Below are 115,343 nucleotides of genomic sequence, written 5' to 3'. Positions count from 1 at the left end.
TTGCAATGGCAATTGTAAAGAAAGCTGCTGCGCTTGCAAATTCAAGTATTGGGCGTTTATATAAAGGAAAAGCGGAGGCAATCTGCAAAGCGGCAGATGAAATTATTTCAGGGAAATGGCATGATCACTTCATTGTAGATCCGATCCAAGGCGGAGCGGGAACATCCGTTAATATGAATGCGAATGAAGTTATCGCGAATAGAGGATTAGAGTTCTTGGGGAAGGAAAAGGGTGAATATTTTCATCTGAATCCAAATATTGATGTTAATATGGCCCAATCTACAAACGATGCTTTTCCAACAGCTATTCATCTTTCCGTATATAGAGCAGTAGAAACATTATTAACTACTATGAATGAAATGAAGGAAGCTTTTAACCAAAAGGCTATCGAATTTGATTCGGTAATAAAGATGGGAAGAACTCATTTACAGGATGCAGTTCCCATTCGTCTAGGGCAGGAATTCAGGGCTTATACGAATGTGATTGAACGGGATATTAAGAGAATTGAAAGATCGATGGAGAATTTATTAGAGGTAAATATGGGCGCAACTGCTGTAGGAACAGGGCTGAATGCGGATCCTCTTTATATTGAAAAGGTTGTCCAGTATTTAGCTGAGATATCTGGCATCCCTGTGAAACCAGCTGGAAATCTTGTAGATGCTACACAAAACACAGATACATATACTGAAGTATCATCAGCCCTTAAAATTTGCATGGTTAATATGTCAAAAATCGCAAACGACCTTCGTTTAATGGCTTCTGGGCCGAGAGCAGGCTTGTATGAAATTAACTTGCCTTCACGTCAGCCTGGTTCATCTATTATGCCAGGAAAAGTTAATCCGGTTATGCCTGAAGTTATTAACCAAATTGCTTTCCAAGTAATTGGCAATGATCATACGATCTCTCTTGCGTCTGAAGCTGGTCAATTTGAGTTGAATGTTATGGAGCCAGTATTATTATTTAACTTACTGCAATCCATCTCAATCATGAATAATGGCTTCCGTGTATTTACTGACTTCTGTGTGTCTGGAATAACGGCCAATGCAGACCGCCTTAAAGAATATGTGGAAAAAAGTGTAGGTTTATTAACTGCTGTCAATCCGCATATCGGGTACAATGTCGCTTCTGAAATTGCGAGAGAATCGATCGTAAATGGGAAATCCATTCGTGAATTATGCTTGCAATATGATGTGCTAAGTGAAGAAGAATTAGATCTGATTCTAGATCCATATGAAATGACAAAGCCTGGCATCTCTGGTGCTTCTTTACTTGATAAGTAATGTTATCCCCAATATAATGTAATTAATTTATGATGAAAATACCGATAGGATTATCGGTATTTTTGTCCATTTAAAAAGTATTTAATTAATTAATACTGGAGGGTATGAAAATGGATGCCCTGGAAATATTAACGGATTTGGATCATGTCTTTCCGTATTTTCAGCCGATATTTAGTGCTGATGAACTAAGAGTTGCAGGCTATGAAATACTAGGGAGATATAAAGGGGAAAATGGGATAGTAAGTTTAGGGCCTATTTTTCTAGATGAAAGCATACCTGAAGAATACAGACTGGAAATCGATCATACCGTCTTAAGAAAGGCGTTAGATAAAGCACTTTTAATTGAGGATGATATTCTTCTTTTTATTAATAAAGACGCAGATTTATTAATGTTTGATAATGCTGAATCATTTCTTTCTATTTTGTTTGAATATCAAGAAAAGGGATTAAAGCTAAATCGAATCGTATTAGAATCCACTGAGCGTGTCTACAAGGGCGAAGTAGAACATTTAGATCATCTATTAAATTATATTCGTACTTACGGTATTAAGATTGCCATTGACAATATGGGAAATGAGAGAAGCCATTTAGATCGAATTGGACAAATCTCTCCGAACATTTTAAAGGTTGATCTAAATGAGCTGCGTTCTACTGCTTCTGCACATATACTACATGATATTTTACTTTCTATTTCTTTATTAGCGCGAAAAATTGGGGCTACTTTGCTTTTTAAAAATATTGAAATGGTTTATCAGCTTCAATTTGCGTGGAGAAATGGTGGAAGATATTATCAGGGCTTTTATTTGCAAAAACCTGCAGAGGAGTTTGTAGAACGCGATATTCAGAAGGAGAAATTGAAGGAAAAATGGCATGAATTTATTGCTTACGAAAAGAAAAAACTCGAAGAATTGTATAGTGTAACGGAAAAGTTCAATGAAAAGTTGACTCAGTTTCTGCAAACAAAAAATCGCAGAATGCTCGGATATGAAGATTTAATAAAGGAACTTTCTCTCTCTTTAACGGATGTTGCTTTTCGCTTATATGTATGTGATGAGAATGGAATTCAGAAATCTGCCAACATTTTTAAGGAAGAAAATAATTGGCTGCTTCAGCCGCAATACCTCCAAAAAAACTGGAGCTGGCGTCCCTATTTTTTCGAAAACATTTTGAAAATGAAAAAGGAAAAACGAGGTTTTTTATCTGATTTATACCGAGATATCGAAACAGGGCAAACAATCCGAACTTTTTCGTATCCGCTCAATGCGCTTGATTATATATTTATTGATCTTTCATATGATTTCCTTTATGAACATGAAGGATTACTTTAAAGGCCTCCGAAATGGGGGCCTTTTTCTGTGTAAAAAACTAAATTGTCGTTGGATTCAGCAGAACTTGTCCTTGATGTACGAAGTAATCACCAGCGCAGAGAAATGAAGCCAACGACAAAAACATTCTAGTCTCAAGAATGTTTTTGTCTAAATTTTGTCTGAAAACGACTATATTTTTTAAAATTTAGTACGGAGTTGATATGTGTGATTCACTTCACTTCAATGAGAACCTTTCGCAATTATTATGTAACTATAAAGAACAAAAGGAGGTTGGGTTCAGATGGGAGCTTCAAAACACGATAATAAATTAAAAGTTGAAGAGGAGTCAGAAAAGGGAACAGCCTTATCCGTAACCTTAGTCGGGGCAGTCATTCTAATTACTTATTTAGTACTATTCGGTTTATATATGGGTAGAGTATAGGGGGGGAAAATGATGCATCGTGGAGAAAAAATATGGCTGACATTAAGCTTTGGAATGATAATGGTTTTCATGCTCATTACTGGTTATCAAGCATTTGCCTTGGGGATGGCGCCGCCAAGTCATAATGAAACGATTGATCCGCAAAAGGTGGACCAAACAGCGCCATTTGATCAGCCAGGAATTAAAAAAATTGGTGAAAATGAATATGAAGTAGTTATGACTTTACAAATATTTAGCTTTAATCCAGGCAATATCGAAGTACCTGCTGGATCAACCGTTCATTTCATTATGACTTCTAAAGATGTTGTGCACGGATTCCAAGTTGCCAATACGAATATTAATGCGATGGTAATGCCTGGACATATTCAAAAGATTACACAAAAGTTTGACAAACCAGGTGACTATTTAGTGCTATGTAATGAATACTGTGGTGCCGGCCACCAAGTAATGAGTACTACCATTACAGTTAAATAAAGGGGGGAATTTCAGTGGAAACGGTTATGCAGCAAAAGGGAAAATCAACAGCATTTAAAGATCAGGCAAATAAAGTGCTTGGTGTAAATTTAGCGGACGCAAAAATATCTAAATCATATTTATCTGTTGCATTTATAGCATTACTTCTAGGCGGATTGTTAGGCTTATTGCAAGGATTAAACCGTGCAGGTGTTCTGGAACTGCCTACATGGGCTAATTATTATCAAGTATTAACTGCTCACGGATTACTGCTAGTTGTTGTAATGTCAGCATTCTTTACAATTGGGTATTTTTATGCAGGACTTTCACATACTCTAGGCGGTCTTCTTCCGAAAGTTAGAAAAATGGCATGGATCGGTTTTTGGATGAAGATATTCGGTTTTGTGTTAGTGGTTATACCAATCTTAATGAATGAAGCATCTGTTATGTATACATTCTATCCGCCAATGGCAGCTCATCCAGTCTTTTATTTCGGATTAGTGTTTATTGTCTTAGGTGTGTGGACGCTTGCAGCTGGAGCATTTATCAATGTTGCGAATTGGAGAAAGAACCACAAAGGACAGCATCTTCCAATTCTTGCTTTCTTCGCTACTGGAGTGTTTGTATTATTAGTCGGCGCAACTGCTTTCGTTGCGGTTGAAGTACTGTTTATGATTATTCCATGGTCTCTTGGATGGGTTGATACAATCAATGTTATGGTTGCCCGTACACTATTTTGGGCATTTGGGCACACAGCGGTAAATATTTGGTATTTAACAGCAGTTTCTGCATGGTACGTAATTGTACCTAAGGTTATTGGGGGAACACGCTTTAATGATTATTTAACTCGAGTTGTAGTAATTGCCTTAGTTGTTATGAATATTACAGGTGGTTTCCACCATCAAATTATTGACCCAGGTATTTCAGAATCTGTGAAATATATGCACGTGTTTATGAGCTTAGCAATCGGATTCCCGTCTTTAATGACTGCGTACGCAATGTTTGCGGTTATGGAACGTACTGGAAGAAGAAAAGGCGGAAAAGGACTCTTTGGATGGTTTAAAAAATTACCATGGGGCGACGTCCGTTTCCTGGCACCATTTATCGCAATGGCTGCCTTTGCACCAGCTGGAGCAGGCGGAATTGCACAAACTACTTTCCAATTAGACCAAGTTGTTCATAATACAATGTGGATTGTTGGTCACTTCCACTTAACATTAGGTATGTCTGTAGTGTTGACATTCTTTGGAATTAGTTATTGGTTAATACCGCATTTATCAAAACGAGTATTAACACCGCAAATGAATAAATTAGGTGTTATTCAAACGATTATTTGGACAATTGCCATGATCATCATGTCTGGCTCTATGCACACAGTAGGATTGTTTGGATCACCGCGCAGAACCTCCTTTACAACATATGGTGACTTTTCTACAACATTAGGCTGGGATCCATATATGATACTGATTGGTATTGGTGCGTCACTTCTAATGGTCGCAGTAATTATTCAAGTATATGCAGTCTTTAACCTAATGTTCTTTGCTCCAAAAGGTGAAACAGAATTCCCGATTGCTGAAGCAGAAGAAGGAGAAGCTAGAACCCCATATCTGACAGAGCGTTGGGGCGTTTGGGTAGTCGTTATGATTATCGTTGTAGCCATGGCATATGTTTTACCATTAACAGATATGATTGTTAATGCACCTCCAGGTTCACCACCGTTTAAAACCTGGTGATCTGAAATAGGGATAGCTCATATGTTGGGGCTATCTCTTTTTATTAAAATATATGGGAAGTGATTTCCGTGACCAAAAACCGGCATAATACAATCGCTGCTATTGTTGTATTATTGTTTGGATGTGTGTTGTTTTTTATAGCGACAGATGGATTCCGAGCGTTTACGGCAGAAACCGCGAGAGTGAATCAGCTAGTGAAGGAAAAGCCCGTATTCCCTGATGTCACTTTGGAGGATAACAAAGGACGGAAATATCCAATTTCTGAGTTTGAAGACAAGTATGTATTCATTACGTTTCTTTACACATCTTGTGCAACTGTCTGTCCGCAATTAGAAATGAATATGGCTCAAGTTTATGATTTGCTGCCAAAAAAATATATTGGCGAAGACATTGTGTTTTTGAGTGTTAGCTTTGATCCGACTAGAGATGACCCAGAAACATTAGAAACATACAGAAAGGCTTTTAATAGCGATGGGGAAACTTGGAGGATGGCGAGAATACCTAATCAGGCTGAATTAGACTCATTACTGAAGAAATTTGGCGTTATTGTCATTCCGGATGGACTTGGAAACTTCACTCATAATTCTGCATTTTATTTAGTTGATAAAAAAGGCCGTTTAGTCGATGTTATGGATTATACAAAGATTGAAGAAGCTGCTGCTAAAGTAACAGGCATTCTTGAAAATGAAGCGGGGGTGTAATGTATGACACAAGTTTTCTATGCCTTTCTGTTATATATTTTCCTGATGCTTCCCCCTGTTGCTAATTTAGTGGAGTCAATTATGATTACGCATATGCATATGCAAATGCCGCTGCTCGTTATTTCAGGATTTTTTATGGCGTGCTTTTTCTTAAATCGATTTCCGCGTTTTTTCGAAAAGTGGAATAGCAATGGAATACCAGGCATTATTTTATTCATGATTATCGTTATCTACTGGACAATACCACGAACGATGGACGAAGCTTTAACCCATCAAAGTGTAGAAATTTTCAAATTTATCAGCTTGCCTTTTTTAGCGGGAGTACCACTTAGAGACAGTTGGAAAAAACTAAGTGACACTGGAAAAAACGTCATTATTATCATTTTTACGATAAAGTATTTTGGAATGGGGTTTTTATATATTTGGACTCCTGATCAATTATGCAACAACTATTTATTAATTGACCAATTAACTCTAGGATGGGGATTTTTGACGACAGCAATTGGACTATTAATATATTTAATCTACAAACATTTTGTTGACCCTTCAGAATATGAATAAGAGAAAGAAGGTGGATTTCATTTTCATTAATCAATATAAAGGATACCCATAGTCCAAATGCTTTTTTACAGCTTTGGGTTTTGGGTATTTTTTTGTCTAATGAGGGAGCATTTCGTGTTTTTAAGCTTCTTCCTGTCAGAATCTGCAGTTATTTTACGAATAAAAATATCGTTCTGCCTGTTTGTTTGTTGATAAAATGAGAATTATTAAGAAATGAAGGAGACGATAGAATGATTAGGCTAATCAGTAAGATACTTCCAATTATTATAGCGATAGCTCTCATTTTTCCAACAATAACGAAAGCTGAGAAGAAGTTGTCCAACCGTGAAGATGTTTTTGCTTTTGTACAAGCTGCCTATGAAGCTCAGCTTTCACTTGGAGTTAAACCTAGAACAATGGAGGAAATTGAGAAGATATTGTCTCCATATTTTACTGAAGAAGCAAAAAGGATTTTCTTAGAAGAAAACCTTCTCACTGAAAATAATTTGTTTATTACATATGGAACTGATTTTCCATTTTTTTATATTCCACATTTTACCTATAAGGATGAAACGAAACTAAGCCAGTTCGAAAATGAACAGTATATATTTGAGTTTTTCCCTGAGATGGATGAAGGTCCTGTTTCTTATGAAAGCCACTATGAAGGCTTATTATTAACAAAGAGTGATGGTGGATGGAGAATAGCTGAGTTTTTATATAATAATATTCCGGAAGAGCTAATACAGCCCGAGAAGGAGCAAACACACTCAACAAGCAAAGATCATGTGAACTATTATCAGAAAAAAATAGTCCAATCATCTTTGCAAGTTGGCTTATGCTTGAATCCATTAGAGTTTTTAATTAAATATGGCAGGTTTTGCTCGACTTTATAAAATGAAAAGTGAGCCATCCAATCGAAAAAACGAATGGTTACTCTTTAATGTCTAAAACATCCTTTAACCTTTCTAGATCAAAACCAGTGATTACTTCTTCCCCAATTACGATTGTTGGGGTAGAGAAGGATTGATATTTATTAATTAAATCATTTCTAGCGTTTTGGTCTTTTTTAATATCTTTTGCTGTATAAGAAAAGCCGTATTCACTTAAGAATCTTTTCGTTATTTCGCAAGGCGGGCAATCGGGCTGTGTATAAATGGTAATTTCTTTCATCAATGTTCCCTCACTTTCATTTCTATATTAGTGCAATTGGGAAGTGGATTTCAAACAATTTTGCTTGACGAAATGTGAAGCGTATTTCTTTCAGCTTAAAATTCAGCGGATCAAAAAAGTAAAAAAAACGAGAAAAAAATATTTTTTTCTTGTACATTTGGCTTACATTAATTTATGCTGTTAATATTGGTATGCAAGGGAATGGAATTGAAATTTCTGAATTTAATCATTTAGGATAGAAACATGCCAAAAGAGAAACCTAAATATAGATTTTAGGTTTTTGTGAAAGGAGAGGGAGCATGTCACAGCTTCAAGGGATATTAACACGTTTAAAAAACTTACAGGAACAATCAACAGGCGGAGAGCCGATGCAACGTTTTTTCGAGGTGAACGGCGAGAGAAAATGCCAGGTAACGTATCAGCCAAAAAGTGAAATGTTTGAGCTAGAGGTCTACAATGATAAGGAAAAACCTAAAAGGTATCAATTTGATAATATTGATATGATTACGATAGAAATATTTGATCTAATTCAATAATTCAAATAGAAGGGAGCCAATTGCGGTTCCCTTTTTTATGCTAACGTAACTTTTTAGGAGCAACTAAATGAAAACTGTGTTAAACTAAAATAGAATGATAATAATAATTTGAGGAGTTTCGGCGATGATCAGTCTTCACAGCGGGGAGTTTTTAGAAAATAATATCCGTAATTTTATGATACCTTCGGAACGGGTAGCACATGTTCAAATTGGCAATAATTTAGAGCATGCTCTATTAGTGTTAACAAAAAGCGGCTATACGGCCATTCCTGTACTTGATCCGTATTATAAACTTCATGGCTTAATAAGTACCCCGTTAATTATGGATTCAATTCTAGGCCTTGAGAGAATTGAATTTGAACAGCTGGAAAAAAAGCGCGTAGAAGAAGTAATGAATCGGAAAATTCCAAGATTAAACATTAATTCATCACTCCAGGATTCAGTTGCTTTATTAATCGACAATCCATTCCTTTGTATTGAGAATGAAGATGGTTTTTTTGAAGGAATATTTACACGAAGAACGATAATGATTGAGTTAAATAAACAAATTCGCAAAATTAGTAAAAACTAATGCTCCCTTTTAAGGGAGCTTGATTTTTTTATCAGATCCGTACGTATACTAAAATAATTATGGGGAGCGAAAAGGTTCAAGGAGGAATATTATTGGAACAGGTGATTGAAAAATCTTTCATACATAAGGATAAGAGACAAACGAGACGGCCTCTAGTATTAGCATCAGTCATGCTAGCCATGTTTATGGGAGCGATAGAGGCGACAATTGTTTCTACTGCCATGCCAGTAATTGTGGGGGATCTAGGCGGATTTTCTTTATATAGCTGGGTGTTTTCTGCTTATTTGCTGATGAATGCAGTGACTGTACTTATATATGGGAAGCTATCTGATTTATTTGGAAGAAAACCGATTTTAATTATTGGGATTATCATTTTTTTAATTGGCTCGATTTTATGTGGATTTGCTCAGTCCATGGAAATGCTTATCATTTTTAGATTAATTCAAGGCATCGGCGCAGGTGCTGTTATGCCGATTGCTACAACCATTGTCGGTGATATTTATACGAAGGAAGAAAGAGCCAAGATTCAAGGATATTTGTCAAGTGTATGGGGGATATCTGCCATTATGGGTCCAGCTGTCGGCGGAGTTTTAGTCGAATATGCAAGCTGGCATTATGTATTTTGGATTAACATCCCTCTTGGTATTTTGGCCATTATAGGAATATCAAAATTTCTTCATGAAAACATCGAAAAGAAAAAACCCCAGATTGATTATATCGGTGCCTTGCTGCTGACGGTATCAATTTCATCGTTATTGATTGTCTTAGTAGAGGGAGGAGTGAATTGGCCTTGGACCTCTCCAAAGGCTCTTAGCTTGATAGGCATTAGCTTGCTTGCTTTCCTTTTATTTGTTATTCAAGAAAAAAGAGCACCGGAACCGATGATGCCTTTCAGCATTTGGAAAGAGCGTTCAATCCTAATCGCAAACTTAGCTTCCTTAACGACAGGAGTTATCCTGATAGGAATATCAAGCTTTCTGCCGGCATTCGTACAAGGTGTCATGGAGCGATCGCCCATTGTGGCTGGATTTACGCTTACAACTATGTCAATCGGCTGGCCAATTGCCTCATGGTCGGCAGGTCGACTATTATTAAAGATCGGGTTTAGAAGCACGTCTATTATTGGTGGTTTATCTCTCATATTGGGATGTATTGTATTTGCTACTCTTACCCCTGAGGCAGGACCTCTTTGGGCCGCATGCGGGTCCTTTCTTGTCGGGGTTGGAATGGGGTTAACATTAACAACCTTTATTGTATCTATTCAAAGTACAGTCAGCTGGCATCAAAGAGGTATTGCAACAGCTGCCAATATGTTTATGAGGAATTTAGGAAATACTATTGGAGCTGCCTTGCTTGGCGGAATTTTAAATAATCGAATCATGCATTATTTTAAAGAACAAGGGCAAGGTGCTGGAGAAGAGTTAACGATTGATTCAACGAATATTCTTCTAAATGAAGAGGAAAGAAATAAGCTTGCAGAAGGATTAAAAGCATTGCTTCAAGATGGCCTTACTTTTTCTTTACAAACGGTTTATTATACAGTGCTTATTTTTGCTGTAATCAGCTTTATTCTCGTTATGTTACTGCCAAAGAAAGAACCAGACTCTGCAAAGTAATTGCGGGGTCTTTTTCTAATAAAAAATGATTCTTAACCAACAATGAAACTTTAATCTTTTTAGGTTATAGTAGAAGAAAAAAGAACGGAGTGAACATATGTCATCGCTTTCTGAGTTTCACTTTCTTTCAGTCCTTGCTCAGGAAATGAATATGAGGAAGGCTGCTGAGAGATTATTTGTTTCACAGCCAGCTTTATCTCAACGCTTGCAAACGATTGAAAAGGAGTGGGGGGAAAAATTATTTGTCCGTTCACAAAAAGGTTTGTCTTTAACACCTGCTGGGGAGCTTGTCATTAAATTTATTAATGATGTTATTGTGAAAGAGGAAAAGGTCAGAGAATCGATTCATGCTCTTAATACAGAAGTTCATGGAACTTTGAAGATAGCTGTTGCATCCATAGTAGGGCAAAACTGGCTTCCACAAGTATTAAAGAAATTCGTAACCCGCTATCCTCAAGCAAAGGTTTCTTTACTTACGGGCTGGAGCAGTGAAATATTAAAATCCATTTATGAAGATCAAGTACATATTGGAATCATACGGGGCACACCAGATTGGAAAGGAATAAAAATTCATCTTTTTAAAGACCCTCTATATTTGGTCGACACTGAAATTACATCACCGGAACAAATTTTAAATACAGATCGCCCGTTTATTCAGTTTAAAAGTGATTCTAATTATTTTCAGGAAATTCAAGATTGGTGGCTTCGGACATTCAAGACTGCCCCAAAAAGAACGATAGTAGTTGATCAAATTGAAACATGTAAGCAAATGACATTTAATGGGATTGGTTATGCGATTTTGCCTGCCATTACTTTAAATGGTGCTGAGAAAAACATATTTAAAGTACCGCTGTTGGATGAGCATGACCTTCCTTTAAAAAGAGATACATGGCTGCTTGGCTATGAATCAGCTTTCCAGCTTAAACAAGTGCAGGCCTTTGTTGACTTAATAAAGGAATTTATTGAAGAGGAAGGAAATGAAGACAGAAGCAGTAAGTAGAAGAATTAGGATGAGCATTTTATTTTATTCCTAAGGAATACTTTGGTAAAATTGATAATGAAGCAATCTTCTGTAAGACAGTCTATAAATAATTGATTAAATAATGCCAAAAGAGGGTAAAACATGTAATGGGTTTTATTTCAATAAATTAAATATATAATAATAGGTATTTAATTAAATTAATTACAATTTGATGTTGACCTCAAATCATTAGTCATCTATACTTATAATTGTGAATAAAAGCTTAAATGAGAAACTGATTATTCTATTCTCATTTAATACTTTAATGGAGGGATTACATATGCCTGAACGTATGGTAGGTAAACAAGCACCTAGATTTGAAATGGATGCAGTTCTAGCAAACAAAGAGTTTGGAAAAGTAAGCCTTGAAGAAAATATGAAGAATGATAAGTGGACAGTTCTTTTCTTCTATCCAATGGATTTCACTTTCGTATGTCCAACTGAGATTACTGCATTATCAGATCGTTACGATGAGTTCGAAGATTTGGATGCAGAAGTAATTGGAGTTTCAACAGATACAATACATACACACCTAGCTTGGATCAATACTGACCGCAAGAACAACGGACTTGGCGAGTTGAAATATCCATTAGCTGCTGATACAAATCATGTGGTTTCACGTGATTATGGAGTATTAATTGAAGAAGAAGGAATCGCGCTTCGCGGATTATACATTATTAGCCCAGAGGGTGAATTAATGTATTCTGTTGTTAACCACAACAATATCGGCCGTGACGTGGATGAAACTCTTCGTGTTCTTCAAGCACTTCAAACTGGCGGACTTTGCCCAGCTAACTGGAAGCCAGGACAAAGTACACTAAATGTATAATTAAGAGAATTTTAATGAAAAGGCCTAACTTGATTGTTAGGTCTTTTCTTGAAGTATGATTCGATAAAAGGGGGAAAAACAATGAAGTTACGTGATCAAATGCCTGAGTTAACAGGTGCAACTGAATGGTTAAATGGAGAGGTAACGAAGTCTCAGCTTGTAGGTGAAAAGCCAACATTAATCCATTTTTGGTCTGTTAGCTGTCATCTTTGTAAAGAAGCAATGCCGCATGTAAATAAATTTAGAGATGATTATAAAGATCAGTTAAATGTTGTTGCTGTTCATATGCCTCGTTCTGAAGATGATTTGGATTTAGAATTAATCAAGAAAACAGCAGCTGAGCATGAAATTGTACAGCCAATTTATGTAGATAGTGAGCATAAATTAAATGAGGCATTCGAAAATCAATACGTGCCAGCTTATTATGTGTTTGATAAAGATGGAAACTTGCGTCATTTCCAAGCAGGCGGAAGCGGTATGAAAATGCTTGAGAAGCGTGTCAATCGTGTATTAGATGAAATGAATAAAACAGAATAGTAGAATGGACCGGGCTTATGCTTGGTCTTTTTTTGAGTTTTAAAGCGCTTAACAGCAAACTTGACTAATTTCCAAAGAAAATAATACAATAGATAAATTATAACAATCATGTGTGAAGCAAAAATGAAAATTGTAAAAACCCCTGGAGGAATGAGCTGTGAAAAAGGAATTTGCTGTGATTGGACTTGGACGTTTCGGTGGAAGCATTTGCCGGGCATTGGCAGAAGAAGGAATGGAAGTCATGGCAATAGATGTGAATGAAGATCGCGTAAATGAATTTTCAATGATCGCCTCACATGCAGTAGTTGGAGATACTACCGACGAATCAGTAATTAAAAGTCTTGGCATTCGAAACTTTGATCATGTCATCGTAGCTATTGGTGATAATATACAGGCGAGTATTTTAACAACGTTAATATTAAAAGAACTAGGAGTAACAAAAATAACAGTAAAAGCACAAAATGATTATCATGAGAAAGTATTAAGAAAAATAGGTGCAGATCATGTTGTCCATCCTGAGCGTGATATGGGCAGGCGTATAGCCCATAACATCGTGTCCAATAATGTCCTAGACTATTTGGAGCTCTCAGATGAACATAGTATTGTGGAAATTGTAGCGAACGATAAGCTTAGCGGCCATACTTTAATTGATTTAGATATTCGTGCAAAATATGGAATTAACATAGTCGCCATAAAGAGAAAGAATGATATCATTGTTTCCCCGCTATCACATGAGGTCATTCAGCTTAATGACATATTAATTGTTATTGGAGCAGATGTTGATATTAATCGCTTTGAGAAAAAAGTAATGAGCTAGGAGCTTGTTTTTATCGTGAAAGGGGCTGTCATTCATTTAATGAATGACAGCCCCTTTTATACTTTATACTTCCATAATAATCGGCAAAATCATTGGACGGCGTTTTGTTTTTTCATATAGGAAAGGTGCCAGAGTGTCCGTTATTTCGTTTTTGATTTCTGACCATTGAGTCGTTTTTCGTTCCATTACTTTGTTCAAGTGTTTAGTAATTAATGATTGAGCATCATTAATAAGATCACCTGATTCTCTCATATAGACGAAACCGCGTGAAATGAGATCAGGGCCTGCAGAGATTTTGAAATCCTTCATGTTAATGCTGACAACCACAACTACTAATCCTTCCTCAGAAAGGATTCGGCGATCGCGCAATACGATATTTCCGATATCACCAATTCCGTTTCCATCAATGTAAACGGAGCCTGAAGGAATTTTCCCTGCAATTTGTGCTGAATCTTCACTTAAGGCAAGTACTTCTCCATTATCCATAATAAAGCAGTTTTCATCCATCACACCACAATCTACAGCAAGTTTCGCATGCATTTTTTGCATTCTATATTCACCGTGGATTGGCATAAAGAATTTTGGGTTCATTAGTCGCAGCATTAGCTTTTGCTCTTCTTGACCTCCGTGACCAGAAGTATGAATATTGGAAAGCTTACCGTAAATAACATCTGCCCCAGCACGAGAGAGCATATCAATTGTTCTGCTTACACTAATCGTATTTCCCGGGATTGGTGATGATGAGAAAACAACCGTGTCGCCAGGATTGATTTGAATTTGTCTATGTGTTCCGTTCGCAATTCTGGATAAAGCGGCCATCGGTTCCCCTTGGCTGCCTGTGCATAAAATCGTCACTTGATTGGATGGCAATCGATTTATTTGTTGGGCATCGATAAATGTATCTTTAGGTGCCTGGATATATCCTAGCTCTTGACCAATATTAATTGCAGCTTCCATACTGCGGCCAAAAACAGCAATTTTTCTGCCGTTTAATACTGCAGCTTCCGTTACTTGCTGTAGTCGGTGAATATTAGAGGCAAAGGTAGCAAAGATTACTCGGCCCTCGACTTTGCGAAATATATCATTAATGCTTTCGCCAACACGGCGTTCTGACATGGTAAAATCTTGTATTTCACTATTCGTACTGTCAGATAGCAGACATAGTACCCCTTCTTTACCGATCTCTGCCATTTTAATTAAATTTGCTGGTTCTCCTACTGGCGTAAAATCAAACTTAAAATCACCTGTATGAACGATTTGCCCTGGTGGTGTTTTTACGACAATTCCATAAGAATCGGGAATACTATGGGTTGTTCGAAAAAATGTAACGGACGTTTTTCTAAACTTTATGACATCATCTTCTTTGATTTCATGCATTTTTGTTTGTCGAAGTAATCCGTGCTCTTCTAATTTATTGCGGAGTAAACCAAGCGCCAGCTTGCCGCCATAAATAGGAATGTTTACTTCTCTCAATAAATAGGGGATTCCGCCAATATGGTCTTCATGTCCGTGCGTGATAAAAAGACCTTTAATTTTGTCTTCATTTTTAACTAAATACGAATAATCAGGTATGACATAATCAATCCCAAGAAGTTCGTCTTCAGGAAATTTTATTCCTGCATCAATTAAGATGATTTCATCCTGGAATTGAACAGCATACGTGTTCTTTCCGATTTCTCCTAGTCCTCCTAGGGCGAAAACAGCTGTTTGATCATTTTTTACAAATTTCATAATTTATTCTATCTCCAATACTTTAAAGTCTTCACTTTGTTTTTCAAATTCTAAAAAATGTCCCTCTAATACAGTGATGAACTCAATGTTGTAAGGTTTATCTGCTAATTTAAGGCGAATATCTCTTTCAGCTTCTCCTTCAACATAAATAATTTGCGTTTTTTCACGAACAGGTACCTCATTTTTTGATTCTTGATAATAAACCTTAAATATCATTTGAATTCTCTCCTTCATCCGAATAACTTTTTCTATTATATATAAAAATTAACATGAATTACATGTTTTTTCTTATTTAAGAATTAATTTATATGTAAATGTTTTTTTATAATATAGATACCCATATTACGATAAGGAACGAGCCCTTCGCAAGATTGAAGGGCTCAAAAGGGATTTTAAGCAATATTAGTTTTCTTCCGCAGCATATCTCTCCACTGTTTTAAAAGCTTTTTTCTTAGCTTCCTTAACATTGTGGATCAACTCCTTACTTTCTATTTTAAACTATCCTTGTCCAAAGTAAAGTAATCAAAGATGTATTAAAAAGATTTAGTATTAATTTATTATATGTCAAAAACAGCTTATCTCTCATGGGTAATTTTGGATAGCTCATGAATATTTGAACATTTCTTTAGTGAAACTCCTTGATTGACAATTTTGAAAAACGGGTTTAGTGTTTTATTACGCAAATCGAAATTTATTGTAAATTAGTTTTGAGGTAAGGATGAGGAAAATGGGGAAACTATACAGTGCATTAGCAATTTTAAGCATTATTTGGGGAACATCATTTTTATTTGTTACACTATTGCTGGAGGATTTGGGACCTGCTGGGGTTGTTTTTGGCAGATGCCTTTTTGGTTTTTTAATGCTGGCTATTTTCACGTTAGTAAAACGTGAAAAAATCCATTACAAAGATCTTCCGTTAAAAAAGCTTTTTTTAGTTGGAATATTAAATAATGCATTGCCATGGCTGCTTATATCTATGGGTCAGACGAAAATCTCGTCAAGTTTAGCTTCCATTATTAATGCCACAACACCTATTTGGACACTTCTTATCGGCACACTATTTTTCTCAACCGTTTTGAGAAAAAATCAATGGATCGGTATTGGTCTGGGTTTTATTGGAATATTTGTCATTTCTGATCTAAAGTCTGGGGATTTTCTTTCTGGTCATTTCTCGGGAATCCTGTTTTTATTAGGTGCGACTATTTGTTATGGTGCAGGCACACAGCTGACAAAGAAATATTTAGGGCAAGTCTCGACTTTGCATATATCGTTATTTACCCTCTTTTTTGCTTCATTGATAAGCTTTTTCGTTATGTTAGTTTCATCGCCGGAATCCATCGTTGCCTTTGCGGAATGGCATGTTATTTTCTCACTGCTCGGGTTAGGTTCATTAGGCTCGGGGGTTGCCTACCTCATATATTATTATTTAATTAAAAAGGGAGGTCCGGAATTTGCCTCCTTAGTAACCTATCTAGTGCCAGGATCGGCCATATTGTGGGGAGCTTTCATATTGGGAGAAAGTATTCATTTTTCAATGATTGTAGGCTTGCTTATCATTTTTCTTGGTGTGTATATCACTTCTAATAAAGAAAAACGAAAACGAGGTAAAGCTGCAGCTTAGTATGTTTAGAAGGGAAAGAATTTTAATTGAAAAAAATAGTATTCTTTGATATAGATGGAACGCTGTTGGACAGTGATAAACAAATGCAACAGTCAACAAAACAAGCTCTTAAACATTTAAAGGAGAACGGCGTTTTTGTTGCGATTGCAACAGGGCGTGCGCCATTTATGTTTGACAGGCTTTGCAAAGAGCTGGATATCGATTCCTTTGTCAGTTTTAATGGACAATATGTTGTTTTTGAAAATGACATCATATTTAAAAATGAGCTGCCAACAGCTGAAATTGAAAGGTTAGTCAACTACTCAAAGGAGAGAGGGCATCCTCTTGTTTTTCTAGATGAAAAAGAAATGAAATCCACAGAACTTGATAACCATTTCATTGAAGAAAGTATAGGGAGTTTAAGATTTCCGTATCCGGAAAAAGATATTGAGTTTTATAAAAAGAAAGAAGTCTATCAGGCATTAGTATTTATGGAAGAAAATGAGGATGCAGCCTATGAAAGTGAATTTCCTAATTTCCGTTTTGTCCGCTGGCATCAATTTTCAACGGATGTGCTGCCGGCAGGAGGCTCTAAAGCAGAGGGTATAAAGCTAATGATTAAGCGCCTAGGCATAGAAATGAAGAATGTATATGCTTTTGGGGATGGATTAAATGATATCGAAATGCTGAAAACAGTTGGAACCGGAATTGCAATGGGCAATGCATTAGACGAAGTTAAGCTTGCTGCCGATGTAACAACAACTTCAGCAAACAACAACGGCATCTGGGACGGCTTGAAAAGCGTAGGATTAATTTAGAGGACTAGAGAAAAAGACTGAACGCCAAATGTTCGGTCTTTTCCTTTGTCGCAATATGTTCCATTAGCTGAAGCTGCTATCTTTCGACTAGGACAGCACCTTCAATAGGTTTTAAAGGATCTTCATTATTTATATGATCATAAAACATAATTCCGTTCAGATGATCAATTTCGTGCTGAAACACGATAGCTAACATCCCTTTTAGCCTTAACTTGACGTCGTTTCCATCGATTGTAGTTCCTTGAACAGTTATTCTTGCATATCTTGGAACATACCCAGGAATTGATTCATCAACTGATAAACAGCCTTCCCCTGTTGTTAAGTAAGCTTTTTCAACAGAATGGCTTTTGATTTTTGGATTAAACAACGCATAGCTATGTATGGTTCCTTTTTCATCCTTCAGATGGACAGCAATCATTCTTTTTGAAATATTAATTTGAGGGGCAGCCAGCCCGATGCCAGCACGGAGCCCGTATTTTTCAGCAATCTCAGGGTTTTGACTATTGATTACATATTCTAAAAGGCTTTGTAATATTTGCTTATCCTCGTCTGTTGGTGGAAGCGGAACTTCTTCTGCAACTTTTCTTAATGTTGGGTGTCCATCACGAATAATATCCCTCATCGTTAACATGTCATTCACTCCTCTAGCATAAGATCAATCAGCGATTTTTAATTACTTTATTTAGTCTATCAAAATGAAAGGAAAATGTTAATAAAAAGAGAAGGTACATTTATGCACCTTCTCCTACAATATTAACAAAAGCAAACGCAGCCAACGATGATAAGAAGAATGAAAAGCACAACAATCAGCGCGAAGCCTCCGCCGAATCCTATACCGCCAACAGCTCCTGGATAGCCGCAGCCAAAACCATATCCGCCATAACCGTATCCGCCATAACCAAACATGAAGGATAACCTCCCTAAAGTAGTTTATCGCCTACGTATCATTTTTGTATAGGACGATTAATATAGCCTATGTTAGGAGTATTTTGTTGGTGAAGGCCAATGCCTATGTCATAAATGAAAAGTATTTGGAATAGGATTATTAATGGACAAGCTATTCGAATATTGAAAAATAATGAGGCTGCAGGTATAGTTAAATTGTTGGTTAAGGGGGGATAGCCGTGTCGGTATCTTTAAAGAGATGCCTGATAATCATTTGTTTAAGTACGGTTATGATTATTTCTGGTTGTGTGAATTCTAGTTCACCTGTTGAACAAATATATGTAGTATTAGAAAAAGTTGTTGCATCTGAAAAATTATTTGAACAGCAGCAAGATCCATTAGTTGAATTAGAGAGGAAAGAAAAGGAAATTTACGATAAGATAATTTCAATAGGAATGAAGGAATTTGAAGAGGTTTCTAAATTGTCTGATGAAGCTGCCCAAATTGTTGATCAGCGAAAAGAGCATATGGCCAAGGAAGAGGAGAGCATACAAGCCTCAGCAAAAGAGTTTAAGTCGATAGAACCACTGATTGAAGAAATGGAAGATCCTGAGCTAAAGAGATTATCAAAAGATTTATTTGATTGTATGATGGAAAGATATTCTATTCATGAAGAAATATTTCAACATTACTCTTTAGCAATTCAATTGGATAAAGAACTTTATACTATGTTTAAAAAAGAAAATCTTCAATTAACCGAGCTTGAGGAACAAATTAATAAAATTAATGAAGCATATGGAAAAATAATTGACGCTAATAAAACTTTTAATGAAAAAACAAAGCAATATAATGACTTAAAATTATCCTTCTATAAAGAATCCGGACTAGACGTTAAAATGACGGAAAAATGACCAAGGGCAGCATTTACCTATGCTGCCCTTGGTTTTTTTTAACCCAATATTAAATTTTCCTCTTGTCGATGTGCTATAACACATTGATAGTGTCTCAGTTTTTTATAGTACAGTACATAAAGAGTTATAATACAGAATTTATTGGAGAGAATTACTTAAAAAACGTGAAAACGTTGTAAAAACTTAATATCAAGTAGTTGACGGGAGAAATAATGTGATTTAAACTTAAAAACATTAAGATAAATGTGTATCAATTTTGTTGCAAATTTAATTGATACAGAATAAGATAGAATATGAGTTAACAACAATTGAAGTTATAAACTTAAGAAAATGGAAACCGAATGAAGCGGATAATCTGCAATTATTTATTTCTGAATATTTTATTTTTTACCAAATACAATTCATTCTCCTTTGGTTTTCTATTTTAACTTAGTTTTGGGCAATCTAGAAATTGTATTGTACTCATATTATTAAGTCTCTTTTAAAAATATGGAAAGGGTGACTCGTATGGCTTCTAATACAAAATTGGCACAATTGGATGTTAAGAAGCAGCTTGAAAATGTTGAAGAACAATTTCAAACGTTTCAAATTCTTAATGAGGAAGGAAAAGTAGTAAATGAATCTGCAATGCCTGATTTAAGTGATGAGCAGCTTCAGGAGTTAATGCGCCGGATGGTCTATACACGCATTCTTGATCAACGCTCTATTTCTTTAAATAGACAAGGAAGACTTGGGTTCTATGCACCAACTGCAGGACAGGAGGCTTCTCAATTAGCATCTCAATATGCATTGGAAAAAGAGGATTTCATTCTTCCGGGATACCGTGATGTACCGCAAATGATTTGGCATGGTCTGCCATTATCTCAAGCTTTCTTATGGTCAAGAGGCCACTATGAGGGCGGGAATATTCCAGAAGGTGTTAATGTTATTGCTCCGCAAATTATTATCGGTGCTCAATACATTCAAGCCGCTGGGGTAGCTCTAGGAATGAAAAAACGCGGAACAAAAGCAGTTGCTGTAACTTATACAGGAGATGGTGGTACTTCGCAAGGTGACTTCTATGAAGGAATTAACTTTGCAGGTTCTTACAGTGCTCCAGCGATTTTTATTGTTCAAAATAATAGATTCGCTATTTCTACTCCAGTCTCTGTACAAACTGCTGCGAAAACACTTGCTCAAAAAGCTGTTGCAGCTGGAATTCCGGGGATTCAAGTTGATGGTATGGATCCATTGGCTGTTTATGTGGCTGTACGAGAAGCTCGTGAGCGTGCAATCAATGGGGAAGGTCCAACATTAATTGAGACTCTAACTTACCGCTACGGTCCTCATACAATGGCTGGAGATGATCCTACACGTTACCGTACCGCTGATCTTGATAATGAGTGGGAAAAGAAAGACCCGCTTGTCCGTTTCCGCAAGTTCTTAGAGGATAAAGGAATTTGGAATGAAGAAATGGAAAATGAAACAATTGAAAAAGCTAAAGAAGATATTAAGGTAGCTATAAAGAAAGCAGACGATACACCTAAACAAAAAGTAACTGACCTGATTTCAATCATGCATGATGAAGCAGGCATGCCTTATAACCTAAAAGAACAATATGAAATTTATAAAGAAAAGGAGTCGAAGTAAGCCATGGCGCAAATGACAATGATTCAGGCAATTACTGATGCCTTACGCACAGAATTGCGAAATGATCCGAATGTTTTAGTATTCGGGGAAGATGTGGGCGTAAACGGCGGCGTGTTCCGTGCTACTGAAGGCCTTCAAAATGAATTCGGCGAAGAGCGTGTATTTGATACACCTCTAGCTGAATCTGGAATCGGCGGCCTTGCGGTTGGTCTTAGCTTACAAGGCTTCCGTCCAGTACCTGAGATTCAATTTTTCGGATTCGTATATGAAGTGATGGATTCTATTTCTGGACAGCTGGCACGTATGCGCTATCGTTCTGGCGGCAGATATAATGCGCCTGTGACCATTCGTTCACCTTTTGGAGGGGGCGTACATACTCCAGAAATGCATGCTGACAGCTTGGAAGGTTTAATGGCTCAACAGCCTGGGGTAAAGGTTGTCATTCCATCAACACCTTATGATGCAAAAGGACTTTTAATTTCTGCCATCCGTGATAATGACCCGGTCATTTTCCTTGAGCATATGAAATTATATCGTTCTTTCCGTCAAGAAGTACCTGAGGAAGAGTACACAATTCCATTAGGTAAAGCTGAAGTGAAGCGTGAAGGAAAAGACTTGTCGATCATTACTTACGGAGCAATGGTGCATGAAGCATTAAAGGCTGCAGAGGAATTGGAGAAAGAAGGCTATTCTGCAGAGGTAATCGATTTACGTACAGTATCACCAATTGATATTGAAACGATCATTGCTTCTGTTGAAAAAACAGGACGTGCGATTGTCGTTCAAGAGGCTCAAAAACAGGCTGGAATTGCAGCTAATGTTGTAGCAGAAATTAATGACCGTGCAATCTTAAGCCTTGAAGCTCCTGTCCTTCGCGTAGCAGCACCGGATACGGTTTTTGCATTCCCGCAGGCTGAAACAGTTTGGCTTCCAAACTATAAGGATATTATTGAAACTGGTAAGAAGGTTTTAACTTTCTAAAAAAGCAGGTAATTGCGTTCTTTCGAAGGGGAGAATGGAGGAACAGAAAATCGGTACATATGCCGATTTTCTTCTTTCCAGCATCTGTCCTTCCTTATATTGTTAGTGTAGGAGGATGATTCTAAATGTCATTTCAATTTAAATTGCCTGACATTGGTGAAGGGATCCACGAAGGGGAAATTGTGAAGTGGTTCGTTAAAGCAGGCGATAGAGTACAAGAAGATGATGTATTATGCGAAGTTCAGAATGATAAAGCAGTTGTAGAAATTCCTTCACCTGTTAAAGGAACGGTTGAAGAAATTCTTGTCGGGGAAGGAACTGTTGCAACTGTTGGCCAAGTCCTTATTACATTTGATGCTCCTGGATATGAGAATTTAAAATTCAAAGGCGATGAGCACCAAGAAGAAGACAAGCCAGCAGAACAAGCTCCTGAGAAAAAGGATGAAGCTGAAGCAACTCAAGCCGAAACTCAAACTGATGCCAAACCTGACCGCCGAATAATCGCCATGCCTTCCGTTCGAAAATATGCTCGTGATAAAGGTGTTGATATCCAGCAAGTAGCGGGAAGCGGGAATAATGGCCGGATCTTAAAAACCGACATTGATTCGTTCTTAAGCGGCGGAGTTCAAGTCCAACAACCTGAGGCTCACACGCAAGAAACGACTGCAGCACCTGAAGAAGCGGCAGCTGCTCCAGTTCAAAAGGTTATTCCACAAGGGCAATACCCTGAAACACGCGAGAAAATGAGCGGCATCCGTAAAGCCATTGCAAAAGCGATGGTTAACTCAAAGCAAACGGCTCCACATGTTACTTTAATGGATGAAATTGAAGTGACTAAGCTTGTAGCTCATCGTAAAAAGTTCAAAGAAGTTGCTGCAAATAAAGGAATTAAATTAACTTTCCTTCCATATGTAGTGAAGGCATTAACAAGTGCGTTGCGTGAATACCCAGTATTGAATACATCAATTGATGACGCCGCACAAGAAATTATTCAAAAGCATTATTACAATATTGGAATTGCAGCAGACACAGAAAAGGGTCTTTTAGTACCTGTTGTCAAAGATGCTGACCGTAAATCTATGTTTACTATTTCAAATGAAATTAGCGAGCTTGCTGCGAAAGCGCGTGATGGCAAATTATCTTCAGAGGAAATGAAGGGAGCTTCCTGCACAATCACAAATATTGGTTCAGCAGGCGGACAATGGTTTACTCCTGTCATCAATCACCCTGAAGTCGCTATTTTGGGCATTGGCCGTATTTCAGAAAAGGCAATCGTGAAAGATGGCGAGATTGTTGCAGCACCTGTCCTAACATTATCATTAAGCTTTGACCACCGCATCATTGATGGAGCAACAGCGCAAAACGCATTAAATCATATTAAACGTTTATTAAATGATCCAGAACTATTGTTAATGGAGGCTTAAAGAATATGGTAGTAGGAGATTTCCCAATCGAAACAGATACAATTGTCATTGGCTCAGGACCTGGCGGGTATGTCGCTGCTATTCGTGCAGCACAGCTTGGCCAAAAAGTGACTATCGTTGAAAAAGCAAATTTAGGCGGTGTTTGCTTAAATGTTGGATGTATTCCATCTAAAGCTTTAATAGCTGCTGGACACCGTTATGAAACAGCTAAGCATTCTGATTCAATTGGGATTACAGCTGAGAATGTAACTGTTGATTTTACAAAGGTACAGGAATTTAAAGCCGGCGTAGTGAAAAAACTTACTGGCGGTGTAGAAGGTCTTTTAAAAGGTAATAAAATTGATATAGTACGCGGCGAGGCATATTTTGTTGATGCCAACACACTTCGTGTTATGGATGAAAACTCAGCGCAAACGTATACGTTTAAACATGCAATCATTGCAACAGGTTCGCGTCCAATTGAGCTTCCAACCTTTAAATATTCAAAACGGGTTCTTGACTCTACAGGGGCACTTTCGCTTCAAGAAATTCCTGAGAAAATCGTTGTCATTGGCGGCGGGGTAATTGGACTTGAACTAGGAGGAGCTTATGCGAATTTCGGAACACAGGTAACAATTCTTGAAGGCGCAGATGATATCCTTCTTGGTTTTGAAAAGCAAATGACGGCACTTGTAAAGCGTAATCTTAAGAAAAAAGGCGCCGAAATCGTCACGAAAGCACTTGCAAAAGGTGTTGAAGAGAGCGAAAATGGCGTCACTGTGAAGTATGAGGTTAAAGGTGAAGAGAAAACTCTTGAAGCTGATTATCTCTTCGTCATGGTAGGAAGACGTCCAAATACTGACGAATTAGGCTTAGAGCAAGCGGGCATCAAAATGAGTGACCGTGGCGTTATAGAAATCGATAAGCAATGCCGAACGAATATCGGTAACATATATGCTATCGGTGATGTTGTTCCAGGTCCTCAATTAGCACATAAAGCCTCATATGAAGGAAAGATTGCTGCAGAAGCCATTGCTGGACATAGCTCTGAAATTGACTATTTAGGCATTCCTGCTGTCGTTTTCTCTGATCCGGAACTTGCTTCAGTAGGCTATACTGAACAGCAGGCTAAGGAAGAGGGGATCGAGGTAATTGCTGCTAAATTCCCATTTGCGGCAAATGGCCGTGCACTTGCATTAGATGCAACAGATGGTTTTGTAAAGCTGATCACACGTAAAGAAGATGGTTTAGTGATTGGTGCTCAAATCGCTGGAGCAAGTGCTTCAGATATGATTGCTGAATTAGGCTTAGCTATTGAAGCAGGCATGACAGCTGAAGATCTTGCAATGACGATTCATGCTCACCCGACATTAGGCGAAATTACAATGGAAGCTGCTGAAGTTGCACTAGGAAGTCCGATTCATATTATTAAATAACATACAAAGAAAAGTCCTATTCCAATTGGAATAGGACTTTTCCTTGTATAGTGAATATATTAATTGCTTGTCGACCATTCACTTTTCAGGGCATCTGACAGAGGTTTGATTATTTCTTCGGCTGAAGTATCACCTTTAATTTTGACGAGTACTTTTTCTTGATGAATGATTAATATAGTAGGACTGCTCTGGACATCAAAAGCTTCATAATATCGTTTGGCTTTGTTGCTAGAGATAATTTTCATATTTTTTATTTCATCGGGAAACAGCTTCTTTAGCTCGATAATCGCATCATAGTAGGGGGCTTCCTCTTCATAATCCTTTTCATTCGAGAAGAATATAATTTGCTTGCTATTTTTATCGAGAATCAGCTCATCTTGAGGTTTAAAATGGTTGCATGAGGTAATAAACAAGAAAGAGGCTATGAAAAAAAACGAAAACACTTTCATATCTTTTCCTCACCTTTTCATTATTTCATATATTCTACCTAAGTTTAATTATCTAATTATTAGAGATTCATAAGTATTTTATCATAAAAAATGGATATTAATAACTTGTCACCTAAATGTTACAGAAATGAAAAATAAGATGAGCAGGTTCAACATATATTACTTAGACATATATCTTTGGAAGTTGACTCTCAATCAATATTTGCTAATAAGAGATATGAATAACAAATCTGGTGGTGGAAAAATGAAGGTATATACTGCATTGCTGCTGCAGCTAATTATATGGAGCGGCTACACCTTTATTGAGTGGCTATCGAAGTACGATCAGTTTATTTTTAAAGTGCTGATGTTCTTCGTATTTTTTTATTTAGCTATCATCATTGGAAATTACATTGTGAAATCAGTCAAAAAAACATTCTTTGTTACAGCGCTTAGCTTGTCTTTATATGGATCCTTTCATTTTACAATGACGTTAATGGGAGCCTAAATGAGGGGAAAGGAAAAAGAGCCCCTATTTAGGCTCTTTTAATTGGCGTCCGCTGAAAAATCTTGAAATGATGTAGTATAAAGAGAAGGTAAATAGATAAAAACAGACAAACGAAAAAAGGAAGGGTGTTACCTTAAAATTTGTTTCTTTCTCAAGAGGAGAGGTAAACTTTAATTCTAAAGGGTAATCACTCTCAGCTTCTGGCAGAGAAGTCTGTTGTTCAGCGAAAGGAAAAGGACCGCCGAATAATATATTCTGACTTAATTGAACTGGTTTTGTTTCGAAATAGGAGACGAAGATAAAAGGAGTACTTAAAGTGATAGCGAGAGCTAATACTCCAAAGAAAATTATTTTTTTTGTTAACATTTTTTCACCTCATTAGATGGCAAAATAAAGAACAGCGTGATGCTGTTCTTCTATAAATTTACTATTTTCTATTATTTTCTAGGATAGAAATACATAACTCTTCCATTGAATAAATGTAATTCACCTTTCAGCTTCTTTGCTAAGTAGCGGCAAAACTCGTTAGCTTTCCCTTTATCGCCAAATGTAGCTGATTCCGGCAATGTTACTTGAATATATGATTGTTCCCGTTCGGATCCATCTTCGTCCCGAATTGTTTCTTGGTCAATTCCTAGTAAAATTGTGTGATAGCGGTCATTGTTAGAATGCAGATAAAACCATTTCCCTTTTCCCTCGGGTTTTTCTTTTATTTCATATGGAAAAGCAGCTTCATTGTACTTCCAATCAACCTGGTTCCCTGTTTTCGAAGTGTTGGCTTTATAGTATTGAAATAATTCTTTTACTTCATCTGTCGTTATCTGTTCTTTTTCTGATGAAGGCACGAGTTTTATGTATGCGTTACTTGCCAACATCCATCCCCCCATTTTTCATAGATACTTTCCCTTACATTCTAGCACTGAATAAAACCGAATAACAGCTTAAACAAAGTTTTTTCACAAAAACCTTGTAATACTGCTCAGTTTAATTTATAATAATATTCTAAATATTCAAATTCAAAGGAGGAGTAATATGAATCTATTTGAAAAGCTCTATGATGAGCATGAAAATGTGAAGGTTCGGTTTGTTGGTTTTACTACTGAACTAACACGCTATGATTTTGGGATTGTATTTACAAATTTATTTTTTGGAAAACCACTTGTTGTCTGTATGCAAACTGGCCGCTCCACACTCCTCGACCCTAAGGACCTCGAAGATGCTGAACATTTGCAGCATGCCTTTAAATTAGATAATCGCCACCAGGCAGAAGACTTATGTGAATTTTTTAAAATCAACTTACCAGCGACTGCATTCCATACCCAATATGAATGAGATGAACAGGCTGAAAATAGCCTGTTTTATTTTCTAATGTGACATACAATTTCCCCTTGAAAAAACAATTGTGTTATATTATTATGTAATTAAAGATGATTAAGCGTTTTCAATTTAATCTTAAATTGCAAAGGGGAATGAAAGAATGGGTACAATTGTATGCCAAGCCTGTAATTCTACAATTGATTATTTCGAAGATGAGAAAGTAACAGTCTTATATTCTAAGGCAGAATGCAGCTGCTGCGAAGGAAACCAAGAAGAAGTTTAATAATAAATAGATATATAAAAAACCTTCCCTGACATAGATTTGGGAAGGTTTTTCTTGTCATATATTATCTACCTGATTGCCTTATACTCTTTAATCACTCGCAAGTATTTAAAATCATAATCTTCTGGTCCTTGGACAGGAAGGCCAGCTTCCATATTTGTTTTTATATACCTCAGATTTTCTTTCGTAATGATTTCTCCCGGAATAAAGATTGGGATACCAGGAGGATAGACCATAATAAATTCTGCAATAATTCTTCCTTCTGATTCATCAAAATGGACGAGTTCAGTTTCAGCATAGAAGGCATCGCGAGGAGAAACGGCCAATACAGGAATATCAGGCAATAAAACTTGAGTTTCAAGCTTTTCAGTTATGCCGTGTCTTTCCGCTGACAATTCTTGAAGCGCCTTAACTAACATATCCCCCTCATATTCAGTATCTCCAGGCGTAATAATACAAAGGATATTATATAAGTCAGACATTTCCACTTCAATATTGTGCTTTTCACGCAGCCATTTTTCTACATCAAACCCATTTAACCCAAGATCTTTAACAGAAATAATCAGTTTAGTTGGATCATATTCATGTGCAGCATCACTCTCAAGGATTTCTTCTCCAACACAATAGATATGCTCAATTTCATTAATGCGGCGGCGAATAGACTGTGAAAGTTGGATTGTTTTTTCGATCAATTCTTTTCCTTCAGTAACTAGACGTTTCCTTGCAACATCCAAGGAGGCAAGCAATAAATAGGATGTTGATGTTGTCGTAAGCATGCTTAGAATAGTCTGTACCCTTTTGGCTGAAACAAGGTTTCCTTGCATATTTAATATCGAGCTTTGTGTCATCGAGCCGCCAAGTTTATGAACACTAGTTGCTGCTAAATCAGCTCCTGCCTCCATGGCAGATATCGGCAACTCATCATGAAAATGAATGTGAACACCGTGCGCTTCATCTACAAGAACAGGTACTTGATAAGAATGAGCAATTTCAACAATTTTCTTCAAGTCAGCAGAAATTCCGAAGTATGTTGGATTAATGACAAGGACTCCTTTAGCATCTGGATGCTGTTCAAGAGCCTTCGAGACAGATTCTGTTGTAATTCCGTGCGAAATCCCAAGTTCTTTATCGATTTCAGGATGAATAAATATCGGGGTTGCACCGGAAAAAACAATCGCTGACATGACTGATTTATGAACATTTCTCGGAACAATGATTTTTTCGCCGGGTCCGCAAACTGCCATGACCATTGTCATAATTGCTCCGCTTGTTCCTTGTACAGAGAAGAAGGTTCTTTCAGCGCCAAACGCTTCTGCAGCTAAATCTTGAGCTTCTTTAATCATACCTTTAGGCTGATGAAGATCATCAAGGGGACCGATATTAATAAGATCTATTGAAAGTGCGTTGTGGCCAATGAATTCTCTGAATTCGGGATCAATTCCCGCTCCTTTTTTATGGCCTGGTATATGAAATTGAATTGGATTTTTTTTAGCATGTTGAAGTAAGCCGCTGAATAACGGTGTTTCTAATTGTGACAATGTATTACCACACCTCTTTAATTATAATTTTGCATCACAAAAAGTCATAAAACATTTGAATTATAGCACTATTCCCTTTCTTTGCATAGAAAATTTGATGAGAAAGGAAAGTATTATTTTTTTACGTAATCTTCCTTAGTTTTAGATGTAAACAGGAAAATATAACAGTAAAATAGAAGTTAACGTACATAAGGGTTTGAAGGAGGATTTATAGATGAGCTGGAGAACGAGAGTAACTGAATTACTAAACATTAAATACCCAATTATACAGGGTGGGCTTGCCCATCTTGCATACTCAGATTTAGCAGCTGCTGTTTCGAATGCTGGAGGGCTTGGACAAGTAACGGCGATGTCATTAGAAAGCCCGGATGCTTTAAGAGAAGAAATTCGTAAGGTAAAGAAAATGACAGATCAGCCCTTTGGCGTTAATTTTGCCATTGGACAGCATGGACGGCCATTTTCACACTATTTAGATGTGGCGATTGAGGAAGAGGTTCCTGTTATTTCAATGACTGGAGGAAACCCGGCTCCCATTTTTGAGCAATTAAAAGGGGTAAATGTGAAAAAGCTAGTTCTTGTTGCGGCAAAAAGGCAGGCTGTGAAAGCTGAAGAGCTAGGTGCTGATGCGGTTATGGTTGTCGGACAAGAAGGGGGAGGTCATTTAGGACGAGACGACATTGGAACATTCGTATTAACCCCACAAGTTGTAGATGCGGTTTCCATCCCTGTAATCGCTTCAGGAGGAATTGGGGATGGCAGGGGGCTTATGGCGGCCCTTAGCCTTGGCGCAGAAGGCATTGAAATGGGTACAAGATTCATTGCGACTAAGGAGTGTATTCATGCATCAGACGTCTATAAAAACAGGCTTGTTGAAGGAAGCGAAAACGATACTGTTGTGATAAAAAAAACAATCGGTGCTCCTGCGAGAGTCATATCTAATTCATGGACAGGGAAAATTCTAGCAATTGAAGAGAAAAATGGCGGATATGAGCAATTGAAAGACTTGATTAGCGGGAAGGCTAATAAAAAGTATATTTACGAAGGGAAGGAGGAAGAAGGATTTGCATGGGCAGGGCAGGTGATGGGACTAATCAAAGATGTTCCAACAGTACAAGAACTTTTTTATAGAATGATCGCAGATGGTGAGAGCATTCGCAAAAAATGGACAATGTAATACATAAATAATGCATGAGCAAAGAGGAGGTGACTGAAATGGAATACCAATACCCAATTGACCCAGATTGGTCAACAGATGAAATTATTGATGTTATTCATTATTTTCAGCTTGTTGAAGAGATCTATGGAAAAGGTGTAAACCGTGAAAATTATTTAGATGCGTATAGAAGATTTAAAGAAATCGTTCCAGGCAAATCCCAGGAACGAAATATTTGCAATGAATTTGAAGAGGTAAGCGGCTTTTCAGCATATCATGCATTAAAGGCTGTAAAAGAGGCTGAAGCAGGAAAAGAAGTTAGAATGAAGAAGCAAAAAGTGTGAATGATGGCATGTGGCCGCCTAAAAAGCCATAGGGGCCACTGCCCATTTTCTCTCTAATTTGTTTAAACCATTTTATACAAGGGTAGTAATGTTTTAAATACAGATTCCGCATTTTCAAGAAATGCACGAGGATCCATTTCTATTGCTTCTTTTTTTGGAATATGTACACCGCATAAAATCTCCGCTTTTTTCACTTTTTGCAATCGAAGAAACATGTCATTTAACTCTTCTTTAGTCAGTTCTCCGTGCATCAGCCCCATCGGTTTAGTGTGATCAGCGGACCAAACAAAGTGCTTAGGAATTTGTTTATATATTTTATTTATACTCTTTTCTAATTTCTTTCCGAAGTCTTCTTTATTAGGAGCTTCATATATAAGGGCAAACCAGATGAAAACATGTGTTTCCCAAAGGCCTATTTGAAAATGCGGGAGCATTTTATAGCCTCGAGGATTACTCGCATAGGCAACCCAAGTGTCCTTTGGAGGGTTTACTGTCCGGCGTGCATGTTTCGCAACATGAGGATACATTTCATCCCCAGTTTGAATGGAGAGAATTGGAGCAAAATAATGACCTAATTCATCAAGTTTTGGTCGAATATGAGTAATTAAGGCCTCCATCCGATCCTCAAGTCCTTCAATCTTAAAAACATCAAAATCTGTATTCGTAAATCCTGAAAATGACATATGAAACCTCCTCAAAACAAAACAATGGTTAACATCCAAAATTATAAAAAAATATATTCTGAAATATTGTAGCATACCTGTTCATAAACCAAAAACGCTTTGTTTCCGGCATTTTTGTAAATATAGGTATTCACACATATTTGTTGCAACTGACTCAAATTCCTCATATTATATATAAATAATAGTCAGAAAATTTGAAATAAATTTTAGAAAGGGGTGATTTTTATGAAACAGCTGATGAACACTGTTAAAAATAAAGCAGGTGAAAAAGAAAGAACTGCAGTTCTCAGATTAGAATTAGATTATGAATTAGCAACATTATTTGATGCCATGAATGATAAAAATGAAGATCTGCAATTGAAAAGCAAACAAAAACTTGAGAAAATTAGACAAGAACTTTTACGCCTTAAAGCACTTTAATTGAAGTGTCGAAATGAAAGAGCTAAAGGGGAAAGAAAATAGAAAATGTATATTGAAGTAAGACTTAACCTATAACAACGAACTCCTTCACAATTTTTGGGAGTTCGTTTTGTTGTTTTTATACTGGAAACGTTTAAGTTTATAACTGCAGTGAAAGGATAAAGCTTGAAGTGTCATTCTGCTTCAATTAAGATAATGTTATTTATTGTATGATTTATAATGATCCCTTTAGGTAAAATGGCTAGTTGCGGGATGAAGGGGAGTGTTAGAACAAGATGAATTGGATAGAAATTAATAATTGTGCAATGCAATGGATAAAAGAAGCTGGAGAAAATATTAAAAAGTCTTTTAGTAAAACCCTAGTCATTCAAACAAAAACGAATGCAAATGATTTAGTAACAGATATCGATCAAAGTACAGAACAATTTTTTATTAAGAAAATTAAGGAAAGTTTTCCCGGCCATAAAATTCTTGGTGAGGAAGGCTTTGGTGATAAAGTAGACAATTTAAATGGAGTAGTTTGGATCATTGACCCGATAGATGGAACAATGAATTTCATCCATCAGCGGAGGAACTTTGCGATTTCTATTGGAATTTATGAAGATGGCGTTGGGAAGATTGGTCTTATTTACGATGTTGTTCATGATGAGCTTTATCGTACAATGAAAGGGAGCGGGGTCTTTCTTAATGATATAGAATTGCCTTCACTTGAGGAAGTGTCTATATCAGAAGCCATTATTGGAATAAATGCAACTTGGGTGACCGAAAACAAGCGCATTGATCCGGCACTATTATCACCATTAGTAAAGGATGCACGCGGAACCCGTTCATATGGATCTGCTGCTTTGGAGATGGCGTATATTGCTTCAGGCAGGTTAGATGCCTATATTACAATGCGTCTTGCACCATGGGATATTGCGGCTGGTATTATACTGGTTGAAGAGCTTGGCGGACTTGCAACAACATTAAAGGGCGAGGCTTTAAGCTTACTGGAAAATAATACAGTATTTATATCGAAACCAGGACTTCATCAGGAAATAATGGAGAAGTATTTAAAAAACGGCAATTGGTAAAAAAATGACCGTCCAAAAAATTTGGCGGTCGATTTTTCATGTCTAGCTCCAGCGCCTACCCCCTCGAGGTCACAAGCCAATCCTGAAAGGTAGAGCTCACCTTTCCGGGAGGCTCGTCTTGTGCTTGTCGGGGGTGGGCACTAAGGAAAGCTCCTAGGAATAATCATCGCAGGAACAATCTGCTTTTTGATTGTTCCGAAGGCGCTTCCGCTTTTCTATTTACAGCAGTCCGTTTTCCCTCATTTTCTTCTTTGTTTTAAATCCAAAGCCCATTGTGAAAATTAATAAAAGAATCGCACCTAAAATCCCGGCAATACTTTTTTCAGCAATTGCAACGCCAATTCCCATCATGCATAGTGCGGCCGCAATCGCAAAAGCTAATAATGGCCATTTAATTTGTTTCATTATAAGTAACCTCCCATTTTGGGGTTTATTTTGCCATGTATAAAAACAATGTTTACAAGATATTATTTTACACAAAAACGTTTTAAGTTTCCACTTTATTTATGTTATAATGTTTCAGTTATAGATTTGATTTGATGTTAACTGTTAAATACAGGTAGGAGGAACTTCCTTGAAACTTAGAGAAGACATTCGAAATATTGCGATCATCGCTCACGTTGATCATGGTAAAACAACAATGGTAGACCAGCTGCTTAAACAGGCTGGCACTTTTAGATCCAATGAGCATGTTGAAGAACGTGCTATGGATTCAGGTGATATTGAAAGAGAACGCGGAATTACTATTTTAGCAAAAAATACCGCGATTCAGTATAAAGATACAAAAATTAACATTCTTGATACACCTGGACACGCTGATTTTGGCGGTGAGGTAGAGCGTATCATGAAAATGGTTGATGGAGTTCTGCTCATCGTTGATGCATATGAAGGCTGCATGCCGCAAACACGCTTTGTTCTTAAAAAAGCATTAGAGCAAAATTTAACACCGATAGTTGTAGTCAATAAAATTGACCGTGATTTTGCTCGTCCAGAGGAAGTTATTGATGAAGTGCTGGATTTATTTATTGAGCTGGAAGCTACTGAGGACCAGCTTGAATTTCCGGTAATTTACGCATCAGGCATCAATGGTACAGCAAGTACGGATCCATCTAAACAAGACGAGAACATGCAGGCTTTATATGATGCGATAGTCAATCATATACCGGCGCCAGTAGACAATCGTGAAGAACATTTACAATTTCAAGTAGCTTTACTTGATTATAATGATTATGTAGGTAGAATTGGTATTGGACGAGTGTTCCGTGGAACGATTAAAGTGGGTCAGCAAGTGGCATTAATGAAGCTAGATGGTTCCGTTAAACAATTTCGGGTTACAAAAATCTTTGGCTTCTTCGGTCTTAAACGCCAGGAAATTGAAGAGGCATATTCCGGGGATTTAATTGCTCTATCAGGCATGGAAGATATTAATGTTGGTGAGACTGTATGTCCTGTTGAACATCAAGAGGCTTTGCCAATTCTAAGGATCGATGAACCAACATTGCAAATGACATTTCTTGTGAACAATAGTCCATTTGCCGGCAGGGAAGGGAAATACCTTACTTCTAGAAAAGTGGAAGAAAGACTTCGTTCACAACTGCAGACAGATGTAAGTCTTCGTGTCGATAATACTGATTCCCCAGATGCGTGGATTGTTTCTGGCCGTGGAGAACTGCACTTATCTATATTAATTGAAAATATGCGCCGTGAAGGATATGAGATTCAAGTATCCAAACCAGAAGTTATTGTAAAAGAAATTGATGGTGTCCGATGCGAGCCTGTTGAACGTGTGCAGATAGACGTACCTGAAGAGCATACAGGTTCTATTATGGAATCTATTGGAGAGAGAAAAGGCGAAATGATTGATATGATTAATAATGGAAATGGTCAAGTACGGTTAATCTTTAATGTACCTGCCCGTGGACTAATTGGTTACACAACTGAATTCCTAACATTAACACGTGGATATGGAATCATCAATCATACTTTTGATAGCTATCAGCCAATGGCACAAGGCCAGGTGGGCGGAAGACGTCAAGGCGTTCTCGTCTCCATGGAAAGCGGAAAATCTTCAACTTACGGTATTATGCAGGTAGAAGATCGTGGCACAATCTTTGTCGAGCCTGGAACGGAAATTTATGAAGGAATGATTGTCGGGGAGCATAATCGCGAAAGTGACCTCACCGTTAATATTACGAAAGTTAAACAAGCTACAAACGTGCGCTCTGCAACGAAGGAACAAACGACAACAATGAAGAAGCCGCGTATTATGACGCTTGAAGAAGCTTTAGAATATTTAAACGAAGATGAGTATTGTGAAGTAACACCAGAATCAATTCGTTTACGTAAGAAAATCCTTGATAAAAATGAACGGGAAAGAATTGCGAAGAAGAAAAAATTTGCTGAAATGAGCTAAAAAACTTGTAAGGGGGAGAAGAAAATGGTTGATATAAATGAACGGCTGTCTTTTTTCGCTGCTTTATTTAAAGTGCAAGAAAATTCAACCTTAGGAATGTGGATGTTATATTTAACCATTATTTTACTCTGTATTATTGTGTTTAAATTAGGTTTTGCGAAAAAATTGCCGTTAGCAAAATCGGCTGTTATCTATCTCTTTCTTATTCTAGGGTGTACAGTCCTGACATTCTTTGCCGTATTCCTTCCGATTACAGAAGGATTAGTAGTTGCGGCTTTAATATTAATCATTTACAAAATCCGTCTTCATCAGTCAAAGAAGCAAGAAGGAAAACAGGTGTAGGACGGAGATGATCTAATATGAAATCATTACAAGACACATTGTATAATTGGCTGACAATTAAAGTTGTCATTATGGAACGGCCAGATGATACAGCTGCAGCTGAAACAGTAAAAATGTTTGAGGATATGCTAGTAGAAGAGCATGGACTTTCAAATATTCAAATTGAAAAAGATGAAGTCATGTACTATGTTCACTATGATCAAAACGGAGAAAGAAAAAAATCCCGTTTTCCAATTGAACTTATTGATGTCATGCTGAATCAAATTAAATCGGAACCTGAAAAATATGTGAACTACCCGGAAGAGTAGGATTTATATGACAAAAGAGGGAGGCAAATTGCCTCCCTCTTTTGAATTGTCTAGCTCCAGCGCCTCCGCCTTTCTTTTTACCATTCTTCTTCTTTCACTTTGCTTTGGTACAATTTAAAGTTGCCGGTTTCTATTCTTTTTTGCGTATTTGCTGTTATTCTAGCTTCACAATCCTTGCACATATAAGTATGGATTGGCCTGTTTCTCAGTCTTTTTGCCTGAAATGATTGATCTTCAATGGACTCAATTTTATCACATAAAACACATTTCACTCTCATCGCGTACACCTCAAAATATTTTCATAAATGCTTTAATCATACCCATGGCATTCTTATTCGTTTGGTAAGTTTACTAAAGGCTATAATAATTATATATGATGTGTGTCCTTAATTCGACTTTCTTTTTGATTGAAGATAATATGTATCGGTTGAAAGTTAAGGATAGGCATAATATGATGTAGAATGAAGGAGGAATTTGTATGGCAAACCAAGTAGAACCAAAATTAATGAAACCACTTTTTGATGCAATGCAGCAAGAAAGGTTTGTTACGTTATCGACAATTGATTTCGAAACGGGCGGACCGAATGTTAGTGCTATTTCATGGGTACTGGCTAAAGATGAAGGGACTATTCAATTTGCGGTTGATAATCGTTCAAGAATTGTTCAAAACATAAAAGAGAACAAAAAGGCGGTTATTAACTTAATCGCAAATGAATCTACATATTCCGTAGCAGGAGATGTTGCTGTTAAGGAAGAAAAGCTAGAGGGTGTTCCATTAAAGCTTGCTCTTCTAGAATTGTCAATTCAGGAAGTACGAGATGTCATGTTCTACGGTTCAAAGATTATTTCTGAACCCCAATATGACAAAACATATGATAAGGATGCAGCAGCACGCCTAGATAAACAGGTAATGGATGCAATGAAAAAGGCCTAGTCGAATGACTGGGCCTTTTTTTTGCGCAATAAGAAGGGGATTATCACCAAATTCATCGGCAGCTTTTCTTACTGATTACTTATTCATGTTTGTCCTTAAAGTGGTTTGACTGTTCTTCTTGTTGCTTTTCAAGCTTTCGTTCATCAGGGTTATTTAATTGCTTTTTCGGTTCCTCAGGGGCATTCTTTGGTTTAGGTTCAATAATGTCTGCTGGGATTTCAGGCATTAAACGTCCGGCAACGTCGGCTAGTTCATTCATAATTCCTTGAATTGGCCTCCCGTTTTGAATATCATCTGAAATTTCTCTTAAACGTGCAGTTATGTCAGGATCAGCAATGATAATGGCTCTTGCTCCGTCAGGATCATTTTTTAAGCTTTCCGCTACTGAATATTTAATGGCCCCAACTTCTGACCTATCTAAGTTTTTGTTGACATCAATTCCGACAATCGCATATCGGCCAAGAACAACTGCAGTAGCATCGTTTACATTTGGAATGCTAGTTGTGAGGTTGACTAGACGCTTTGAGATATGCTGCCCTGTTGTTCGATCAACTTCTTGTATAGTGCTGTTTTTAACGTTTACTAAATTTTGATTTGGATTTTCTTGGGCTTGATTATGATTAATTCCACATCCTGCCATCAGTATGATTGCAAGTCCGATAAATAGCTGATTTTTCAATTTTCACCATCTCCTATACTTAGGCTTTAGTTCTCGAGTCATCAGTTAGTTCAATTCTGAAAGCTAAAGCATTATTAAAGGAATCATTAACGGTTATTGTGCAAAATTTCGTCTATCTTTATACGGTAAATCATATATTTTACCAAAGTTCCATTCGTTCCACTGTTTAATAGACCTAAGAGGAGCAGGAGGCATCAGATTGAGTAAAATATATGTGTTAGATACAAACGTCTTGTTACAGGATCCGCATTCAATTTTTTCCTTTGAAGAAAATGAAGTGGTTATTCCAGCCGTAGTGCTAGAGGAAGTTGATTCGAAGAAAAGATATATGGACGAGATTGGCAGGAATGCAAGACACGTATCAAGGCTTATAGACAGCTTTAGAGGTACAGGAAAACTTCATGAACGAATTCCTCTTGAAAATGGCGGAAGCTTGCGAATTGAATTAAACCATCGTTCATTTCAACAATTACAAGATATTTTTATTGAAAAAACGAACGATAACCGAATTTTGGCTGTAGCAAAAAATTTATCATTAGAGGAAGAAACAAAGGAAGATGGAAAAACGGTCATTTTAGTAAGCAAAGATGCGCTTGTAAGAGTTAAAGCTGATGCAATCGGTTTGATAAGTGAAGATTATCTTAGTGACCGGGTTATTGAGAATGATCATCTATATACTGGGTTTTTGGAAGTATATATTGCGAAGGAAACGTTGAATCGGTTTTATGAGAGAGGTGAACTTGCCATCTCAGAGGTCGTCACTTTTCCGGTATTCCCAAATCAATTTCTAGTAATGAAGGATGCATTAGGATCATCTTCATCAGCGATAGGAATTGTTGATAAAACAAGAAAGAGAATTAAGAAGCTTATTTTTGATTATGACCATATATGGGGAATTAAACCTAGAAATGTTCAGCAAACGATAGCGATGGAACTTCTATTAAGAAAGGATCTTCCGCTTGTTACTTTAACAGGGAAGGCAGGCACTGGAAAAACCCTAATTGCGCTCGCCGCTGGATTATTGCAGACAGAAGACTATGGATATTACAAAAAGCTGCTTGTGGCCCGACCGATTGTACCAGTTGGTAAGGATCTAGGTTTTCTGCCTGGTGAAAAAGAGGAAAAGCTTAGGCCGTGGATGCAGCCGATTTTTGATAACCTGGAATATTTATTTAATGTAAAAAAGCCCGGGGAATTGGATGCAATATTGGCTGGGATGGGTTCTATTGAAGTTGAAGCATTAACTTATATTAGGGGAAGGAGCATTCCTGATCAATACATCATTATCGATGAAGCGCAAAATTTAACTAAACACGAGGTCAAAACGATTCTAACGCGAGTAGGTGAGGGAAGTAAAATCGTGTTAATGGGAGATCCAGAACAAATTGATCACCCATATTTGGATGCATATAATAATGGATTAACATACGTAGTAGAGAGGTTTAAGGACCAAACAATTGCGGGTCATGTTAAGTTGATAAAAGGAGAAAGGTCTGGACTTGCACAATTAGCTGCTGACCTATTGTAGCAAGAAAAGTGGAAGCGCCTTGCCCACCCCCGACAAGCACAAGTCGAGCCTCCCGGAAAGGTGTATTTTCCTTTCTGGGAGGATTGGCTTGTGACCTCGAGGTCGACAAAAACGCGACGTCCTGTCGCATTGTCGACACTAGTACGTCCTGTACGTCGGGGGTAGGCGCTGGAACTAGACAGTTCTCAAACTTGAGAAAGGTTATACTTCCTTATTTTAAGTAAGGGGCGGATGTTCGCCCCTTCCGGCAGGGATTAACTGATCTTCAAAGCTTTAACATTTTTTATTGGGTTATCTTTATTTCTTCCATCCCCATAGTAAACATACACCGGACCATCCTCTTTCAAAGGCTTGCCATTAATGGAAAAGCCGAGTATTACCTCCATGCCCTCATGCAGGGGCATACTTATTTCTCCTTTGTCCTCACTAACAATAGTGAGTGTCGCAGCATCTCTATTAGGTTCTGCATTTTGGATAAATGGTTTCAAAGGAATGCCAAAAGTTCCATTCAGTACTTTTTCCTTTTCAAATTTCTTCTCGGTTTTTAAAGTTGGTGGAAAAACTGCACCTTCCATAATCTCTCTGTCCCAATGCTTGGAGATTGATTTAGTATATTCCTCAAGTCCGTCCTGCAATGGTTGATTCGATTCAAAAAATGATAATAAATCAACCCGCCGATCATCGAATATCCAAACCCCTGGATCAAGAGTAATCGAATATTTAACATTCCCGCTTAATGAAATAATATTTTCCATGAAAATTCCTCCTAAAAAAGGCAAAAAACTTATTTACAAAGGTAAGTATACAGATAATTGATGGAATTGTCATACATTCGCTCAAATGATAAAATGGTGATTCCAGTATCAACCAAAATATCACTAATGTGGGGGAAGTTCTGTTGGCATGTCGAACAAATGAAGACTTACAACGAATTGTAAACAATGTTTTTTCATTGACAGAGGAAGGAAAGGTAGCAGATTATATTCCAGCGCTTGCAAAGGCAAACAAAAGTGATTTATCTATTGCTATCTATAAAAGTAATAATGAATGTCTCTATGCAGGTACATATACGAAAAAATTCACGCTGCAAAGCATCTCAAAAGTCCTTGTATTAGCGATTGCCTTACAAGACAGAGGTGTTGATTATGTGTTTGACAGAGTTGGAATGGAGCCGACTGGAGATCCTTTTAATTCTATTTCGAAGCTGGAAACCTCTATTCCATCAAAGCCCTTAAATCCGATGATCAATGCCGGGGCCCTTGCAGTTACAAATATGATTAAAGGGGAAAACGAGGCTGAAAGATGGGACCGAATCCTTCAATTTGTCCGATGCTTAGGAAACAAGAAGGATTTGACATATGACGAGGAAGTGGCTGCCTCTGAGCTTGAAACTGCATGGCTTAACAGATCACTATGCTATTTTATGAAGCAGCATAAAGTGATTGAAGGAGATATCGAAGAATTAATGAAGCTTTACACGAAACAGTGTGCGATCGAAATGAATTGCTTTGATTTAGCAAGGATAGGAGCGGTTTTTGCCTTAAATGGTGTTGACCCTGAAACAGGTGAAAGACTTCTGCCTTTGGAAATTGCAAGGATCTGCAAAACCTTTATGGTTACTTGCGGGATGTACAATGCTTCGGGCGAATTTGCAATTAAAGTTGGAATACCAGCGAAGAGCGGTGTTGCTGGAGGCATTCTCGCTGTCGTTCCCGAGAAATTCGGGATCGGTATATTCGGTCCTTCACTTGATGAGAAAGGAAACAGCATCGCAGGCATTAAGTTGTTAGAGGAGCTTGCTGTGCAATATAATTTTAGTATATTTTAAAGGCATTCAATCCTTATTATTCTTGCTTTTTTCTCATCTAAAGTATAAAATTTATAGATAAGATAATCGCTCGGAAATGGGGGATTGAAAGTTGGCTTCAGAAATGATTATTGACCATAAGGAAAGAGCAAATGCCCTATTAAAGGCTGACGCTGCTAAAATATTGAAATTAATTAAAGTGCAGATGGACAATCTAACAATGCCGCAATGCCCTTTATATGAAGAGGTGCTTGATACGCAAATGTTTGGGTTGTCTCGGGAAATAGATTTTGCTGTCCGTCTTGGCCTTATTGAAGAAAGAGACGGAAAGGCAATTATGGCTGAATTAGAAAAGGAACTTTCTATTCTGCACGATGCTTCTATTAGAAAATAAAACGCAAGAAAATAAAATGCAGAAGCTAGACAGCATAAAAACTCAAACATTCTGAATGGATTGTTTGAGTTTTTTTATAATTTAATTAGTATAACTAAAACATCTTGGATATGACTGAAAAGAATAAAAAGTGTGCAAAAAATTTTAATTAGTATGACATAATTATAGATTTTTTATAAATAGTGTGTTACATTAAAAACAACTTTTCTTCGATGCAGGATGTTGTTATGCTTTAGTCGAATAAAATACTCTACATAGAAGATAAGGGAAGAGGCTGAATGTTAAAAAAAATATTAAAATCATATGATTATTCTTTAGTTATTGCGGTTGTGCTTTTATCGGTTTTTGGCCTGATCATGATTTATAGTGCAAGTATGGTTACAGCTGTACAGCGCTGGGGTTATCCAAGCGATTTTTTTTATGATAAACAAAAGCTTCATCTAGTTTTATCAGCAATTGCATTTATGTTTATGGCGATTTTTCCGTATAAAGCGATGTTAAGCAATAAAATACTCGTACCAATGGTAATCCTTTCATTAGCTGGTTTATTTGCTATTTATCTTTTTGGACATGCCACCAATAATGCTCAGAGCTGGTTTAAGTTTGGCACAAGAAGTATTCAGCCTTCTGAATTTGTTAAACTCACAGTTATTATTTATTTATCTGCTGTATATGCAAAGAAACAATCTTATATTAACGAGTTTAATAAGGGAGTAGTTCCCCCGCTTGCTTATTTGTTTCTTGCTTGTTTATTCGTAGCTATTCAGCCTGACTTTGGTACTGCCGCTATCATTTTCGCTATTGCTGCGGTTATCATTTTCTCTTCAGGTATGAGCTATAAAAATATCCTTAAGCTTGGTACTATTGGCGTCCTCATTGTAGCGCCTCTCGTACTCATTATGAAGGATAAGATATTTACAAAGGTACGTATGGGGCGTATAGAAGCGTTCCAAGATCCATTTCAAACCGATTTCGGCTACCATTTGGTTAATTCTTATTTAGCTCTCGGTGCTGGTGGAATTAAGGGTTTAGGACTTGGCCAAAGCATACAAAAACTTGGATATTTACCTGAGTCACATACTGACTTTATTATGGCGGTAATTGCTGAAGAACTTGGTGCCTTTGGTGTTTGCTTCGTATTAATTCTTATCGGATACCTAGTTCTTCGAGGATTGTATATAGGGCTGAAATGCAAGGATCCTTTTGGCAGTTTACTAGCAATTGGGATTTCTAGTATGATAGGAATTCAATCTTTTGTTAATCTTGCAGGAATATCAGGCGTAATTCCATTAACAGGTGTTCCGCTGCCTTTCATAAGCTACGGAGGTTCATCCATCTTACAGCTTTCTATGGCAATGGGGATTCTTGTTAATATCTCGATGTTTGTTACTTATGAACAAAAGTATAAAGGGACTGCAGAGAAAGAGGTGCAGGATCCAATAAGAAATGTTCCAAATCGGGTCTATCAATCTCGTAAATAAGTGTAAGTTATATCTGCACTTGTTAATAAATTCTGCTATCGGCTATGCAACGGCCGTAGCACAGCTTCAATTTCCAGAAAAATCAAAAAAGTAAAGATGAGGTGTTTCTCTTGAATCAACGTATTAACAAAGTGTTAGTGGCTAATAGAGGTGAGATTGCTATTCGGGTATTTAGAGCATGTACTGAATTAAATATCCGTACAGTAGCCATATATTCGAAAGAGGATTCTGGATCCTATCATCGATATAAGGCAGATGAAGCCTATTTAATAGGAGAAGGAAAAAAACCGATCGATGCTTATTTAGACATTGATGGAATTATTGAAATCGCAAAAAATAGTGATGTTGATGCTATTCACCCGGGATACGGATTTCTGTCCGAAAATATCCATTTTGCAAGACGTTGTGAAGAAGAAGGAATCATCTTTATTGGCCCGGAATCCAGGCATCTAGATATGTTTGGAGATAAGGTTAAAGCTAGAACACAAGCAACTCTTGCTGAAATCCCTGTTATCCCAGGCAGTGATGGCCCGATAAACGGTTTAGATGAAGTGATTAGCTTTGGAAAGAATTACGGCTTCCCAATTATTATTAAAGCTTCTCTTGGCGGCGGCGGCAGAGGGATGAGAATTGTCAATAATCTTGAAGAGGTAAAGGAATCATACGAACGTGCCAAATCAGAAGCGAAAGCTGCTTTTGGCAATGATGAGGTTTATGTTGAGAAATTCATCGATAAGCCGAAGCACATCGAGGTTCAAATCATTGGAGATAAACACGGAAACATCGTTCATTTATATGAAAGGGATTGCTCCGTTCAACGCCGTCACCAAAAAGTAGTTGAAGTTGCTCCATGTGTATCTCTATCTCCTACACTTAGAGATGAGATTTGTGAAGCGGCAGTAAGATTGATGAAAAAAGTTGATTATATTAACGCAGGTACTGTTGAGTTTTTAGTATCTGGTGATGAATTTTACTTTATTGAAGTGAATCCGCGTGTCCAAGTAGAGCATACAATCACCGAGATGGTTACGGGAATTGATATTGTTCACACACAGATTTTGGTTGCTGAAGGTCATTCCCTTCATAGTGATGTGGTTGGAGTTCCAACGCAGGAGAATATACATGTGAATGGGTATGCTATTCAATCCCGTGTGACAACAGAAGATCCTTTAAATAATTTCATGCCTGATACTGGAAAGATTATGGCATACCGATCTGGCGGAGGTTTTGGGGTTCGGCTTGATGCAGGTAATGGGTTCCAAGGTGCAGTCATTACACCTTACTATGATTCATTACTAGTAAAATTATCAACACAGGCAATGACATTTGAGCAAGCTGCTGCAAAAATGGTTCGGAATCTTCAGGAATTTAGAATCCGTGGAATCAAAACAAATATTCCATTTTTAGAGAATGTAGTTAAACATGAAAAGTTTCTTAAAGGAGAATACGATACATCCTTTATCGACAAAACTCCGGAGTTATTTCTGTTTCCAAAAAGAAAAGACCGTGGAACAAAAATGCTCTCGTATATTGCAAACGTTACAGTTAATGGTTTCCCTGGTATCGAGAAAAGAAAACGGCCGATCTTTGAGCAGCCAAGAATACCGAAAGTAAGCAGTGAAATGCAATTCCAGCATGGAACGAAACAAATCTTAGAACAACACGGGGCAGATGGTCTAGTGAAATGGATTAAAGAACAGAAGGAAGTCCTGCTTACTGATACAACATTCCGTGATGCCCATCAATCATTGCTAGCCACTCGTGTTCGTACAAACGATATTAAACGGATTGCTGAACCAACAGCTAAACTATTGCCGGGTCTGTTTTCTTCTGAAATGTGGGGAGGAGCTACATTTGATGTCGCTTACCGCTTCCTGAAAGAGGACCCTTGGGAAAGATTACTGGCATTAAGAGAAAGGATGCCTAATATCTTATTCCAAATGCTGCTAAGAGGGGCTAATGCTGTAGGGTATGCGAACTATCCTGACAATGTTATTCGTGAATTCGTTGAGAAGTCTTCACAGGCTGGAATCGATGTGTACAGAATTTTCGACAGTCTAAACTGGGTTAAAGGGATGGAAGTAGCCATTGATGCGGTTCGTCAAAATGGAAAAATTGCAGAAGCCGCTATTTGTTATACTGGTGATATAACAGACCCTTCAAGATCGAAATATAATATTAATTATTATAAAGAGTTAGCTAAGGAACTTGAGAATCAAGGTGCGCATATTTTAGGCCTTAAAGATATGGCCGGCTTATTAAAGCCGCAGGCAGCCTACCAGTTAATTTCTGAATTGAAAGAAACGGTTAATATTCCAATTCATCTTCATACACATGATACAAGTGGAAATGGACTATTTATGTACGCTAAAGCAATTGAAGCTGGGGTTGATATTGTTGATGTTGCCGTTAGTTCAATGGCGGGATTAACGTCGCAGCCTAGCGCCAATTCCTTATATTATGCTTTAGAAGGCACTGACCGAAAACCAAATATTAATATCGATGCTTTAGAACAATTGTCTTATTATTGGGAAGATATTAGAAAATACTATCGTGATTTCGAAAGCGGTATGATTTCTCCACATACAGAAATCTATAAGCATGAAATGCCGGGTGGTCAATATAGTAATCTTCAGCAGCAGGCTAAAGGTGTAGGGCTAGGGGAAAAATGGGATGAAGTAAAGGAAATGTATTCCCGTGTTAACCTTATGTTTGGTGATATTGTAAAGGTTACACCATCTTCTAAGGTAGTTGGAGATATGGCCTTATATATGGTTCAGAATCAATTAACAGAAGATGATGTTATCAATAAAGGGATGACTCTAGATTTTCCAGACTCTGTTGTTGAGTTATTTGAAGGCTATCTTGGGCAGCCATATGGCGGATTTCCAAAAGAACTTCAGAAGGTAGTCTTGAAAAATAAAGAGCCAATTGCAGTTCGTGCTGGGGAGCTATTAGAAGATGTTGATTTCGAAGCAATGAGAGATAAGCTTTTCAAAGAGCTCGGCAGACAAGTGACAAGCTTTGATATGCTTGGATACGCTCTCTACCCGAAAGTATTTATGGATTATACAAAAACAGTCGAGCAATTTTCGGATGTCTCTGTCCTTGATACTCCAACCTTTTTATTTGGAATGAGATTAGGAGAGGAGATTGCGATTGAAATAGAGACTGGAAAAACATTAATCGTAAAGCTTATATCAATCGGGCAGCCACAAGCGGATGGTACAAGAATTGTCTACTTTGAATTGAATGGCCAGGCACGTGAAGTTGTGATTAAGGATGAAAGTATTAAAGCAACTGTAGTATCAAAAATAATGGCAGATCCACATAATGAAAACCATATCGGAGCATCTATGCCGGGAACGGTAATTAAGGTATTAGTTAAAAAGGGAGAAAAAGTTGAAAAAGGCGACCATTTAATGATCACAGAAGCAATGAAAATGGAAACGACCGTACAGGCTCCATTTTCAGGAGTGATTGATGATATTTATGTTTCAAATGGGGAAGCCATTCAAACAGGCGATCTGCTAATTGAAATTTCAAAGTAAAATAGAAGAGTTGCAGTCGAAATGAACTGCAACTCTTTTTGTGTTTTATTGCACTGTAATTGGCGGCGTTGTCGGGCTTCTTTTATCTTCCTTTACCTTTTCGAGCGACTGAGCATTTCTCTTGCTGCGAGAGGAAAGAAGAATAAAGTAACTTAAAACACCAAATAAACAAGAAATAAAGAAGGCATGTGCCAATGCGATATATAAATTTAATTTCGATATGACAACTAAGGCTCCTGCAATTACTTGTAAAGACACTAGTATAAAGGAAATGATCCAGCCCCAGTAAATGACTTTTTGATCTTTATAATGTTTAACAGCAATATAGGTAATATAGGCAATCCATATAAAGATGATTCCAGCTGCGGCGCGATGCCCCATTTGTACCCACTCATGCATATTAGTAGGCAAGGAAAAAGAACTGTTAATGCAGAGCGGCCAATCTCTGCACACTAAACTTGCATTTACGTGTCTGACAAGGGCTCCCGTATAAACGACAACATAGCTGTAGATTGTCACGCCTATTATATGCTTCTTCATTCTATTATCGAGGACAATCTTTTCGGCTTCAAACTTTTTATCGACTTCAAATATGAGAAGTGTTAGCAGCAGAACTGTTGAAAAGGAAATTAAAGATATGCCAAAATGCAAGGCAAGAACAAAATCAGATTGTCCCCATTTAACAGCGGCCGCCCCAATTAAACCTTGAAGGACGAGAAAAAAGAAAGAAGTAATAGATAAAAATTTAGTTTCACGAATATGGCCGATCGAGCGCCAAGTCCAAACAGAAAGGATTAGAACCATAATCCCTACTCCACCTGAAACTACCCGATGGGCAAGCTCAATAATTAATTCAGGTGTAATATTCTTTGGAAGAATTTCACCATGACAGAGCGGCCAGGAATCTCCACACCCCATGCCGGAATCGGTTTTTGTAACAAGAGCTCCGCCTAAAAGGACTAACAGCATCCCGATTGTTGTTAATACGGCGAACCATTTAAGTGATCGTTGCAAAGTGCTTCACCCTCTTCTAAATATTAAAAGCGTTATGTACACTATTAATTTTTCATTTATTATAATGAAAGTATCAATGTTTTATTTACATACACCCTATATATTATGGCAGAAAAGCAACAATTATTTAAGTGGAAAAACACAATGACACAAATTATTCATAATTTATTCGAAAATTATTCACAAAAAACGATAAAAGTGTGATTTAATATACAGAGGAAGATGTCTTTTTCATGATATTTTAATAACAGTATTAATACTATTACAATAGTAGAAAACTATTAAGGTTGTCATCATATTGGAAATGCTCTTCGTTTTTTATTGCAAATATAGCATTGTCAGCTAGAATGCTTTATAGTAGTTGTAGTATCTTTGTCGTATTTGTGATAAGGGATAAAGGAGGAAGAAATATGTCTAACTCGAGGGCCTTTATTAATGCTCGTTTAGAAAACAGCAGTGGTAGCCTGGAGAATGAAGTGCCGAAGACAACAGCTTGGAAGGATTTTTTATCGCTGATTAAGATTGGAATTGTAAACTCTAATCTAATAACAACCTTTACTGGTTTATGGCTTGCACTTCACTTTACAGGAAAAGGCTTTTTGAATAATTTGGATATTGTTCTCTATACTGTAATAGGATCATCACTAATTATTGCTGGCTCATGTGCCCTAAATAATTATATTGACCGAGACATTGATCCTTATATGGAAAGAACGAAGAACAGGCCAACTGTTACTGGAAGGGTAACACCTGCCAGAGTGGCGATTTTAAGCTTTTTGTTAATTGGAATTGGTACAGGATTGCTTATGCTCACTACTATAACCGCAGCTTTGATTGGTTTAGTAGGGGTATTTAGTTATATTGTTCTATATACAATCTGGTCAAAACGGAGATACGTTTCCAACACTATTATTGGAAGTATTTCTGGAGCCGCACCTCCACTTATTGGATGGGCTGCGGTAGATGCTAATCTTGACATCATGGCATGGGGATTATTCTTAATTATGTTTTTTTGGCAGCCTCCTCATTTTTATGCGCTTGCTATGAGAAGATGTGAAGAATATCGAGCTGCAAATGTACCAATGCTTCCTGTTGTTAAAGGATTTAAAAGAACGAAAACATCCATTTACTTATGGGTGGCAGGATTATTGCCTCTTCCGTTTTTGCTTCCAGATCTAGGGATTCCTTTTTTGGTTCTCGCTACTATTTTGAATATCGGCTGGATTGCAACAGGAATTTATGCAAGAAAGTTTAAAGACGATATAAAATGGGCTACTTTAATGTTTGTATATTCACTACAATATCTGACTATTATGTTTGTAGCTATGGTAATTATCACATTAATATAAAATAATTTTAGGGGAGGGCTACAAGGCATTTTGATGTGCTTTGGCCCAAACCCTATGAAAAAAATTAGATATCATAATATTAGTTTCCTTTATTTAGGCATACTACATAATAAACTTTGTTAGGAAATTCTTTCTTTTCCTAAATGTTAGAAAGAATTTATATATAATTTTTTCGATCAAACATTTCAAACAGAAATTATACGAAAGAGGGGTTTGATTAAGCTATGAAAAGGCTTGCAAAATGGCGTCTTGCATCGTTGTTCGCGATTCTGGCGCTCATACTATCTGCATGCGGTAATGCAAATTTATCTACTTTACAGCCTGCAGGTGAGGTTGCACAAGAACAATATGATTTGATGGTGCTAAGTACGGCTATTATGGTAGGGGTAATTGCTATTGTAGCAGTGATTTTCTTTATCGTTTTGGTGAGATTCCGTCGTAAGGACGATAAAATCCCAAAACAAGTAGAAGGAAGTCACGCATTAGAAATTATATGGACAGTTATTCCGATCTTACTTGTTTTCGTTTTAGCTGTTCCAACAGTTTCAGCTACATTTAAATTAGCTGATGTGTCTCCTATGGAAAAGAAAAATGAAGATGGCAAAACAGATGCTCTTGTAGTAAATGTACGCGCTAATCTTTACTGGTGGGAATTTGAATATCCAAACGAAGAAATCATTACAAGCCAAGACCTTGTTGTACCAACTGATGAAAGGGTCTACTTTAATCTAATAGCTTCGGATGTTAAGCATTCATTCTGGATTCCAGCTGCTGGTGGGAAATTAGATACAAACACGGATAACGTAAATAAATTCTGGCTTGAATTTAATAATGAAAAATCAGCTGACGTCAATAATGTATTCTACGGAAAATGTGCTGAGCTTTGCGGTCCTTCACACGCTTTAATGGATTTCAAAGTGAAAGCAGTTCCACGGGCTGAATTCGACCAATGGGTAAATGATATGCAAAGTGTTAAAGAGCCAATGCAGGCAACTACTGCTACTGCACAGCAAGGGCAGGAAATCTTTAATCAAAGCTGTATCGGATGTCATGCAGTAACTCCTGCAAACACAACTCCAGAGGCAGCAAGATTAGCACCAAACTTAACAAACTTTGGTGAGCGTGAGAAAATTGCCGGCATCTTGGATCATACAGAACAAGACTTGAAGAATTGGTTGGCTGATCCTGAAAAATATAAGCCAGCTAATAAAATGACTGGGACTTATACTGGTTCTGGTCCTAATGGTGAATTAACTGATGATGAGTTAAATGCCTTAACTGAATATTTGATGGGATTAAAAGTTCAGGGGAAATAGTGTAATTGCTAAAGGGAGGTAAAATTGTGAGTACCATTGCTCAAAAGAAAGGTTTTGGTGCGGTTCTTTGGGATTATCTAACAACTGTAGACCATAAGAAAATTGCACACCTTTATCTTTTTGCTGGCGGATTCTTCTTCCTTCTCGGTGGAATAGAAGCGATGATTATCCGTATTCAGCTTATAAAACCAAATAATGATTTTGTCAGTGCTGGATTATTTAATGAAATGTTAACAATGCACGGCACAACGATGATATTTCTCGCCGCGATGCCATTGTTATTAGGATTTATGAACGCCGTCATGCCACTCCAAATTGGAGCTCGTGACGTTGCATTCCCTTTCCTTAACTCTTTAGGATTTTGGTTATTCTTCTTTGGTGGAGTATTCTTAAACCTATCATGGTTTTTAGGAGGAGCTCCAGATGCTGGATGGACTTCCTATGCATCTTTATCACTCGCATCTGAAGGACATGGAATAGACTTCTATGTACTTGGATTGCAAATTTCAGGTTTTGGTACGCTAATGGGTGGAATTAACTTCCTTGTAACCATTATTAATATGCGTGCGCCGGGAATGACTTATATGCGTATGCCAATGTTTACATGGACGACTTTTGTTGCGTCGTCGCTAATTCTATTTGCATTCCCTCCATTAACAGTAAGTATCTTTTTACTAATGTTTGACCGTATGTTCGGTTCGAATTTCTTTGATGCTTCAATGGGTGGAAATACAATCATTTGGGAGCACTTCTTCTGGATCTTCGGACACCCAGAGGTTTATATCTTGATTTTACCGGCATTTGGTATTTTCTCGGAAATCTTTGCAGTATTTGCAAGAAAGCGTCTGTTCGGATACTCCTCAATGGTATTCGCAACCGTACTAATCGGTTTCTTAGGATTCATGGTATGGGCTCACCATATGTTTACAACTGGTTTAGGTCCAATTGCTAATGCAATTTTTGCCGTTGCGACAATGGCGATTGCAGTACCGACAGGGATTAAAATTTTCAACTGGTTATTTACACTTTGGGGTGGAAGTATTACATTTACAACACCAATGCTTTATGCCATTGCATTTATTCCTTCCTTCCTAATGGGTGGAGTAACTGGGGTAATGCTTGGTGCAGCTGCAGCGGATTATCAATATCATGATACTTATTTCGTTGTTGCCCACTTCCACTATGTAATTGTTGGTGGGGTTGTGTTTGCATTACTTGCTGGAACACATTTCTACTGGCCTAAAATGTTCGGAACTATGTTAAATGAATTCCTTGGAAAAATTACTTTCGTATTATTCTTTATTGGTTTCCATTTAACATTCTTTATCCAGCATTTCTTAGGATTATGGGGAATGCCGCGACGCATTTTCACATTCCTTCCTGGTCAAGGTCTTGAATCTGGAAACTTTGTAAGTACAATTGGGGCATTCTTTATGGCTGTTGCTGTTGTTATTATGCTAATCAACATTGTTGTGACTAGTGTGAAGAATGTTAAAGTTGGCAATGATCCTTGGGGTGACGGCCGTACTCTTGAGTGGGCAATTGCATCTCCGCCGCCATACTATAACTTTAAGCAATTACCATTAGTTCGTGGTCTTGATGCGTACTGGATCGAGAAAATGGAAGGCAAAAAAGGCATGGTGCCTGCAGAGCCTTTAGGTGATATTCATATGCCTAATAATTCATTTATTCCATTCGTTATTTCACTAGGATTGTTCGTTGCAGCATTTGGTGCAATGTATCATTCAGACGAAGGAAATACATGGGGAATTCCAGTATTAATTCTTGGTTTAGTGATCACTTTTGGTTCGATGCTTACACGCTCTTTAAAAGACGATCATGGATACCATATTCATAAAGAAGAATTAATGGATGATATCGACGATAACAATAAGGGGGTTAAGGCATAATGCACGCAGAAGAGAAAATGACGGTTGAAAAATGGCCTGCTTCGCCTGAACTGCAAACCCTCGAGGGTAAAAATAAATTTTTAGGCTTTTGGCTATTCCTAGGTGGAGAGACTGTTCTCTTCGCCTCCCTCTTTGCAACGTATCTTGCTTTAAAGGATTCAGTACCTAGCAGTGATATGAAATTAGCAAAGGATCTATTTGAAATTCCACTTGTTTTTGCAATGACAATGATTCTTTTGACTAGTTCATTAACAAGTGTATATGCAATGTACCATATGAAAAACTTTAATTTTAAGAAAATGCAATTATGGCTTGGCATTACAGTATTGCTTGGTCTGGCGTTCTTAGGTTTAGAGATTTATGAGTTTAACCATTATGTTCATGAATTTGGCCATAAATTTACAAGCAGTGCGTTTGGGTCGGCATTCTATACGCTAGTAGGGTTCCACGGAGCTCACGTTGCCTTTGGATTAGGCTGGATTATTTCATTAATGATCCGTAACAGCAAACGTGGATTAAGCCTTTACAATGCACCAAAGTTTTATGTAGCTAGTTTATACTGGCACTTCATTGATGTTGTTTGGGTATTTATTTTTACAGTTGTATATTTAATGGGAATGGTGGGATAAACTGATGACAAATGAACAATTAAACTCAGGCAACCCTCGTGTAGACATTGAATATCGCCGCAGAAAAAGTGCCGAAGAAATGAAACACCATATTATTTCATTTGCATTGATGATTTTCTTGACGCTTGTTGCATTCGTTGCGGTTGGCTATGAAGGATTTTCTGGCTGGTTTATTATTCCTTTCATTTTAATCCTTGCAGGTGTTCAAGTAATATTTCAGTTATACTACTTCATGCATATGAGTCATGAAGGCCATGAAGCGCCAAAATTATTTATGTACTCTGGCATGTTCATTGCATTTGTAACAATTCTGTGTTACACGACAATTATTTGGTGGTAATAAATAGAAAGGAAATCGGCTGTCAGCCGGTTTTCTTTTTAGTTTAACGAAATAGTATTAATATTAGGACTTCTTTTGAAGGGGTGATTATGCAGTGGCAATTCAAATTTTTGGTTTTCGAGCATTATGGAGCCCATACTATTTTCTTTTTTTAGCACTAATGCTAGTAGGTTATTTTTTAGTAACAATTAAATATAGAAAGAAATTTTCTGACAGCGAACCGTTAAGGGTAGGCCAAGCTATTCACTTTTCTATAGCTATTGTCCTTTTATATTTAATAAAAGGCTCTCCAATTGATTTAATGGGTCATCTCATGTTTTATGCACATATGATTCAGATGGCAATTCTTTGCCTAGTTATCCCACAATTTATTGTTTTGGGAGTGCCAGCCTGGATTTGGCGTTATTTGTTTAAAAGATCAGCCTTAAAAAATGTTCTTACATTTATGACAAAGCCTGTTGTAGCCCTATTATTATTTAATGGGATATTCTCCATCTATCATATTCCTCTAGTGTTTGATTTAGTTAAAACAAGTTTTTGGCTTCACGCAGCCTATACTAGTTTATTGTTTGTTATGGGGATCATTTTTTGGTGGCCAATTGACAATAAACTTGAAGATCATCAATCGTTAAGCGGTCTTAAGAAAGTAGGATATATATTTGCTGGCAGTGCGTTATTATTACCAGCATGTGCATTAATCATTTTTGCTGATACTCCTTTATACTCTTCTTTTTCTGATCCAGATGCTTGGGCGAAATCATTAGAGCTTTGTGTACCTGCATCTACACTTGCAGGCTTAACTTTAAGCGGACCTGAGATGTTTAGCAACATGACCTTATTAAACGATCAGCAGCTTGGCGGGATTATTATGAAAATTATTCAAGAAGTCGTTTACGGTGTAGCGTTAGCGCAAATTTTCTTTAGCTGGTATCGTAAAGAGCAGGAAGAAACCGAAATTGAAAAGCAGCATTCTCTCAATCCTCACATAATTGAATGACAAAAGCCTCATCTACTCTGATGAGGTTTTTAATATGTCTATATAAATAATCACACTACTCTATATGATATTTGAACAAATTAGGAACTTTTTCAAAAAGGGGTCTATGTTTGTTGATTATGTAGCAGAACTTTAATAGAATTAACGATGTGAACCATACATTTACTTAAATTTTTGTGAATGAGAACATAGGGTGTAGAAAGGAAGTTATTATGAATTATTCAGTGCCAATTTTACCAACAATAAGCACAACATTTATTGTTTTGAGTGCCATTGCAGTTGCAATTGGGTGGGCGCAAATTCGCCAAAGAAAAATAGAAACCCATAAAAAGACGATGACATTAGCCGCAGTATTCGCAATTATATTCTTTATTATTTATGCTAGCAGAACTATATTTATTGGCAATACTGCCTTCGGTGGTCCTGATGAAATTAAGATCTATTATACTATATTCCTAATTTTTCACATTACTCTAGCGACTGTAGGAGCTATATTTGGCATTGTTACTCTTTATACTGGTTACAAAAATAAGCTGAGTAAACATAGAAGGCTAGGGCCGGTTACTAGCATCATATGGTTTGTTACTGCTATTACAGGTGTTGCCGTGTACTTATTATTATATGTTTTTTATCATGGGGGCGAAACAACCTCTGCTATTAAAGCAATTTTAGGTTTTTAATAATCATTTTCGCAGATAAAAAAAACGGACACATGGTTGCCATGCGTCCGTATTTCTTTATTTTGCAAACTTTTCAATTTCTGAATTAAGTTCACTTAGAATCTTTTCACATTGACTGACGAGTGACTTAGGGAAAACCTCATCTTCGCCATATTCAACACCGTGAGGATAATAATATTTACCAAGTACTGGTGTCTTTAATTGAATAACGGCTTTGAAAGTGTCAACATCCCCTTCAACTGCAAGACCAAATACACGTAAATAGAAGGTTCCTTCTTTAAGATCAAATCTGCGATCATATGTAACCCTTTCATAGTCCCATTGCCCTTCACGGACAAGACCTTTTGAATGCATCACTTCATCTAAGCGAACGAGGTCCGCTTTCTTTTTTTCAATCCCCGTATTTTCAAACTTCATATGTATCCCTCCTAAAACAATCCATTATTAGCTGGCAATAGCTAATACATTAGTCAAAATTAATAACAATTACTATCCAAGTCTTATAATAGTAGAAATAGCATGAAGATGCAATGTATACATGAAGAAAACAAATGAAATTCAATTATTATTCACTATTTTTCAATCACAATGACTGACAATGAAATTTTATCTGCTGTTTTGGAGAATATAATGATTGAAAGTGAAGGGGGTTATGAATGAAGAGGACTATTAAATATTTTATTTGCCTTTATCTTTGCCTTTATTATGCTCCTATGAGCGAGGCTGAGGCTGAAACTCAATATGTAGTTAATCGTGGGGATACCCTTTGGAAAATTGCTTTAATTAATGGAGTTGAGCTTAAATCAATCATTCAAAGCAATACACAAATATTAAATCCGCATTTAATTTTTCCGGGACAAAAAATAACAATTCCAGATTTAAAGAGAACTGAAAAAGGGATCTCATTATCTCCTTCCGAGAGAAGTCTATTGGAGCTGACAAACTCGAAGAGAGCAAATGCAGGGCTGAAGCCTCTAATAGTAGATGATTCCTTAACAATAGCAGCGAGACAAAAAGCTTTCGATATGATGGAAAAAGAATATGTGTCGCATATTTCACCAAGCTATGGAGATTCTACAAATATGTTGAAGACCTTTCGAATTCCGTTTGAAAAGGTCCAAGAAAATATTGGTGCAGGATATAGTTCACCCGAAAAGATTTTCACCCTTTGGATGAATTCTTCCGATAACCAGCCAAAATTATTAGATAAACTGTCTACCCATATAGGTGTAGGTCATGCGAAAGGCGGCCTTCATGGGCATTATTGGACAGTTTTAATTATTCAAAGAGCAGAAGGAGGAAGTTAGATGGAGAAGATCCATGATATTATGACAGATAAGGTTGATAGTTGTTCATTGTTAGACAATGTATTTGAAGTAGCTGTAAAAATGAAGGAATTAAATGTTGGTGCCATTCCAATTGTTGATAATGATCAACTTGTTGGGATGATCACTGACCGGGATATTGTCTTACGATGTGTGGCTGAGAAAAATCCGCCATCATCAAAAGTTGAAAAAATTATGAGTAAGGACTTAGTAACTGTTACAAAAGATATGGATGCTCATGAGGCAGCTAGTTTAATGGCCAAGCACCAAATTAGACGATTACCTGTTGTAGAAGGAAACAAATTAGTTGGTATCGTTTCATTGGGTGATTTTGCAGTGCACCATTTAACAGACCAGAAGGCAGGAGAAGCTCTAACTGATATTTCCGAATCAAGCAATCAAATTCAGCATTAAAGTATGGAACACCTTTGTAAGGTGTTCTTTTTTAATATAGTAATAAATACTTGATTTTCTATCCATAACAAGTGAAACTTATTAGAATCTTCTGCCCCTTCTATTAAAAAGAAAATAAATGATGTTATACTAAGAATTGAGAGTTATCATATATATATAGTACAAAGTATAGAAAGGAGGCAAGCCTCTGAGGACTTTAATTAGGATTTTAATTATTATTTCTATCCTTCTTGCAGTAGGACTTTACTTTAATCATGATACCGTTCCTAATGACGAAATTTTAATAAATGAAGTTAGTACCCAGCCAAAAGTTGATCATGATTTAGGAGAGATAGGTTCTGAAAATACTTCTGTTCTAAAGATGCCAAACGAAGGGCTAGTTAGTTTAATGGGCAAGTCCTCCAGTAATCTTATTAGCGAGCTGGGCAAGCCTGCACGAATTGATCCATCATTGTATGGGTTTGATTGGTGGATTTACTCCATTAATTATGATAAATATATTCAGGCTGGCATTAAAGATGATGTGATTGTTACGATTTTTGCAACGGGGACAGATATTCAAATACCGCCATTCAAAATTGGGCAGTCTGTGGCAGAACTATATACCTCTACAGTCTTTGACACAAATATTAATCTTGAATATAAGAATAGTTCTTATAAATTTGAACTGTCTGAAGATGATTTGAATACTCGTCCGCTTATTATGATTGGTAATGTTTATGCACAACTTTATTTAGATAAATTTAGCAGCACTCTTTCCAGCATTCGACTAATTGATACTGAAACTTTGATTAAACAGCATCCATATGAAATGGTCTATAGAGGAGAACTGCCTGAAGGATTTCAGGAATCGAACATAAATGAGGAAGCAGTAGAAAGAGGGAAGGAAAGACAGATTTTTGATATTACGAATGTTTTTCGAGTACGGAATGAATTGGAACCATTAGAATGGGATGAAGAAACGGCTAAGGTCGCACTTGCGCATAGTAAGGATATGTATGAAAGTCAGCAGTTTTCTCATATTTCAGATGAATTCGGGGATTTAACAGACCGTTTGGAAGCTGGGAATGTCTTTTACCAAATAGCAGGGGAGAATATTGCTGCTAATTATTTGGATGGACCAGCTGCTGTAGAAGGCTGGCTAAATAGTAAGGGCCATCGCGAAAGTTTATTAAATGCACAATTTACTCACTTAGGAGTAGGCGTTTATAAAAAGCATTATACGCAAAACTTTATTGAGAAATGGCAGGAATAAGCAATTATAATTTTATATTTTTTAGAAAGAGCTTGTTTAATTGCACAAGCTCTTTTTTATATTCGAATCATCCAAATTTTTCAATTCTGCCGTCAAGAAACTCCACCTAATTATTTTTTCGTATAATAAAAAAACTGCCGGTAGCATGTGCCATTTTTTTGCCGTCTGAACGATATACATATGCGGACATTACCATTGTTTTCGTGCCTTTATGTTCAAGATGAGCTTTGCACTGAATATAGTCCCCTTTGCCGACAGATAAATAATGAATATTTAATTGGGTTGTAACAGCACCATAGCCTTCTGGGAGTAGGAAGTTTGCCAATGTTCCCATTGCCGTATCGATAATAGTTGCTGTAATTCCGCCATGTACGATCCCAAATGAATTATTTAGAAGAGGGCTAATTGGGACGGTTATTTCGCACTGCTCGTTTGTCATTGTTTTTTCCATATGCATTAAAGCATCAACATATGAGTTGTTTATATTCTGTTGCTTCTTTTGAAAACCACGTAATAAATCCGTTAGCGTATTTAATTCATCTGGTGTTATATTTGCTAAGCAGTCTTCTACAATCTCTCTTACTTGATTTTTCATTTCATATTCACCTTTCAAGCATTATATTCTGTATACATATTATCATTTTTGTATGAACTTGAATAATTTGATTTTTTAAATTGTCCTTTCACCTTTTATTCAATCGAACATAAAATAACATAGGCATTTGTAACAAACCGAGGTGAATGAGGCAAATGACTAAAAAAAAGCTCCATCCTTCTGTTGAAAAATTTAAAGAATTTGTGAAAAAAAATCCTAAAATTATTCAAGAGGTTCGGGAAGGAAAGAAAACTTTGCAGGAGTTATATGAAGACTGGTATTTATTAGGGGAAGATGATCCGAAATGGGGAAATATGCGATCAGAGGATCAAGAGAAGAGCAAAACGGAAGAAAAAAAATCTGATTGGATGTCCCAAATGATGGGCTCATTAAAGAAAATGGATTCAAACCAGGTGCAAGGGTATATTCAAAATCTTAATCAGGCATTAGCAGCAGTTCAAGGGGTTCTATCACAATTTCAGGGAGGCAGTCCACAGAATAAATTGACTAAATCAACTCCACCGCCTCCAAACCCATTTAAGTTTAAAAAAGATTAGGTAAGAGGGGTACGAGATGAGAAAAGAGGTTATGGAATATGTTAGTCAAAATAAGGATTTACAAAGGTTTATGAGAGAACAGCCTGCATGGTATAGGCGATTATCACGAAATCCCAATGATATCCAGGCGCTTGAAATAGCCGCATTACATCATTATCAAAGAACAATTCCGCATAAGGTTGAAAAATTTACAAATAGTGTACAAATGGCCACTATGATGATGAGTATGTTCCAAGCAATGAAATCACAAACATAAAGAAAGCTTTCTCGTAAAAATGAGAGAGCTTTTTATTTTTGCACAAAGGCATGTTAGGAGAGAGTAAAAATGGCTAATGAAGCAAACAATAAATCCATATGAAAGGCTTTTTTAACAAAGGAGTGTTGCACAAAGTGAAACGATTCATTTATTTATATATACTATGTTTATTCGTGGGACTAGCAGGCTGTCAAAATGATAAGCCAAAGCCTGAAACAAAATTAATGATTCAGGCAGTTAACATATCCAATCTTGATCATTATATCCCTGTGATGGCATTACCTGCAAGTAAGGATCCATTTTATGTGAATCATCAGGTGAAAGGAAAAAATATCTTTATTGAATGTGTAGTTCCGGGTATTACTTTTCGGGATTCAAATCATTCGAATAAAGGCTCGATAATTTTATATGTAGATGGGAAGAAGAAAGAGAAAATTTCATCTGCAGCTTTTATCGTTAAAGGATTACCTGCAGGTTCACATCGAATAAAATTAGAGGTAGTGAAGGATAATCAGCCGACTCCAATCATGAAAAAGGAGTTTTATGTAACGATCCCATAACTTTTGATTTCCACTGTTTCATGGTAAAATATGAAGCGGAGGTGAACAGATGCTTGCTACAAGTGAAAGAGTAGAAATTCTAGAGTCTGCCGAGCAAATTGCTTTTATGATTATTCATTCAGTGGAGGCGGAGAGGTACCGTCAATGCTTATATAGATTAAACACAAGCAAGGAAACACAAAGAAAAATTCGTGAATTCGTAAATATGAAAGAGCATTACGAAGAAGTGCAGCGATTTGGAAAGTATCATCCTGAATATAAAACAGTCATGAAATCTATCCGGGAATTAAAGAGAGAGATGGACATGGATGATCATGTTGCTGAGTTTAGGAAGGCGGAAAATGACCTTCAATTTATTCTAGATGACGTAAGTGTAATAATTGGACATGCGGTTTCCGAACAGATAAAAGTCCCAACTGGAAACCCGTTTTTTAATAGCATGTCAAGCTGTGGCGGAGGCTGCGGATCGGGAGGAAGCTGTGGCTGCTCTTAATATACATGAGGCATCGGACTATTCCGATGCCGTTTTTTTAATATCTGTTATTAGCAAATGTAGCAAAGATTTATCATTCCTGCTCAAGCCCATTGAAAGATCATGTTTTTTTATGCTAGACTTATGAAAATAGTTGTTTTTTGAAGGGGAAGAAATTATGCTGGGTCAGCGGCAAGGGATTATTGTCTGGCTTTATTCTCTAAAACAGGCAAAAATGTTAAGAAGATTTGGAAATGTTCATTATGTTTCTAAAAGATTAAAATATGTAGTGTTATATTGTAATCTTGACGAAACAGAGGAAATCATGGCAAAAATAAGTGCTTTTTCATTTGTAAAGAAAGTTGAACCATCGTATAAACCTTTCTTGAAGATGGAATTTGAGAATTCAAAGCCAGATAAAGCAAAGGAATATGATTATAAGATGGGCATTTAAAAGGTAAGGGCACTGGTCCTTGCCTTTTTCAATTTCTCGTATACATTTAAATGTTTTAAAAAAATAGATCGCTGAAAAAACAAACTTTTTCGTCATTTTCATACAAAATTCATGTACTGATGCTTTCGGATTTGCTATGGTTATTATGAGGAAAGTTAGTGAAGGGGATTAGTATGTGGAAAACATTTGTTCTAATTTCTATCGTATTAACAACAGTTATCGGAGGTATGTTGTTTTGGCAATGGAAGGCATATTCTAAGCAAAACGAATCCACAAATGAAACTTTTGAAAAAGCAGCCCAAGAAATAACTGTTAAATCGAACGCAAATGACCTGTTGATTACACAAAAGATAACAGGACTTACAGCTGGAAAAGAATATTTGGCTGAAAATCCCGAAAGCCTTTTTCGCTGGACATGTATAGATAATAATAAACCTTGCGAGTCAAAGGATGATCAACAATTAATTTTAATCCCTGAACAGAATGAGCTCGTATTTGAATATATAATCCCGATTACAAAAGAGAGTAAAGCTTTTTTACTTAAAGACTGGACAACATCTTTGCCTGAGGTTGCTATAACAAGATCATCGATTATTATTGTTGATTCTGTTAAAAAAGGCGGTACATGGGCAGCAGGAGCAAGGCTGAAGGGATTTAAAGAAATGGATTTAATTGATTATTATTATTTTGAGGGTATCGGAAGCGCTCCCGCTGTTTATTGGCAGTCTGAACTTCTGCAAGCTGCTGAAAACAAAAATGGAGCAGTTACATATTTTAGCAATCAAGAAATAGACCATTCCGTTATGAAGGAGATTCAAAGTTTAAAAGATTTTCCTTACGTATCTGTCATTTTTACTGATCTGATTAATGAACAGTCTAGCAAAGGTCTTTTATTTTCAAATCCCAGTATTAAGGAAGAGGCTTTTAAGCGGAAGATGTTTACCTATTTTTATGAAAAAAAATTAAAAAGTCTTCCAAATGAACAAGACTGGGTCATCGATGCCCTTACTTCTTATTCGGCCAATTTACAAGCGAGTACTGCGAAAGGCAGCCAAGTTTTACTTGAAATGAATAATAAGCTGACCGAAGAGGAAATAGAGTCTTTCTTTCGTGCGATTAATAGCAGCTCTAAACCTTTAACTATACAAAATTTAGATAACTATGTTTCTGAAATACGAGGTTTAAGCACTCGCTTTTTTACATTGAATGAGGGGAAAAACGATGTGCTCGTGCCCCTTTATTTTTACGATTCTCGAAAAGTCGTTGTAAATGGCACTGCTAATGAAGGAATAGAGATTATTTTTGAAAAGGGAAAAAGTATGTTTCCTTTTATTCATACAATGAAGGCATTAGGGTTTGAGATAGAAATCCTTGCTGACAAGGAAACGATTCTTGTAAGGAAAGGATCAAATACATACCGTTTTTTTCTAAACAGAAATATTTTTATTTATAACGAAGATGATTATGGTTTATTAGAAAGGCCTATAGCAGTCATTAATGGAAATATATATATGAGCGGGCAATGGATTGAAGCCTTGTTTAAGATTACGATTGAAGAGAAAGATGGTGAAATTATTATATTATCTTGAAATAAATGGCTTGGAAAAAATAAAAAACCCTGCAGAAATTCTGCAGGGTCCTTCTATATCCCTATTAAGGATAGAAGGCAAAGGGAGAGGAGAAACCGGAGGAAGAACTTATGGGGAAACGTAAGTCTTCTCCGCGGTTGGCAACAACATCCTCGAATAGATGCTGTTAAATACATTATTTCCACAATAGCTCTGGATATACACGATGAGGGATATTTTTTTCCATTGGTTCATTAAATGGATCAATTAGCCATTTTTTCACACTTTGCGGGAAGAATCGAATAACATATTGGCTACAGATAAATAATTATGATAGGATAGGAAGGAAAAAATAGACAGAGTATTGATTAGTGGTGATAATGAATAATGAGAGTAGTTTCAGGCACGAGAAAAGGAAAGGCATTAAAGGCCGTACCTGGAAGTTCAACAAGACCTACAACTGATAAAGTGAAGGAATCTATGTTTAATATGATTGGACCTTATTTCGATGGGGGAAGTGTCCTTGACTTATTCGCCGGCAGCGGGGGCCTTGGCATAGAGGCTTTAAGCCGCGGCATGGAGAAGGCGATTTTTGTAGACAAGGATGGGAAGGCAATTCAGACTATTCACGATAATGTGAATTCATGTGACTTTGAGGACAAAGCAGAAATTTATCGAAATGAAGCGGAAAGAGCTCTAAAGGCAGTTGTCAAAAGAGAAATATCCTTTGATATTATCTTTATGGATCCTCCTTATAAAAAACAGCAGCTTTTAAAACTGCTAGAAATAATTAATGCAGAAAATGTGCTTGTTGAAGGCGGGACCATTGTATGTGAGCATGGCTCTGATATTCAATTACCTGATACTGTTGGGAGACTTGAAAAGCGAAAATATGAAAAATACGGCATGATTGCGGTAACAATCTATCATATGCCGATATAAATATACGAGGGGGATAATTATGGGCGGTATTGCTGTTTGCCCTGGCAGTTTTGATCCAATTACTTATGGTCATCTTGATATTATTAAAAGAGGAGCAAAAGTATTTGAAGAAATTCATGTTGTTGTATTAAACAACTCTTCGAAAAATCCATTATTTACTGTTGATGAAAGGTTGAAGTTAATAAAGGAAGTGACAAAGGATATACCTAATGTGACGGTTTCTACCTTTCAGGGCTTGCTTGTGGATTATGCGAATATGGTAAATGCAAGCGCTATTATTCGCGGTCTGCGTGCAGTTTCGGATTTTGAATATGAGATGCAGATTACCTCCATGAACCGTGTGCTAAATGATAAAATTGAAACCTTTTTCATCATGACAAACAATCAATATTCTTTTTTAAGCTCTAGTATTGTGAAGGAAGTTGCCAAATATAATGGGAAGGTTTCAGAGCTTGTTCCACCTGCTGTAGAAGAAGCACTGAAGGAAAAATTTAAAGAATAAAACAAACGAGCACCCTCCCGTGCTCGTTAATTTACATTACACTATATAGGCTATCTTCCTAATCTTCTCGCAAGTATTATAGTGTAGCATAGCAATGCGAAGATCGTGATAAGAGGACCTGCTTCTGAAATACTTGTAAACCATGTTTGCAGCCAGGAGCCTTCACCCAAAAAGGCAACCGGTACTGCATTCGAAGGCTGCTCAGTATTATAAAAACGTTCATAAATGGGATTCCAGAGAAGGGCTGCATAAAAAGCCGCAAAGAACCCATGAAAAATACGTGCAATGAAGAAGGGCTTAAAACCAATATCAGTCTGAGCCAGTATACTTGCGACCTGCGCCTGAACGCTAAAGCCGCTGAATGCTAAAATGAAGCTTGTAATAATTATTTGGTGCATAAGAGTTGCTTCCTGAACTTGACTTGTCAGTTGGCTCCCGAGTGTAATTTCAAAAATACCCGAAATAAATGGAGTGCTTAATTCAACAGGCAAACGAAATGCTGACAGGATCAAATCTAACCCGCCAGCTAAAAAGGCGGTAATCCCAAGATGATAAAGCAGTTTATTAATGACTGAAAAAAGAATAATAAAACCGCCAATCATTAATAAAGTTCGAATAGACGACATGACTGCATCGCCTAGAAGCTTGCCAATCGGCCGATTATCATTAATTCTCGTACGGTGAAGGACGGATAATGCGTATCTAATTGAGGGCTTTCCTTGTTTCTTCTCGTTCGTTTCTTCGTTTTTACGGCCATAAAATCTCATTGAAAGTCCAACTGTAATATTGCCTAAATAATGAGCTAAAGCCAGGATCACACCAAGCTTTGCATTATGGAAAAAACCGACAGACACAGCACCGAAAATAAACAATGGGTTGGAACAATTAGTGAAGGCAACTAATCGTTCAGCTTCAGTTTTGGATATTTGACCTTCCTGTCTTAGCCGTGCGGTTAATTTTGCACCAGCAGGAAAACCGGATGCCATGCCCATTGCCCAGACAAACCCGCCAACACCAGGGACCTTGAATAAAGGGCGCATGAGAGGCTCAAGGAGTACACCAATAAACCTGACTACTCCAAACCCTATAAGCATTTCAGAAACAATAAAAAAAGGTAAAAGGGAAGGAAATACGATTTCCCACCACATGTTCAAGCCCCTTATGGAAGCATCTACAGACTCTTGAGGAAAAGAAATAAGTGATATGGCCATCATCGTTACGGATAAGGCAAGAACGATTGTTTTTATTTTAGAACGTAACACTAGGCAGAGCCTCCCTCAAAAGTTGAACTGGCTGTTACTGCAAATATGCCTTGTCCTCTATAAATCAATATACTCATAGAACAGTAAAATAGACCATAAGATTGAACATGAATCTTTAATTACCTTACATGAAGCACAAAGCTCATTACACAAAGAAAAATTGCCTCGAAGGAGGAATCTTTTTTGGAAAGGCCGAAAATCGGATTGGCACTTGGGTCAGGAGGAGCTAGAGGATTTGCGCATTTAGGAGCTATTAAAGTATTGAAGGAAGAAGGAATTCCGATTGATTTTATAGCTGGGAGCAGTATGGGCGCGATGGTGGGCTGTTTTTATGGGGCTGGATTGGATATTAATCGCCTCTATAAATTAGCTACGGCATTTAGACGGAAATATTATCTGGATTTTACTGTTCCAAAAATGGGTTTTATTGCGGGGAAAAAAGTGAAGGAGCTTATACGCATATTTACTCACGGCAAACATTTAGAGCAATTAGAGCTGCCAGTTAAGGTAGTTGCAACTGATTTAATGACTGGCGAAAAGGTAATCTTTGACAAAGGTCCCATTGCGGATGCCGTTCGTGCCAGTATATCTATTCCTGGGATATTTGTTCCTGAGAAACTTAATGGGCGTCTCCTTGTAGATGGAGGGGTTGTTGACCGTGTCCCTGTTTCAGTTGTTAAGGAGATGGGAGCCGATATTGTTATAGCGATAGATGTGTCACATGTCAAAACAAATGCAGAAATAACATCCATTTACGATGTAATTATGCAAAGTTTGGATATTTTGCAGATGGAATTAGTCACTCATCGGGAAATTGTTTCGGATTTTATGATAAAGCCAAGGGTTGAAATGTATAGTGCAAGAGCATTTACGAATATTGAAGATATCATTCGAATCGGGGAAGAAGAAACGAGAAAGCATATTAAACAAATTAAAGAAATAATCGACCAGTGGAAGGAGCCTGCAAGTGAATGAGAAATAAATATATTATACGTTCCTTCATGACCGCAGTAATCATTCTAATAATAAGTTCTTTTTATACATTGCCCTACTATGTGTCTAAGCCTGGCTTAGCTAAAGAGCTTGGACCAATCGTTCAAGTTGAAAATGGATATGAGGAAGCAGGAAGCTTCATGCTGACGACCGTGAGGATGGGGAAAGCAAATATATATTCATATGCGATGGCAAAGCTGAACCCGTATCATGAACTATACGAAATTGATGAAATTAGGAGAGAAAACGAAACGGTTGAGGAATATAATGTTCGGCAGCTTCATTTAATGTCTTCTTCCAAACAATCTGCGATTGAGACGGCTTATAAGAAAGCGAATATTCCGATTCATTATAAATATCATGGCATTTTTGTCTTGAATGTAAAGCCTGGTATGCCTGCTGATGGAAAACTGAAAGCGGGTGACCGCATCTTTAAAGTTGACGGCAATGAATTTGAGTCATCAGATCAATTTATCAAATATATAGCCGGAAAAAATGAGGGTGACGTAATTGAATTTACTTATGAACGCCAAAAGAAAATAAATGAGACGAAGATTGCCTTGCAAATGCTCCAAGAGACAGGAAAACCTGGTGTAGGGATTTCTTTAGTGGACGATAAGGAAATTGAGGTAAATCCTAATGTAACGATAAACAGCGAGGATATTGGCGGACCTTCTGCAGGCTTTATGTTCTCATTGGAAATATATAATCAGTTAGTGGAAGAAGATTATACGAGGGGATACAAAATTGCCGGAACCGGAACGATTAACTCGAATGGAGTAATTGGAAGAATCGGAGGAATTGAGCAAAAAATTGTTGCTGCTGATAAAGCTGGTGCAGAAATTTTCTTTGCTCCAAATGAAAGTGGAGCGCAAGATTCTAATTATAATGCGGCAGTAAAGACAGCGAAGGATATTGGGACAAAAATGAAAATTGTTCCCGTTGATACATTTGATGAAGCCATTGACTATTTAAATAAACTAAAATCAAAATAGCGGCATAAGCCGCTATTTTTGATTTTGAAGTTTTTTAATCAAGGAAAATTGGCGGCTGCTTAAATTCCAATTCCAAAAGGCGCTGCTGGGCACTTCCGATTGCCCCCATAGAATAAATCCGGGAAGCTTTAATATCAAGTGCCAGAAGTTCCCCTTGTACAGAAGAAAGTTTTGAGATTAAGGGCAGCTGCAGTTGTGATTTATTTTTGTTTAAGTATACTCTCCCATTAGAAGTCATGCCTAAAAGGCGTAAATATGCTGCCTTTTCTTCATGTTTATCCATTTCATTCTTTCTAGTGTTTGTTAAAATATGTACACAGGCTCTTTGAAGCCTTGTCCACGTATACCGCTTCGTTTTTATTTTTTTCATAAATTCGTCAAAACTATTCGATACGAGTGCCGCAGCAGCAAGACGGTTTTCCAGGCCTTCTTCAACATCATAAATAAAGCTTAATTCCTTCGAAGTGGAATGTAGAATCCTATACCTTAAATACGGCCAATAGGTTTCCCATTGATGAAAAAGCCCGAATTCCTGTCTGTAATTTAGCAGCGCTTGATAAGTGGTTTCAGGCATGTATTGTTTTAGGTCGGCGATGTTGCCTTCTTCAGAGAATAAGGCTTTTCTAATGCTAGTCGCACTAGCAATTGTCTCAGAAGCAAAATGTGCGTCATGATAATCTGCACTCTTTCTAGACACAGTTAAGGGCTGAATAGAAGCATCTTGTTTTTGAATAGCCTTTATATATTGAAAACCCAATATATTATTAGGCTTCGACAGATCAAGCAAATCTTTTTCTCGGTTTAAATCATGGAAAGCTAAGGAAGATGCCTTTGGATAACTATTTCCTAGTTCTAAATAACTTTTCACTTGCCTCTGATAATGTTCATTATTCGTTTCAATGTAGGAGATTGCCCGGTAAAAGCTTTCAATATCTCCTGATTCACTTCCAAAGCAAAGTGAATCGCATCCTGCAGCGTCGAGAATGGAAACAGCACCGCTTGCGAAAGAATTAGCCTGCTGTGTAGCAAAGGCATATGGCAGTTCAAAAACAATATCTGCACCCGCCTTTAATGCCATCTCTGTACGCTTCCATTTTGATACTAGTGCGGGTTCGCCTCTCTGAAGAAAATTACCGCTCATTACAGCAATAACGATTTCGGCATCTGCGGATTTTTTTGCTTCTTGCAAATGAAAAGCATGACCATTATGAAAAGGGTTATATTCTACAACTACGCCAACTGCATTCATTTTCATTTTGACTCCTTACATTAGTTTAAAATGGGGTGTAAAGGTGAAGGATAATAGAAAAGCAGAAAGGATAAAAAGTTTGGCAGTATTAAATACATGTAAATTTTAGAACACATGTTGATTGCAGTGGAAGGCACGAAGACTCCTGCGGGAGAAGCGAGTAAGGCGAGACCCCGCAGACACGAAGTGTCGAGGAGGCTCGGCAGTCGCCCGCGGATAGCGAAGTGCCTGGAACGGAAATCAACAATCAAATTTAACCGAGCCAAACGTTTAAATAATCTGATAATGAACACATTATACTGTAAAGAAATTTTATTGACAAATAATTATATGAAAGCTATAATTACCTTTGTTGCCTTGGGGTGATTTATATGAAATGGACATTAAGTCAGTTACAAAAATATCGAAGCAAGGAATTGCTCATCGATGAATTAGTTGAAGTTGACGAGATTAAAAATATTGATCCGACAATTAGAGATGCATCACCGATGAGGATCACTGGCCGAGTGGATATTGATTCCGCAAAGGCAACCTTCCATTTGAAAATGGAAGGGAAGTTAATTCTTCCTTGTTCTCGTACGTTAGTTGACGTAAGCTATCCAATTAATGTAGAAACAACGGAAACTTTTCTCTTAAAAGGTTTAGATTATGAAACCGATGAGGAAGTTTACCAAGTAAAAGGTGATGTGATTGACCTGATGCCGGTCATTCATGAGATCCTGTTACTCGAGGTTCCAATGCAAGTTTTCTGCGAAGATAGCAGTGAAGAAGGAGCTCCTCAGTCTGGAAAGGATTGGGAGGTCATTCATGAGCAAGATAAAAAGGATAAGATAGATCCTCGTCTTGCTGGACTTGCTAATTTTTTTGATCAAAGTGATCCTTCTTCCGATTCATAATTGGAGGAAAACTACACTCTCTAAATCTCTTTAAGGAGGTGGGACTAATGGCTGTACCTTTTAGAAGAACTTCTAAAACTGCGAAAAGAAAGCGTCGTACCCATTTTAAATTACAGGTACCTGGTATGGTAGGATGCCCAAACTGTGGTGAAATGAAACTTGCTCACCGCGTATGTAAGGCTTGCGGAACATACAAAGGAAAAGAAGTTGTTAATAACTAATTTCCATTCAGATAAAGCACAAGAACTATATGTTCTTGTGCTTTTGTCGTTTTGAGCTACTATTAGAAGGAGAAATGAACAATTTATGGTTGATGGAGGATCTCATGGACTCATACATATTGGAAAAGCATGCAGATGGATTATTAGTGTTTACGATCAACAGACCGGATAAGCGAAATGCAATCAGTTATGAAATAATGGCCGGTTTAGAAAAAGCCCTTTCTCTAGCTAGTGAAGAGGATATTAAAGTTCTGGCTATAACAGGTCAAGGGGAAAAGGCATTTTGTTCAGGTGGAGATTTATCCATTTTTCATCGTTTAAAAACAGAGGAGGAAGCCTATGAGATGCTTAGTAGAATGTCCGATTTACTAGTCAAGCTACTCCTGTTGCCAAAGCCTACAATTGCCCTGCTGAACGGAACTGCTGTTGGAGGAGGCTGTGAGCTAGCTTCAGCCTGTGATTTTCGTATTGCAAGCAAGCATGTTAAAGCTGGGTTTATCCAAGGTTCTTTGGCTATTACAACTGGCTGGGGCGGCGGAACCTTTCTATCTGAGAGGCTTTTGCCTGCGAATGCGATGAAAATGCTCATGGGAGCTCGCACTTATGAGGCAGAGCAATTAAAAGAACTAGGGTTTGTTCAATCTATTGTTGAAGGTGATCTTCTAGAAAACGCCAGAAAATACTTAAATCCTATACTTAGTTTAGAGTCAGATGTGTTAAAAGCCTATAAGGCAATGTTTATTCATAAATGGAATGAGTCCAGGCTTCAAGAGAGAGTGCAGGAAGAGGTAAGGAGATGTGCGAAATTATGGGAGAGTGACGCACATCATCGGCAAGTAGACAAGTTTTTAGAGAAAAAATAAGGTTTTTCTACATTCTTTATCGATAATCGTTTAGGATATCAGTCTATCTTTTCTAGCATAAGCATATGTATAAATAAAAAACACTAGGAGGGATATTCTGATGTCTTCAACTCGACAAGATGCTTGGACTCACGATGAAGATTTACTTCTTGCTGAATTGGTGCTTCGCCATATTAGAGAGGGGGGTACACAGCTTCAGGCTTTTGAAAAGGTAGGGAAGCAACTTTCAAGAACAGCAGCAGCTTGCGGATTTCGCTGGAATTCCTATGTAAGAAAACAATATAAATCTGGTATTGATCTAGCCAAAAGACAGCGGAAGGAAAGAAAGCACAACCCTCAAGCAGAAGAGTCAGAAAAGTTACAGGAAAATGATTACGTAGCTGAAAATCTTGAAGTTCCTGCAGAAGTTTCTCATGGAAATGAAAAACCGTTGGAATTTGAAGATTTGATCAGCTACTTAAAGAATCTTTATCATAAAGCTGAAGAGTCTAGTTCACAAAGTGAAGATATTAAAACAAATGAAGCAAGAATTCAACAGCTTGAAAAGCAACTGTATTATCTTGCATCAGAAAACGAACGTTTAATTAAAGAATTAAACGCAATTGAAAAGGAATACAAGTCATTAATTGAAATTATGGAAAGAGCAAGAAAAATGGTGGCAATCAAAAACGAAGATAGTCAGCAAAAAATTTAATCAAAAAAATTAAAGCGGACATATTTTTGTCCGCTTCGTTCATATTTCCGCTTTAATGTGTCTGCTCTTTAACCCCTTCTGGAAACCATACTAAAGGGTTTTCTCCACGATCTCTTTCCATGTCATAATGAACAGAAGAAAAGCCCATTTTTTGCCAAAATTCAGCTGATTTCACTCTTGGATTCGTCTTAATTGGCAGCCCTAAACTTTTCGCATATTCAACAAGTCCTGTTCCATAGCCTTTATTTTGATAGTCAGGAATTACTTCTAATTTCCACAATTCTAAGTAATCTTGAGCAGGCTCGAAATATCTGTCAAAGTTTTTTTCAACTTGATAAAGGCTCATTCTTGCAACTAGCTTATCTCCAAAATAAATTCCATAGAACGGAGACTTACTATCGTTCTCAATAATATTTGCTTCCAGATCTTCAAGCATAGAAAGCTCTTGTAAGCCATATTCTTTAAATTTTTTAAACTCTTCAAGTGTTTTATAATTAATAACCAATTTCTCAACCGTGTAAGCCATAAATTTTCCTCCCTGTTAATCCTTTTGTGAAAATTAGGATTTTTTCTCTAAAAAATGTAGGCGCTTTCTTCTCATAGTAATATTATATAACAAATAGTCAAGAAATTGTAATCAATCCTAAATATCCATATAATTATTCTCTTATTCCTCGTCTTTCTTATTACCTTTTTTCATTTTTCTGTTAAAATATGACTAAATACATAGATAGTGAAGTGGATGTTATGAAAATTGCAATTATTGGCGGAGGGTCATTAGGCCTTCTATTTGCCCATTATCTAAATGAATATCATCATGTTTGCTTATATGTCCGTTCTGAGGAACAGGAGCATTGCTTATCATCTGAAGGATTAATTTTTGAAAAAAATGAACAAAAGATTGTTCATTCTATTAATACTGCAACGTTTTCTTCTTGGGAAGGAAATGAAGATTTAACGATCCTAGCTGTTAAACAATATCATTTGCCCGATATTTTGCAGAGAATGGCAGAAGCAGCCCCATGCTATAAAGGATCTTTCTTATTTTTGCAAAATGGAATGGGGCATATAAAATTATTGGATTCGGTTAAGGCGAATAATGTTTATGTCGGATCAGTTGAGCATGGGGCTAGGAAAGAAAGTTTAAATCATGTGATTCATACCGGGAGTGGGCTGACGAGGATAGCTATTTATAAGGGGCATTCTTTAAACATTATGAAGAAAATTGCAAATCAATTTGCAGAACGCTTTCCGTTTACGGCAGAAAAAGATTATGAAAGCATGCTAGTAAACAAACTCGTTGTTAACTCGGTTATTAATCCTTTAACTGCAGTTTTAAATGTCCGCAATGGTGAACTGCTTGACAATCCGTATTACAATAAGCTTTTTAAGCAAATGTTTAACGAAATTAGTTCTATTTTATATATGGAGAATCAAGATGAGACACTAACACATCTTGAAAATGTATGCAGAAAAACAGCTGCTAATCGTTCATCCATGCTCCAAGATTTAGATGGTAATCGACTGACTGAAGTGGATGCGATTCTAGGCTATGTTCTGGATAAGGCAGATGATATTGGAGTGCATGCTCCTCTTACTGAGTTTTTTTATCATTCGATAAAAGGCAAGGAGTATTAAGGAAGGGAGGCGTATGAATGGTATCATTTTTATCTTTAGTCATTGCAACATTTATTACCATTCCATTATTAGGCTATTTTCTCGTATTCATTATTTGTAAGCAAGTGACAAGGCAGCATAAACAATCAGTACACATGGCTCTAGATGTAAGTACCTTCCTGTTTATCATCTCTGTTCATTATTTAATACTGGCCATTTGGGAACAATCTTTTTTATGGGTTATTTTTTTATCCTTGCTTGTATTAGCTATTATTTTCGTCTTACTTCATTGGAAAATCAAACATGAAATAAATTTGCCGCTAGTTTTCAAAGGGTTTTGGCGATTTAATTTTCTCGTGTTTTTTATCGCCTATATTGTATTAATGGTAATTGGGTTAATTCAAAGTGTGAGCGGATTTGTAGCAGGGGGTTAATTTTATTTTGAGCAAAGTCTTTTTCATTTTAAATCAGACAATGCTATACTCATATGGAAACAAATGAAGAATAAAAAGATTGATTAATATGCAAGTATTAGCCTATTAATGAAAATTGTGGATGAGAAAGGAAGACTTAAATGGAGATTTTAAATCTCTCCTTACCGGCGACAAACCGATTTGCAACAGAATATTTAGAACAAACACCGAGTATTCAGAGATATTTTCATTATCGATACAATGATCACGAGGATTTTGAAAAACGCCGAGGAGAATTATTGAAACGTTCATATATGAGAGAGGAACTTGCAGCTCACATTGAACATTACATGTCTAAATTTCCAGGCTCTGAAATGGTTCAGTCTTCTCTCCAAAAGCTGAAGCAGGAAAATAGTACAGTTATTATTGGTGGTCAGCAGGCGGGGATACTTACTGGACCCCTTTATAGTATACATAAGATTATTTCGATTGTAAGCCTGGCAAAGCAAAAGGAGAGGGAATTAAATATTCCGGTTATCCCAGTCTTTTGGATTGCAGGCGAGGACCATGATTATCAAGAAGTGAACCATGTATATGCTGAGAACAACTATCGAATCGAAAAGAAAGTTTATCCGGAAAAAATACGGGATAAACGCATGGTCTCTGATATATCGATTGACCGTGAACAGTGTCTTAAATGGGTGGAAGCGATTATTCAAACATTTGGGGAAACTGAACATACGCTAGACCTCCTGGGAAAAATGGAAGAAGCCATCAGCAAATCCGAATCATTTGTTGATTTTTTTGCTTATCTTATCATGCAGATGTTTAAGGATACAGGACTCTTAATCATTGATTCAGGGGACCGAAAACTTCGAAGTCTTGAAAAGGAGTATTTTGTCAAGCAAATAACAAGCTTTAAAGAGATCACGAAATCGGTATTATCACAGCAATCAGAACTTAAAGAAGATGGTTTTTCAAATATGATTGAAATAAGCAATCATGCTGCAAACATATTTTATTATGATGAAGATCATTTTGAAAGAATCCTCCTAGAGTATGATGAGGATAAGGATATGTTCAGCGGAAAAGATGGAACATTTCAAATCTCCCGGCAAAGCTTGATTGATCTCGCACAGGAGTTTCCGGAAAAGCTTAGCAATAACGTAGTAACTAGACCGATCATGCAAGAATGGCTATTTCCAACACTTGCTTTCATTGCTGGGCCTGGAGAAATTGCTTACTGGGCAGAGTTGAAATTGGCGTTTGAACATTTTGATTTAAGAATGCCTCCAATCGTACCTCGTCTTAATATTACCTTCCTAGAGCGCTCGATTGAATCAAATATACTTGAGCTTGGACTTGATTTGGAAGAAGTATTAATTTCTGGTGCAGAAAAGGAAAGGCTTCAGTTTCTGCAATCAATTAAGGATCAGCAGCTGAAAGAGCTTTTCCTTAAAACAAAGCAGGAATTTCTACAAAATTATGAAATGATGGAAAACTATTTAATGAAAAAGGATAGAGGCTTAGTGCCGCTTCTTAAAAAGAATGAAGGCTTACTGATCAAGCAGCTGGAATTTATGGAAGCAAAGCTAGACCAGGCAGAGCAATTGAAATATGACGTATTATTAAATAAGTTTTCAAGGGTAGAGAATGCCATCAGGCCACTAGGTTCACCCCAAGAACGGATGTTGAATGGTTTATACTTTATTAATCAGTATGGATTTAACTTAATTCATAACTTATTAGAACATAGCTTTACATTTGATGGCACCCATAAATTAATTAAAATATAAGAGGTCAAATATTTGCCAAAAAAAGACTTTATCCTATAGGATGAAGTCTTTTTTTGTTGAAGAACAGTGAGGATTTTAATATGGTGCTAAGATTTGTAGGGAAAAGACGAACGAAAAAAAGGAGATCGCCAATCTTTTTTAAAGGATTTTAAAGCCAATCATAGAATTTTAAAAATATGTGGAGGAAAGTGGGGGAATGTGGTACATTTGAGTAAGAAAGTGGGGTTAGTGGGCATGTTCATGGGCGAGTACCATCATAACATTGATAATAAGGGCCGTTTAATTGTACCTGCTAAATTCCGTGATGGGTTAGGAGAATCATTTGTCCTAACACGCGGCTTGGATCAATGTTTGTTTGGGTACCCAATGGATGAATGGAAGCTGCTAGAAGAAAAGCTTAAAGGCTTACCGCTAACAAAAAAAGATGCTCGCGCATTTACCCGTTTTTTCTTTTCTGGTGCTACAGAATGTGAAATTGATAAACAAGGAAGAATAAATATAACATCCCCCCTGGCTTCATATGCAAACTTGGAAAAAGAATGTGTCGTATTAGGGGTTTCCAGCAGGATTGAAATATGGAGTAAAAGTCTATGGGAGGATTATTTCTCTGATTCAGAGGAATCTTTTGCTGAAATTGCAGAGAATATGATTGGGTTTGATATTTAATTTCATTCAGCAGGAAAAAGAGGTGGACATCATGTTTGAACATACAACAGTGTTACTGAAAGAAACAGTAGATGGTTTGGATATTCATCCTGAAGGCGTGTATGTTGATTGTACATTAGGCGGGGCGGGACACAGTGAATTAATATTGTCCAAGCTATCAGGAAATGGAAAGCTATATGCTTTTGACCAAGATGATACAGCTATTTTACATGCTAAGGAAAAGCTTGCAAAATATGGTGATCGAATCACAATTATTAAAAGCAACTTTGAACATCTTCAAGCGGAATTGGAAAAATTGGGAGTTTATCAAGTTGATGGGGTATTGTATGATTTAGGTGTTTCATCCCCTCAATTAGATACACCAGAACGAGGCTTCAGCTATCATCATGATGCCCCATTAGATATGAGAATGGACATGGAAGCGGACTTTTCTGCTTATGATGTCGTTAATCATTGGAGCTATGGTGATTTAGTTAAGATTTTCTTTAAATATGGGGAAGAGAAGTTTTCAAAGCAAATTGCCCGAAAAATTGAAGCTGCACGGGAAGTATCCCCAATCGAAACAACAGGCAAGCTCGTTGAATTGATTAAGGAAGCTATTCCAGCCCCCGCAAGAAGAAAAGGCGGACACCCTGGAAAAAGAGTTTTTCAGGCAATACGTATTGCAGTAAATGATGAATTAGGGGTTTTTGAAAGATCCTTGCAGCAGGCAATTGATATTTTGAAGCCCGGAGGCAGGATTAGTGTCATTACATTTCATTCACTTGAGGATAGGATTTGCAAGGTTTCGTTTAAATCTGCGAGCGAAACACCTAATCTCCCTCCCGGATTGCCAATTATTCCAGATGAATACAAACCAGTCATTAAATTAATTACAAGAAAGCCAATCACTCCATCTGAAGAGGAACTGGAGATGAATAATAGAGCTAGATCAGCAAAGCTTCGAATTGCCGAAAAATTATGATTGAAAACTAAAATAGAGACCATAACAGGAGGGGTAAAATGGGAAACCTAGCGCGGAAACTCCAGCAAGAGCGGGGACATGAACAGCAACAGAAACAAATGGTACAAGCACCAAAGAAGGTAAAGAAACGAAATCCGTGGCTTTCACCAGGGGAAAAAGTTTTAGGTTTAGTTTTCTCAGGGATTGTTTGTTTTGGTGCAGTTCATATTGTTTCTAATCAAGCGGCAATTTACGAAATCAATAAAGAAATTCAAGATACAAAGGTAGTTATTCAGGAACAGAAGCGGGTAAATGGAGATCTAGAAATGCAGGTAAGCGAACTAAGTACATACGAACGGATTTGGGAAAAGGCGAAGGAGCTAGGGCTGAAATTAAATGAAAACAATGTTAAGGTTGTCCACGATTAATGATTAAAAAACAGCCAAATATTAACTTTGGAGCAGCGATATTATTTGTAATATTTGGTCTGCTCTTTTTTGTCTTAGTTTACCGCTTTATCTCCATACAAATAACAGGTGAAATCCGGGGGCATGTTCTAGCAGCAAAGGCACAGCAAAAATATGAAAATGAAAGGGTAATAGAAGCAAGGCGAGGGACGATATTTGACCGAAATGGAGAGGTCCTCGCAACTGATATGAACTCATATAAACTTGTTGCGATTTTAGATGAGAAAATGACTACAAATGATAAAAAGCCCCATCATGTAGTAAATCCAGAAAAAACGGCAAGAGAACTGGCAAAAGTAATTGAAATGAATGAAACGGATATTTATAGACTCTTAACTAAATTAAAACCTGATAGTAATGAAAAGCCTTTTCAGGTTGAATTCGGGAAAGCAGGCCGAGATTTAACAAACCAGAAGAAAAGAGAAATAGAAGAATTGAAGCTTCCGGGGATTACCTTCATTAAAGATACGAAGCGTTTTTATCCTAATGGCGTATTTGCTTCCCATTTAGTTGGTTATGTAGAAAAAAAGGAAGCTGAAAAGAATAGAACGGATACAGTGGGGATGCTCGGTTTAGAGCAAAGTCTGAATGACATTTTGACAGGGGAAAATGGCAAGGTTAAATACGAAAGTGATATTTGGGGATACTTATTGTCCGACAGTGCGGAGCATGTTACTCCCGCCCGTGATGGCCAGGACGTCTATTTAACGATCGATAAGAAAATCCAAACCTTTCTGGAGGATTCTTTAAATAAAGTAGATAGCGAATATAAGCCGAAGAAAATTTTTGCGGTTGTGGCAGATCCGAAAACCGGAGAAATCCTCGCAATGGGACAAAGGCCTTCATTTCATCCAATGACGAAGGACGGGATTAGTGAGACTTGGCATAATGAGATCATCGAGAATTCATTTGAGCCAGGTTCAACGATGAAAATCTTCACCTTAGGAGCGGCAATTGAAGAGGGAGTTTTCAACCCAAACGATTCATTTAAATCAGGTCAATATGCGGCAGATAAGAAGTCAAGACCTGTTCGAGACTGGAACGATGGCCGTGGATGGGGGACAATTTCCTATTTAGAAGGAGTTCAGCGCTCATCCAACGTTGCATTCGCAATACTTGTGAAAGATAAGCTGGGCTTTGACAGCTATGAAAAATATTTAACGAGTTTTGGCTTTGACAGGCCTACAGGAATTGAATTGCCGAAAGAAACTGGGGGTAAAATCGTTTATAATTGGCCATTGGAGAAAGTAACAACCGGCTTTGGGCAGGGTACAGCTATTACTCCTATCCAGCAAGTACAGGCAGCTACTGCTGTTGCCAATGATGGGAATATGATGAAGCCTCATATTATTAGCAGAATTGTCGATCCTAACAGCGACGATAAAATTGTTAATAAAACCGAGCCTGAAGTTGCAGGGAAGCCTATTTCCGCAAACACTGCCAAACAAGTTAGAGACATATTAGGTACGGTTGTATCCTCACCTAAGGGCACAGGCTTCAATTATTACAATATTGAAGGGTACGATATAGCTGGAAAAACAGGGACGGCACAAATTCCTAATCCTAAAGGCGGGTATTTAACTGGCCGTCAAAACTATGTGTTTTCATTTTTAGGAATGGCCCCAAAGGATGACCCTAAATTAGTTGTCTATGTGGCAGTCCAGCAGCCAGAAATTGATATTTATACGAGCGGAGCCATTCCAGTTGCTGATATATTTAATCCGGTTATGAAGAGCAGTCTGCAATATTTGAATATTGATCCAGTTGTGCAATCAAAACCAAATTATGATTTAATTCCTAAAGTGACCGAGCTAACAACCGAAGAGGCTATTAAACAATTGAATAGCAAAGGGATGGAACCGATTGTTATTGGAAAAGGCAATCAGATATTAAAACAGCTTCCTGATGCAAGTTCAAATTTGCTTTCAAAAGAAAAGGTTATCCTTCGAACGGATGGGCAATTAACGATTCCAGACATGACTGGCTGGTCATTGAGAGATGTAATGAAAATTGCGAAGCTAGGAAATTTAAAGCTAAATTCTGTTGGAAATGGATATGTAAAGAAGCAAAATTTAAAACCTGGTGCGTTATTTAACGAAGGTGAATATTTAATAGTAGAATTAGAGCCACCGGCAGAAAAATACAAAGTGAACGAAGAGGATCAAACAGAAGAAGAAAACGAGGAAGAAACGATTGAAGTGAAAGATTAAATAAGGAACTAAAGACCATAACAAAATAGATGGACAAATAATCAAAACTCTTGATTATTTGTCCAATGTTCTATTGGTCTTTTTTTTATTGTCTGGCTCCAGCGCCTCCGCTTTTCTTATTCTATTTAAATGGGTACAAGCATATATTGGAACGAGCCAAAAACTTAAGGAGGAACGTTCGTGTATGCGTGTTTCTAATGTAACTGTGAGAAAAAGGTTAACAATCGCTTTAGTCGCAGGCATGTTAATTTTTTTTATTATCGATATTCGGCTTGGATATGTTCAATTCTATTTGGGCAGTGCATTAACGGATGGGGCAAAGGAGTTATGGAGCCGGGATATTACATTTGAACCTGAAAGAGGGGAAATCATTGACCGGAATGGGGTACCGCTTGCAACAAACGTCAGTGCGCCTACTATATATGTAGTTCCGCGTCAAATAAAAGATCCAAATGATGCAGCAGAAAAACTTGCAACTGTCTTAAACGCATCTAAAGAAAAAATATATTCTCAGATAACAAAGGTTGCGAAGGATGTAAAGTTAAAAGAGGGACGGAAAATTTCCCATGAAAAAGCAAAAGAAATAAGATCACTGAATATAGATGGTGTTTATCTTGGTGAAGATTCAAAAAGGCATTACCCTTTTGGCCATGATTTGTCACATGTATTAGGTTTTGCAGGCATTGACAATCAGGGACTCATGGGGTTAGAACTATTTTATGATAAAGAATTACAAGGGAAGAAAGGCTCTGTAAAGTTTTATGCTGATGCCAAAGGTCAGCGGATGAATGATATGGCTGACGATTATGATCCTCCTGAAGATGGATTAGATTTAAAGCTAACAATAGATTCTAAGGTTCAGACCATCATGGAACGGGTATTGGATAATGCTCAAGCGACTTATAACCCAGATGGGATAATTGCTATCGCAATGAATCCGAATAATGGAGAAATATTAGCAATGTCTAGCAGACCAAATTTCGATCCAGCTAATTTCCGGAATGTCTCGCCTGAAGTTTATAACCGTAATCTTCCAATTTGGAGTACATTTGAACCAGGATCTACATTTAAAATCATAACGCTTGCTGCCGCATTGGAGGAAGGGAAAGTTGATCTGCAAAAAGAGCATTTCCATGATCCTGGCTATGTAACGGTGGGCGGGGCAAGATTGCGATGCTGGAAAAAAGGCGGCCATGGCAGTCAATCATTCCTAGAAGTCGTTCAAAATTCCTGTAACCCTGGCTTTGTTGAGCTCGGTGATAGATTAGGAAAAGAATCATTATTTAAATATATAAGAGACTTCGGATTTGGGGCAAAAACAGGAATAGATCTTCAAGGAGAAGGAACGGGCATCTTGTTTAATATGGATAAAGTGGGGCCGGTTGAACAGGCGACTACTGCTTTTGGACAGGGGGTTTCAGTCACTCCCATTCAACAGGTTACTGCTCTATCAGCTGCTATTAACGGAGGAACGCTATATACGCCATATGTAGCAAAGGAGCTCATTGATCCAATAACTGGTGAAATTGTGATGAGAAAAACGCCTACAGTCAAAAGGGAAGTGATTTCGAAAGAAACATCAGATCAAATTAGATATGCCCTTGAAAGTGTTGTTGCCCAAGGTACGGGCGGTAAAGCATTTATTGACGGGTACAGAGTGGGAGGAAAAACCGGAACAGCCCAAAAGGCCCAAGGCGGGAGATACCTTGAAAACAACCATATCGTTTCATTTATCGGTTTTGCCCCAGCTGATGATCCGCAGCTAGTTGTATATGTTGCTGTAGATAATCCAAAGGGAACCGTTCAATTTGGGGGAGTTGTTGCTGCCCCGATTGTAGGAGACATCATGGAAGATAGTCTGCGTGCAATGGGAGTTAAGCCAAGGGAAAAACAAATCGAGAAAAAGCTTACATGGCCTGATGTTCCGATGATTGAAGTGCCGGATTTAGTCGGAATAACAAAAACAGAGCTCGGTGAACTGTATATTAATTTGAAAATAGATGCTAGCGGGGAAGGCAACAAGGTAGTAAAGCAAACACCAGAACCGGGAATTAAGCTGAAAGAAGGATCCACGATAAGACTTTATTTTGGCAAGGAAGAATAATATAATAATAATCTAAAAAAGTGGGCGGCCTTTAATAAAACGCCGCTCATTTATTTTTCTATACCTAAAGAAATTCAAATAGCTAAATGTCAGCTTTTCATGTAAAATGAAAATCGTTACGATTTTTGGCTGTTTCTGATATGTTTGGATTATAGTATGTAAAGTCTAAGAGTTAAGGGGATGACGAAATGAAATTACATACGCTTTTGCATGATTTGCAGCCCTACATGGCATATAGCGGAGAAAATCCTGACATCTCTTCAATAGAAAATGACAGTCGTAAAGTGGAAAAAGGCAGCTTGTTTATTTGTATTAAAGGATTTACAGTAGATGGACATGATTTTGCCTCCTCTGCTGTAAAGAAAGGTGCGGCCGCAATCATTTCCGAAAAAGAAATGAACCTTTCTATACCAGTTATTGTCGTTCGAAATACAAGGCGGGCTATGTCATTATTAGCTGACTCCTTTTTCAAACAGCCAAGTAAGAAACTGCATTTAATTGGGATCACGGGTACAAATGGCAAAACAACAACAAGCCATTTAATCGAAAAAATTTTATCCGATTATGGCAGAAAGACTGGTTTGATTGGCACAATGTATACAAAAATAGGGAATAAAATATCGGAAGTGAAAAATACGACTCCTGATGCCCTTACACTGCAAAGGATTTTCAAACAAATGGCTGATGCTGGTGTACAATCTACAGTGATGGAAGTTTCTTCTCATGCTTTGGATGAAGGAAGGGTCCACGGGTGTGATTTTGATATAGCCGTTTTCACAAATTTAACTCAGGATCACTTGGATTACCATAAAACCATGGATGAATATAGAAATGCAAAAGGTCTTTTGTTTGCGCAGCTAGGAAGTGCGTTCCGATATAATCCTCCTAAATATGCCGTTCTAAATAACGATGATTCTGTAACCAATCATTATATAAAAGCAACATCAGCTCATGTCTTAACATATGGAATTGATCAGCCTGCTGATCTGCGCGCTGTAAATATCCAAATGACAGCTTTCGGGACATCGTTTGAATTACATAGTCCATTTGGAGCTTATCAAATTTCGATGCAGCTAGTTGGGAAATTTAGCGTATACAATGTGTTGGCAGCGATTGGTGCAGGGATAGCATCCGGTATTCCGATGAAACCGATCATTCAATCAATTGAAGAAGTGAAAGGCGTTTCTGGCCGTTTTGAGACGGTCGATGCGGGACAGAAATTCACGGTGATAGTTGATTATGCGCATACGCCAGACAGCTTAGAAAATGTGTTGAAAACGATCAGCCAAATTGCGGCAAAAAGAATTTTTGTTATTGTTGGCTGTGGCGGAGACAGGGACCGTTCAAAAAGGCCATTAATGGCAAGTATTGCATGTCAGTATGGCACCAATGCTATTTTCACCTCTGATAATCCCCGCAGTGAGGATCCCCAAGTGATATTGGCAGATATGGAAGCTGGGGTAAAAGGTCAAAAATATAAAGTTATTCTTGACCGAAAAGAAGCAATTAATTATGCAATTAACATGGCAGCTGAAGGTGATGTCATTTTAATAGCTGGAAAAGGGCATGAAACCTATCAGTTAATTGGAAATCAAGTGTATGATTTTGATGACCGGTTAGTTGCAAAAGAGGCAATAGAGGAGCGATAACATGTTATTAGCGTATGGTGATTTAGCGAAACTGTTTCCGAAAAAGAAAGGAATACAGGATTATGAGCTTTTTTTTCATACGGTCGCGACAATTTCAGATGTGCCCCAATCCAGAGGAGTTTTCATCCCTCTTGGCGAGAATGCAGGGGAGTTGAAGAAAGCCATTGAAAATGGTGCAGTTGCTGCCCTGTGGAAAGAAGAGGTGGAGATTCCCCGATATACACCTAATCATTTTCCCATTTTTTTTACTAATGACTTATTGAAAGGCTTAAAGGACATGATGGAATTATATATAGAAAAATTAAACGAACAACAAAAAACAGAATTTAAAGTGACTAATTTCCTCTTTTCGGATGAAGCACTTCTTAAAGAAAACATATCAACATATGATATTGCTGTAATGGCAGAAAAAATGAAAGAAATAAATAATCTGCTCCAGGATGGAAAGGAGGGAGCAAAATGATGGAGAAAGTTATATTTTTTACAATAATCATGAGTTTCTTAGTAACAGTCCTGCTTTCTCCCATCTTTATTCCCTTCTTGAGAAGATTAAAATTTGGGCAAAGCATTAGAGAGGAAGGTCCTCAATCACATTTAAAGAAATCTGGTACTCCCACAATGGGCGGAATTATGATCCTTCTCTCGATTACCATCACTACCTTTGTGATGACAGGGAAGTTCTCTGAACCAACTGTAAAGACTTATTTGCTCCTATTAGTGACACTCGGATTTGGGCTGCTTGGTTTCCTTGATGACTTTATTAAAGTCGCATTGAAGCGGAATCTTGGATTGACCTCATTGCAGAAGTTAATAGGACAAATTATTATTTCAATTATTTTTTATTTTGTTTTTCAGCAAAATGATTTTTCAACTGTCATTCATATTCCATTAACGAATCTTTCTTTTGATTTAGGCTGGATGTATGTTCTCTTTATCATATTTTGGCTCGTTGGCTTTTCCAATGCTGTGAACCTCACAGATGGGCTGGATGGACTATTATCTGGAACAGCTGCAATCGCCTTTGGAGCGTTTGCAGTTTTGGCTTGGAGTTTATCACAATTTGAAATTGCCATCTTTTCAGTGGCGGTAGCAGGTGCTGTGCTGGGCTTTCTCGTTTTCAATGCTCATCCTGCCAAGGTTTTCATGGGGGATACCGGATCACTGGCGCTTGGTGGAGCGATTGCAACAATTGCTATTTTAACAAAGCTAGAAATCATTTTACTTATTATCGGCGGCGTTTTTGTCATCGAAACTTTATCTGTTATTCTACAGGTAATTTCATTTAAAACAACAGGGAAAAGGATCTTTAAGATGAGTCCATTGCATCATCATTATGAGCTAGTTGGATGGTCTGAATGGAGAGTAGTAGTGACCTTTTGGGCTGTAGGCCTGCTTTGCGCAATTCTTGGAATCTATATTGAGGTGTGGATGTAATTGAAACAGATCAATCGCTATCGTCATAAAAAAATATTAGTATTAGGATTAGCAAAAAGCGGGGTTGCTGCAGCTTCTCTTTTACATAGACTCGGTGCTTTTGTAACCGTAAATGATTACAAACCCCTTTCTGAAAATCTAGAGGCACAAAGTCTGCTGGAGGAAGGAATTACTGTTATATGTGGAGAGCATCCTCTAGGCCTGCTTGAAGAGGGTTTTGAGCTAATTGTAAAAAATCCGGGGATTTCTTATCGTAATCCGATGATTGCAGGAGCAATTGAGAAGGGGATCCCTATTATTACAGAGGTTGAGCTTGCCTATCAAATTTCTGAAGCTCCGCTTATTGGGATCACAGGTACGAATGGGAAGACAACAACAACTACACTTATTTATGAAATGCTGAAGGAAGGCGGTAAGCTTCCTTTAATTGCGGGCAATATTGGAACAGTAGCATCCGATGTCGCACAGGAGGCAACGAGCGACAATACAATTGTAATCGAATTGTCTTCTTTTCAGCTGATGGGGATCAATGAATTTAAACCGAAAATTGCTATTTTAACAAACCTTTATGATGCTCATCTAGATTATCATGGAACAAGAAAAGATTATGTTCAAGCGAAAGCAAATATTACTAGAAATCAAACAAATGATGATTATTTTATCGTGAATGCTGAGCAGGATGAAGTGTTGGAGGTTGCCGCACAATCAAATGCCACAATCATTCCATTTTCAGTTAAAAGGGCATTAAATTCTGGTGTTTATCATGAAAACGGCTGGATTTACTTTAATAACGAAAGAATTATAGAGACGAAGGATATCGCGCTGCCAGGTGCTCATAACTTAGAAAATATTTTATCTGCTATTGCTGCAGCTAAGCTTTCATCAGTTGATAACGAGGCAATTTCAAAGGTTCTTCGTACATTTACAGGTGTAAAACATCGCTTGCAGTATGTAAGAGAATTTGGAAGCAGAAAATTTTATAACGATTCAAAAGCAACGAATATTTTAGCAACACAAAATGCTATTTCCGCATTTCATGAACCTATTATTCTTCTGGCTGGCGGTTTAGACCGCGGGAATGAATTTGATGAACTGATCCCTTATTTCAAAAACGTAAAGGCAGTAGTAACCTTTGGTGAAACTGCCCCGAAAATTGAAAGTACTGCCATTAAAGCAGGAATAAAAACCATTTTGCATGTCGATAATGTGGAAAAAGCCGTTCCTGAAGCCTATCAGTTATCTGAACAGGGTGACGTGATATTATTATCGCCAGCTTGTGCGAGCTGGGATCAATATAAAACTTTTGAGGTTAGGGGAGACATTTTTATACAAGCGGTGCATATGCTTAAGTGAGGGCTTGTACGCGAATAAGGGAAATGCAGCTTAGGGAGTCATCTTTCGCAAAAAATTGCTTCGTTTTTTACACGGCCCTAAAACTAGCATTCGAGGTGTTTTGTGTTGCCAACAAAAAGAACGACTCCCGATTTAATATTAATCATCGTAACTTTAACATTGCTTGCAGTGGGATTAACGATGGTATATAGTGCTAGCGCTATTTGGGCAGAGTATAAGTTTGATGATTCTTTTTTCTTTGCTAAGAGACAGCTGCTGTTTGCCGGGGTAGGGGTAGCCGCGATGTTTTTTATTATGAATGTCGATTATTGGACGTGGAGAACTTTTGCAAAGGTTATAGTCATCATATGTTTTGTCCTTTTACTGCTAGTTCTTATACCCGGAATTGGAAATGTAAGGAATGGTTCAAGAAGCTGGATAGGAGTCGGAGCTTTTTCGATTCAGCCATCGGAATTTATGAAGCTTGCAATGATTGCCTTTCTTGCAAAATATTTATCCGAGCGCCAGAAACTAATTACGTCATTTACAAAAGGATTAATTCCCTCATTAGGGATTGTGTTTTTGGCTTTTGGATTAATCATGCTGCAGCCAGATCTAGGAACGGGAACCGTCATGGTTGGAACTTGTCTTGTTATGATTTTCATTGCAGGGGGGAGAATTAGCCATTTTCTCGGTCTTGGTTTATTGGGTCTTGGAGGATTTGTTGCCTTGATCTTATCTGCCCCTTATCGAATCAAACGAATCACGTCTTTTTTGGATCCGTGGGAGGATCCATTGGGAAGCGGATTTCAAATTATTCAATCCTTATATGCAATAGGGCCAGGCGGGTTATTTGGATTAGGGCTAGGACAAAGCAGGCAAAAATTCTTCTATCTCCCGGAACCGCAAACAGATTTCATATTTGCCATTCTTTCAGAAGAGCTTGGGTTTATTGGCGGATCGTTTGTAATTTTATTGTTTTCTCTATTATTATGGAGAGGAATTAGAATTGCACTCGGAGCTCCTGACCTATTTGGGAGTTTTCTAGCTGTCGGTATTATTGCTATGATTGCCATTCAGGTCATGATTAATATCGGGGTTGTCATTGGACTTATGCCTGTTACTGGGATTACTCTTCCATTCTTAAGCTATGGCGGATCATCATTAACACTTATGCTTTTAGCTGTCGGTGTGTTATTAAATATTAGCCGATATTCACGATATTAACTTTTTGACCCTGACTACAGGGTTTCTTTTTATTTTGTCTATTGAATTTAAGTTTATTACGGATAGATGAAAATGAAAAAAAACCACAGAAATTTATTACATTTACATGTCATTATGATATCTCATTATTATCATTAGTTTTTATATAGTAGAATAGGGTGTGTGAGCCGAATGGGGTCACCACAGATAGAAAATAAATCAATACACTCTGCTTTGAGGTGAGCATATGAAAATAGCAATAAGCGGCGGCGGAACTGGCGGGCATATTTATCCAGCTCTTGCTCTCATAAGAGAAATACAAAAGGATATTAAAGATGCAGAGTTTTTATATATTGGAACAGAAAATGGTTTAGAAAGTAAACTTGTCCCAAGAGAAAATATTCCGTTTAAATCAATACATATTACTGGGTTCAAAAGAAAGCTATCATTAGAAAATGTAAAAACGATATTCCGTTTTTTAAAAGGTGTTAAAGACAGTAAAAAGATGCTCAAAGATTTTAAAGCTGATGTTGTAATCGGTACAGGAGGATACGTCTGCGGGCCAGTTGTATATGCTGCAGCAAAGCTAGGGATTCCTACCATCATTCATGAGCAAAATAGCGTACCTGGTTTAACAAATAAATTTCTAAGCAAATATGTGGATAGAATTGCTGTTTGCTTTGAAGAAGCAAGTAAATATTTTCCGCAAGAGAAAGTCGAGTTAACTGGAAATCCGCGTGCTTCAGAGGTTATTGGGAAAGATGGAATTAAAGGGCGTCTATCCGCTGGGTTAAAAACAAATATACCGGTCGTGTTAATCGTAGGCGGAAGCCGGGGTGCAAAACCGATTAATGAAGCAGTTCTGAAATCATTGGCTGAACTTGGTGAAAAGCCATATCAAATATTGTATGTGACTGGTGATGTACATTTTGATGAGGTTCAAAAAGAAGTAGAATTGATTGGAAATCCTGAAAATGTAATCATTAAACCCTTTATACATAATATGCCGGAAATTCTTGCAGGAACAGATTTAACTATTGCCAGGGCAGGAGCTACAACCCTCGCTGAATTAACTTCACTGGGCATTCCTAGTATTCTAATCCCTAGTCCTTATGTTACAAACAACCATCAGGAGAAGAATGCCAGATCATTAAGCGATCATGGAGCAGCTGAATTATTATTGGAAAAGGATCTGACAGGTAAAAAGCTTGTTGAGTTAATGGACCAAATCTTGATGGATGAAGTAAAGTTAAAGGACATGAAAAAATCCGCAAAGAAATTAGGGATTCCAGATGCGGCTAATCGACTTTATAGGCTAATGGAAGAACTCGCCCAGAAGAAGGGAAAGTAGCCTAAAAGAAATAACTGCATAAAATGATTTTAAAATAAATTTAGAATTGAATTAAAAAAGAAAGGGAGGTAAATATGAACGAATTAATTGACAAGCTAGATGAATTAAATATTGGAAAAATAAAAGAACAAGAGCCTTTAGCTAATCATACAACTATGAAAATAGGCGGACCAGCCGATTTGTTTATTGAGCCTTCATCTGTCGAAAATATAATAAAAACAGTTGAGCTCCTTCGCGAATATAATGTAGGATGGACAGCAATTGGAAGAGGTTCTAACTTGCTAATATCAGATTTAGGTATAGAGGGTGCAGTCATTAAGCTTGGATCAGGTTTGTCACATATGGAAATTAACGGATCAGAGCTAAAGGTTGGCGGGGGACATTCGGTCGTAAGTCTTTCTACACAAATAAGCAGAAAAGGCCTTTCCGGTCTTGAATTTGCAAGTGGGATTCCTGGTTCAGTCGGCGGGGCTGTTTATATGAACGCTGGGGCTCATGGTTCTGATATATCTAACATATTAACAAAAGCCCATATCCTTTTTGAAGATGGGAAGGTAGAGTGGCTATCCAATAAGGAAATGGAATTTTCCTATAGAACATCCGTTTTACAGAAAAAACGCCCTGGCATTGTCATGGAAGCCGTCTTTCAATTACAGCCCGGGGATCGAAATAAAATTTTTGAAGAAATGCAAAGAAATAAGGATTACCGGAAAGAAACACAGCCGTGGAATTTTCCTTGTGCAGGCAGTATTTTTAGAAATCCACTGCCCAATTATGCGGGTAAGCTAATTGAAGATTTGGGTTTAAAAGGCTTTTCTATCGGGGGAGCAAAAGTATCGGAAATGCATGGAAATTTCATTGTCAATACAGGGAATGCAAAAGCAGCTGATGTCCTGGCGTTGATCCAGCATATAAAAGATAAAGTTTATGAAAAATATACGACAAAAATAGAAACTGAAGTAGAAATAATCGGTCGAAAGTAACGGGAAATAATCCTTACTAGGGCTATTTATTATGATATAATTATACTCTAGGACTAAGGTCAGTATTCACTTAGGAAAGACGGCATGTCTATTCGTGCCGTTTGTTTTCTCATTTATATATTATAATGATGAAAAAGGACAAGCCTACCTTTTTATATTATGATTTATATGGGATAATTGGAAAAATTATGTGTGATACTTGAGGTGAATGATGTGGAAAAAGGAAAGGTTGTTTCTCTTGAGGACCGAATTCCAAAGCTTAAACAACAAAGGCGAAAAAAAGCTAATAAAAGACTTGTTTTTTTGCTATTGTTATTTTTCACGCTGATTTCTTTTATCATTTATTTCCAATCTCCATTAAGCCATATAAATAAAATCGAAGTTAATGGAAGCACCACGTACAGCCATGAGGAATTGATTTCTATGTCTGGCCTTTCCGAAAAAATAAATATTTGGAAAGTAAATGAAAAGGCTATAAAGAGCAAACTAGAAGACCTTCCAGAGATAAAATCAGCCAGCATTAAAGTGAATTTGCCTAATACCGTTAAAATAACAATAAATGAATATAAGCGTATCGCCTACATAATGAAAGATAAAAGCTATTTGCCGGTTCTTGAAAATGGGAAAGTTCTTAAAAAGAATAAAACTGCTGAAATCCCCGCAACAGCGCCTATACTCATTGGCTTTTCTGAAGGTAATGAACTTAATGGAATGATTAATGAGCTTGAAGTGCTCCCTGAGGTGGTATTAAATTCTATTTCTGAAATTCACCATACCCCAAAGAAAACAGATACATATCATCTGACTCTTTATATGAATGATGGATTTGAAGTAAGCGCGACAGTCAACAGCTTCTCTGAGAAAATGTCACACTACCCTTCAATTATTAGCCAATTGGACCCAAATAAAAAAGGCATTATTGATTTGGAAGTCGGCTCTTATTTCAAAGCGTATGAACAAGAGGGAGCTGAACAGATTGAAGAAGAAACTGAAAGTGACGGGTAACCATGTCATTTTTTCTCTTGTTTTTCTTGTTTTAGGCTATATCATTGCTTTTTCATATCATCAAACTCAAAGCGAAGACGACAATACAGCAATAACAGGAAAACAATGGGAAAGAGATTTAGAATTACGCAATCAATTAGTTCAATTAGAGGAAAAGAACCGCTCATTACAAAAAGAATTAAATGAAAAGCAAGAAAGTGTGCGTGAAATCGAGAAGGCGATGTCACAAGAGGCCCAAGTTTACTTCAATCTTGCTGAAGATGCAGAAAAGTATAGAATGTATTTAGGTAAGGTTAAAGTTAAAGGGCAAGGTGTTGAAGTAACGCTTGCAGATGGGAATTATAATCCAGATGAAGTGAATGTTAATAATTATATTGTTCATGAACACCATGTCTTTAAGGTGATAAATGAATTATATATATCTGGTGCTTCTGCTATCGCTATTAATGGACAAAGGCTAGCCCATAATTCATATATTCTCTGCAACGGTCCGGTTATAGAAGTTGACGGTTATCAGCATCCAGCACCCTTCGTCATTTCCGCTATTGGAGATGCGGATGTCCTAGCCTCAGCTTTGAATTTAACAGGCGGAGTAAAGGATTCATTAGTTAACGATAATATCTTATTTACTCTGGAAAAAAAAGCCGAGATGATAATGGATCCTTTGTTAGGAAGTTAATATAGCAATCTGTTGCATTGTTTCAAAAATCGTCCACATTTTTAAATTAGTTTGGAAAGTCAGGTGGTAAAAAACGTGGACAAATTCAAAAAAAATATAAATTTCACACTTATTACGATTGTCATTGGATTTATGGTGGCGATTCAATTTCGAACGGTAAAAGAACCAGTGGTGCGTGATACACGAGATACTTGGCAGCTTAGAGAAGATGTCATGAAGGAAAATGAGCTCCAGATCAAATTAATTCGTGAAGTTCGATCCAATGAAGAAAAGATTGCCAAGTATGAAACTGAACTTAAGCAAAGCAAAGAACAAATTCTAAGGGATACTCTCAGTGAACTAAAAGCAGAAGCAGGGTTAACAAAAGTGCAAGGAAATGGGATCATTTTAAATATTGAGCCGGTATATGAAGAACTTTTAGTTGGCAAGCCTGTAACAACTGTTTCGCCAGATTTATTAAAAAGACTGATTAATGAATTAAATATGTATAATGCGATGCACATATCCATTGATGGTCAGCGGCTCATTAACACAACGGTCATCAGGGATATTAACGGAGAAACGAAGGTTGACGGGCATTCCCTAAATCGATTGCCAATCGAGATTAAGGTAATTGCTGAAGATGCAAAATCTGCTGACAAATTGTTTAAAAGGATGCAAGTATCAAAATCTGCTGATGAATTTTTTATTGATAATCTAAGGGTGAAAGTTCATAAGCCGGAGGGAATTGTTACAATACCCGCGTATGAAAATACAATAAGGATAAGAGATATGGAACCAGTGAACACAGACAAAGGAGGCAATTCATAAGATGTGGCTTCCTTTATTAGGATTAATATTAGGTGTTATTCTAGGTTTATTTACCGAAATAAAAATTCCAGAGGAGTATTCTAATTATTTATCTATTGCGGTGCTTGCAGCATTGGATACATTATTCGGAGGAATACGTGCTCAGCTTCAAAACATATACGATGAAAAGGTTTTTGTTTCTGGTTTCTTTTTTAATATTTTGCTTGCTGCAAGTTTGGCTTTTCTAGGTGTTCATCTTGGTGTAGACTTATATTTAGCGGCAGTATTTGCATTTGGAGTTAGGTTATTCCAAAATATTGCGGTGATAAGAAGAATATTATTGACAAAATGGTCTGTAAGCCGTGAAAAAACTGAAAAAAATTAATTTTTATAAAGGGAAATTGCTAGTTTTGCCGAATTATTTAATAATAACATTAGCAAATTAAATTTTAGAATAAAGCGGGAATAGCAAAAGGAGGTGCCATAGAATGAACAACAATGAAATATATGTAAGTCTTGACATCGGTACATCCAGCGTAAAAGTTATCATAGGGGAAATGGTCAATGACTCTTTAAATATTATTGGTGTCGGCAGTGTGCAATCTGAAGGTTTAAGAAAGGGTGCCATTGTTGATATAGATGAAACGGTTCATTCAATTAGGAAGGCAATTGAACAGGCTGAAAGAATGATAGGAATGGAAATTACAAGTGTGATAGTTGGCATCACTGGCAACCATGTTATGCTGCAGCCATGTCATGGAGTAGTTGCAGTTTCAAGTGAAAACAGAGAAATTTCTGATGAAGATGTAGCCAGAGTTATTGATGCAGCCCAAGTAGTTTCTATTCCGCCGGAAAGAGATATAATCGATGTCATACCGAAACAATTTATTGTTGATGGTTTAGATGAAATTAGTGATCCGCGTGGAATGATTGGGGTACGCCTTGAAATGGAGGGCACCATTATTACTGGATCCAAGACCATTTTACATAATTCATTACGTTGTGTTGAACGTGCAGGTCTTGAAATACTTGATATTACACTTCAGCCTTTGGCAGCTGGTGCTTACGCATTATCAAAGGATGAGAAGAATCTCGGAGTGGCCCTAGTGGATATTGGCGGCGGTTCAACAACAATAGCCATATTTGAACAAGGGAATTTAAAAGCTGCAAGTGTTCTTCCAGTAGGGGGAGACCATATCACAAAAGATCTATCAATCGGTCTACGCACATCAACAGAGGATGCTGAAAAGATAAAAACGAAGTATGGGTATGCTTTCTATGACCATGCGTCGGAAGAAGAGGTTTTCAGTGTACCGATAATTGGGAGTGACCAGCACCAGCAATTTAATCAGCTGGAAATTTCTGATATCATTGAAGCACGAATGGAAGAAATCTTCGATATGATTCAAAATGAGGCAAGAAGGTTAGGTTCTCAAGACTTGCCTGGAGGATTCGTTCTTACAGGTGGAGTAGCTAACACTCAAGGAATCCTTGAATTAGCCCAAGTCATTTTTCAAAATCGGGTCCGAATCGCCATACCAGATTATATCGGTGTAAGGGAGCCCCAATTTACGACTGCTGTAGGACTTATTAAATTTGCATATAAAAATGCGAAGATTCAAGGCAGAAAAATGGCAATGGGCGGAGCACCCGTCCACGTACCAGAAGTTAAAGAAAAGCGTGTTCCAAAACAACCGCAACCAAAAAAGCCGGAAAAACAACCGGAAGAAAAAATTACATCAAGAGTGAAGAAGTTCCTCGGATACTTTTTTGAATAGCTATTTTAAAAGGGTGTTCTCTGGGATATCGTCGAATTAGGAGGATTTGTCATGTTGGAATTTGATACTAATTTAGATTCATTGGCAACGATTAAAGTCATCGGCGTTGGCGGCGGTGGAAACAACGCGGTTAACCGTATGATTGAACATGGTGTACAAGGTGTAGAATTTATTGCAGTTAACACGGATGCTCAAGCTTTAAATTTATCTAAGGCAGAAGTGAAAATGCAAATTGGCGGAAAGCTTACTCGTGGACTTGGTGCAGGTGCTAACCCTGAGGTCGGTAAGAAGGCTGCAGAAGAGAGCAAAGAGCAGATTGAAGAAGCTCTTAGAGGGGCAGATATGGTTTTCGTTACTGCCGGTATGGGTGGTGGAACAGGAACGGGAGCTGCGCCTGTAATCGCTCAAATTGCGAGAGATCTTGGTGCATTAACTGTTGGTGTTGTTACACGTCCGTTTACCTTTGAAGGACGAAAGCGTTCTACACAAGCTGCAGGCGGTATTGCTTCTATGAAGGAAGCTGTTGACACATTGATTGTCATTCCTAATGATCGTTTATTAGAAATCGTTGATAAGAGTACGCCGATGCTTGAAGCTTTCCGTGAGGCTGATAATGTACTACGTCAAGGTGTACAAGGTATCTCTGACTTAATCGCAGTGCCTGGACTAATTAACCTTGACTTTGCGGATGTAAAAACAATTATGTCCAGCAAAGGTTCAGCATTAATGGGAATTGGTGTTGCTGCCGGAGAGAACCGTGCTGCTGAGGCTGCGAAGAAAGCCATCTCCTCTCCGTTATTAGAAACATCTATTGATGGCGCTCAAGGTGTATTAATGAACATTACTGGTGGAACGAATTTAAGCCTTTATGAGGTTCAGGAAGCAGCAGATATTGTTGCAACTGCATCTGACCAGGATGTTAATATGATTTTTGGATCTGTTATTAATGAAAACTTAAATGATGAGATTGTCGTTACGGTTATTGCAACTGGCTTTAATGAAGAAATTGCCCATCCAAAACCGACTGCTAGGCCAACTTTTGGACAGCCAAAACCTGCAATCACTCCAGTAAAACGTGAACAAAAAAGAGAAGAAGTTTCTCATGAACCAGTTAGAAATAACTATGCTCAACAAACTGATGATGCATTAGACATCCCAACATTTTTAAGAAATAGAAATCGTAGAAGATAAATGTATGTCAATGAATAAAGGCATGACCTCTGTTGGAGAGAGGTCATGCCTTTTCTATGTGAAAACTAAATTGTCGTTGGATTCATTGAACAAGCCTTGATGTACGTAGTAATCACTAGCGCAGAGAAATGAAGCCAACGACTATATTGTTTATTTTCTTATACTGTTTGCGGTTCCTTTAATTCCATGGCCGGTCCAAAGAATTCATAGCGGATATTTTCCTTTTTGATGCCTGCTTCCATTAATGCTTCATACATAACTTGCATAAAGCCGACCGGACCGCACATATAGACAATAGCCTCTTTATCATTGATAACTTTATTTAACCAATCAGACGTAATATAGCCTTCCTTACTATAGATCCCATTTTCTTTGTCAAAAGCGGTAGGTTTTTCATAGCAGTAATAGCTTCTTACTAATTCATTTTTCTCGGTTATTTGCTTGACTTCATCGACGAACGCATGAACATTTCCATTGATAGCCGCATGGATAAAAGTAGTTTCTTGTTGTTTATCAGCTAGGTTATGGAGCATGCAAAGCATTGGTGTGATGCCGACCCCGCCGCTAAGTAGAACGATTGGACTTATTTGTTGCTCCTCTAATACAAAATCACCAGCAGGCGCACTGATTTCAATGATGTCGCCAACCTTGGCATTATTGTGCAAATAAGTTGAGACGATTCCAGCCTCTTTATTTCCAACTGCATCCTCTCTCTTAACTGATATGCGATAGAATGACTTATCTTGTGATTGAGAAAGGCTGTATTGACGAATATGTGTGTTTTTTTCGTTAGGTATACTAGTTAATTTAACACTAATGTATTGACCTGGAATAAAATCAGCGATTGGGCCGCCATCGACTGGCGTAAAGTAAAAGGAAGTAATAACATCACTTTCCTTAATGATTTTTTCAATTTTAAAGTCTCTGAACAGCTCCCAGCCGCCTTGCTGTTTGCCCGCCTTATCATACATATCCTTTTCTACATTAATAAATGCATCGGCAATAACGCCATAGGCTTTTTCCCAGGCACCAATGATTTCATCTGTAGCAGCCTCACCTAATACTTCCTTTATAGCTAATAGCAAATGTTTACCTACTATTGGGTACTGCTCTGGCAATATCCCTAAAGATCTGTGTTTGTGGGCTATTTGTTTTACAGCAGGTACAATCACCTCTAATTGATCGATATATTTCGCGGCGGCATAGACAGTATTTGCAAGTGCTTTTTGCTGTCTTCCTTGTTTTTGATTCGCGTGATTAAAAACATTTAATAATTCTGGGTGATTGCCGAACATTAATTCATAGAATTTTTTTGTAATTTCTTCTCCATGCTGTTCAAGAACTGGAACTGTACTCTTAATAATGTCAATTGTTTTTTGATCTAACATTCTGAAAATCCCCTTTACTCTATTTTCAACGTCATTATAGTGAAATAAAGTATTCGAAAGTGTGATTTGAATCACACTTTTTTGGGTCAAAAGTGTCTAATCTGTGAAAAGCTAAATATTGACAAAATCCGAAAGGAATAGTGGAAATTTCTATCTTTTTGATTACAGAAAGTGACACACTTTATCTTATAGGGTACGTTATACTTTTTTTAAAAGATTACTAGGTGTCATATTTTTGTTCCTACCAATCTATAAGGAGGAAGAAGATTGGAGGTTTATTTAGATATTATTTGGGCTTTAAATTTTTTATTTGATAGCCTGCTGCTTTACTTAACTGCTGTAATCTTAAAAAGGGATATAAGGCTTTGGAGGCTTTTTACAGGGGGACTAATTGGATCAGCCATCATATTATTATCCCTTACTCCATTGAACATGTTATCATCACATCCTTTTGCTAAATTGTTATTCTCTATTTTCATGATTTTAACCGTCTTTGGATTTAAAAGATTTCGCTACTTTATTAATGGATTGATGACATTTTATTTAATGACATTTTTAATTGGCGGAACGCTGATCGGTGTGCATTATTTTATCAAATTTGACTTTCAGCTTTCCTCATCAGTCATGCTTGCAAGTGTTAAAGGATTTGGGGATCCAATCAGCTGGGTATTTGTATTAATTGGTTTTCCATTGGCCTGGCATTTTTCTAAACGAAATATGGATCGAATTGAAATGACAAAAATTCAATACGATACATTAATTAAGGTCATTGTTTCAATAAATGGTGAAATATTCAGGTTTAAAGGTCTAATTGATAGCGGGAACCAGCTTTATGATCCAATTACTAAAATGCCTGTCATGTTTATTTCACTAAAAAACAGGGTTGAGGAATTTCCAGAGGATATAGTGAAAATGGCTCAAAGCCCAGAAAATATCATTCTAGGCGAGGAATTGATCTCTCCTGATTGGGAATACAGAATGAGAATTGTTCCGTACAAAGTAGTTGGACAAGAGCACAAGTTAATTATTGCTATTAAGCCTGATTTTATCGTATTAGAAAAGGAAAATGATTTAATGAAGGTTGAAAAAGGTCTTATTTCTTTTTCAATGCAGCAGCTGTCTTCAGATGATGCTTTTCAATGCATTGTACATCCTAAGATGCTCACGACTACAACAAAGGTGAATCCAGAGGCATATGCAAAGCATGCATAGCAACACATTTCTATTTAGAAGGAGGATATTTCATGAAACGGTTAAAACTTCGCTTATCATACTATTGGTATAAATTATTAATGAAGCTTGGACTTAAAACGGATGAAGTCTATTATATTGGTGGAAGCGAAGCATTACCCCCTCCGCTTAGTAAAGAAGAAGAGGAACTATTATTAGAAAAGCTTCCGCATGGTGATAAGGCAGCAAGATCGATCTTAATTGAAAGAAATTTAAGGCTAGTTGTTTATATAGCTAGGAAATTTGAAAATACGGGCATCAATATTGAGGATTTAATTAGTATCGGCACCATTGGCCTTATTAAGGCTGTTAACACCTTTAATCCCGAAAAGAAAATAAAGCTTGCTACATATGCTTCACGGTGTATAGAAAATGAGATTTTAATGTATCTAAGAAGGAATAATAAAATTCGTTCAGAGGTTTCCTTTGATGAGCCATTAAATATTGATTGGGATGGAAATGAGCTGCTTTTATCAGATGTCTTGGGTACAGAGGAAGATATTATTACAAAGGACCTTGAAGCAAATGTAGATAAGAAACTCTTATCAAAAGCATTGCATCAATTATCTGATAGAGAAAAGCAAATTATGGAACTGCGGTTTGGGCTCGGAACAGGGGAAGAGAAGACACAAAAGGATGTAGCTGACATGCTGGGCATTTCGCAATCGTATATTTCAAGATTAGAAAAGCGAATTATTAAGCGGCTGAAAAAAGAATTTAATAAAATGGTATAGAGCTGTAAAATTATTATTCCGAAAAAATTATTTTTATAAAAAAATATAGGATGAAAGCTTGAATCCATCGTCTTTTTCTAAATTATGTATTTATAGTCAAACATAAGCCCGTGCATATTTTTCCTCCTCAAGGAAATACTGTTTTTTGTACAGCAGCTCCTGTGAGGAGGGAAAGAATTGACTCGAAATAAAGTAGAAATTTGCGGTGTTGATACATCAAAGCTTCCAGTTTTGAAAAACGAAGAAATGAGAGAGCTCTTCAAGCAAATGCATAAGGGGGATATAACCGCACGGGAGAAACTCGTTAACGGTAATTTACGCCTAGTTCTCAGCGTGATCCAGCGTTTTAATAACAGGGGTGAATTTGTTGATGACCTATTCCAGGTCGGCTGTATCGGTCTAATGAAGTCTATTGATAATTTTGATTTAAGTCAAAACGTTAAGTTTTCCACCTATGCTGTTCCCATGATAATAGGCGAAATTAGAAGATATTTGCGTGATAATAATCCGATACGCGTTTCTCGTTCACTAAGGGATATTGCTTACAAGGCATTGCAAGTCAGAGAGCGATTAATGAGTAAAACATCGAGGGAGCCGACAGCAGTAGAAATTGCGAAGGAGCTTGATGTGCCGCATGAGGAAATTGTATTTGCTTTAGATGCAATTCAAGACCCTGTGTCCTTGTTTGAACCCATTTATAATGATGGGGGAGATCCCATTTATGTGGTGGATCAATTGAGTGATGAGAAGAGTAAGGATATTCAATGGATTGAGGAAATAGCGTTAAAAGAAGGAATGAGAAGGTTAAACGATCGGGAAAAGCTAATTCTCCGAAAACGTTTTTTTCAAGGAAAAACTCAAATGGAAGTTGCTGAAGAAATCGGCATCTCTCAGGCACAAGTTTCAAGACTTGAGAAAGCTGCCATCAAACAAATGAATAAAAATATTCAAAGCTAAGCTGCCGTTTTGGCAGCTTATTCTTTTTTCTATTATAGGTACGATAATTTATTATGGATAATCATATATATTCTATTAATAGGAGAAATGATGGGAGTGGGAGGAAATGATAAGAATATCAGAATTCCAAATGAAGGATGTCGTAAATGTAGCAAATGGCAAGAAGCTTGGAAATGTTGGGGATATAGATATCAATGTTCAAACCGGGAAAATTAATGCTGTTATCATTGGGGGAACGGGGAAGGTTTTAGGTTTTTTTGGCCGAGATGAAGACGTGATTATTCCTTGGAAAAATATCCTTAAAATTGGGGAAGATGTCATCCTTGTTCGTTACCAGAATGGCCATATGGAGAAAGATGTCGACGAAGATGCGTAAATAATGTCTTTTTAACTGTGAAGTGCAGTAGTATTATGGTAAACTATAGTAAAAAATAATGGGGTTTTGTAGATGGAACCATTTATTTTGAAAAAAAGCGAGTATTTTGTCATTAATGAATGGGCTGAGAAGTTTCCCGGTTTACTTGCGGGATTTACGAGTAAAAATGGCGGCGTCAGTGAAGGGGCTTATTCATCTTTGAACCTCGGGCTCCATGTAAATGATTCCGTGCAATCAGTTAGACAAAATCGGGAACATATGGCTGACATATTAGGATTCCCGCTTCATACATGGGTAAGTGCAGAACAAACCCATGACATACACATCGAAAAGGTAAATAAGGAAAACGGCGGGAAAGGCTCTTTACTTTATGAGGATTCCTTCAAAGCAACTGATGGCTTTTTTACTGCAGATTCCGGCCTGCTGCTAACCTTATGCTATGCAGACTGTGTTCCTCTTTATTTCTGCCATGAAAATACCGGAGCAATAGGTGTTGCCCATGCGGGATGGAAAGGAACAGTCAACGGGATTGCCAGCGAAATGGTTGAAATGTTTAATAAAGAAAATATGGATATAGAAGGAATTCATGTTGTAATTGGCCCATCCATTTGCGGTAAATGTTATATTGTTGATAATCGTGTGATATCAATGGTAGACAAGAATCTAGCCGATTATCATCCTAAACCTTATACTCAAATAGAGGACAATCAATTTTTTCTAGACTTAAAGCAATTAAACAAAGACATCCTGATTAAATCAGGCGTCAAAGAAAAAAATATCAGTGTTACAAATTTTTGCACCAGCTGTGAAAATGAGGAATTCTTCTCGCACCGAAGAGATAAAGGGAAAACAGGAAGAATGATGAGTTTTATTGGCTGGAAGGAGGATTTCTAGTTTTAAATGAAGGTCATTGAAAATCTAAAAAAAGTTCAAGTTAATATAAAAAATGCTTGTGAAAGATCTAATCGAAATACTGAAGACATTAAGATTATTGCTGTAACTAAATACGTCTCGACTGAACGCGCCCTTGAGGCGCTTGATGCGGGTGTTATCCATTTAGGAGAAAACCGGGATGATGGACTCCTAGAGAAATGGGAAGTGATCAAGGACAAGCCGATATGGCATTTTATTGGTTCTTTACAAACTAGAAAAGTGAAAAACATTATTAACATAGTGGACTATATACACTCTCTAGACAGATTATCGCTTGCTCAAGAAATAAATAAGCGTGCAAACAAGCAAATAAAATGTTTTATACAAGTCAATGTGTCAGGTGAAGAGTCAAAGCAGGGAATTCATCCTGAAGAGGTTATGAAGTTTATTGAGGAGTTAAGTCAGTATCCAAATATTCTTGTATGTGGTTTAATGACAATGGCTCCGTTAACTTCTGATGAAGAACTTCTTAGATCATGCTTCCGAAAGCTTAAAAAACTGCAGATTGACATTCAACAGATGGATTTAGATTATGCACCTTGTCAAGAGCTATCGATGGGCATGTCAAATGACTTCGAGATTGCGATAGAAGAAGGGGCAACAATGGTCCGAATTGGAACCGCACTTGTCGGAAACGAGGAATAGGAGGTTTGTAAAATGAGCATAAAATCTAAATTTAAAACATTTTTCTTCTTAGATGATGAATATGATGATAGGCAAGAGGAATATATGGAAGAAGAGCCAGAACAAAAACAGCCTCAATCTCAAAAACAGCCTGCACAGAAGAATAATGTCGTCAGTCTTCAAAGTGTGCAAAAATCATCAAAGGTTGTTTTAATAGAACCACGCGTATATGCAGAGGCACAGGATATTTCTGACCAATTGAAAAACAGAAGAGCCGTCGTTGTCAATCTGCAAAGAATTGACCGGGATCAGGCAAAAAGGATTGTAGACTTTTTAAGTGGAACCGTCTATGCGATTGGCGGGGATATACAGAAAATTGGGACTGATATTTTCTTATGCACTCCTGATAATATCGAGGTTTCAGGTAATATTTCCCAAATCATGCAAGAAACTGAATACGAAAGTTCGAGGTGGTAAGATTTAATGGGTATAATACTTAGTGTGTTAACATCAATTATTTACTATTATTCATGGGCATTAATCATTTACATTTTATTGTCCTGGTTTCCAAATGCACGGGAGTCAGGGATTGGGCAATTTTTAGGAAGAATATGTGAACCGTACTTAGAACCGTTCAGAAAAATTATTCCACCACTAGGGATGATTGATATTTCTCCAATTGTAGCTATTTTAGTTCTACGCTTTGCATCAAGCGGATTGCATCAGTTGTTCGTTTGGATTGCATAAATTCGAAGCTTCAGGGCTCTTTCCAAGGCCCTTTTTTGTTTTCTTTTTCCAAATGGGGAGCAACATGAATACAAAGGATGCTACTTAAAGGAGTATTGTAAGTAAATGTCTATTTACCAGCACTTTCGTCCAGAAGAAAAAGGATTTATTGATCAGGTTCTTAACTGGAAGACCTCCGTGGAAACTACATATGCACCGAAATTAACTGATTTCCTTGATCCAAGAGAACAGGAAATCATCAAACAATTGATTGGTATTAATAATGATGTAAAGATACAGTTGTTTGGTGGCTTCGAGATGGCTGAAAGGAAGCGTGCCTTGTTATATCCAGAGTACTTGCAGCCAGAGGATGAAGATTTTCAAATAACTTTATATGAAGTTGAATACAATAAAAAATTTGTTAATTTGGAACATCCTCAAGTGCTTGGCAGCCTAATGTCTCTTGGGCTAAAAAGGATAAAATACGGTGATATCCTTTTTGAAAATGAACGGATACAGTTTTTAGTAACAAGAGACATTGAACACTATATATCTACTCAACTAAACACAATTGGCAAAAGCTCTGTCACCTTAGTGAAACTTCCATTAGACAGTGCCCTTCAGTCGAAGGAAATTTGGTCTGAACTATCTGTCACTTCAACATCTTTACGGTTAGATACAGTTGCTTCTGCCATTCATAATATTTCAAGACAGAAATCTCAAACATTAATTCAGCAAGGTCTTACGAAGGTAAATTGGACTTTAATTGAAAATCCAGCTTTCGAAGTGAGAGAAAGTGATATAATTTCAATAAGAGGGTACGGCCGTGCGAAAATTATCGCTTTAGAAGGAAAAACGAAAAGAGATAAATGGAAAATCACGGCGGGAAAACAAAAATAATTATTAATATTGCAGGATTTTGCTATAAGATGTCGAAATTAACTTAGATAGAAATTTATTAGACTTAGTACATAATGATTACTACTGAATTTGGGAGGTGGCCAAGATGCCATTAACACCGTTAGATATTCATAATAAAGAATTCAGCAAAGGATTCCGAGGTTATGATGAAGATGAAGTAAATGAATTTCTTGACCAAGTGATTAAAGACTATGAAATTCTAATTAGAGAAAAGAAGGAATTAGAGGAAAGACTAAATGACCAAAACGAACGGATTGGCCATTTTACTACAATTGAGGAAACGTTAAATAAATCAATTATTGTAGCCCAAGAGGCAGCAGAAGAAGTAAGAAGAAACGCACAAAAGGAAGCTAAGCTTATCATTAAAGAAGCTGAGAAAAATGCTGACAGAATTGTCAATGAATCATTATCAAAGGCAAGAAAAATTGCCCTTGAAATTGAGGAATTGAAAAAGCAATCGAAAGTATTCCGCACTCGCTTTAAAATGCTAATCGAAGCTCAGCTTGATTTATTAAATAACGATGACTGGGATCATCTACTTGAATATAAGCTTGATGCTACAGAATTAAAATCCGCTCAAGAAGAGGATTCATTAGCTTGACGAAAGCAGAATATATCGCATATAATCTTAAAAAGAATGTAAATTATGAACATTAACTTTGAGAGGGACAGTACAAATTTCATAGCTTAGATCATTGCTTAGCGGCAATGTCAGCGAACCAGGGAAGGTGAAAGCCTGGAGTAAGCGGGAATTTGGAAGATCACCCTTGAGTTCCTTTAATGAACATCCATTATGGATTAGTAGATAAAGGCGTGTCATTCGCGTTAAGAATGCTTGAGCGGATAGAATGTTGTTTAATTTTCTATCTACAAGGGTGGTACCGCGGGAAATAATACCTTCTCGTCCCTTTTTGGGATGAGGGGGTTTTTTTATTTTTTAAATGCTCTAGTGACACCTATATTTGGTTTAATGTTCTTAATAATGGTAATCATGAAGCTAGTGAAAGCTACGGGAGGAAAAGGAAATGGAATTCAAAGATACTTTATTAATGCCGAAAACAGAATTTCCTATGCGTGGAAATTTACCAAACCGTGAGCCCGAAATTCAGGCTAAATGGGCAGAAATGAATATTTATGAGAAAGTTCAAGAACGTACGAAAGGCCGCCCAATGTTTGTTTTGCATGATGGGCCTCCATATGCAAATGGTGATATTCACATTGGCCACGCTTTAAATAAAATCTTAAAAGATATGATTGTCCGCCATAAGTCAATGAGCGGCTACCATGCCCCATATGTTCCAGGCTGGGATACTCATGGTCTTCCGATTGAGCAGGCATTGACGAATAAAGGGGTCAAGCGTAAGGAAATGACTGTTGCAGAGTTCAGGAAGCTCTGCGAACAATATGCATATGAACAAATTGACAGCCAGCGTACTCAATTCAAGCGTTTAGGAGTAAGAGGGGATTGGGAAAATCCTTATATTACGTTAAAGCCGGAGTATGAGGCACAGCAAATTAAGGTATTTGGAGAAATGGCGAAGAAAGGCTATATTTACAAAGGCTTAAAGCCAGTATATTGGTCTCCATCTTCTGAATCAGCATTAGCAGAAGCAGAAATTGAATATAAAGATAAGCGCTCTCCATCCATCTATGTAGGCTTTAAAGTAGCTGATGGGAAGGGTGTATTAGATAAAGACACGAAAATCGTTATTTGGACAACAACACCTTGGACAATTCCTGCTAACCTGGGAATTGCTGTTCATCCTGAGCTTAATTATGTTGTCGTTGAAGAAGGCGGTCAAAAATATGTCGTAGCGGCTGACCTTTTAGCTGCGGTAACAAAAGAAGTAGAGTGGCAGGACCCTCAAGTAGTTAAAACAATTCAAGGTTCAGAACTTGAAAATATTGTTGCTGTACACCCATTATATGGACGTGATTCTCTTGTTGTATTAGGGGAGCACGTGACGATTGACGCCGGTACTGGATGTGTTCATACTGCACCAGGACATGGGGAAGATGACTTCTATGTTGGTCAGAAGTATGGTCTTGATGTATTATGTCCGGTTGATGACCGCGGATATATGACGAAGGAAGCAGAAGGTTTTGAAGGGTTATTCTATGATGATGCCAATAAATCAATTACTGAAAAACTTGATGAGGCTGGCGCGTTACTAAAGCTTTCATTCATTACTCACTCCTATCCTCATGATTGGAGAACGAAAAAGCCGGTTATTTACCGAGCAACAGCACAATGGTTCGCATCCATTAAAGATTTCCGCCAAGAGCTTTTGGATGCCATTAATGAAACGAAGTTTGTGCCTGCATGGGGCGAGACACGATTATTTAATATGGTTCGCGACCGCGGTGATTGGTGTATTTCACGTCAGCGTGCTTGGGGTGTTCCAATTCCTGTATTCTTTGCAGAAAATGGAGAACCTATTATTACGGATGAAACAATTGATCATGTATCAAATTTATTTAGGGAACATGGTTCAAACATTTGGTTTGAAAAAGAGGCAAAAGATTTACTTCCGGAAGGATTTACACATCCTGACAGTCCGAATGGCAAATTTACGAAAGAAACAGATATTATGGATGTATGGTTCGATTCAGGATCTTCACATCAGGCTGTACTTTTAGAGCGAGATGATCTGCAAAGACCAGCTGACCTTTATTTAGAAGGATCTGACCAATACCGAGGATGGTTTAACTCATCCCTTTCAACAGCGGTTGCTGTTACAGGAAAGGCCCCATACAAAGGGATTCTAAGCCATGGATTTGTTTTAGACGGTGAAGGAAGAAAGATGAGTAAATCACTAGGTAATGTTGTTATTCCAGCCAAGGTAATGAATCAATTAGGTGCAGATATTTTAAGACTATGGGTGGCTTCAGTAGATTATCAGGCCGATGTTCGTGTCTCTGATGCGATCCTAAAGCAAGTAACAGAGGTATACCGCAAGATTAGAAATACATTCCGTTTCTTATTAGGAAATCTGGCAGACTTTGATCCAAGCACAAATGCAGTGGCATTTGAAAATCTGCGTGAAGTAGACCAGTTTATGCTTGTTAAGTTAAATAAATTAGTTAAGACTGTTCGAGAAGCTTATGAAAATTACGAGTATGCAGGTATTTATCACGCTGTTAATAACTTCTGTACACTTGATTTAAGTTCATTCTATCTCGATTTTGCAAAGGATATTCTTTATATTGAGGGAGAAGATCATCCAGATCGCCGAGCTATTCAAACGGTCCTTTATGAAAGCTTAATTTCCTTGACAAAATTGGTTGCGCCTATTCTTTCTCATACAGCAGATGAAGTTTGGAGCTTTATTCCTTCTGTTAAAGAAGAGAGTGTTCAGCTAACTGATATGCCAGAGTATAAAGATCTTCCTAACGCTAAAGGACTCGAAGAAAAATGGACTTCATTCATGAAACTTCGCGATGATGTTTTGAAGGCTCTTGAAGAAGCGCGTAATGAAAAAGTAATTGGTAAATCACTTACAGCGAAAGTAACAATGTATGTAGATGAAAAGGTGAAGAGCTTACTTGATTCAATTGACGAGAATGTTAAACAACTGTTCATTGTTTCTGGGTTTGAGGTAGCAGGAAAGTATGAGGATGCTCCTGAAAATGCTCTTAAGTTTGAGAATAGAGCAATCGTTGTTTCTAAAGCCGAAGGAGAAACATGTGAACGCTGCTGGATCGTTACACCAGAAGTGGGGCAAGTTGAAGAATTTAATACATTATGCCCTAGATGTGCAGATGTTGTTAAAACGCAATACAGCCATTTAGCTTAATATTTTCATGAGGAGGGTCAGACTCTGCAAGGTATATCTTGTGGAATCTGGCCCTTTGTTAATTGTTGTACTCACTGTAAAAACTTACACCGACTTTTAAATATGCATGCGGATATAATAGGTAGAAATAAATAGAACGGAGGAGCATAAATGGATCATAAAGCAGAACCACTTTATTCAGAACTCCGTAAAACTCGTATGGAACTTTTAGAAAGGTTAGAGGACCATAAATCTTCATCCCTTATTAAACCAATCATTAAAGCAGAACTTTTAGATGTGGAAGATACACTAAATAAAATTGAATTAGGCCTTTTTGGCAAATGTGAAAATTCAGGCGAGCTGATTCCAGAAGAGCTGCTGACAATGGTACCAACTATAAAATCCTTGGATGACTATGAAAAAATCGACCGTTACTTTAGAAAGGGGATATTTCATTAACAACAGGATTACTGTGTTTTTTATAAAGAATGTGCTAAAATGCAAAGGTAATACAATGAAAATGTGGGGGTTGCCTTTGTGTTTTATTACATAATTGCTTTACTAATTATTGCACTTGATCAGTTCACAAAATGGCTTATAGTGAAAAACTTCCAATTAGGAGAAAGTGTGGAAGTCATCAAAAATTTCCTCTATATAACCTCTCATCGAAATAAAGGTGCGGCTTGGGGAATTTTGCAAGGTCAAATGTGGTTTTTCTATGTAATAACAGTCATTGTTATCATCGGAATTATTTATTACATTCAAAAAGCTGCAAAAGGAAAACTGCTGCTAGGTGTATCTTTAGGCTTTATGCTAGGGGGAGCGATCGGTAATTTCATTGATCGTGTATACCGGAAAGAGGTTGTTGATTTTGTTAACACCTATATTTTTGGCTATGATTTCCCTGTCTTTAATGTTGCTGACTCCGCGTTAGTAATTGGTGTTGCTTTGCTTATGATACAAATGCTGCTGGAAGAGAGAGCGTTGAAAAAGGAGAAATCTCATGGAGAAAATGGAACACATCATTCCTGAGGAACAATCGGGTGAAAGAATCGATAAAGTTCTTACATCATTAAATAAGGAATGGTCTAGGACGCAGGTTCAACTGTGGATTAAGGATGAGCATGTACTCGTCAACGGACAAAAAATTAAAACGAATTATAAATGCAATCTAAATGATCAAATAGTGATTCATATTCCTGAACCTGAGGAATTAGATGTTGAACCTGAAGAAATGAATTTAGATATTTATTATGAAGATCAAGATGTATTAGTTGTCAATAAGCCTAAAGGGATGGTTGTACATCCTGCACCTGGCCATCTAACTGGCACACTAGTTAATGGGTTAATGGCGCATTGTAAAGATTTGTCCGGAATTAACGGAGTTATGAGACCAGGGATTGTTCATCGAATTGATAAGGACACATCAGGCTTATTAATGGTAGCCAAAAATGACCTTGCCCATGAAGGTCTTGTGAATCAGCTAGTTGAAAAAACTGTAACGAGAAAATATAAGGCGATCGTTCATGGTGTCATTCCTCATGATTACGGAACAGTTGATGCCCCTATTGCACGAGATCAGAAGGATCGGCAAAGTATGGCTGTCGTTGATAATGGAAAAAAAGCCGTTACACATTTTCATGTTCTCGATCGGTTTAACGACTATACGTTCATTGAATGTCAGCTAGAAACGGGCCGAACACATCAAATTAGGGTACATATGAAGTATATAGGCTACCCGCTAGTTGGCGATCCTAAATACGGTCCGAGAAAAACTCTTGAAATTGGCGGACAGGCATTACATGCAGGTATTTTGGGTTTTGTCCATCCTAGATCAGGTGAGTACATGGAATTTGAAGCCCCATTACCGGATTATTTTGTGCAATTAATGGGACAGCTCCAAAAATAATGATTGACATATAGGCGTATGTAAAATAAAATTACTATAGTTGAATAAGTCCTTTAAACACAGTCCCGTGAGGCTGAGAAGGAAGCGGATTAGAAATCAAGTCATTTGATGAATGTCTTGATTCCTTAATGAACGCCTATACTCTCTCGCCATTACGGCGAGAGTTTTTTTGTAAAGGGGTGGTTAACATTTCAGAGAAAGCGATTGTTCTCGATGAACAAGCAATAAGAAGAGCATTAACAAGAATTGCCCATGAGATCATAGAAAGAAACAAAGGTATTGAAGGCTGTGTTCTCGTCGGAATTCGAACTCGGGGAATATACCTTGCAACTCGCCTTGCTGAAAGAATCGAACAAATTGAAGGAACAAAGATTGCAGTTGGGGAACTAGACATCACGCTTTATAGAGATGATTTAACGAAAATTACAGCGAGTCAGGAGCCGCTAGTCAAAGGGTCAGATATACCTAAGGATATTAATGATCAGAAGGTTATCCTGATTGATGATGTTCTTTATACAGGCAGGACAGTAAGAGCTGCTCTTGATGCATTGATGGATATCGGCAGACCTTCTACGATTCAATTAGCAGTCCTTGTGGATCGTGGACATAGGGAATTGCCAATCAGGGCAGACTTTGTTGGAAAAAACATTCCGACTTCAAGCTCAGAGAAAATAGTTGTGGCATTAAAAGAAGTTGATCAAGTCGATCAAGTAAGTATATTTGAAAACTAAATAACCCTTTTTAAAAGCAGTCCTGTGAGACTGACAAAGGGGGAATTACACATGCAGAATGTCCTTTTCTGTATACCTGTACCCTCTTTGCGCAAATTTGGCAAATGAGGGTTTTTTTATGGCTGTTGGGGAATTCAAAAGAAATAGATATGAACATCAACTAGAAGGAGAGGTACACGATGAATAAACCAGTATTAGACATTAAAGATGTTCCATCACCAATGCAATGGCTAACATTAAGTTTACAGCATTTATTCGCCATGTTCGGCGCAACAGTATTAGTTCCATATCTTGTTGATTTGGATCCGGCCATAGCTTTAATTTCAAGCGGCTTTGGGACACTGGCCTTTCTTATAATCACTAAATGGAAGGTTCCGGCTTATCTGGGCTCATCATTCGCCTATATCATTCCGCTGCAAATGGCAGGTAAAGCAGGAGGAATTGGAGCGATGATGATCGGAAGCTTTATGGTAGGACTCCTGTATGGAGTTGTCGCTCTTATTATCAAAAAAGGCGGCTATCGCTGGCTAATGAATCTTTTGCCGCCAATTGTTGTTGGACCAGTCATCATGGTTATCGGATTGGCACTATCGGGAACAGCGGTAGGAATGGCGATGAATAACCCGGTAACAAGCGAATATAGCATGCTTCACTTCTCTGTAGCGCTTGTCACATTAGCTGTGACGATTATTTTCTCGGTTTACTTTAAAGGGATGCTAAGCATGATCCCAATCTTAGCTGGAATCATTATCGGGTATGTATATGCTCTTGCAGTAGGAATTGTTGATTTAACAGGTGTTCGGGAGGCAAACTGGATTGAAGTTCCTGATTTTGTTTTCCCTTTCGCCGATTACAATATAAACTTTACCTTAGATTTGATGCTCCTAATGTTGCCTGTTGCAATCGTTACAATATCTGAGCACATTGGACACCAGCTCGTTCTAGGGAAGGTAGTAAACAAAGATTATATTAAAGACCCTGGTTTACATCGTTCGCTCCTTGGAGATGGGATGGCAACCATGATCTCAAGCGTCATGGGCGGTCCGCCAAAGACTACGTATGGTGAAAACATCGGAGTCCTTGCGATCACAAGAATTTATAGTGTGTATGTATTAGGCGGTGCAGCGGTTTTAGCGATTATCTTCGGCTTTATTGGAAAAGTATCAGCACTTATCAGTTCCATTCCAACGCCTGTTATGGGTGGAGTATCAATCCTCCTGTTTGGAATTATCGCTTCATCTGGATTGAGAATGTTAGTTGACAGCAAAGTAGACTTTGGTGATAAAAGAAATCTTGTGATTTCATCGGTCATCCTAGTCATCGGCATTGGCGGAGCACATGTCGATATCGGGTCATTACAGATTCAGGGCATGGCTCTTGCAGCGATTTGCGGAGTCGTTCTAAACTTGATTTTACCTGGCCGAGAGCCGGTAAAGGATAATATGTTTGAAACAGAATTAGAATAGGTTATTCAGTATAACGCCTTTTAAGTAAGTCCAGAGAGATTTGAAAGGGTGTTGAAGTGATTGGTTTTAAGGTCTAATCCCTTATGCCAACTTGTCTCTTCAACTCTTCAGCACCCTGATAAAAAAGTCAGGGTGTTTTTTTAGAAGATAAGGGAGGGTTTATGAATGAAACATTTACTAACGACAACTGAATTAACGATTAATGAAATTAACGAAATTCTTGAAGATGCTCAATATTTTTTAGACGGTGGTACATGGTCGCCTAAGAAAAATATGTTTGTAGCAAATTTATTCTATGAAAATAGCACGAGAACGAAATGCAGCTTTGAAGTTGCTGAAAGAAGATTAGGAATTGATACGATCCCATTTGAAGTGAGTACATCAAGTGTGCAAAAAGGTGAAACTCTTTATGATACGGTTAAAACGCTTGAAGCAATAGGAGCAAATGCAGTAATTATTCGCCATAGCGAAGATCGATACTTTGACAGTTTAGATGGAAAAACAAATGCTGCAATCATTAATGCAGGTGACGGATGCGGGCATCATCCTACACAATCACTGCTTGATTTATTAACAATCAAACAGGAATTTGGCCGCTTTCATGGATTAAAGGTTGCAATTATTGGTGATATCAGACATAGCCGAGTAGCAAGATCGAATGCGGATACATTAGTAAGATTAGGTGCTGAAGTTGTGTTTTCGGGACCTGAAGAGTGGTTTGATAATGAAATCCTTGAAAATGGGGTCAGCTTTGAAGATATTGATACAGCTGTTGCTACTTCAGATGTTGTCATGCTGTTAAGAATTCAGCATGAACGCCATGAAGTTAAAGGGGATCGAACAGCTGAGGAATATCATCAAGCGTACGGGTTGACTGTAGAAAGGGAAAGGAAAATGAAGCTAGGAAGCATCATCATGCACCCAGCTCCTATCAACCGCGATGTTGAAATTGCAGATTGCTTAGTAGAATGTGAACGATCAAGAATATTTAAGCAAATGACTAATGGTGTTTTTGTAAGAATGGCAGTATTAAAAAGAGCACTTGAACAATCTGAAAGGGGCGGTAAAGATGTCAACACTTATAAAGAATGGGCAGTTGCTAACTAATGAAGGGGAGTTCATTAGAAGAGATATCTTAATAGAATCTGGAAAGATTGTTGAAATTAAAGAAGGAATTTCAAAGGAAGCAAAAGAAACGATTGATGCTTCGGGGTTGCTTATAGCTCCTGGATTTATTGATCTGCATGTCCACCTTCGTGAGCCAGGCGGCGAGAAGAAGGAAACAATTGAAACGGGAACTAAGTCCGCTGCAAAGGGCGGTTTTACAACGGTTGCAGCCATGCCGAACACAAGACCTGTTCCTGATTCTAAGGAGCAATTGGAAAAGTTAAATAAACGAATTGAGGAAACGGCTTCTGTTCGAGTTCTTCCATATGCATCTATTACCATTCGTGAGATCGGTGAAGAGCTGACAGATTTCCAAGCACTTAAAGAAGCTGGGGCTTTTGCCTTTACGGATGACGGGGTTGGCGTTCAATCAGCTGCCATGATGCTTGCCGCTATGAAGCGTGCTGCTGAAATTAATATGCCAATTGTAGCCCATTGTGAAGAAAATACACTCATAAATAAAGGCTCCGTTCATGAAGGAACTTTTTCAAGAGAAAATGGTTTGAACGGAATTCCTTCTGTATGTGAATCTGTCCATATAGCTAGGGATGTATTGCTCGCTGAGGCTGCTGATTGCCATTATCATGTCTGCCATATAAGTACAAAAGAATCTGTAAGGGTCGTCCGTGATGCGAAAAAGGCAGGTATTAAAGTGACGGCTGAAGTAACGCCACATCATCTATTATTAAGTGATGAAGACATCCCTGGCCTTGATACAAATTACAAAATGAACCCTCCACTAAGAGGCTTAGCTGATAAGGAAGCATTAATTGAAGGGATTCTCGATGGAACAATTGACTTTATTGCTACTGATCATGCGCCGCATACAGCAGAGGATAAGGCAGAAGGCATGCAGCTGGCACCATTCGGGATTGTTGGATTGGAAACAGCTTTCCCGCTTCTATATACACATTTCGTGGAAAAAGGGATTTTCACTTTAAAGCAATTAATTGACTATTTAACAATCAAACCTGCTCAAGCTTTTGGATTATCTCAAGGAAAAATTGAAATCGGAGCAGAAGCAGATATCGTCTTACTAGACTTAGAACATTCAGCAACAATTGAACCTGAACAATTTTTTTCAAAGGGCAGAAACACACCTTTTGGGGGCTGGGATTGCAAAGGCTGGCCTGTATTAACAATGGTTAATGGGAAAGTTGCATGGAGTAACCAAAAGTAACCGTATGAATGAACAGCAAGAGTAATCCTGCTACAAGGGGTGTATCTAAATGATAAAAAAAGAATTATGTCAAGTTGTTTCTCAGCAAGAAATTGCTGAACATATTTTTGAGCTCACCTTAAAGGGTGAGCTTGTTAGCGAAATGAATGAGCCTGGGCAATTTGTCCATTTGAAAATTTCTGACCAATTTGATCCGCTTTTGAGAAGACCAATCAGTATTTCTGCCATAAACAAAGACAGGAAAGAGTTCACAATGATTTACCGTGCGGAAGGTAAAGGAACTATAATTCTATCTGAGAAGAAACCTGGAGATTCTGTTGATGTCCTTGGCCCTCTAGGTCATGGCTTTCCGTTAGAAGAGGCCAGTTCTGGGGATACGGCACTTTTAGTAGGGGGAGGAATTGGTGTTCCGCCTCTATTTGAATTGTCTAAACAGCTTGTAAAAAAAGGGGTCAAGGTTATTCATGTACTTGGCTTCCAATCAGCAAATGTTGTTTTTTATGATGACCAATTTACACAGCTAGGGGAAACATATGTTGCAACAGTTGATGGCAGCTATGGAAGAAAAGGATTTGTCACAAATGTGATTGAAGACGACAAAATTGACTTTGATATACTCTATTCCTGCGGGCCAACCCCAATGCTTAAAGCATTAGAACAAGCATATAAGCATAAGAAAGTGTATTTGTCATTAGAGGAAAGAATGGGATGCGGAATTGGCGCCTGCTTCGCTTGTGTATGCCATACTGGAGATGATCCGACTGGACACACATATAAAAAGGTATGCAGTGATGGTCCTGTTTTCAAGGCAGGGGAGGTAGTATTATGAAAACTTTAGAAATAAGCCTGCCAGGATTACAATTGAAAAATCCAGTTATGCCGGCATCAGGCTGTTTTGGGTTTGGAAGAGAGTTCAGTCAGCTTTTTGATTTAAGCTTGCTCGGAGCGATTATGATAAAGGCTACAACATTTGAGCCCCGATTTGGAAATCCGACACCACGAGTAGCTGAAACGTCCGCTGGTATGCTGAATGCAATAGGGTTGCAAAATCCGGGCTTAGAAAAAGTAATTAATGAAGAGCTGCGCTGGTTAGAGCAATTCGATGTACCGATCATTGCTAATGTTGCTGGCTCCCAGGAGGAAGATTATATTGCTGTCGCTAAGGAGATATCTAAAGCACCAAATGTCCATGCATTAGAATTGAATATATCCTGTCCAAATGTAAGGACTGGCGGCATTGCTTTTGGCACAATTCCTGAAGTGGCGAAAAACTTAACGAAAAAGGTTAAGGAAGTTTCTGAAGTACCTGTATACGTTAAATTATCACCTAATGTGACAAATATAGTTGATATGGCGAAAGCGATCGAAGACGGCGGTGCCGATGGATTAACAATGATTAATACTTTGGTTGGCATGAGGATAGATTTGAAGACTGGAAAACCTATATTAGCGAATCAAACTGGGGGCTTATCAGGCCCAGCCATCAAACCAGTGGCCATCCGGATGATTCACGAGGTTAGCCAGCGTGTATCTATTCCAATCATTGGAATGGGCGGAATTCAATCAGCAGAAGATGTAATAGAATATTATTATGCAGGAGCAAGTGCTGTAGCGGTAGGAACAGCCAATTTCGTTGATCCGTTTGTTTGCCCGACGATTATTGAAGAATTGCCAGAACTATTACAAAGTCTAGGCTTCGAACATATTTCTGAGTGTACGGGAAGGAGCTGGAAGTAACATGGATAAATCAATTATTATCGCTCTTGATTTTGCCGGTAAAAATGAAGTCTTCCGATTTCTCGAAAATTTTGGAGATGAGAAGTTATTTTTAAAGGTTGGAATGGAATTGTTTTATCAAGAGGGGCCTGGCATCATTCATGATTTGAAGGCGCAAGGCCATGATATTTTTCTAGATTTAAAGCTTCATGATATCCCCAATACAGTAGGAAGTGCGATGAAAGGACTTGCTAGGCTTGGATGTGACCTTGTCAATGTACATGCAGCAGGCGGGAAAGAAATGATGGAAGCAGCACTTGAAGGATTAGAGGCTGGAACCGGAGCTGGACAGGCTAGACCTGCTTGTCTTGCCGTTACTCAATTAACAAGTACATCCGAAGAGCAAATGAAGAAAGAGCAGCTAATCAACGTAACTTTAGAAGAATCTGTTCTTCATTATGCCTCACTTGCTAAGCAGGCGGGTATGGATGGTGTCGTCTGTTCAACTTTCGAGGCTAGACCGATTACTCAAGTATTAGGGAATTCATTTTTAACTGTGACGCCTGGCATTCGTTTAAAGTCAGACGATGTACAAGATCAAAAGCGGGTAGCTACGCCTGAATTTGCAAAATCAGAAGGTGCGTCAGCCATTGTTGTTGGCCGTTCAATTACTAAATCAGAAAATCCGCTGGAGAAATATATCATGTTTAAACAATCATGGGAGGGTGTTCACCAATGAATCGCAAAATAGCAGAAAGCCTACTTGAAATTAAAGCTGTCGCATTAAAGCCAAACGATCCTTTTACATGGTCATCAGGTCTTCGTGCGCCAATTTACTGTGATAATCGCCTTACATTATCATATCCTGCTGTCCGAAAAGAAATTGCCAATGGGCTAAAGGAAACAATATTAGCGAAGTTTCCAGATGCAGAACTGATTGCAGGTACTGCTACAGCGGGCATTCCGCATGCTGCTTGGGTGAGTGATTTACTGGATCTTTCTATGTGCTATGTACGTTCAAAGCCGAAAGGACATGGGCAGGGGAATCAGATTGAAGGGAAGGCTGAAGCTGGCCAAAAGGTCGTTGTCGTAGAAGATCTAATTTCTACAGGAGGCAGCGTCATTACCGCTGTTGAGGCATTAAGAAAGGCTGGGTGCGAGGTGTTAGGAGTCGTAGCCATTTTCACTTATCAGCTTCAAAAGGGAAAAGAGCTTTTGGAAAATGCCGATATTACTGCCTATACGTTAACTGACTTTGAAACTTTGTCCGAAATTGCACGAGAAAAAGGTTATATCCAGGAAGAAGATATGAAGAAGCTTTCAGAATGGAGAAATGACCCTGTAGAATGGGGAAAATAAGATTGAAAAGAGGCTGGGACAAAACCCTCCTCTGAAATGAAAAAGCCTGTGAAATTTTACGACAAGTAAAATTTCACAGGCTTTGATTATTTTTAAAT

The 115,343-nt window shown here is 37.6% G+C and carries 126 protein-coding genes and 1 other annotated feature (1 of these 127 only partly in view); of the genes, 105 read left to right on the top strand and 21 right to left on the bottom strand.

The annotated features are described in order from the left end of the window. The 8 genes from aspA to AR328_RS03315 form a co-directional block, all read left to right on the top strand. A protein-coding gene (gene aspA, locus AR328_RS03345; RefSeq protein ID WP_442854421.1) for an aspartate ammonia-lyase crosses the window boundary here: on the top strand, positions 1-1,280 show its 3' portion. 136 nt of this gene lie to the left of the window's left edge; the window shows 1,280 of its 1,416 coding nt (coding positions 137-1,416); its start codon lies off the left edge, out of view; the stop codon is at positions 1,278-1,280. A gap of 110 nt (positions 1,281-1,390) precedes the next feature. Beyond that, positions 1,391-2,608 (top strand): EAL domain-containing protein, encoded by a 1,218-nt coding sequence (locus tag AR328_RS03340; RefSeq protein WP_066289709.1) that lies wholly within the window; start codon positions 1,391-1,393, stop codon positions 2,606-2,608. A gap of 280 nt (positions 2,609-2,888) precedes the next feature. Then, the gene (locus tag AR328_RS22460; protein WP_156422633.1) at positions 2,889-3,029 is read left to right on the top strand and encodes a cytochrome c oxidase subunit 2A; all 141 of its coding nucleotides are present in this window, start codon (positions 2,889-2,891) and stop codon (positions 3,027-3,029) included. 9 nt (positions 3,030-3,038) lie between these two features. Beyond that, complete coding sequence (locus AR328_RS03335) at positions 3,039-3,503, top strand: cytochrome c oxidase subunit II (RefSeq protein ID WP_066289703.1); 465 nt, start codon at positions 3,039-3,041, stop codon at positions 3,501-3,503. A 26-nt stretch (positions 3,504-3,529) separates the two neighbouring features. Continuing rightward, complete coding sequence (locus AR328_RS03330; RefSeq protein ID WP_197414411.1) at positions 3,530-5,215, top strand: cbb3-type cytochrome c oxidase subunit I; 1,686 nt, start codon at positions 3,530-3,532, stop codon at positions 5,213-5,215. Between the two features lie 68 nt (positions 5,216-5,283). After that, a complete protein-coding gene (locus AR328_RS03325; RefSeq protein WP_066289694.1) occupies positions 5,284-5,916 on the top strand; it encodes an SCO family protein in 633 nt (210 codons plus the stop codon). Positions 5,917-5,919: 3 nt separating this feature from the next. Continuing rightward, positions 5,920-6,477: a hypothetical protein gene (locus AR328_RS03320; RefSeq protein ID WP_066289688.1), complete on the top strand. Its 558-nt coding sequence runs from the start codon at positions 5,920-5,922 to the stop codon at positions 6,475-6,477. A gap of 230 nt (positions 6,478-6,707) precedes the next feature. Next, complete coding sequence (locus AR328_RS03315) at positions 6,708-7,349, top strand: DUF3993 domain-containing protein (protein ID WP_066289683.1); 642 nt, start codon at positions 6,708-6,710, stop codon at positions 7,347-7,349. 37 nt (positions 7,350-7,386) lie between these two features. Here AR328_RS03315 and AR328_RS03310 read toward each other — a convergent pair whose 3' ends face one another. Next, entirely contained in the window at positions 7,387-7,626 is a 240-nt protein-coding gene (locus tag AR328_RS03310; protein ID WP_066289679.1) for a glutaredoxin family protein, read from the bottom strand. A 299-nt stretch (positions 7,627-7,925) separates the two neighbouring features. Between AR328_RS03310 and AR328_RS03305 the strand changes: the two genes are divergently transcribed. The 7 genes from AR328_RS03305 (at position 7,926) to AR328_RS03275 (ending at position 13,553) form a co-directional block, all read left to right on the top strand. Further along, positions 7,926-8,162: a YkuJ family protein gene (locus AR328_RS03305; protein WP_066289674.1), complete on the top strand. Its 237-nt coding sequence runs from the start codon at positions 7,926-7,928 to the stop codon at positions 8,160-8,162. A 124-nt stretch (positions 8,163-8,286) separates the two neighbouring features. Continuing rightward, positions 8,287-8,733: a cyclic-di-AMP-binding protein CbpB gene (cbpB, locus tag AR328_RS03300; RefSeq protein ID WP_066289671.1), complete on the top strand. Its 447-nt coding sequence runs from the start codon at positions 8,287-8,289 to the stop codon at positions 8,731-8,733. A gap of 170 nt (positions 8,734-8,903) precedes the next feature. Next, entirely contained in the window at positions 8,904-10,349 is a 1,446-nt protein-coding gene (locus AR328_RS03295) for an MDR family MFS transporter (RefSeq protein ID WP_231734754.1), read from the top strand. A 97-nt stretch (positions 10,350-10,446) separates the two neighbouring features. Continuing rightward, positions 10,447-11,349 carry a LysR family transcriptional regulator gene (locus tag AR328_RS03290; protein WP_066289667.1) on the top strand — a complete coding sequence of 301 codons (903 nt, stop codon included), beginning with the start codon at positions 10,447-10,449 and terminating at the stop codon, positions 11,347-11,349. Between the two features lie 301 nt (positions 11,350-11,650). Next, a complete protein-coding gene (locus AR328_RS03285; RefSeq protein ID WP_066289664.1) occupies positions 11,651-12,199 on the top strand; it encodes a peroxiredoxin in 549 nt (182 codons plus the stop codon). An 81-nt stretch (positions 12,200-12,280) separates the two neighbouring features. Further along, on the top strand, positions 12,281-12,736 hold the full coding sequence (locus AR328_RS03280; protein ID WP_066289662.1) for a TlpA family protein disulfide reductase: 456 nt from the start codon (positions 12,281-12,283) through the stop codon (positions 12,734-12,736). 157 nt (positions 12,737-12,893) lie between these two features. After that, on the top strand, positions 12,894-13,553 hold the full coding sequence (locus AR328_RS03275) for a potassium channel family protein (protein WP_066289660.1): 660 nt from the start codon (positions 12,894-12,896) through the stop codon (positions 13,551-13,553). 63 nt (positions 13,554-13,616) lie between these two features. Here AR328_RS03275 and rnjA read toward each other — a convergent pair whose 3' ends face one another. Next, on the bottom strand, positions 13,617-15,284 hold the full coding sequence (gene rnjA / locus AR328_RS03270) for a ribonuclease J1 (RefSeq protein WP_066289658.1): 1,668 nt from the start codon (positions 15,282-15,284) through the stop codon (positions 13,617-13,619). 3 nt (positions 15,285-15,287) lie between these two features. Continuing rightward, entirely contained in the window at positions 15,288-15,500 is a 213-nt protein-coding gene (locus AR328_RS03265; protein ID WP_066289655.1) for a DNA-dependent RNA polymerase subunit epsilon, read from the bottom strand. A 511-nt stretch (positions 15,501-16,011) separates the two neighbouring features. Between AR328_RS03265 and AR328_RS03260 the strand changes: the two genes are divergently transcribed. Beyond that, on the top strand, positions 16,012-16,905 hold the full coding sequence (locus AR328_RS03260; RefSeq protein ID WP_066289652.1) for a DMT family transporter: 894 nt from the start codon (positions 16,012-16,014) through the stop codon (positions 16,903-16,905). Positions 16,906-16,931: 26 nt separating this feature from the next. Further along, complete coding sequence (locus AR328_RS03255) at positions 16,932-17,702, top strand: Cof-type HAD-IIB family hydrolase (protein ID WP_066289648.1); 771 nt, start codon at positions 16,932-16,934, stop codon at positions 17,700-17,702. Between the two features lie 76 nt (positions 17,703-17,778). On the opposite strand, the gene def is transcribed toward AR328_RS03255, so the two are convergent. After that, the gene (gene def, locus AR328_RS03250) at positions 17,779-18,333 is read right to left on the bottom strand and encodes a peptide deformylase (protein ID WP_066289645.1); all 555 of its coding nucleotides are present in this window, start codon (positions 18,331-18,333) and stop codon (positions 17,779-17,781) included. A 122-nt stretch (positions 18,334-18,455) separates the two neighbouring features. Further along, on the bottom strand, positions 18,456-18,536 hold the full coding sequence (locus AR328_RS23425) for a YjcZ family sporulation protein (RefSeq protein ID WP_442854426.1): 81 nt from the start codon (positions 18,534-18,536) through the stop codon (positions 18,456-18,458). A gap of 290 nt (positions 18,537-18,826) precedes the next feature. Between AR328_RS23425 and AR328_RS03240 the strand changes: the two genes are divergently transcribed. The 5 genes from AR328_RS03240 (at position 18,827) to lpdA (ending at position 24,947) form a co-directional block, all read left to right on the top strand. Then, on the top strand, positions 18,827-19,498 hold the full coding sequence (locus AR328_RS03240; protein ID WP_231734737.1) for a YkyA family protein: 672 nt from the start codon (positions 18,827-18,829) through the stop codon (positions 19,496-19,498). 507 nt (positions 19,499-20,005) lie between these two features. Beyond that, the gene (gene pdhA, locus AR328_RS03235) at positions 20,006-21,127 is read left to right on the top strand and encodes a pyruvate dehydrogenase (acetyl-transferring) E1 component subunit alpha (protein ID WP_066289635.1); all 1,122 of its coding nucleotides are present in this window, start codon (positions 20,006-20,008) and stop codon (positions 21,125-21,127) included. Positions 21,128-21,130: 3 nt separating this feature from the next. Then, positions 21,131-22,108 (top strand): alpha-ketoacid dehydrogenase subunit beta, encoded by a 978-nt coding sequence (locus tag AR328_RS03230; RefSeq protein WP_066289632.1) that lies wholly within the window; start codon positions 21,131-21,133, stop codon positions 22,106-22,108. A gap of 125 nt (positions 22,109-22,233) precedes the next feature. Continuing rightward, the gene (locus AR328_RS03225; RefSeq protein WP_066289628.1) at positions 22,234-23,532 is read left to right on the top strand and encodes a dihydrolipoamide acetyltransferase family protein; all 1,299 of its coding nucleotides are present in this window, start codon (positions 22,234-22,236) and stop codon (positions 23,530-23,532) included. A gap of 5 nt (positions 23,533-23,537) precedes the next feature. Then, complete coding sequence (gene lpdA, locus AR328_RS03220; protein ID WP_066289624.1) at positions 23,538-24,947, top strand: dihydrolipoyl dehydrogenase; 1,410 nt, start codon at positions 23,538-23,540, stop codon at positions 24,945-24,947. Positions 24,948-25,006: 59 nt separating this feature from the next. Here the strand turns inward: lpdA and AR328_RS03215 are convergent, their stop codons facing one another. Continuing rightward, positions 25,007-25,396, bottom strand: coding sequence for a small peptidoglycan-associated lipoprotein (locus tag AR328_RS03215; RefSeq protein WP_231734736.1), 390 nt, complete (start codon positions 25,394-25,396; stop codon positions 25,007-25,009). 244 nt (positions 25,397-25,640) lie between these two features. Between AR328_RS03215 and AR328_RS03210 the strand changes: the two genes are divergently transcribed. Then, on the top strand, positions 25,641-25,883 hold the full coding sequence (locus AR328_RS03210; RefSeq protein ID WP_066289620.1) for a hypothetical protein: 243 nt from the start codon (positions 25,641-25,643) through the stop codon (positions 25,881-25,883). A gap of 24 nt (positions 25,884-25,907) precedes the next feature. On the opposite strand, the gene AR328_RS03205 is transcribed toward AR328_RS03210, so the two are convergent. Then, positions 25,908-26,249, bottom strand: a complete 342-nt coding sequence (locus tag AR328_RS03205) for a hypothetical protein (RefSeq protein ID WP_066289617.1) — start codon at positions 26,247-26,249, stop codon at positions 25,908-25,910. A 71-nt stretch (positions 26,250-26,320) separates the two neighbouring features. Next, entirely contained in the window at positions 26,321-26,755 is a 435-nt protein-coding gene (locus tag AR328_RS03200) for a DUF1885 family protein (RefSeq protein WP_197414410.1), read from the bottom strand. A 160-nt stretch (positions 26,756-26,915) separates the two neighbouring features. Between AR328_RS03200 and AR328_RS03195 the strand changes: the two genes are divergently transcribed. Both AR328_RS03195 and AR328_RS03190 read left to right on the top strand, forming a co-directional pair. After that, positions 26,916-27,215, top strand: a complete 300-nt coding sequence (locus tag AR328_RS03195; RefSeq protein WP_066289610.1) for a DUF3055 domain-containing protein — start codon at positions 26,916-26,918, stop codon at positions 27,213-27,215. Between the two features lie 145 nt (positions 27,216-27,360). After that, positions 27,361-27,483, top strand: a complete 123-nt coding sequence (locus tag AR328_RS03190; protein ID WP_066289608.1) for a GapA-binding peptide SR1P — start codon at positions 27,361-27,363, stop codon at positions 27,481-27,483. Between the two features lie 68 nt (positions 27,484-27,551). Here AR328_RS03190 and AR328_RS03185 read toward each other — a convergent pair whose 3' ends face one another. Beyond that, positions 27,552-29,021, bottom strand: a complete 1,470-nt coding sequence (locus AR328_RS03185) for an aminotransferase class I/II-fold pyridoxal phosphate-dependent enzyme (protein ID WP_066289605.1) — start codon at positions 29,019-29,021, stop codon at positions 27,552-27,554. Between the two features lie 214 nt (positions 29,022-29,235). On the opposite strand from AR328_RS03185, the gene AR328_RS03180 reads away from it, so the two are divergent. Next, on the top strand, positions 29,236-30,195 hold the full coding sequence (locus AR328_RS03180; RefSeq protein ID WP_066289598.1) for an NAD(P)H-dependent flavin oxidoreductase: 960 nt from the start codon (positions 29,236-29,238) through the stop codon (positions 30,193-30,195). Between the two features lie 38 nt (positions 30,196-30,233). Then, positions 30,234-30,518 carry a UPF0223 family protein gene (locus AR328_RS03175; protein WP_066289595.1) on the top strand — a complete coding sequence of 95 codons (285 nt, stop codon included), beginning with the start codon at positions 30,234-30,236 and terminating at the stop codon, positions 30,516-30,518. A 62-nt stretch (positions 30,519-30,580) separates the two neighbouring features. Here AR328_RS03175 and AR328_RS03170 read toward each other — a convergent pair whose 3' ends face one another. Then, the gene (locus tag AR328_RS03170) at positions 30,581-31,201 is read right to left on the bottom strand and encodes a YktB family protein (protein ID WP_066289588.1); all 621 of its coding nucleotides are present in this window, start codon (positions 31,199-31,201) and stop codon (positions 30,581-30,583) included. Positions 31,202-31,426: 225 nt separating this feature from the next. Between AR328_RS03170 and AR328_RS03165 the strand changes: the two genes are divergently transcribed. Then, positions 31,427-31,621, top strand: a complete 195-nt coding sequence (locus AR328_RS03165; protein WP_066289584.1) for a hypothetical protein — start codon at positions 31,427-31,429, stop codon at positions 31,619-31,621. A gap of 275 nt (positions 31,622-31,896) precedes the next feature. Further along, positions 31,897-32,694: an inositol monophosphatase family protein gene (locus AR328_RS03160; protein ID WP_066289581.1), complete on the top strand. Its 798-nt coding sequence runs from the start codon at positions 31,897-31,899 to the stop codon at positions 32,692-32,694. A 219-nt stretch (positions 32,695-32,913) separates the two neighbouring features. Here the strand turns inward: AR328_RS03160 and AR328_RS03155 are convergent, their stop codons facing one another. Then, positions 32,914-33,099: a YlaF family protein gene (locus AR328_RS03155; RefSeq protein ID WP_066289579.1), complete on the bottom strand. Its 186-nt coding sequence runs from the start codon at positions 33,097-33,099 to the stop codon at positions 32,914-32,916. Positions 33,100-33,268: 169 nt separating this feature from the next. On the opposite strand from AR328_RS03155, the gene typA reads away from it, so the two are divergent. Genes typA through AR328_RS03140 form a run of 3 tightly spaced genes read left to right on the top strand, consistent with a single transcriptional unit; the run spans position 33,269 to position 35,757 of the window. Beyond that, positions 33,269-35,107: a translational GTPase TypA gene (typA, locus tag AR328_RS03150; protein ID WP_066289578.1), complete on the top strand. Its 1,839-nt coding sequence runs from the start codon at positions 33,269-33,271 to the stop codon at positions 35,105-35,107. Positions 35,108-35,131: 24 nt separating this feature from the next. Further along, positions 35,132-35,449 (top strand): YlaH-like family protein, encoded by a 318-nt coding sequence (locus AR328_RS03145; protein ID WP_066289574.1) that lies wholly within the window; start codon positions 35,132-35,134, stop codon positions 35,447-35,449. Between the two features lie 17 nt (positions 35,450-35,466). Then, a complete protein-coding gene (locus tag AR328_RS03140) occupies positions 35,467-35,757 on the top strand; it encodes a hypothetical protein (protein WP_066289571.1) in 291 nt (96 codons plus the stop codon). Between the two features lie 77 nt (positions 35,758-35,834). Here AR328_RS03140 and AR328_RS03135 read toward each other — a convergent pair whose 3' ends face one another. Next, positions 35,835-36,035 carry a YlaI family protein gene (locus AR328_RS03135; RefSeq protein WP_066289569.1) on the bottom strand — a complete coding sequence of 67 codons (201 nt, stop codon included), beginning with the start codon at positions 36,033-36,035 and terminating at the stop codon, positions 35,835-35,837. Positions 36,036-36,235: 200 nt separating this feature from the next. On the opposite strand from AR328_RS03135, the gene AR328_RS03130 reads away from it, so the two are divergent. After that, entirely contained in the window at positions 36,236-36,691 is a 456-nt protein-coding gene (locus AR328_RS03130; protein WP_066289565.1) for a pyridoxamine 5'-phosphate oxidase family protein, read from the top strand. 79 nt (positions 36,692-36,770) lie between these two features. Here the strand turns inward: AR328_RS03130 and AR328_RS03125 are convergent, their stop codons facing one another. After that, a complete protein-coding gene (locus tag AR328_RS03125; protein WP_082677104.1) occupies positions 36,771-37,370 on the bottom strand; it encodes a YhcN/YlaJ family sporulation lipoprotein in 600 nt (199 codons plus the stop codon). A 199-nt stretch (positions 37,371-37,569) separates the two neighbouring features. On the opposite strand from AR328_RS03125, the gene AR328_RS03120 reads away from it, so the two are divergent. Then, a complete protein-coding gene (locus tag AR328_RS03120) occupies positions 37,570-38,898 on the top strand; it encodes a PhoH family protein (protein WP_066289562.1) in 1,329 nt (442 codons plus the stop codon). A 254-nt stretch (positions 38,899-39,152) separates the two neighbouring features. Here the strand turns inward: AR328_RS03120 and AR328_RS03115 are convergent, their stop codons facing one another. Beyond that, on the bottom strand, positions 39,153-39,653 hold the full coding sequence (locus AR328_RS03115) for a hypothetical protein (protein ID WP_066289555.1): 501 nt from the start codon (positions 39,651-39,653) through the stop codon (positions 39,153-39,155). A 143-nt stretch (positions 39,654-39,796) separates the two neighbouring features. On the opposite strand from AR328_RS03115, the gene glsA reads away from it, so the two are divergent. From glsA to pyc, 4 genes are all read left to right on the top strand, one after another. Next, positions 39,797-40,726, top strand: coding sequence for a glutaminase A (gene glsA, locus AR328_RS03110; RefSeq protein WP_066289550.1), 930 nt, complete (start codon positions 39,797-39,799; stop codon positions 40,724-40,726). A gap of 91 nt (positions 40,727-40,817) precedes the next feature. Beyond that, entirely contained in the window at positions 40,818-41,099 is a 282-nt protein-coding gene (locus AR328_RS03105) for a YlaN family protein (protein ID WP_066289547.1), read from the top strand. Positions 41,100-41,377: 278 nt separating this feature from the next. Continuing rightward, positions 41,378-42,580, top strand: coding sequence for an FtsW/RodA/SpoVE family cell cycle protein (locus AR328_RS03100; protein WP_066289545.1), 1,203 nt, complete (start codon positions 41,378-41,380; stop codon positions 42,578-42,580). Positions 42,581-42,690: 110 nt separating this feature from the next. Beyond that, positions 42,691-46,131, top strand: coding sequence for a pyruvate carboxylase (gene pyc / locus AR328_RS03095; RefSeq protein WP_066289539.1), 3,441 nt, complete (start codon positions 42,691-42,693; stop codon positions 46,129-46,131). A 45-nt stretch (positions 46,132-46,176) separates the two neighbouring features. On the opposite strand, the gene AR328_RS03090 is transcribed toward pyc, so the two are convergent. Then, entirely contained in the window at positions 46,177-47,145 is a 969-nt protein-coding gene (locus AR328_RS03090; RefSeq protein WP_066289531.1) for a COX15/CtaA family protein, read from the bottom strand. Between the two features lie 410 nt (positions 47,146-47,555). On the opposite strand from AR328_RS03090, the gene cyoE reads away from it, so the two are divergent. The 7 genes from cyoE to AR328_RS03055 all read left to right on the top strand — a co-directional run bounded on the left by cyoE (position 47,556) and on the right by AR328_RS03055 (position 54,366). Further along, a complete protein-coding gene (cyoE, locus tag AR328_RS03085) occupies positions 47,556-48,494 on the top strand; it encodes a heme o synthase (RefSeq protein WP_066289527.1) in 939 nt (312 codons plus the stop codon). Between the two features lie 224 nt (positions 48,495-48,718). Further along, positions 48,719-49,810 (top strand): cytochrome c oxidase subunit II, encoded by a 1,092-nt coding sequence (coxB, locus tag AR328_RS03080; protein ID WP_066289523.1) that lies wholly within the window; start codon positions 48,719-48,721, stop codon positions 49,808-49,810. 23 nt (positions 49,811-49,833) lie between these two features. After that, positions 49,834-51,720 carry a cytochrome c oxidase subunit I gene (locus tag AR328_RS03075; protein ID WP_197414409.1) on the top strand — a complete coding sequence of 629 codons (1,887 nt, stop codon included), beginning with the start codon at positions 49,834-49,836 and terminating at the stop codon, positions 51,718-51,720. Continuing rightward, on the top strand, positions 51,720-52,349 hold the full coding sequence (locus AR328_RS03070) for a cytochrome (ubi)quinol oxidase subunit III (protein WP_066289516.1): 630 nt from the start codon (positions 51,720-51,722) through the stop codon (positions 52,347-52,349). The genes AR328_RS03075 and AR328_RS03070 overlap by 1 nt, the downstream gene beginning before the upstream one ends. A 4-nt stretch (positions 52,350-52,353) precedes the next feature. Next, positions 52,354-52,689 carry a cytochrome c oxidase subunit IVB gene (gene ctaF, locus AR328_RS03065; protein ID WP_066289514.1) on the top strand — a complete coding sequence of 112 codons (336 nt, stop codon included), beginning with the start codon at positions 52,354-52,356 and terminating at the stop codon, positions 52,687-52,689. 94 nt (positions 52,690-52,783) lie between these two features. Next, on the top strand, positions 52,784-53,686 hold the full coding sequence (gene ctaG, locus AR328_RS03060; protein ID WP_066289512.1) for a cytochrome c oxidase assembly factor CtaG: 903 nt from the start codon (positions 52,784-52,786) through the stop codon (positions 53,684-53,686). A gap of 212 nt (positions 53,687-53,898) precedes the next feature. After that, positions 53,899-54,366 (top strand): DUF420 domain-containing protein, encoded by a 468-nt coding sequence (locus AR328_RS03055; RefSeq protein WP_066289510.1) that lies wholly within the window; start codon positions 53,899-53,901, stop codon positions 54,364-54,366. A 57-nt stretch (positions 54,367-54,423) separates the two neighbouring features. On the opposite strand, the gene AR328_RS03050 is transcribed toward AR328_RS03055, so the two are convergent. Further along, positions 54,424-54,783 carry a YugN family protein gene (locus AR328_RS03050; RefSeq protein ID WP_066289507.1) on the bottom strand — a complete coding sequence of 120 codons (360 nt, stop codon included), beginning with the start codon at positions 54,781-54,783 and terminating at the stop codon, positions 54,424-54,426. Between the two features lie 239 nt (positions 54,784-55,022). Here AR328_RS03050 and AR328_RS03045 point away from each other — a divergent pair, with 239 nt between their 5' ends. The 3 genes from AR328_RS03045 (at position 55,023) to AR328_RS03035 (ending at position 57,360) form a co-directional block, all read left to right on the top strand. Further along, entirely contained in the window at positions 55,023-55,673 is a 651-nt protein-coding gene (locus AR328_RS03045) for a CAP domain-containing protein (protein ID WP_066289500.1), read from the top strand. Beyond that, positions 55,674-56,105: a CBS domain-containing protein gene (locus AR328_RS03040; protein ID WP_066289498.1), complete on the top strand. Its 432-nt coding sequence runs from the start codon at positions 55,674-55,676 to the stop codon at positions 56,103-56,105. Between the two features lie 388 nt (positions 56,106-56,493). Beyond that, positions 56,494-57,360, top strand: coding sequence for a CAP domain-containing protein (locus AR328_RS03035; RefSeq protein WP_231734735.1), 867 nt, complete (start codon positions 56,494-56,496; stop codon positions 57,358-57,360). Between the two features lie 106 nt (positions 57,361-57,466). Here the strand turns inward: AR328_RS03035 and AR328_RS03030 are convergent, their stop codons facing one another. Further along, the gene (locus AR328_RS03030) at positions 57,467-57,955 is read right to left on the bottom strand and encodes a PaaI family thioesterase (protein ID WP_066289490.1); all 489 of its coding nucleotides are present in this window, start codon (positions 57,953-57,955) and stop codon (positions 57,467-57,469) included. A 155-nt stretch (positions 57,956-58,110) separates the two neighbouring features. Here AR328_RS03030 and AR328_RS03025 point away from each other — a divergent pair, with 155 nt between their 5' ends. The 8 genes from AR328_RS03025 (at position 58,111) to coaD (ending at position 63,266) form a co-directional block, all read left to right on the top strand. Then, complete coding sequence (locus AR328_RS03025) at positions 58,111-58,512, top strand: YlbD family protein (protein WP_066289487.1); 402 nt, start codon at positions 58,111-58,113, stop codon at positions 58,510-58,512. A gap of 16 nt (positions 58,513-58,528) precedes the next feature. After that, positions 58,529-58,768: a YlbE-like family protein gene (locus AR328_RS03020; RefSeq protein ID WP_066289485.1), complete on the top strand. Its 240-nt coding sequence runs from the start codon at positions 58,529-58,531 to the stop codon at positions 58,766-58,768. A 134-nt stretch (positions 58,769-58,902) separates the two neighbouring features. Continuing rightward, entirely contained in the window at positions 58,903-59,328 is a 426-nt protein-coding gene (locus AR328_RS03015; protein ID WP_066289482.1) for a hypothetical protein, read from the top strand. Between the two features lie 49 nt (positions 59,329-59,377). Continuing rightward, positions 59,378-59,821, top strand: coding sequence for a YlbF family regulator (locus AR328_RS03010; RefSeq protein WP_066289476.1), 444 nt, complete (start codon positions 59,378-59,380; stop codon positions 59,819-59,821). A gap of 157 nt (positions 59,822-59,978) precedes the next feature. Continuing rightward, the gene (locus AR328_RS03005; RefSeq protein WP_066289475.1) at positions 59,979-60,254 is read left to right on the top strand and encodes a YlbG family protein; all 276 of its coding nucleotides are present in this window, start codon (positions 59,979-59,981) and stop codon (positions 60,252-60,254) included. 173 nt (positions 60,255-60,427) lie between these two features. Further along, positions 60,428-61,843 (top strand): stalk domain-containing protein, encoded by a 1,416-nt coding sequence (locus tag AR328_RS03000; RefSeq protein WP_066289471.1) that lies wholly within the window; start codon positions 60,428-60,430, stop codon positions 61,841-61,843. A 366-nt stretch (positions 61,844-62,209) separates the two neighbouring features. Next, positions 62,210-62,764, top strand: a complete 555-nt coding sequence (rsmD, locus tag AR328_RS02995) for a 16S rRNA (guanine(966)-N(2))-methyltransferase RsmD (protein ID WP_066289468.1) — start codon at positions 62,210-62,212, stop codon at positions 62,762-62,764. 19 nt (positions 62,765-62,783) lie between these two features. Further along, a complete protein-coding gene (gene coaD, locus AR328_RS02990; RefSeq protein ID WP_066289466.1) occupies positions 62,784-63,266 on the top strand; it encodes a pantetheine-phosphate adenylyltransferase in 483 nt (160 codons plus the stop codon). 50 nt (positions 63,267-63,316) lie between these two features. On the opposite strand, the gene ylbJ is transcribed toward coaD, so the two are convergent. Continuing rightward, complete coding sequence (ylbJ, locus tag AR328_RS02985; protein WP_066289462.1) at positions 63,317-64,528, bottom strand: sporulation integral membrane protein YlbJ; 1,212 nt, start codon at positions 64,526-64,528, stop codon at positions 63,317-63,319. A 183-nt stretch (positions 64,529-64,711) separates the two neighbouring features. On the opposite strand from ylbJ, the gene AR328_RS02980 reads away from it, so the two are divergent. Further along, on the top strand, positions 64,712-65,503 hold the full coding sequence (locus tag AR328_RS02980; protein ID WP_066289459.1) for a patatin-like phospholipase family protein: 792 nt from the start codon (positions 64,712-64,714) through the stop codon (positions 65,501-65,503). Then, positions 65,500-66,516 carry a SepM family pheromone-processing serine protease gene (locus AR328_RS02975; protein WP_066289457.1) on the top strand — a complete coding sequence of 339 codons (1,017 nt, stop codon included), beginning with the start codon at positions 65,500-65,502 and terminating at the stop codon, positions 66,514-66,516. Before AR328_RS02980 ends, AR328_RS02975 begins: the two co-directional genes overlap by 4 nt. A 34-nt stretch (positions 66,517-66,550) precedes the next feature. Here AR328_RS02975 and AR328_RS02970 read toward each other — a convergent pair whose 3' ends face one another. Further along, positions 66,551-67,765: a nucleotidyltransferase gene (locus AR328_RS02970; RefSeq protein ID WP_066289451.1), complete on the bottom strand. Its 1,215-nt coding sequence runs from the start codon at positions 67,763-67,765 to the stop codon at positions 66,551-66,553. Between the two features lie 371 nt (positions 67,766-68,136). Here AR328_RS02970 and AR328_RS02965 point away from each other — a divergent pair, with 371 nt between their 5' ends. From AR328_RS02965 to AR328_RS02950, 4 genes are all read left to right on the top strand, one after another. Then, a complete protein-coding gene (locus tag AR328_RS02965) occupies positions 68,137-68,661 on the top strand; it encodes a YceD family protein (protein ID WP_066289447.1) in 525 nt (174 codons plus the stop codon). A gap of 47 nt (positions 68,662-68,708) precedes the next feature. Next, complete coding sequence (gene rpmF, locus AR328_RS02960) at positions 68,709-68,882, top strand: 50S ribosomal protein L32 (RefSeq protein ID WP_057769625.1); 174 nt, start codon at positions 68,709-68,711, stop codon at positions 68,880-68,882. A 104-nt stretch (positions 68,883-68,986) separates the two neighbouring features. After that, positions 68,987-69,745, top strand: coding sequence for an enoyl-CoA hydratase/isomerase family protein (locus tag AR328_RS02955; protein WP_066289444.1), 759 nt, complete (start codon positions 68,987-68,989; stop codon positions 69,743-69,745). A gap of 100 nt (positions 69,746-69,845) precedes the next feature. Further along, the gene (locus AR328_RS02950; RefSeq protein WP_066289438.1) at positions 69,846-70,439 is read left to right on the top strand and encodes an RsfA family transcriptional regulator; all 594 of its coding nucleotides are present in this window, start codon (positions 69,846-69,848) and stop codon (positions 70,437-70,439) included. Positions 70,440-70,491: 52 nt separating this feature from the next. Here the strand turns inward: AR328_RS02950 and AR328_RS02945 are convergent, their stop codons facing one another. After that, on the bottom strand, positions 70,492-70,965 hold the full coding sequence (locus AR328_RS02945) for an N-acetyltransferase (protein WP_066289432.1): 474 nt from the start codon (positions 70,963-70,965) through the stop codon (positions 70,492-70,494). Between the two features lie 221 nt (positions 70,966-71,186). Between AR328_RS02945 and AR328_RS02940 the strand changes: the two genes are divergently transcribed. The 21 genes from AR328_RS02940 (at position 71,187) to ftsZ (ending at position 94,052) form a co-directional block, all read left to right on the top strand. Beyond that, entirely contained in the window at positions 71,187-72,077 is an 891-nt protein-coding gene (locus AR328_RS02940; protein WP_066289431.1) for a 2-dehydropantoate 2-reductase, read from the top strand. Between the two features lie 17 nt (positions 72,078-72,094). After that, on the top strand, positions 72,095-72,490 hold the full coding sequence (locus tag AR328_RS02935; RefSeq protein ID WP_066289425.1) for a DUF3397 domain-containing protein: 396 nt from the start codon (positions 72,095-72,097) through the stop codon (positions 72,488-72,490). Positions 72,491-72,630: 140 nt separating this feature from the next. Continuing rightward, entirely contained in the window at positions 72,631-74,265 is a 1,635-nt protein-coding gene (gene bshC / locus AR328_RS02930; RefSeq protein ID WP_066289423.1) for a bacillithiol biosynthesis cysteine-adding enzyme BshC, read from the top strand. 234 nt (positions 74,266-74,499) lie between these two features. Further along, a complete protein-coding gene (mraZ, locus tag AR328_RS02925) occupies positions 74,500-74,931 on the top strand; it encodes a division/cell wall cluster transcriptional repressor MraZ (RefSeq protein WP_066289421.1) in 432 nt (143 codons plus the stop codon). Positions 74,932-74,962: 31 nt separating this feature from the next. Then, on the top strand, positions 74,963-75,895 hold the full coding sequence (rsmH, locus tag AR328_RS02920; protein ID WP_066289418.1) for a 16S rRNA (cytosine(1402)-N(4))-methyltransferase RsmH: 933 nt from the start codon (positions 74,963-74,965) through the stop codon (positions 75,893-75,895). Between the two features lie 38 nt (positions 75,896-75,933). Continuing rightward, positions 75,934-76,302, top strand: a complete 369-nt coding sequence (gene ftsL, locus AR328_RS02915; RefSeq protein WP_066289415.1) for a cell division protein FtsL — start codon at positions 75,934-75,936, stop codon at positions 76,300-76,302. Further along, positions 76,302-78,551 carry a penicillin-binding protein gene (locus tag AR328_RS02910; protein ID WP_066289411.1) on the top strand — a complete coding sequence of 750 codons (2,250 nt, stop codon included), beginning with the start codon at positions 76,302-76,304 and terminating at the stop codon, positions 78,549-78,551. Before ftsL ends, AR328_RS02910 begins: the two co-directional genes overlap by 1 nt. 184 nt (positions 78,552-78,735) lie before the next feature. Then, complete coding sequence (locus AR328_RS02905; RefSeq protein ID WP_066289408.1) at positions 78,736-80,655, top strand: stage V sporulation protein D; 1,920 nt, start codon at positions 78,736-78,738, stop codon at positions 80,653-80,655. 188 nt (positions 80,656-80,843) lie between these two features. Further along, complete coding sequence (locus AR328_RS02900) at positions 80,844-82,304, top strand: UDP-N-acetylmuramoyl-L-alanyl-D-glutamate--2,6-diaminopimelate ligase (RefSeq protein ID WP_066289403.1); 1,461 nt, start codon at positions 80,844-80,846, stop codon at positions 82,302-82,304. Between the two features lies 1 nt (position 82,305). Next, positions 82,306-82,767, top strand: a complete 462-nt coding sequence (locus tag AR328_RS02895; RefSeq protein ID WP_066289396.1) for a hypothetical protein — start codon at positions 82,306-82,308, stop codon at positions 82,765-82,767. Then, on the top strand, positions 82,764-83,738 hold the full coding sequence (gene mraY / locus AR328_RS02890) for a phospho-N-acetylmuramoyl-pentapeptide-transferase (protein ID WP_066289391.1): 975 nt from the start codon (positions 82,764-82,766) through the stop codon (positions 83,736-83,738). The genes AR328_RS02895 and mraY overlap by 4 nt, the downstream gene beginning before the upstream one ends. After that, positions 83,739-85,091, top strand: coding sequence for a UDP-N-acetylmuramoyl-L-alanine--D-glutamate ligase (gene murD / locus AR328_RS02885; protein ID WP_066289388.1), 1,353 nt, complete (start codon positions 83,739-83,741; stop codon positions 85,089-85,091). Between the two features lie 105 nt (positions 85,092-85,196). Beyond that, positions 85,197-86,297 carry a stage V sporulation protein E gene (spoVE, locus tag AR328_RS02880; RefSeq protein WP_066289383.1) on the top strand — a complete coding sequence of 367 codons (1,101 nt, stop codon included), beginning with the start codon at positions 85,197-85,199 and terminating at the stop codon, positions 86,295-86,297. 226 nt (positions 86,298-86,523) lie between these two features. Next, a complete protein-coding gene (murG, locus tag AR328_RS02875) occupies positions 86,524-87,627 on the top strand; it encodes an undecaprenyldiphospho-muramoylpentapeptide beta-N-acetylglucosaminyltransferase (RefSeq protein ID WP_066289380.1) in 1,104 nt (367 codons plus the stop codon). Positions 87,628-87,701: 74 nt separating this feature from the next. Beyond that, entirely contained in the window at positions 87,702-88,610 is a 909-nt protein-coding gene (gene murB / locus AR328_RS02870) for a UDP-N-acetylmuramate dehydrogenase (RefSeq protein ID WP_066289378.1), read from the top strand. 213 nt (positions 88,611-88,823) lie between these two features. After that, positions 88,824-89,615, top strand: a complete 792-nt coding sequence (locus AR328_RS02865; protein WP_066289371.1) for a cell division protein FtsQ/DivIB — start codon at positions 88,824-88,826, stop codon at positions 89,613-89,615. Beyond that, positions 89,563-90,294: a DUF881 domain-containing protein gene (locus AR328_RS02860; protein ID WP_066289369.1), complete on the top strand. Its 732-nt coding sequence runs from the start codon at positions 89,563-89,565 to the stop codon at positions 90,292-90,294. The genes AR328_RS02865 and AR328_RS02860 overlap by 53 nt, the downstream gene beginning before the upstream one ends. A gap of 75 nt (positions 90,295-90,369) precedes the next feature. Further along, positions 90,370-91,104, top strand: a complete 735-nt coding sequence (locus AR328_RS02855) for a DUF881 domain-containing protein (protein ID WP_066289362.1) — start codon at positions 90,370-90,372, stop codon at positions 91,102-91,104. Between the two features lies 1 nt (position 91,105). Next, complete coding sequence (locus AR328_RS02850) at positions 91,106-91,468, top strand: small basic family protein (protein WP_066289356.1); 363 nt, start codon at positions 91,106-91,108, stop codon at positions 91,466-91,468. 103 nt (positions 91,469-91,571) lie between these two features. Then, complete coding sequence (ftsA, locus tag AR328_RS02845) at positions 91,572-92,861, top strand: cell division protein FtsA (RefSeq protein ID WP_066289353.1); 1,290 nt, start codon at positions 91,572-91,574, stop codon at positions 92,859-92,861. A 51-nt stretch (positions 92,862-92,912) separates the two neighbouring features. After that, positions 92,913-94,052: a cell division protein FtsZ gene (gene ftsZ / locus AR328_RS02840; RefSeq protein ID WP_066289346.1), complete on the top strand. Its 1,140-nt coding sequence runs from the start codon at positions 92,913-92,915 to the stop codon at positions 94,050-94,052. Between the two features lie 158 nt (positions 94,053-94,210). On the opposite strand, the gene hmpA is transcribed toward ftsZ, so the two are convergent. Beyond that, on the bottom strand, positions 94,211-95,440 hold the full coding sequence (gene hmpA, locus AR328_RS02835; protein ID WP_066289340.1) for an NO-inducible flavohemoprotein: 1,230 nt from the start codon (positions 95,438-95,440) through the stop codon (positions 94,211-94,213). Positions 95,441-95,707: 267 nt separating this feature from the next. On the opposite strand from hmpA, the gene spoIIGA reads away from it, so the two are divergent. The 22 genes from spoIIGA to pyrE all read left to right on the top strand — a co-directional run bounded on the left by spoIIGA (position 95,708) and on the right by pyrE (position 115,245). Then, complete coding sequence (spoIIGA, locus tag AR328_RS02830; protein ID WP_066289335.1) at positions 95,708-96,652, top strand: sigma-E processing peptidase SpoIIGA; 945 nt, start codon at positions 95,708-95,710, stop codon at positions 96,650-96,652. Positions 96,653-96,684: 32 nt separating this feature from the next. Beyond that, positions 96,685-97,404, top strand: a complete 720-nt coding sequence (gene sigE / locus AR328_RS02825; RefSeq protein WP_066289331.1) for an RNA polymerase sporulation sigma factor SigE — start codon at positions 96,685-96,687, stop codon at positions 97,402-97,404. 177 nt (positions 97,405-97,581) lie between these two features. Then, complete coding sequence (gene sigG, locus AR328_RS02820; protein ID WP_066289326.1) at positions 97,582-98,361, top strand: RNA polymerase sporulation sigma factor SigG; 780 nt, start codon at positions 97,582-97,584, stop codon at positions 98,359-98,361. Between the two features lie 106 nt (positions 98,362-98,467). After that, positions 98,468-98,737, top strand: coding sequence for a YlmC/YmxH family sporulation protein (locus AR328_RS02815; protein ID WP_066289319.1), 270 nt, complete (start codon positions 98,468-98,470; stop codon positions 98,735-98,737). Between the two features lie 72 nt (positions 98,738-98,809). Beyond that, entirely contained in the window at positions 98,810-99,631 is an 822-nt protein-coding gene (gene pgeF, locus AR328_RS02810; protein WP_066289312.1) for a peptidoglycan editing factor PgeF, read from the top strand. A 6-nt stretch (positions 99,632-99,637) separates the two neighbouring features. Further along, positions 99,638-100,315, top strand: coding sequence for a YggS family pyridoxal phosphate-dependent enzyme (locus AR328_RS02805; protein ID WP_066289310.1), 678 nt, complete (start codon positions 99,638-99,640; stop codon positions 100,313-100,315). Between the two features lie 12 nt (positions 100,316-100,327). Further along, positions 100,328-100,771: a cell division protein SepF gene (locus AR328_RS02800; RefSeq protein WP_066289308.1), complete on the top strand. Its 444-nt coding sequence runs from the start codon at positions 100,328-100,330 to the stop codon at positions 100,769-100,771. A 6-nt stretch (positions 100,772-100,777) separates the two neighbouring features. Next, positions 100,778-101,041, top strand: coding sequence for a YggT family protein (locus AR328_RS02795; RefSeq protein ID WP_066289306.1), 264 nt, complete (start codon positions 100,778-100,780; stop codon positions 101,039-101,041). Between the two features lie 105 nt (positions 101,042-101,146). Then, entirely contained in the window at positions 101,147-101,920 is a 774-nt protein-coding gene (locus AR328_RS02790; RefSeq protein WP_066289303.1) for a YlmH family RNA-binding protein, read from the top strand. A gap of 106 nt (positions 101,921-102,026) precedes the next feature. Then, the gene (locus tag AR328_RS02785; RefSeq protein WP_066289301.1) at positions 102,027-102,542 is read left to right on the top strand and encodes a DivIVA domain-containing protein; all 516 of its coding nucleotides are present in this window, start codon (positions 102,027-102,029) and stop codon (positions 102,540-102,542) included. Positions 102,543-102,591: 49 nt separating this feature from the next. Beyond that, positions 102,592-102,853: a binding site (T-box leader), on the top strand. A gap of 113 nt (positions 102,854-102,966) precedes the next feature. After that, entirely contained in the window at positions 102,967-105,738 is a 2,772-nt protein-coding gene (ileS, locus tag AR328_RS02780) for an isoleucine--tRNA ligase (RefSeq protein WP_066289296.1), read from the top strand. A gap of 150 nt (positions 105,739-105,888) precedes the next feature. Next, on the top strand, positions 105,889-106,176 hold the full coding sequence (locus AR328_RS02775) for a hypothetical protein (RefSeq protein WP_066289295.1): 288 nt from the start codon (positions 105,889-105,891) through the stop codon (positions 106,174-106,176). A 78-nt stretch (positions 106,177-106,254) separates the two neighbouring features. Next, positions 106,255-106,749 carry a signal peptidase II gene (gene lspA, locus AR328_RS02770; RefSeq protein WP_066289294.1) on the top strand — a complete coding sequence of 165 codons (495 nt, stop codon included), beginning with the start codon at positions 106,255-106,257 and terminating at the stop codon, positions 106,747-106,749. Then, on the top strand, positions 106,721-107,626 hold the full coding sequence (locus AR328_RS02765; RefSeq protein WP_066289292.1) for an RluA family pseudouridine synthase: 906 nt from the start codon (positions 106,721-106,723) through the stop codon (positions 107,624-107,626). Before lspA ends, AR328_RS02765 begins: the two co-directional genes overlap by 29 nt. Positions 107,627-107,814: 188 nt before the next feature. Beyond that, on the top strand, positions 107,815-108,357 hold the full coding sequence (gene pyrR / locus AR328_RS02760) for a bifunctional pyr operon transcriptional regulator/uracil phosphoribosyltransferase PyrR (protein WP_066290157.1): 543 nt from the start codon (positions 107,815-107,817) through the stop codon (positions 108,355-108,357). 179 nt (positions 108,358-108,536) lie between these two features. Continuing rightward, a complete protein-coding gene (locus AR328_RS02755) occupies positions 108,537-109,823 on the top strand; it encodes a solute carrier family 23 protein (protein ID WP_066289291.1) in 1,287 nt (428 codons plus the stop codon). A 165-nt stretch (positions 109,824-109,988) separates the two neighbouring features. Beyond that, a complete protein-coding gene (locus AR328_RS02750) occupies positions 109,989-110,930 on the top strand; it encodes an aspartate carbamoyltransferase catalytic subunit (RefSeq protein ID WP_066289289.1) in 942 nt (313 codons plus the stop codon). Then, positions 110,893-112,170, top strand: a complete 1,278-nt coding sequence (locus tag AR328_RS02745) for a dihydroorotase (protein ID WP_066289285.1) — start codon at positions 110,893-110,895, stop codon at positions 112,168-112,170. The genes AR328_RS02750 and AR328_RS02745 overlap by 38 nt, the downstream gene beginning before the upstream one ends. A gap of 49 nt (positions 112,171-112,219) precedes the next feature. Next, positions 112,220-112,999, top strand: coding sequence for a dihydroorotate dehydrogenase electron transfer subunit (locus AR328_RS02740; RefSeq protein WP_066289282.1), 780 nt, complete (start codon positions 112,220-112,222; stop codon positions 112,997-112,999). Further along, a complete protein-coding gene (locus AR328_RS02735) occupies positions 112,996-113,907 on the top strand; it encodes a dihydroorotate dehydrogenase (protein ID WP_066289279.1) in 912 nt (303 codons plus the stop codon). The genes AR328_RS02740 and AR328_RS02735 overlap by 4 nt, the downstream gene beginning before the upstream one ends. 1 nt (position 113,908) lies before the next feature. Continuing rightward, positions 113,909-114,625, top strand: coding sequence for an orotidine-5'-phosphate decarboxylase (pyrF, locus tag AR328_RS02730; protein WP_066289277.1), 717 nt, complete (start codon positions 113,909-113,911; stop codon positions 114,623-114,625). Next, on the top strand, positions 114,622-115,245 hold the full coding sequence (gene pyrE, locus AR328_RS02725) for an orotate phosphoribosyltransferase (protein WP_066289274.1): 624 nt from the start codon (positions 114,622-114,624) through the stop codon (positions 115,243-115,245). Before pyrF ends, pyrE begins: the two co-directional genes overlap by 4 nt. Positions 115,246-115,343 lie beyond the last annotated feature (98 nt).

The sequence above is a fragment of the Bacillus sp. FJAT-29937 genome (genome assembly GCF_001509555.1).
Classification (GTDB): domain Bacteria; phylum Bacillota; class Bacilli; order Bacillales; family Cytobacillaceae; genus Cytobacillus.
The sequence above is the reverse complement of the archived record's forward strand: the minus strand, read 5'-3'. Positions and strand labels throughout refer to the sequence as shown.

What these genes read in the sequence shown, in the direction of transcription:
- pyrE (WP_066289274.1), top strand. Translation starts at nt 114,622, where the DNA reads ATGAATCGCAAAATAGCAGAAAGCCTACTTGAAATTAAAGCTGTCGCA.
- AR328_RS03115 (WP_066289555.1), bottom strand. Translation starts at nt 39,653, where the DNA reads ATGGAAAATATTATTTCATTAAGCGGGAATGTTAAATATTCGATTACT.
- rsmH (WP_066289418.1), top strand. Translation starts at nt 74,963, where the DNA reads ATGTTTGAACATACAACAGTGTTACTGAAAGAAACAGTAGATGGTTTG.
- AR328_RS03070 (WP_066289516.1), top strand. Translation starts at nt 51,720, where the DNA reads ATGCACGCAGAAGAGAAAATGACGGTTGAAAAATGGCCTGCTTCGCCT.
- AR328_RS03230 (WP_066289632.1), top strand. Translation starts at nt 21,131, where the DNA reads ATGGCGCAAATGACAATGATTCAGGCAATTACTGATGCCTTACGCACA.
- AR328_RS02785 (WP_066289301.1), top strand. Translation starts at nt 102,027, where the DNA reads ATGCCATTAACACCGTTAGATATTCATAATAAAGAATTCAGCAAAGGA.
- AR328_RS02895 (WP_066289396.1), top strand. Translation starts at nt 82,306, where the DNA reads ATGTTATTAGCGTATGGTGATTTAGCGAAACTGTTTCCGAAAAAGAAA.
- AR328_RS03170 (WP_066289588.1), bottom strand. Translation starts at nt 31,201, where the DNA reads ATGTCATTTTCAGGATTTACGAATACAGATTTTGATGTTTTTAAGATT.
- AR328_RS02745 (WP_066289285.1), top strand. Translation starts at nt 110,893, where the DNA reads ATGTCAACACTTATAAAGAATGGGCAGTTGCTAACTAATGAAGGGGAG.
- AR328_RS22460 (WP_156422633.1), top strand. Translation starts at nt 2,889, where the DNA reads ATGGGAGCTTCAAAACACGATAATAAATTAAAAGTTGAAGAGGAGTCA.
- AR328_RS03140 (WP_066289571.1), top strand. Translation starts at nt 35,467, where the DNA reads ATGAAATCATTACAAGACACATTGTATAATTGGCTGACAATTAAAGTT.
- AR328_RS03280 (WP_066289662.1), top strand. Translation starts at nt 12,281, where the DNA reads ATGAAGTTACGTGATCAAATGCCTGAGTTAACAGGTGCAACTGAATGG.
- AR328_RS03030 (WP_066289490.1), bottom strand. Translation starts at nt 57,955, where the DNA reads ATGAAAAATCAAGTAAGAGAGATTGTAGAAGACTGCTTAGCAAATATA.
- ftsZ (WP_066289346.1), top strand. Translation starts at nt 92,913, where the DNA reads ATGTTGGAATTTGATACTAATTTAGATTCATTGGCAACGATTAAAGTC.
- AR328_RS03310 (WP_066289679.1), bottom strand. Translation starts at nt 7,626, where the DNA reads ATGAAAGAAATTACCATTTATACACAGCCCGATTGCCCGCCTTGCGAA.
- AR328_RS02940 (WP_066289431.1), top strand. Translation starts at nt 71,187, where the DNA reads ATGAAAATTGCAATTATTGGCGGAGGGTCATTAGGCCTTCTATTTGCC.
- AR328_RS02935 (WP_066289425.1), top strand. Translation starts at nt 72,095, where the DNA reads ATGGTATCATTTTTATCTTTAGTCATTGCAACATTTATTACCATTCCA.
- AR328_RS03210 (WP_066289620.1), top strand. Translation starts at nt 25,641, where the DNA reads ATGAAGGTATATACTGCATTGCTGCTGCAGCTAATTATATGGAGCGGC.
- AR328_RS02740 (WP_066289282.1), top strand. Translation starts at nt 112,220, where the DNA reads ATGATAAAAAAAGAATTATGTCAAGTTGTTTCTCAGCAAGAAATTGCT.
- AR328_RS03040 (WP_066289498.1), top strand. Translation starts at nt 55,674, where the DNA reads ATGGAGAAGATCCATGATATTATGACAGATAAGGTTGATAGTTGTTCA.
- bshC (WP_066289423.1), top strand. Translation starts at nt 72,631, where the DNA reads ATGGAGATTTTAAATCTCTCCTTACCGGCGACAAACCGATTTGCAACA.
- AR328_RS03000 (WP_066289471.1), top strand. Translation starts at nt 60,428, where the DNA reads ATGTGGAAAACATTTGTTCTAATTTCTATCGTATTAACAACAGTTATC.
- AR328_RS03205 (WP_066289617.1), bottom strand. Translation starts at nt 26,249, where the DNA reads ATGTTAACAAAAAAAATAATTTTCTTTGGAGTATTAGCTCTCGCTATC.
- mraZ (WP_066289421.1), top strand. Translation starts at nt 74,500, where the DNA reads ATGTTCATGGGCGAGTACCATCATAACATTGATAATAAGGGCCGTTTA.
- AR328_RS02765 (WP_066289292.1), top strand. Translation starts at nt 106,721, where the DNA reads ATGGAGAAAATGGAACACATCATTCCTGAGGAACAATCGGGTGAAAGA.
- AR328_RS03305 (WP_066289674.1), top strand. Translation starts at nt 7,926, where the DNA reads ATGTCACAGCTTCAAGGGATATTAACACGTTTAAAAAACTTACAGGAA.
- murG (WP_066289380.1), top strand. Translation starts at nt 86,524, where the DNA reads ATGAAAATAGCAATAAGCGGCGGCGGAACTGGCGGGCATATTTATCCA.
- AR328_RS02775 (WP_066289295.1), top strand. Translation starts at nt 105,889, where the DNA reads ATGGATCATAAAGCAGAACCACTTTATTCAGAACTCCGTAAAACTCGT.
- AR328_RS02800 (WP_066289308.1), top strand. Translation starts at nt 100,328, where the DNA reads ATGAGCATAAAATCTAAATTTAAAACATTTTTCTTCTTAGATGATGAA.
- ctaF (WP_066289514.1), top strand. Translation starts at nt 52,354, where the DNA reads ATGACAAATGAACAATTAAACTCAGGCAACCCTCGTGTAGACATTGAA.
- cyoE (WP_066289527.1), top strand. Translation starts at nt 47,556, where the DNA reads ATGTCTAACTCGAGGGCCTTTATTAATGCTCGTTTAGAAAACAGCAGT.
- AR328_RS03180 (WP_066289598.1), top strand. Translation starts at nt 29,236, where the DNA reads ATGAGCTGGAGAACGAGAGTAACTGAATTACTAAACATTAAATACCCA.
- AR328_RS02905 (WP_066289408.1), top strand. Translation starts at nt 78,736, where the DNA reads ATGCGTGTTTCTAATGTAACTGTGAGAAAAAGGTTAACAATCGCTTTA.
- AR328_RS03045 (WP_066289500.1), top strand. Translation starts at nt 55,023, where the DNA reads ATGAAGAGGACTATTAAATATTTTATTTGCCTTTATCTTTGCCTTTAT.
- AR328_RS03320 (WP_066289688.1), top strand. Translation starts at nt 5,920, where the DNA reads ATGACACAAGTTTTCTATGCCTTTCTGTTATATATTTTCCTGATGCTT.
- AR328_RS03335 (WP_066289703.1), top strand. Translation starts at nt 3,039, where the DNA reads ATGATGCATCGTGGAGAAAAAATATGGCTGACATTAAGCTTTGGAATG.
- AR328_RS03020 (WP_066289485.1), top strand. Translation starts at nt 58,529, where the DNA reads ATGAGAAAAGAGGTTATGGAATATGTTAGTCAAAATAAGGATTTACAA.
- lpdA (WP_066289624.1), top strand. Translation starts at nt 23,538, where the DNA reads ATGGTAGTAGGAGATTTCCCAATCGAAACAGATACAATTGTCATTGGC.
- pdhA (WP_066289635.1), top strand. Translation starts at nt 20,006, where the DNA reads ATGGCTTCTAATACAAAATTGGCACAATTGGATGTTAAGAAGCAGCTT.
- AR328_RS02970 (WP_066289451.1), bottom strand. Translation starts at nt 67,765, where the DNA reads ATGAATGCAGTTGGCGTAGTTGTAGAATATAACCCTTTTCATAATGGT.
- AR328_RS03005 (WP_066289475.1), top strand. Translation starts at nt 59,979, where the DNA reads ATGCTGGGTCAGCGGCAAGGGATTATTGTCTGGCTTTATTCTCTAAAA.
- rpmF (WP_057769625.1), top strand. Translation starts at nt 68,709, where the DNA reads ATGGCTGTACCTTTTAGAAGAACTTCTAAAACTGCGAAAAGAAAGCGT.
- AR328_RS03010 (WP_066289476.1), top strand. Translation starts at nt 59,378, where the DNA reads ATGCTTGCTACAAGTGAAAGAGTAGAAATTCTAGAGTCTGCCGAGCAA.
- ftsL (WP_066289415.1), top strand. Translation starts at nt 75,934, where the DNA reads ATGGGAAACCTAGCGCGGAAACTCCAGCAAGAGCGGGGACATGAACAG.
- ileS (WP_066289296.1), top strand. Translation starts at nt 102,967, where the DNA reads ATGGAATTCAAAGATACTTTATTAATGCCGAAAACAGAATTTCCTATG.
- AR328_RS03025 (WP_066289487.1), top strand. Translation starts at nt 58,111, where the DNA reads ATGACTAAAAAAAAGCTCCATCCTTCTGTTGAAAAATTTAAAGAATTT.
- AR328_RS02795 (WP_066289306.1), top strand. Translation starts at nt 100,778, where the DNA reads ATGGGTATAATACTTAGTGTGTTAACATCAATTATTTACTATTATTCA.
- rsmD (WP_066289468.1), top strand. Translation starts at nt 62,210, where the DNA reads ATGAGAGTAGTTTCAGGCACGAGAAAAGGAAAGGCATTAAAGGCCGTA.
- AR328_RS02900 (WP_066289403.1), top strand. Translation starts at nt 80,844, where the DNA reads ATGAAATTACATACGCTTTTGCATGATTTGCAGCCCTACATGGCATAT.
- AR328_RS03155 (WP_066289579.1), bottom strand. Translation starts at nt 33,099, where the DNA reads ATGAAACAAATTAAATGGCCATTATTAGCTTTTGCGATTGCGGCCGCA.
- AR328_RS03265 (WP_066289655.1), bottom strand. Translation starts at nt 15,500, where the DNA reads ATGATATTTAAGGTTTATTATCAAGAATCAAAAAATGAGGTACCTGTT.
- AR328_RS02975 (WP_066289457.1), top strand. Translation starts at nt 65,500, where the DNA reads ATGAGAAATAAATATATTATACGTTCCTTCATGACCGCAGTAATCATT.
- AR328_RS03165 (WP_066289584.1), top strand. Translation starts at nt 31,427, where the DNA reads ATGAAACAGCTGATGAACACTGTTAAAAATAAAGCAGGTGAAAAAGAA.
- AR328_RS03285 (WP_066289664.1), top strand. Translation starts at nt 11,651, where the DNA reads ATGCCTGAACGTATGGTAGGTAAACAAGCACCTAGATTTGAAATGGAT.
- AR328_RS03100 (WP_066289545.1), top strand. Translation starts at nt 41,378, where the DNA reads ATGTTAAAAAAAATATTAAAATCATATGATTATTCTTTAGTTATTGCG.
- mraY (WP_066289391.1), top strand. Translation starts at nt 82,764, where the DNA reads ATGATGGAGAAAGTTATATTTTTTACAATAATCATGAGTTTCTTAGTA.
- pgeF (WP_066289312.1), top strand. Translation starts at nt 98,810, where the DNA reads ATGGAACCATTTATTTTGAAAAAAAGCGAGTATTTTGTCATTAATGAA.
- AR328_RS03295 (WP_231734754.1), top strand. Translation starts at nt 8,904, where the DNA reads ATGCTAGCCATGTTTATGGGAGCGATAGAGGCGACAATTGTTTCTACT.
- AR328_RS02805 (WP_066289310.1), top strand. Translation starts at nt 99,638, where the DNA reads ATGAAGGTCATTGAAAATCTAAAAAAAGTTCAAGTTAATATAAAAAAT.
- AR328_RS02750 (WP_066289289.1), top strand. Translation starts at nt 109,989, where the DNA reads ATGAAACATTTACTAACGACAACTGAATTAACGATTAATGAAATTAAC.
- AR328_RS02945 (WP_066289432.1), bottom strand. Translation starts at nt 70,965, where the DNA reads ATGGCTTACACGGTTGAGAAATTGGTTATTAATTATAAAACACTTGAA.
- AR328_RS03035 (WP_231734735.1), top strand. Translation starts at nt 56,494, where the DNA reads ATGGGCAAGTCCTCCAGTAATCTTATTAGCGAGCTGGGCAAGCCTGCA.
- AR328_RS02815 (WP_066289319.1), top strand. Translation starts at nt 98,468, where the DNA reads ATGATAAGAATATCAGAATTCCAAATGAAGGATGTCGTAAATGTAGCA.
- AR328_RS03175 (WP_066289595.1), top strand. Translation starts at nt 30,234, where the DNA reads ATGGAATACCAATACCCAATTGACCCAGATTGGTCAACAGATGAAATT.
- AR328_RS02755 (WP_066289291.1), top strand. Translation starts at nt 108,537, where the DNA reads ATGAATAAACCAGTATTAGACATTAAAGATGTTCCATCACCAATGCAA.
- AR328_RS02850 (WP_066289356.1), top strand. Translation starts at nt 91,106, where the DNA reads ATGTGGCTTCCTTTATTAGGATTAATATTAGGTGTTATTCTAGGTTTA.
- AR328_RS03225 (WP_066289628.1), top strand. Translation starts at nt 22,234, where the DNA reads ATGTCATTTCAATTTAAATTGCCTGACATTGGTGAAGGGATCCACGAA.
- AR328_RS03145 (WP_066289574.1), top strand. Translation starts at nt 35,132, where the DNA reads ATGGTTGATATAAATGAACGGCTGTCTTTTTTCGCTGCTTTATTTAAA.
- def (WP_066289645.1), bottom strand. Translation starts at nt 18,333, where the DNA reads ATGTTAACGATGAGGGATATTATTCGTGATGGACACCCAACATTAAGA.
- AR328_RS03050 (WP_066289507.1), bottom strand. Translation starts at nt 54,783, where the DNA reads ATGAAGTTTGAAAATACGGGGATTGAAAAAAAGAAAGCGGACCTCGTT.
- rnjA (WP_066289658.1), bottom strand. Translation starts at nt 15,284, where the DNA reads ATGAAATTTGTAAAAAATGATCAAACAGCTGTTTTCGCCCTAGGAGGA.
- AR328_RS03290 (WP_066289667.1), top strand. Translation starts at nt 10,447, where the DNA reads ATGTCATCGCTTTCTGAGTTTCACTTTCTTTCAGTCCTTGCTCAGGAA.
- AR328_RS03130 (WP_066289565.1), top strand. Translation starts at nt 36,236, where the DNA reads ATGGCAAACCAAGTAGAACCAAAATTAATGAAACCACTTTTTGATGCA.
- ftsA (WP_066289353.1), top strand. Translation starts at nt 91,572, where the DNA reads ATGAACAACAATGAAATATATGTAAGTCTTGACATCGGTACATCCAGC.
- AR328_RS03260 (WP_066289652.1), top strand. Translation starts at nt 16,012, where the DNA reads ATGGGGAAACTATACAGTGCATTAGCAATTTTAAGCATTATTTGGGGA.
- AR328_RS02910 (WP_066289411.1), top strand. Translation starts at nt 76,302, where the DNA reads ATGATTAAAAAACAGCCAAATATTAACTTTGGAGCAGCGATATTATTT.
- AR328_RS02955 (WP_066289444.1), top strand. Translation starts at nt 68,987, where the DNA reads ATGGACTCATACATATTGGAAAAGCATGCAGATGGATTATTAGTGTTT.
- AR328_RS02790 (WP_066289303.1), top strand. Translation starts at nt 101,147, where the DNA reads ATGTCTATTTACCAGCACTTTCGTCCAGAAGAAAAAGGATTTATTGAT.
- cbpB (WP_066289671.1), top strand. Translation starts at nt 8,287, where the DNA reads ATGATCAGTCTTCACAGCGGGGAGTTTTTAGAAAATAATATCCGTAAT.
- hmpA (WP_066289340.1), bottom strand. Translation starts at nt 95,440, where the DNA reads ATGTTAGATCAAAAAACAATTGACATTATTAAGAGTACAGTTCCAGTT.
- AR328_RS02735 (WP_066289279.1), top strand. Translation starts at nt 112,996, where the DNA reads ATGAAAACTTTAGAAATAAGCCTGCCAGGATTACAATTGAAAAATCCA.
- pyrF (WP_066289277.1), top strand. Translation starts at nt 113,909, where the DNA reads ATGGATAAATCAATTATTATCGCTCTTGATTTTGCCGGTAAAAATGAA.
- AR328_RS03135 (WP_066289569.1), bottom strand. Translation starts at nt 36,035, where the DNA reads ATGAGAGTGAAATGTGTTTTATGTGATAAAATTGAGTCCATTGAAGAT.
- AR328_RS03190 (WP_066289608.1), top strand. Translation starts at nt 27,361, where the DNA reads ATGGGTACAATTGTATGCCAAGCCTGTAATTCTACAATTGATTATTTC.
- AR328_RS02965 (WP_066289447.1), top strand. Translation starts at nt 68,137, where the DNA reads ATGAAATGGACATTAAGTCAGTTACAAAAATATCGAAGCAAGGAATTG.
- AR328_RS03215 (WP_231734736.1), bottom strand. Translation starts at nt 25,396, where the DNA reads ATGAAAGTGTTTTCGTTTTTTTTCATAGCCTCTTTCTTGTTTATTACC.
- AR328_RS03330 (WP_197414411.1), top strand. Translation starts at nt 3,530, where the DNA reads ATGCAGCAAAAGGGAAAATCAACAGCATTTAAAGATCAGGCAAATAAA.
- AR328_RS02860 (WP_066289369.1), top strand. Translation starts at nt 89,563, where the DNA reads ATGAACAAGAGGGAGCTGAACAGATTGAAGAAGAAACTGAAAGTGACG.
- AR328_RS03195 (WP_066289610.1), top strand. Translation starts at nt 26,916, where the DNA reads ATGAATCTATTTGAAAAGCTCTATGATGAGCATGAAAATGTGAAGGTT.
- sigE (WP_066289331.1), top strand. Translation starts at nt 96,685, where the DNA reads ATGAAACGGTTAAAACTTCGCTTATCATACTATTGGTATAAATTATTA.
- AR328_RS02950 (WP_066289438.1), top strand. Translation starts at nt 69,846, where the DNA reads ATGTCTTCAACTCGACAAGATGCTTGGACTCACGATGAAGATTTACTT.
- AR328_RS03315 (WP_066289683.1), top strand. Translation starts at nt 6,708, where the DNA reads ATGATTAGGCTAATCAGTAAGATACTTCCAATTATTATAGCGATAGCT.
- AR328_RS03340 (WP_066289709.1), top strand. Translation starts at nt 1,391, where the DNA reads ATGGATGCCCTGGAAATATTAACGGATTTGGATCATGTCTTTCCGTAT.
- coaD (WP_066289466.1), top strand. Translation starts at nt 62,784, where the DNA reads ATGGGCGGTATTGCTGTTTGCCCTGGCAGTTTTGATCCAATTACTTAT.
- coxB (WP_066289523.1), top strand. Translation starts at nt 48,719, where the DNA reads ATGAAAAGGCTTGCAAAATGGCGTCTTGCATCGTTGTTCGCGATTCTG.
- murB (WP_066289378.1), top strand. Translation starts at nt 87,702, where the DNA reads ATGAACGAATTAATTGACAAGCTAGATGAATTAAATATTGGAAAAATA.
- AR328_RS03055 (WP_066289510.1), top strand. Translation starts at nt 53,899, where the DNA reads ATGAATTATTCAGTGCCAATTTTACCAACAATAAGCACAACATTTATT.
- AR328_RS03160 (WP_066289581.1), top strand. Translation starts at nt 31,897, where the DNA reads ATGAATTGGATAGAAATTAATAATTGTGCAATGCAATGGATAAAAGAA.